At 43.5% G+C, this 115,343-nt stretch carries 121 protein-coding genes, 2 tRNA genes, 2 pseudogenes and 1 riboswitch (1 of these 126 only partly in view); of the genes and pseudogenes, 105 read left to right on the top strand and 20 right to left on the bottom strand.

Annotated features, from left to right (window positions below; all coding sequences use genetic code 11):
- Positions 1-189, top strand: the 3' portion of a protein-coding gene (aroD, locus tag DOZ58_RS08830) for a type I 3-dehydroquinate dehydratase (protein ID WP_204355498.1). Its footprint begins 438 nt before the window's first position; only the last 189 of its 627 coding nucleotides appear in the window; its start codon lies off the left edge, out of view; the stop codon is at positions 187-189.
- Positions 190-198: 9 nt separating this feature from the next.
- Here the strand turns inward: aroD and DOZ58_RS08825 are convergent, their stop codons facing one another.
- A complete protein-coding gene (locus DOZ58_RS08825) occupies positions 199-900 on the bottom strand; it encodes a uracil-DNA glycosylase (protein ID WP_111887967.1) in 702 nt (233 codons plus the stop codon).
- 154 nt (positions 901-1,054) lie between these two features.
- On the opposite strand from DOZ58_RS08825, the gene ispE reads away from it, so the two are divergent.
- The gene (gene ispE, locus DOZ58_RS08820; protein WP_111887966.1) at positions 1,055-1,933 is read left to right on the top strand and encodes a 4-(cytidine 5'-diphospho)-2-C-methyl-D-erythritol kinase; all 879 of its coding nucleotides are present in this window, start codon (positions 1,055-1,057) and stop codon (positions 1,931-1,933) included.
- Positions 1,923-2,606, top strand: coding sequence for a GntR family transcriptional regulator (locus tag DOZ58_RS08815; protein WP_111887965.1), 684 nt, complete (start codon positions 1,923-1,925; stop codon positions 2,604-2,606). The genes ispE and DOZ58_RS08815 overlap by 11 nt, the downstream gene beginning before the upstream one ends.
- An 86-nt stretch (positions 2,607-2,692) precedes the next feature.
- Here the strand turns inward: DOZ58_RS08815 and lspA are convergent, their stop codons facing one another.
- Entirely contained in the window at positions 2,693-3,172 is a 480-nt protein-coding gene (gene lspA, locus DOZ58_RS08810) for a signal peptidase II (RefSeq protein WP_111887964.1), read from the bottom strand.
- A 193-nt stretch (positions 3,173-3,365) separates the two neighbouring features.
- Between lspA and DOZ58_RS08805 the strand changes: the two genes are divergently transcribed.
- From DOZ58_RS08805 to DOZ58_RS08550, 53 genes and pseudogenes are all read left to right on the top strand, one after another.
- The gene (locus tag DOZ58_RS08805; protein WP_242988649.1) at positions 3,366-4,580 is read left to right on the top strand and encodes an AI-2E family transporter; all 1,215 of its coding nucleotides are present in this window, start codon (positions 3,366-3,368) and stop codon (positions 4,578-4,580) included.
- A 67-nt stretch (positions 4,581-4,647) separates the two neighbouring features.
- Positions 4,648-5,874: a tyrosine--tRNA ligase gene (gene tyrS / locus DOZ58_RS08800; protein WP_111887962.1), complete on the top strand. Its 1,227-nt coding sequence runs from the start codon at positions 4,648-4,650 to the stop codon at positions 5,872-5,874.
- An 11-nt stretch (positions 5,875-5,885) separates the two neighbouring features.
- Positions 5,886-7,121 carry a histidine--tRNA ligase gene (gene hisS / locus DOZ58_RS08795; RefSeq protein ID WP_111887961.1) on the top strand — a complete coding sequence of 412 codons (1,236 nt, stop codon included), beginning with the start codon at positions 5,886-5,888 and terminating at the stop codon, positions 7,119-7,121.
- Between the two features lie 170 nt (positions 7,122-7,291).
- Positions 7,292-8,482, top strand: a complete 1,191-nt coding sequence (locus DOZ58_RS08790) for a class I SAM-dependent RNA methyltransferase (RefSeq protein WP_111887960.1) — start codon at positions 7,292-7,294, stop codon at positions 8,480-8,482.
- Between the two features lie 69 nt (positions 8,483-8,551).
- Positions 8,552-9,538, top strand: a complete 987-nt coding sequence (gene rlmB / locus DOZ58_RS08785) for a 23S rRNA (guanosine(2251)-2'-O)-methyltransferase RlmB (RefSeq protein WP_111887959.1) — start codon at positions 8,552-8,554, stop codon at positions 9,536-9,538.
- Positions 9,535-10,047 (top strand): NYN domain-containing protein, encoded by a 513-nt coding sequence (locus DOZ58_RS08780; protein WP_242988648.1) that lies wholly within the window; start codon positions 9,535-9,537, stop codon positions 10,045-10,047. Before rlmB ends, DOZ58_RS08780 begins: the two co-directional genes overlap by 4 nt.
- Positions 10,048-10,059: 12 nt before the next feature.
- Entirely contained in the window at positions 10,060-10,668 is a 609-nt protein-coding gene (locus DOZ58_RS08775) for a sigma-70 family RNA polymerase sigma factor (RefSeq protein ID WP_111887958.1), read from the top strand.
- Positions 10,669-10,729: 61 nt separating this feature from the next.
- Positions 10,730-10,814 (top strand) — tRNA-Tyr (locus DOZ58_RS08770).
- A gap of 11 nt (positions 10,815-10,825) precedes the next feature.
- Positions 10,826-10,901 (top strand) — tRNA-Thr (locus DOZ58_RS08765).
- Positions 10,902-10,970: 69 nt separating this feature from the next.
- A pseudogene (tuf, locus tag DOZ58_RS08760) lies at positions 10,971-11,876 on the top strand (elongation factor Tu); the annotation flags it as partial.
- 115 nt (positions 11,877-11,991) lie between these two features.
- Positions 11,992-12,342: pseudogene (gene tuf, locus DOZ58_RS08755) on the top strand (elongation factor Tu); the annotation flags it as partial.
- Between the two features lie 165 nt (positions 12,343-12,507).
- A complete protein-coding gene (locus tag DOZ58_RS08750; RefSeq protein WP_111887957.1) occupies positions 12,508-13,374 on the top strand; it encodes a DegV family protein in 867 nt (288 codons plus the stop codon).
- Between the two features lie 301 nt (positions 13,375-13,675).
- Complete coding sequence (gene rpsJ, locus DOZ58_RS08745; RefSeq protein ID WP_014357213.1) at positions 13,676-13,984, top strand: 30S ribosomal protein S10; 309 nt, start codon at positions 13,676-13,678, stop codon at positions 13,982-13,984.
- A 53-nt stretch (positions 13,985-14,037) separates the two neighbouring features.
- Positions 14,038-14,667 (top strand): 50S ribosomal protein L3, encoded by a 630-nt coding sequence (rplC, locus tag DOZ58_RS08740; protein WP_111887956.1) that lies wholly within the window; start codon positions 14,038-14,040, stop codon positions 14,665-14,667.
- A gap of 29 nt (positions 14,668-14,696) precedes the next feature.
- Positions 14,697-15,317 (top strand): 50S ribosomal protein L4, encoded by a 621-nt coding sequence (gene rplD, locus DOZ58_RS08735; RefSeq protein WP_111887955.1) that lies wholly within the window; start codon positions 14,697-14,699, stop codon positions 15,315-15,317.
- A complete protein-coding gene (gene rplW, locus DOZ58_RS08730; protein WP_111887954.1) occupies positions 15,317-15,607 on the top strand; it encodes a 50S ribosomal protein L23 in 291 nt (96 codons plus the stop codon). The genes rplD and rplW overlap by 1 nt, the downstream gene beginning before the upstream one ends.
- Before the next feature lie 55 nt (positions 15,608-15,662).
- The gene (gene rplB / locus DOZ58_RS08725; RefSeq protein WP_111887953.1) at positions 15,663-16,496 is read left to right on the top strand and encodes a 50S ribosomal protein L2; all 834 of its coding nucleotides are present in this window, start codon (positions 15,663-15,665) and stop codon (positions 16,494-16,496) included.
- Between the two features lie 41 nt (positions 16,497-16,537).
- Positions 16,538-16,816, top strand: coding sequence for a 30S ribosomal protein S19 (rpsS, locus tag DOZ58_RS08720; protein WP_111887952.1), 279 nt, complete (start codon positions 16,538-16,540; stop codon positions 16,814-16,816).
- 18 nt (positions 16,817-16,834) lie between these two features.
- Positions 16,835-17,170, top strand: a complete 336-nt coding sequence (gene rplV / locus DOZ58_RS08715; protein ID WP_026393632.1) for a 50S ribosomal protein L22 — start codon at positions 16,835-16,837, stop codon at positions 17,168-17,170.
- A gap of 11 nt (positions 17,171-17,181) precedes the next feature.
- Positions 17,182-17,907, top strand: coding sequence for a 30S ribosomal protein S3 (gene rpsC, locus DOZ58_RS18680; protein WP_070369935.1), 726 nt, complete (start codon positions 17,182-17,184; stop codon positions 17,905-17,907).
- Between the two features lie 18 nt (positions 17,908-17,925).
- Positions 17,926-18,366, top strand: coding sequence for a 50S ribosomal protein L16 (gene rplP / locus DOZ58_RS18675; RefSeq protein WP_204355497.1), 441 nt, complete (start codon positions 17,926-17,928; stop codon positions 18,364-18,366).
- The gene (rpmC, locus tag DOZ58_RS08705) at positions 18,363-18,566 is read left to right on the top strand and encodes a 50S ribosomal protein L29 (protein WP_111887951.1); all 204 of its coding nucleotides are present in this window, start codon (positions 18,363-18,365) and stop codon (positions 18,564-18,566) included. The genes rplP and rpmC overlap by 4 nt, the downstream gene beginning before the upstream one ends.
- Before the next feature lie 28 nt (positions 18,567-18,594).
- On the top strand, positions 18,595-18,852 hold the full coding sequence (gene rpsQ / locus DOZ58_RS08700) for a 30S ribosomal protein S17 (RefSeq protein ID WP_111887950.1): 258 nt from the start codon (positions 18,595-18,597) through the stop codon (positions 18,850-18,852).
- A 27-nt stretch (positions 18,853-18,879) separates the two neighbouring features.
- Positions 18,880-19,248 (top strand): 50S ribosomal protein L14, encoded by a 369-nt coding sequence (gene rplN / locus DOZ58_RS08695; protein WP_026393627.1) that lies wholly within the window; start codon positions 18,880-18,882, stop codon positions 19,246-19,248.
- Positions 19,249-19,262: 14 nt separating this feature from the next.
- On the top strand, positions 19,263-19,577 hold the full coding sequence (gene rplX / locus DOZ58_RS08690; RefSeq protein ID WP_111887949.1) for a 50S ribosomal protein L24: 315 nt from the start codon (positions 19,263-19,265) through the stop codon (positions 19,575-19,577).
- A 20-nt stretch (positions 19,578-19,597) separates the two neighbouring features.
- Positions 19,598-20,140: a 50S ribosomal protein L5 gene (gene rplE / locus DOZ58_RS08685; RefSeq protein WP_026393625.1), complete on the top strand. Its 543-nt coding sequence runs from the start codon at positions 19,598-19,600 to the stop codon at positions 20,138-20,140.
- Between the two features lie 13 nt (positions 20,141-20,153).
- Entirely contained in the window at positions 20,154-20,339 is a 186-nt protein-coding gene (locus tag DOZ58_RS08680; protein WP_111887948.1) for a type Z 30S ribosomal protein S14, read from the top strand.
- 33 nt (positions 20,340-20,372) lie between these two features.
- Positions 20,373-20,771 carry a 30S ribosomal protein S8 gene (gene rpsH / locus DOZ58_RS08675; protein WP_111887947.1) on the top strand — a complete coding sequence of 133 codons (399 nt, stop codon included), beginning with the start codon at positions 20,373-20,375 and terminating at the stop codon, positions 20,769-20,771.
- Positions 20,772-20,795: 24 nt separating this feature from the next.
- The gene (gene rplF / locus DOZ58_RS08670; protein ID WP_111887946.1) at positions 20,796-21,332 is read left to right on the top strand and encodes a 50S ribosomal protein L6; all 537 of its coding nucleotides are present in this window, start codon (positions 20,796-20,798) and stop codon (positions 21,330-21,332) included.
- Positions 21,333-21,372: 40 nt separating this feature from the next.
- Positions 21,373-21,741 (top strand): 50S ribosomal protein L18, encoded by a 369-nt coding sequence (gene rplR, locus DOZ58_RS08665; RefSeq protein ID WP_111887945.1) that lies wholly within the window; start codon positions 21,373-21,375, stop codon positions 21,739-21,741.
- Between the two features lie 17 nt (positions 21,742-21,758).
- Positions 21,759-22,265, top strand: coding sequence for a 30S ribosomal protein S5 (gene rpsE, locus DOZ58_RS08660; protein WP_111887944.1), 507 nt, complete (start codon positions 21,759-21,761; stop codon positions 22,263-22,265).
- A gap of 11 nt (positions 22,266-22,276) precedes the next feature.
- Complete coding sequence (gene rpmD, locus DOZ58_RS08655; protein WP_111887943.1) at positions 22,277-22,459, top strand: 50S ribosomal protein L30; 183 nt, start codon at positions 22,277-22,279, stop codon at positions 22,457-22,459.
- 11 nt (positions 22,460-22,470) lie between these two features.
- A complete protein-coding gene (gene rplO, locus DOZ58_RS08650) occupies positions 22,471-22,914 on the top strand; it encodes a 50S ribosomal protein L15 (RefSeq protein WP_111887942.1) in 444 nt (147 codons plus the stop codon).
- Position 22,915: 1 nt separating this feature from the next.
- On the top strand, positions 22,916-24,175 hold the full coding sequence (secY, locus tag DOZ58_RS08645) for a preprotein translocase subunit SecY (RefSeq protein ID WP_111887941.1): 1,260 nt from the start codon (positions 22,916-22,918) through the stop codon (positions 24,173-24,175).
- A 23-nt stretch (positions 24,176-24,198) separates the two neighbouring features.
- Positions 24,199-24,864 carry an adenylate kinase gene (locus tag DOZ58_RS08640; RefSeq protein WP_111887940.1) on the top strand — a complete coding sequence of 222 codons (666 nt, stop codon included), beginning with the start codon at positions 24,199-24,201 and terminating at the stop codon, positions 24,862-24,864.
- Positions 24,861-25,610 carry a type I methionyl aminopeptidase gene (map, locus tag DOZ58_RS08635; RefSeq protein WP_111887939.1) on the top strand — a complete coding sequence of 250 codons (750 nt, stop codon included), beginning with the start codon at positions 24,861-24,863 and terminating at the stop codon, positions 25,608-25,610. Before DOZ58_RS08640 ends, map begins: the two co-directional genes overlap by 4 nt.
- Before the next feature lie 11 nt (positions 25,611-25,621).
- On the top strand, positions 25,622-25,924 hold the full coding sequence (locus DOZ58_RS08630) for a KOW domain-containing RNA-binding protein (protein WP_111887938.1): 303 nt from the start codon (positions 25,622-25,624) through the stop codon (positions 25,922-25,924).
- 3 nt (positions 25,925-25,927) lie between these two features.
- A complete protein-coding gene (gene infA / locus DOZ58_RS08625) occupies positions 25,928-26,155 on the top strand; it encodes a translation initiation factor IF-1 (RefSeq protein WP_070369950.1) in 228 nt (75 codons plus the stop codon).
- A gap of 13 nt (positions 26,156-26,168) precedes the next feature.
- Positions 26,169-26,282 carry a 50S ribosomal protein L36 gene (gene rpmJ, locus DOZ58_RS08620; protein WP_013382261.1) on the top strand — a complete coding sequence of 38 codons (114 nt, stop codon included), beginning with the start codon at positions 26,169-26,171 and terminating at the stop codon, positions 26,280-26,282.
- Between the two features lie 147 nt (positions 26,283-26,429).
- Positions 26,430-26,792: a 30S ribosomal protein S13 gene (gene rpsM / locus DOZ58_RS08615; RefSeq protein ID WP_111887937.1), complete on the top strand. Its 363-nt coding sequence runs from the start codon at positions 26,430-26,432 to the stop codon at positions 26,790-26,792.
- Between the two features lie 13 nt (positions 26,793-26,805).
- Entirely contained in the window at positions 26,806-27,198 is a 393-nt protein-coding gene (rpsK, locus tag DOZ58_RS08610; RefSeq protein WP_111887936.1) for a 30S ribosomal protein S11, read from the top strand.
- A gap of 16 nt (positions 27,199-27,214) precedes the next feature.
- On the top strand, positions 27,215-27,844 hold the full coding sequence (gene rpsD, locus DOZ58_RS08605; protein ID WP_111887935.1) for a 30S ribosomal protein S4: 630 nt from the start codon (positions 27,215-27,217) through the stop codon (positions 27,842-27,844).
- A gap of 71 nt (positions 27,845-27,915) precedes the next feature.
- Positions 27,916-28,875 (top strand): DNA-directed RNA polymerase subunit alpha, encoded by a 960-nt coding sequence (locus DOZ58_RS08600; protein ID WP_070369954.1) that lies wholly within the window; start codon positions 27,916-27,918, stop codon positions 28,873-28,875.
- 4 nt (positions 28,876-28,879) lie between these two features.
- Positions 28,880-29,221, top strand: a complete 342-nt coding sequence (rplQ, locus tag DOZ58_RS08595; protein WP_026393609.1) for a 50S ribosomal protein L17 — start codon at positions 28,880-28,882, stop codon at positions 29,219-29,221.
- Between the two features lie 102 nt (positions 29,222-29,323).
- A complete protein-coding gene (locus tag DOZ58_RS08590; protein WP_111887934.1) occupies positions 29,324-30,169 on the top strand; it encodes an energy-coupling factor transporter ATPase in 846 nt (281 codons plus the stop codon).
- A complete protein-coding gene (locus DOZ58_RS08585; protein ID WP_111887933.1) occupies positions 30,160-31,014 on the top strand; it encodes an energy-coupling factor transporter ATPase in 855 nt (284 codons plus the stop codon). Before DOZ58_RS08590 ends, DOZ58_RS08585 begins: the two co-directional genes overlap by 10 nt.
- A 4-nt stretch (positions 31,015-31,018) precedes the next feature.
- On the top strand, positions 31,019-31,840 hold the full coding sequence (locus DOZ58_RS08580; RefSeq protein WP_111887932.1) for an energy-coupling factor transporter transmembrane protein EcfT: 822 nt from the start codon (positions 31,019-31,021) through the stop codon (positions 31,838-31,840).
- Positions 31,841-31,854: 14 nt separating this feature from the next.
- Positions 31,855-32,589, top strand: a complete 735-nt coding sequence (truA, locus tag DOZ58_RS08575) for a tRNA pseudouridine(38-40) synthase TruA (protein WP_111887931.1) — start codon at positions 31,855-31,857, stop codon at positions 32,587-32,589.
- A gap of 193 nt (positions 32,590-32,782) precedes the next feature.
- Positions 32,783-33,220 (top strand): 50S ribosomal protein L13, encoded by a 438-nt coding sequence (gene rplM / locus DOZ58_RS08570; RefSeq protein WP_111887930.1) that lies wholly within the window; start codon positions 32,783-32,785, stop codon positions 33,218-33,220.
- A gap of 24 nt (positions 33,221-33,244) precedes the next feature.
- Positions 33,245-33,637, top strand: a complete 393-nt coding sequence (rpsI, locus tag DOZ58_RS08565; protein WP_111887929.1) for a 30S ribosomal protein S9 — start codon at positions 33,245-33,247, stop codon at positions 33,635-33,637.
- 87 nt (positions 33,638-33,724) lie between these two features.
- On the top strand, positions 33,725-35,539 hold the full coding sequence (gene typA, locus DOZ58_RS08560) for a translational GTPase TypA (RefSeq protein ID WP_111887928.1): 1,815 nt from the start codon (positions 33,725-33,727) through the stop codon (positions 35,537-35,539).
- 201 nt (positions 35,540-35,740) lie between these two features.
- Positions 35,741-36,082, top strand: coding sequence for a hypothetical protein (locus tag DOZ58_RS08555; RefSeq protein ID WP_111887927.1), 342 nt, complete (start codon positions 35,741-35,743; stop codon positions 36,080-36,082).
- Positions 36,083-36,219: 137 nt separating this feature from the next.
- Entirely contained in the window at positions 36,220-37,425 is a 1,206-nt protein-coding gene (locus tag DOZ58_RS08550) for an AI-2E family transporter (RefSeq protein WP_111887926.1), read from the top strand.
- A 75-nt stretch (positions 37,426-37,500) separates the two neighbouring features.
- Here the strand turns inward: DOZ58_RS08550 and DOZ58_RS08545 are convergent, their stop codons facing one another.
- Together DOZ58_RS08545 and DOZ58_RS08540 are read right to left on the bottom strand one after the other, a co-directional pair.
- Entirely contained in the window at positions 37,501-38,343 is an 843-nt protein-coding gene (locus DOZ58_RS08545; RefSeq protein ID WP_111887925.1) for an Mbeg1-like protein, read from the bottom strand.
- Between the two features lie 63 nt (positions 38,344-38,406).
- On the bottom strand, positions 38,407-39,246 hold the full coding sequence (locus DOZ58_RS08540) for a putative ABC transporter permease (RefSeq protein ID WP_111887924.1): 840 nt from the start codon (positions 39,244-39,246) through the stop codon (positions 38,407-38,409).
- A gap of 205 nt (positions 39,247-39,451) precedes the next feature.
- On the opposite strand from DOZ58_RS08540, the gene DOZ58_RS08535 reads away from it, so the two are divergent.
- Both DOZ58_RS08535 and DOZ58_RS08530 read left to right on the top strand, forming a co-directional pair.
- Complete coding sequence (locus tag DOZ58_RS08535; protein ID WP_111887923.1) at positions 39,452-40,045, top strand: secondary thiamine-phosphate synthase enzyme YjbQ; 594 nt, start codon at positions 39,452-39,454, stop codon at positions 40,043-40,045.
- 76 nt (positions 40,046-40,121) lie between these two features.
- Positions 40,122-42,512 (top strand): MrcB family domain-containing protein, encoded by a 2,391-nt coding sequence (locus tag DOZ58_RS08530; RefSeq protein ID WP_204355496.1) that lies wholly within the window; start codon positions 40,122-40,124, stop codon positions 42,510-42,512.
- A gap of 117 nt (positions 42,513-42,629) precedes the next feature.
- On the opposite strand, the gene DOZ58_RS08525 is transcribed toward DOZ58_RS08530, so the two are convergent.
- The gene (locus tag DOZ58_RS08525; RefSeq protein ID WP_111887921.1) at positions 42,630-43,061 is read right to left on the bottom strand and encodes a CBS domain-containing protein; all 432 of its coding nucleotides are present in this window, start codon (positions 43,059-43,061) and stop codon (positions 42,630-42,632) included.
- Between the two features lie 195 nt (positions 43,062-43,256).
- Between DOZ58_RS08525 and cdaA the strand changes: the two genes are divergently transcribed.
- The 8 genes from cdaA (at position 43,257) to hydG (ending at position 52,503) form a co-directional block, all read left to right on the top strand.
- Positions 43,257-44,105, top strand: coding sequence for a diadenylate cyclase CdaA (cdaA, locus tag DOZ58_RS08520; protein ID WP_242988647.1), 849 nt, complete (start codon positions 43,257-43,259; stop codon positions 44,103-44,105).
- On the top strand, positions 44,092-45,306 hold the full coding sequence (locus tag DOZ58_RS08515; protein WP_111887919.1) for a YbbR-like domain-containing protein: 1,215 nt from the start codon (positions 44,092-44,094) through the stop codon (positions 45,304-45,306). The genes cdaA and DOZ58_RS08515 overlap by 14 nt, the downstream gene beginning before the upstream one ends.
- Before the next feature lie 142 nt (positions 45,307-45,448).
- On the top strand, positions 45,449-46,537 hold the full coding sequence (gene serC, locus DOZ58_RS08510; RefSeq protein WP_111887918.1) for a 3-phosphoserine/phosphohydroxythreonine transaminase: 1,089 nt from the start codon (positions 45,449-45,451) through the stop codon (positions 46,535-46,537).
- A 28-nt stretch (positions 46,538-46,565) separates the two neighbouring features.
- Positions 46,566-47,735 (top strand): phosphoglycerate dehydrogenase, encoded by a 1,170-nt coding sequence (locus DOZ58_RS08505; protein WP_111887917.1) that lies wholly within the window; start codon positions 46,566-46,568, stop codon positions 47,733-47,735.
- Positions 47,736-47,797: 62 nt separating this feature from the next.
- Positions 47,798-49,039, top strand: coding sequence for a DUF1015 domain-containing protein (locus tag DOZ58_RS08500; RefSeq protein ID WP_111887916.1), 1,242 nt, complete (start codon positions 47,798-47,800; stop codon positions 49,037-49,039).
- A gap of 684 nt (positions 49,040-49,723) precedes the next feature.
- The gene (locus tag DOZ58_RS08495; protein ID WP_111887915.1) at positions 49,724-50,002 is read left to right on the top strand and encodes a TM1266 family iron-only hydrogenase system putative regulator; all 279 of its coding nucleotides are present in this window, start codon (positions 49,724-49,726) and stop codon (positions 50,000-50,002) included.
- Positions 49,995-51,035 carry a [FeFe] hydrogenase H-cluster radical SAM maturase HydE gene (hydE, locus tag DOZ58_RS08490; protein ID WP_111889718.1) on the top strand — a complete coding sequence of 347 codons (1,041 nt, stop codon included), beginning with the start codon at positions 49,995-49,997 and terminating at the stop codon, positions 51,033-51,035. Before DOZ58_RS08495 ends, hydE begins: the two co-directional genes overlap by 8 nt.
- 49 nt (positions 51,036-51,084) lie before the next feature.
- Positions 51,085-52,503: a [FeFe] hydrogenase H-cluster radical SAM maturase HydG gene (gene hydG, locus DOZ58_RS08485; RefSeq protein ID WP_111887914.1), complete on the top strand. Its 1,419-nt coding sequence runs from the start codon at positions 51,085-51,087 to the stop codon at positions 52,501-52,503.
- Positions 52,504-52,826: 323 nt separating this feature from the next.
- Here the strand turns inward: hydG and DOZ58_RS08480 are convergent, their stop codons facing one another.
- From DOZ58_RS08480 to cls, 4 genes are all read right to left on the bottom strand, one after another.
- Positions 52,827-53,783, bottom strand: a complete 957-nt coding sequence (locus DOZ58_RS08480; RefSeq protein WP_111887913.1) for a DUF4097 family beta strand repeat-containing protein — start codon at positions 53,781-53,783, stop codon at positions 52,827-52,829.
- Positions 53,784-54,374: a DUF1700 domain-containing protein gene (locus DOZ58_RS08475; RefSeq protein WP_111887912.1), complete on the bottom strand. Its 591-nt coding sequence runs from the start codon at positions 54,372-54,374 to the stop codon at positions 53,784-53,786. It lies immediately after the preceding gene.
- Positions 54,361-54,693 carry a PadR family transcriptional regulator gene (locus tag DOZ58_RS08470; protein WP_111887911.1) on the bottom strand — a complete coding sequence of 111 codons (333 nt, stop codon included), beginning with the start codon at positions 54,691-54,693 and terminating at the stop codon, positions 54,361-54,363. Before DOZ58_RS08470 ends, DOZ58_RS08475 begins: the two co-directional genes overlap by 14 nt.
- Before the next feature lie 127 nt (positions 54,694-54,820).
- On the bottom strand, positions 54,821-56,284 hold the full coding sequence (gene cls, locus DOZ58_RS08465; RefSeq protein WP_111887910.1) for a cardiolipin synthase: 1,464 nt from the start codon (positions 56,282-56,284) through the stop codon (positions 54,821-54,823).
- A 508-nt stretch (positions 56,285-56,792) separates the two neighbouring features.
- Here cls and hpf point away from each other — a divergent pair.
- The 9 genes from hpf to DOZ58_RS08420 all read left to right on the top strand — a co-directional run bounded on the left by hpf (position 56,793) and on the right by DOZ58_RS08420 (position 69,646).
- Positions 56,793-57,326: a ribosome hibernation-promoting factor, HPF/YfiA family gene (gene hpf, locus DOZ58_RS08460; protein WP_111887909.1), complete on the top strand. Its 534-nt coding sequence runs from the start codon at positions 56,793-56,795 to the stop codon at positions 57,324-57,326.
- 246 nt (positions 57,327-57,572) lie between these two features.
- Positions 57,573-59,270 (top strand): DUF5317 domain-containing protein, encoded by a 1,698-nt coding sequence (locus DOZ58_RS08455; protein ID WP_111887908.1) that lies wholly within the window; start codon positions 57,573-57,575, stop codon positions 59,268-59,270.
- Positions 59,271-59,412: 142 nt separating this feature from the next.
- Positions 59,413-61,923, top strand: a complete 2,511-nt coding sequence (gene secA, locus DOZ58_RS08450; protein ID WP_111887907.1) for a preprotein translocase subunit SecA — start codon at positions 59,413-59,415, stop codon at positions 61,921-61,923.
- 283 nt (positions 61,924-62,206) lie between these two features.
- Positions 62,207-63,299 (top strand): peptide chain release factor 2 gene (gene prfB, locus DOZ58_RS08445; RefSeq protein WP_242988646.1). Its coding sequence is split into 2 segments (ribosomal slippage): positions 62,207-62,281 and positions 62,283-63,299, totalling 1,092 coding nucleotides; the frame shifts between segments, so codons are not numbered across the junction.
- A gap of 29 nt (positions 63,300-63,328) precedes the next feature.
- Positions 63,329-64,495, top strand: a complete 1,167-nt coding sequence (locus DOZ58_RS08440) for a homocysteine biosynthesis protein (protein ID WP_111887905.1) — start codon at positions 63,329-63,331, stop codon at positions 64,493-64,495.
- On the top strand, positions 64,492-64,896 hold the full coding sequence (locus tag DOZ58_RS08435; protein ID WP_111887904.1) for an NIL domain-containing protein: 405 nt from the start codon (positions 64,492-64,494) through the stop codon (positions 64,894-64,896). Before DOZ58_RS08440 ends, DOZ58_RS08435 begins: the two co-directional genes overlap by 4 nt.
- A 2-nt stretch (positions 64,897-64,898) precedes the next feature.
- Positions 64,899-65,627 carry a UPF0280 family protein gene (locus DOZ58_RS08430; RefSeq protein ID WP_111887903.1) on the top strand — a complete coding sequence of 243 codons (729 nt, stop codon included), beginning with the start codon at positions 64,899-64,901 and terminating at the stop codon, positions 65,625-65,627.
- Positions 65,628-65,689: 62 nt separating this feature from the next.
- Positions 65,690-65,786, top strand: a riboswitch (SAM riboswitch).
- Positions 65,787-65,904: 118 nt separating this feature from the next.
- The gene (locus DOZ58_RS08425; protein WP_111887902.1) at positions 65,905-68,271 is read left to right on the top strand and encodes a homocysteine S-methyltransferase family protein; all 2,367 of its coding nucleotides are present in this window, start codon (positions 65,905-65,907) and stop codon (positions 68,269-68,271) included.
- Positions 68,272-68,419: 148 nt separating this feature from the next.
- Positions 68,420-69,646, top strand: coding sequence for an ATP-binding protein (locus DOZ58_RS08420; protein WP_242988645.1), 1,227 nt, complete (start codon positions 68,420-68,422; stop codon positions 69,644-69,646).
- Between the two features lie 67 nt (positions 69,647-69,713).
- Here DOZ58_RS08420 and ade read toward each other — a convergent pair whose 3' ends face one another.
- Entirely contained in the window at positions 69,714-71,429 is a 1,716-nt protein-coding gene (gene ade, locus DOZ58_RS08415; protein ID WP_111887901.1) for an adenine deaminase, read from the bottom strand.
- Between the two features lie 219 nt (positions 71,430-71,648).
- Here ade and DOZ58_RS08410 point away from each other — a divergent pair, with 219 nt between their 5' ends.
- On the top strand, positions 71,649-72,386 hold the full coding sequence (locus DOZ58_RS08410) for a flavin reductase (RefSeq protein WP_111887900.1): 738 nt from the start codon (positions 71,649-71,651) through the stop codon (positions 72,384-72,386).
- 37 nt (positions 72,387-72,423) lie between these two features.
- On the opposite strand, the gene DOZ58_RS08405 is transcribed toward DOZ58_RS08410, so the two are convergent.
- The 5 genes from DOZ58_RS08405 to DOZ58_RS08385 all read right to left on the bottom strand — a co-directional run bounded on the left by DOZ58_RS08405 (position 72,424) and on the right by DOZ58_RS08385 (position 78,743).
- Positions 72,424-75,081, bottom strand: a complete 2,658-nt coding sequence (locus DOZ58_RS08405; RefSeq protein ID WP_111887899.1) for an ABC transporter permease — start codon at positions 75,079-75,081, stop codon at positions 72,424-72,426.
- Positions 75,082-75,094: 13 nt separating this feature from the next.
- Positions 75,095-75,760, bottom strand: coding sequence for an ABC transporter ATP-binding protein (locus DOZ58_RS08400; protein ID WP_111887898.1), 666 nt, complete (start codon positions 75,758-75,760; stop codon positions 75,095-75,097).
- Positions 75,761-75,874: 114 nt separating this feature from the next.
- Positions 75,875-76,792, bottom strand: a complete 918-nt coding sequence (locus DOZ58_RS08395) for a sensor histidine kinase KdpD (protein WP_111887897.1) — start codon at positions 76,790-76,792, stop codon at positions 75,875-75,877.
- A complete protein-coding gene (locus DOZ58_RS08390) occupies positions 76,779-77,462 on the bottom strand; it encodes a response regulator transcription factor (RefSeq protein WP_111887896.1) in 684 nt (227 codons plus the stop codon). Before DOZ58_RS08390 ends, DOZ58_RS08395 begins: the two co-directional genes overlap by 14 nt.
- Before the next feature lie 204 nt (positions 77,463-77,666).
- Positions 77,667-78,743, bottom strand: coding sequence for a DUF1611 domain-containing protein (locus DOZ58_RS08385; RefSeq protein ID WP_111887895.1), 1,077 nt, complete (start codon positions 78,741-78,743; stop codon positions 77,667-77,669).
- A 303-nt stretch (positions 78,744-79,046) separates the two neighbouring features.
- Here DOZ58_RS08385 and DOZ58_RS08380 point away from each other — a divergent pair, with 303 nt between their 5' ends.
- From DOZ58_RS08380 to DOZ58_RS08370, 3 genes are read left to right on the top strand one after another with little or no spacing between them, the layout of a single operon-like run.
- The gene (locus tag DOZ58_RS08380) at positions 79,047-79,706 is read left to right on the top strand and encodes a TetR/AcrR family transcriptional regulator (protein WP_111887894.1); all 660 of its coding nucleotides are present in this window, start codon (positions 79,047-79,049) and stop codon (positions 79,704-79,706) included.
- Positions 79,675-79,944, top strand: a complete 270-nt coding sequence (locus DOZ58_RS08375) for a DUF2087 domain-containing protein (RefSeq protein WP_204355495.1) — start codon at positions 79,675-79,677, stop codon at positions 79,942-79,944. Before DOZ58_RS08380 ends, DOZ58_RS08375 begins: the two co-directional genes overlap by 32 nt.
- Before the next feature lie 6 nt (positions 79,945-79,950).
- Entirely contained in the window at positions 79,951-80,874 is a 924-nt protein-coding gene (locus tag DOZ58_RS08370) for an alpha/beta hydrolase (RefSeq protein ID WP_111887893.1), read from the top strand.
- 112 nt (positions 80,875-80,986) lie between these two features.
- Here the strand turns inward: DOZ58_RS08370 and DOZ58_RS08365 are convergent, their stop codons facing one another.
- The 4 genes from DOZ58_RS08365 to DOZ58_RS08350 form a co-directional block, all read right to left on the bottom strand.
- Positions 80,987-82,441: a sigma-54-dependent Fis family transcriptional regulator gene (locus DOZ58_RS08365; RefSeq protein ID WP_111887892.1), complete on the bottom strand. Its 1,455-nt coding sequence runs from the start codon at positions 82,439-82,441 to the stop codon at positions 80,987-80,989.
- Between the two features lie 129 nt (positions 82,442-82,570).
- Positions 82,571-83,986, bottom strand: a complete 1,416-nt coding sequence (locus DOZ58_RS08360; RefSeq protein WP_111887891.1) for a trimethylamine methyltransferase family protein — start codon at positions 83,984-83,986, stop codon at positions 82,571-82,573.
- A 42-nt stretch (positions 83,987-84,028) separates the two neighbouring features.
- Positions 84,029-85,459, bottom strand: coding sequence for a trimethylamine methyltransferase family protein (locus DOZ58_RS08355; protein ID WP_204355494.1), 1,431 nt, complete (start codon positions 85,457-85,459; stop codon positions 84,029-84,031).
- Positions 85,460-85,517: 58 nt separating this feature from the next.
- Complete coding sequence (locus DOZ58_RS08350; protein WP_111887890.1) at positions 85,518-86,297, bottom strand: aspartate/glutamate racemase family protein; 780 nt, start codon at positions 86,295-86,297, stop codon at positions 85,518-85,520.
- A 683-nt stretch (positions 86,298-86,980) separates the two neighbouring features.
- Here DOZ58_RS08350 and DOZ58_RS08345 point away from each other — a divergent pair.
- From DOZ58_RS08345 to dxs, 18 genes are all read left to right on the top strand, one after another.
- Positions 86,981-88,621 carry a BCCT family transporter gene (locus tag DOZ58_RS08345; RefSeq protein ID WP_111887889.1) on the top strand — a complete coding sequence of 547 codons (1,641 nt, stop codon included), beginning with the start codon at positions 86,981-86,983 and terminating at the stop codon, positions 88,619-88,621.
- An 82-nt stretch (positions 88,622-88,703) separates the two neighbouring features.
- Positions 88,704-89,921 carry an NAD/NADP octopine/nopaline dehydrogenase family protein gene (locus tag DOZ58_RS08340; protein WP_111887888.1) on the top strand — a complete coding sequence of 406 codons (1,218 nt, stop codon included), beginning with the start codon at positions 88,704-88,706 and terminating at the stop codon, positions 89,919-89,921.
- Between the two features lie 134 nt (positions 89,922-90,055).
- A complete protein-coding gene (gene panB, locus DOZ58_RS08335) occupies positions 90,056-90,910 on the top strand; it encodes a 3-methyl-2-oxobutanoate hydroxymethyltransferase (protein WP_204355510.1) in 855 nt (284 codons plus the stop codon).
- Between the two features lie 50 nt (positions 90,911-90,960).
- Positions 90,961-91,584 (top strand): B12-binding domain-containing protein, encoded by a 624-nt coding sequence (locus tag DOZ58_RS08330; protein WP_111887886.1) that lies wholly within the window; start codon positions 90,961-90,963, stop codon positions 91,582-91,584.
- Between the two features lie 12 nt (positions 91,585-91,596).
- Complete coding sequence (locus tag DOZ58_RS08325; RefSeq protein ID WP_111887885.1) at positions 91,597-92,394, top strand: dihydropteroate synthase; 798 nt, start codon at positions 91,597-91,599, stop codon at positions 92,392-92,394.
- Between the two features lie 139 nt (positions 92,395-92,533).
- Positions 92,534-93,340 (top strand): methyltetrahydrofolate cobalamin methyltransferase, encoded by an 807-nt coding sequence (locus tag DOZ58_RS08320; protein WP_111887884.1) that lies wholly within the window; start codon positions 92,534-92,536, stop codon positions 93,338-93,340.
- 120 nt (positions 93,341-93,460) lie between these two features.
- The gene (locus tag DOZ58_RS08315; RefSeq protein ID WP_111887883.1) at positions 93,461-93,988 is read left to right on the top strand and encodes a DUF5067 domain-containing protein; all 528 of its coding nucleotides are present in this window, start codon (positions 93,461-93,463) and stop codon (positions 93,986-93,988) included.
- 254 nt (positions 93,989-94,242) lie between these two features.
- Entirely contained in the window at positions 94,243-95,376 is a 1,134-nt protein-coding gene (locus DOZ58_RS08310) for a tyramine oxidase subunit B (protein WP_111887882.1), read from the top strand.
- Between the two features lie 27 nt (positions 95,377-95,403).
- Positions 95,404-95,712, top strand: a complete 309-nt coding sequence (locus DOZ58_RS08305) for a (2Fe-2S)-binding protein (protein WP_111887881.1) — start codon at positions 95,404-95,406, stop codon at positions 95,710-95,712.
- 42 nt (positions 95,713-95,754) lie between these two features.
- The gene (locus DOZ58_RS08300) at positions 95,755-97,341 is read left to right on the top strand and encodes an FAD-dependent oxidoreductase (RefSeq protein ID WP_111887880.1); all 1,587 of its coding nucleotides are present in this window, start codon (positions 95,755-95,757) and stop codon (positions 97,339-97,341) included.
- A gap of 3 nt (positions 97,342-97,344) precedes the next feature.
- On the top strand, positions 97,345-97,662 hold the full coding sequence (locus tag DOZ58_RS08295) for a (2Fe-2S)-binding protein (protein ID WP_111887879.1): 318 nt from the start codon (positions 97,345-97,347) through the stop codon (positions 97,660-97,662).
- A 26-nt stretch (positions 97,663-97,688) separates the two neighbouring features.
- Positions 97,689-98,816: an FAD-binding oxidoreductase gene (locus DOZ58_RS08290; protein ID WP_111887878.1), complete on the top strand. Its 1,128-nt coding sequence runs from the start codon at positions 97,689-97,691 to the stop codon at positions 98,814-98,816.
- Positions 98,817-98,826: 10 nt separating this feature from the next.
- Positions 98,827-99,237 carry a Rid family hydrolase gene (locus DOZ58_RS08285; RefSeq protein ID WP_111887877.1) on the top strand — a complete coding sequence of 137 codons (411 nt, stop codon included), beginning with the start codon at positions 98,827-98,829 and terminating at the stop codon, positions 99,235-99,237.
- A gap of 119 nt (positions 99,238-99,356) precedes the next feature.
- Positions 99,357-100,199, top strand: coding sequence for a helix-turn-helix domain-containing protein (locus DOZ58_RS08280; protein WP_111887876.1), 843 nt, complete (start codon positions 99,357-99,359; stop codon positions 100,197-100,199).
- Between the two features lie 245 nt (positions 100,200-100,444).
- Positions 100,445-101,869, top strand: coding sequence for an APC family permease (locus DOZ58_RS08275; RefSeq protein ID WP_111887875.1), 1,425 nt, complete (start codon positions 100,445-100,447; stop codon positions 101,867-101,869).
- Between the two features lie 218 nt (positions 101,870-102,087).
- Positions 102,088-103,629 (top strand): PAS domain S-box protein, encoded by a 1,542-nt coding sequence (locus tag DOZ58_RS08270; RefSeq protein WP_204355493.1) that lies wholly within the window; start codon positions 102,088-102,090, stop codon positions 103,627-103,629.
- Positions 103,515-104,786, top strand: a complete 1,272-nt coding sequence (locus DOZ58_RS08265; protein ID WP_371414207.1) for a putative bifunctional diguanylate cyclase/phosphodiesterase — start codon at positions 103,515-103,517, stop codon at positions 104,784-104,786. The genes DOZ58_RS08270 and DOZ58_RS08265 overlap by 115 nt, the downstream gene beginning before the upstream one ends.
- 140 nt (positions 104,787-104,926) lie before the next feature.
- Positions 104,927-106,864, top strand: coding sequence for a 1-deoxy-D-xylulose-5-phosphate synthase (gene dxs, locus DOZ58_RS08260; RefSeq protein ID WP_162624483.1), 1,938 nt, complete (start codon positions 104,927-104,929; stop codon positions 106,862-106,864).
- Positions 106,865-106,902: 38 nt separating this feature from the next.
- Here dxs and DOZ58_RS08255 read toward each other — a convergent pair whose 3' ends face one another.
- Positions 106,903-107,424 carry a helix-turn-helix domain-containing protein gene (locus DOZ58_RS08255; protein ID WP_111887871.1) on the bottom strand — a complete coding sequence of 174 codons (522 nt, stop codon included), beginning with the start codon at positions 107,422-107,424 and terminating at the stop codon, positions 106,903-106,905.
- Between the two features lie 211 nt (positions 107,425-107,635).
- Between DOZ58_RS08255 and modA the strand changes: the two genes are divergently transcribed.
- The 8 genes from modA to DOZ58_RS08215 all read left to right on the top strand — a co-directional run bounded on the left by modA (position 107,636) and on the right by DOZ58_RS08215 (position 115,206).
- Positions 107,636-108,430 (top strand): molybdate ABC transporter substrate-binding protein, encoded by a 795-nt coding sequence (gene modA / locus DOZ58_RS08250; protein WP_111887870.1) that lies wholly within the window; start codon positions 107,636-107,638, stop codon positions 108,428-108,430.
- Positions 108,431-108,546: 116 nt separating this feature from the next.
- Complete coding sequence (gene modB / locus DOZ58_RS08245) at positions 108,547-109,230, top strand: molybdate ABC transporter permease subunit (protein WP_111889714.1); 684 nt, start codon at positions 108,547-108,549, stop codon at positions 109,228-109,230.
- 4 nt (positions 109,231-109,234) lie between these two features.
- Positions 109,235-110,308: a sulfate/molybdate ABC transporter ATP-binding protein gene (locus tag DOZ58_RS08240; protein WP_111887869.1), complete on the top strand. Its 1,074-nt coding sequence runs from the start codon at positions 109,235-109,237 to the stop codon at positions 110,306-110,308.
- 162 nt (positions 110,309-110,470) lie between these two features.
- On the top strand, positions 110,471-111,430 hold the full coding sequence (locus DOZ58_RS08235; RefSeq protein ID WP_162624482.1) for a CHAD domain-containing protein: 960 nt from the start codon (positions 110,471-110,473) through the stop codon (positions 111,428-111,430).
- Between the two features lie 190 nt (positions 111,431-111,620).
- Positions 111,621-112,529, top strand: coding sequence for a quinolinate synthase NadA (gene nadA, locus DOZ58_RS08230; RefSeq protein ID WP_111887867.1), 909 nt, complete (start codon positions 111,621-111,623; stop codon positions 112,527-112,529).
- 13 nt (positions 112,530-112,542) lie between these two features.
- Positions 112,543-113,841, top strand: coding sequence for an L-aspartate oxidase (locus DOZ58_RS08225; protein ID WP_111887866.1), 1,299 nt, complete (start codon positions 112,543-112,545; stop codon positions 113,839-113,841).
- Entirely contained in the window at positions 113,819-114,667 is an 849-nt protein-coding gene (gene nadC / locus DOZ58_RS08220; protein ID WP_111887865.1) for a carboxylating nicotinate-nucleotide diphosphorylase, read from the top strand. The genes DOZ58_RS08225 and nadC overlap by 23 nt, the downstream gene beginning before the upstream one ends.
- A gap of 26 nt (positions 114,668-114,693) precedes the next feature.
- Positions 114,694-115,206 (top strand): transcription repressor NadR, encoded by a 513-nt coding sequence (locus tag DOZ58_RS08215; RefSeq protein ID WP_111887864.1) that lies wholly within the window; start codon positions 114,694-114,696, stop codon positions 115,204-115,206.
- Positions 115,207-115,343: the final 137 nt, after the last annotated feature.

The raw sequence follows: 115,343 nt of genomic DNA, 5'->3' as shown, positions 1-115,343 counted from the left end.
ACTTACAACGAAAAATCCCAGAAGCCGATGATTGCCATTGCGATGGGATCATTGGGGTCAATAACCCGAATAGCACCTGATTTGTGCGGCGGTTCCCTGACCTTTGCGGCGGGAGCCGGGAAAACAGCGCCTGGTCAGCTCAGTCTGGAAGAAATAATCGACTTACGAAAAAGAATGGCTCTGATATAAATATCAGAGCTATTTTTTTTCGATGATAGGGAAATCAAGATCCTTAATACCCCAGTCAATGGGCTCAATTCCCTGGGCCTTCAGCAGGTCGTTTGCTTTGGAAAAAGGTCGACTGCCGAAAAATCCCCGGTGGGCTGACAATGGACTAGGGTGGGGTGAGGTGATAATCGGATGTCGGGGGTTGGTAATCAGGGCTTTTTTGTTTTGAGCATCGCGACCCCAGAGAATAAAAATAACCGGTTCGGCCCGGGTGTTCAATCGTTCAATGATCCGGCTGGTGAAAATCTCCCAACCGGCATTGCGATGGGAACCGGCTTCACCGCCCCGGACGGTCAGAACGGCATTGAGCAGTAGTACCCCTTGCTCAGCCCAGGCAGTTAAACAGCCATGGCTGGGAATCGGGCAGCCCAAATCGGCTTCCAGTTCTTTGTAGATGTTAAGCAGTGAAGGGGGGATCGAAACCCCGGGTTTGACAGAAAAAGCCAGGCCATGAGCCTGGCCTGGTCCATGATAGGGGTCCTGGCCGATAATACAAACCTTGGTTTTTGATAATGGCGTTAAGTGAAAGGCATTAAAAATTTCATCCATCGGCGGATAGACCACCCGACTTCGATATTCTTTAATTAAAAAAAGTCGCAGGTTTTGATAATAGTCAGTTTTGATTTCCTGTTGAATGGGCTCTTCCCAATCGTTATTAAAATGAATTGGCATGGTTGCGTTCTCCTATGCATTGGTTTTATCGTGTATGATCTCTTGATTATACACTATAAAAGCAGGTTTTCAACCCGGATTTTTATTTCCATAAAAGAGGGATTATGTTATAATGGATAAAGTATACAATATTATGAGTGCATTGAGAGGGCGTATGAGTAAGATTATTTTAAAAGCTCGAGCAAAGGTCAATCTATCCTTGGATGTGACCGGGATCAGGGAAGATGGCTATCATGAAATGAGGATGATTAATCATTCCATCGAACTGGCTGATGTACTGACCTTTTACCCTCGGGAGCAAGGAATTGTGTTGACTTCCAATGAGCACACCATTCCCCTGGATGAGAGAAATCTGGTCATCAAAGTGGCCCTAAAACTTCAAAACCAATTCACGATTAAACGAGGCGCCAAGATTCATCTGGAAAAAAGAATTCCCGCTCAGGCAGGTCTGGCGGGTGGTAGCAGCGATGCTGCCGCAGCTTTAAAAGGGCTAAATACCTTATGGCAACTGGGACTCTCGCAGTCGGAACTTTTGAAAATTGCGGTTACCATTGGAGCAGATGTTCCCTATTGTTTGGTTGGTGGTACGGCTCTGGTGGAAGGAATCGGAGAAAAGATTACACCCATTGGCGATTTAAGAAAGATGACGATTCTGGTCGTGAAACCGGATATTGATATCGCTACCCCCTGGGCCTTTAAAAAACTGGATAATTCAATCATAAAAAAACACCCGGATATCTCGGCGCTTATGGCATTGCTAAAACAAGATGCTTATCATGAGCTTAACGAGGTCGTCGGAAACGTTTTTGAAGCCGTTGCCTTTGCAGATTATCCTGAAATAGCAGCGATCAAAAAAGAAATGCTGGCTACGGGAGCACTGGCGTCGATCATGACCGGTAGTGGTTCCACGGTTATTGGATATTACGCGGACCGGGAATTAGCAGTAAAAATGTGGCAGCAATTTAAAGAAATATACCCCCTGTGTTTTTTGAGTAAAACGGAGGAAAGTGGAGGAGAAAATTATGTGGAGTGAAAAAAAAGGCTTAAGCCTCGATATAAGTTCTTGCAAGCCGCTGCGAGAAATTGTTTTTGAAACCATTCGTTGCGCCATTATTACTGGTGAACTTCAGCCGGGACAACGCTTAATGGAGGTTCAACTGGCAGAGCAAATGGGTGTCAGCAGAACACCGGTGAGAGAATCAATCAGAAAACTTGAACTGGAAGGACTGGTAAAAATGGTGCCACGAAAGGGCGTTTATGTGACGCCAATGTCGGTTAATGACCTCAAAGAAATGATGGAAATCCGCCGGGCGCTGGAAGGTCTGGCGGCGGAGTTGGCGGCCATGAATGCTACAAAAGACGAAATTAGCCGGCTTTATGAAGCCAATGAGTTATTTGGGGAGTCCGCTTTGCATAATGACGAAGAGGGGATCATCAAACACGATATGCATATTCATGAGACCATTTATAGGGCATCGAAAAATGTAAAATTGCAAACGATGATTAACAGCCTGCGGGAACAGATGCAGCGGTTTCGGGCCGAGTATGTGCATCGGATTGAAGATAAAACGCCGCTGGTGAATCAGCATATGGAAATTATCCGGCAAATTGAAAAGGGTGCGTGTAAAAAAGCCAATCTTGCCGCCTGCGACCATATTTTCACCACCGGCGATAGCATGCTTGGATTGTTGAAAAAAACAGAGTAACGAAAGATAAAAAACGCTTCCCTGAAAAAATGATTTGTTATTTTTAGGGAAGCGTTTTGATTAAAGTGGATAGCGGGAAGCAAACTTTACTCTAGAGTGCCGAAATCATTGTTCTCTAAGAAATTTTTATTATTAAATAATGCCAGAACAAGAATGATGCTGCCGCATACCACAAAAACATCGGCGAAATTAAAAATGGCAAATTTAATCATTCGAAAATCAAGGAAATCTACCACAAAATCAAGGCGTAGCCGGTCCAGTAAATTACCAGCAGCACCACCAATGATAAAGGCAAGCGAGCCATTAATGACGCGATTTTCTTTGATGTTGGGTATTTTGATTAAGAAGTAAATGAGTACACCAAGAAAAACCAGGGTCATAATAATTAAAAATATCTGCATGTTAGTAAACAGACTAAATGCTGCACCGGTGTTTTCGATATAGGTTAAATGAAAAACATTTGGGATCAGCGGTAGAGTGTCAAGGGGTTTTATATGTGCAATGACCAGGTATTTTGTATACTGGTCCAGAAAAATAACAAAAAGGATAATAGCGATATAAATCATGGTTGCTCCTAAACAAATAATTAAGTATATGAAAATATTATGATAGTTTTCTCTAAAAGACAAGGAAAACTTTAATACACGGCGATTTTATTTTAGATTAATCATAATTTAAGAATCTGTTTGAAACTGCTTTAAATTATTCTGGTAAAATGTTAAGATATAGTTCGAGCTGATAACAGTACTGGAGGGGCATTTGAAATTTAAAATTGATCTCGAACTTGTAAAAAAATATAGCTACTTTTTGGTTGGTGTTCTGATTCTGGTTCTGATTTACAAACTATTGGATAATTTTGGCGTGGTGACGGCAACTGTTGGCGGATTTATTACCAGAACGCTGGAAGTATTGAGGCCTATTTTAGTGGGCGTAGTGCTGGCGTATTTTTTGTTTAAACCAATGCGGGGAATTGAAAAGTTTATTTTTAAGACCATTCCTAAAAGTCGGGACAAAGCCGGAGCGATTCGACTGATTTCGATCCTGATCGTCTATGCGATCACCATTGTACTGATTGTCTTGTTTTTTTATGCAACCATTCCATCAGTGGTAGAAAGTTTGACGGGGCTGATTTCCCAAACGCCGCAGTATTTAATAACCATTGATAATTATCTGGGTGAAAGCCTGGCCAACGGCGGTGCTGCCCAGGATATTTTAGCAGAGCTTAAGTTTGCTATTGACAGCCTTCAAAGTATGACGACCAGGGATATAATAAACCAGATTGCATCATATTTTGGAACAAATCCGGATTCCATAAAAAATATTGGGAATTTTGCCTTCGTCTTTTTAAAAGGAACCATCGGGTTTGTTATTTCTTTCTTTATTGTGTTTTTTGTGGGGTTATACCTGATGCTGGATAAAGAAAAAATTAGTGAACAGGTGGACCGTTTTGCCAAAGCGGTGATGAATAAAACCTTATACAACGGTTCCCACTGGGCGATCCTGACCATCGATGAAATTTTTTACAAATATTTTACCGGGAAAATACTTACTTCGATGTTAATTGGATTTCTTTTCTATTTGGGAATGTTGGTGATCGGTGTCGATTATGCCCCCTTATTCGGCGTTATTGTGGCGATTACCAATGTGATTCCTTATTTCGGTCCCATTATCGGAGCAGTTCCGGCCGTTATCATTACCTTAATTGATGAACCGGTTAAGGCGCTTTGGGTCGGGATCTGGATTTTGGTTGTACAACAGTTTGACGGGAATGTTTTAGCCCCCAATGTGCTGGGGAAAATTGTCGAACTCAATCCCTTTTGGGTGTTGTTCTCTGTCATCGTCGGAGGCAGTCTCTTCGGCATTCCGGGCATGTTTGTGGCGATCCCGATGTTTGCCGTAATTAAGGTCTTTTTTGAAGAAGGCTTAACACGCTGGGAACGAAAAAAAGAACTGCTCGAGAAACCGCTTGAATAATCAGCTAAATAAAAATGTGCATAATTGCTGGGGGAAACCCCATTGAAAAAGGAAAGGACACAGATTGATGGAAAGTGTATTTGACGTATTGCAGGAGCGGGGGTTTATCGAACAGTGTACCCACGAAGAGGAAATTAAAAAACTATTGGCGGAGGAATCCGTTTCATTTTATATTGGTTTTGATCCGACGGCGGACAGTCTTCACATCGGACATTTCATTCAGATTATGGTAATGGCCCACATGCAACGGCATGGACATCGTCCGATTGCCCTAATCGGGGGCGGAACCACCATGATTGGTGATCCTTCTGGCCGAACCGACATGCGTCAGGTGATGACAGCAGAACGGATTGTAGAAAATGGTGAAAAATTCAAGCGTGTGTTTGAAAAGTTTTTGACCTTTGAAGATGATAAGGCTGTGATGCTTAATAATGCCGAGTGGTTACTGCCTCTAAACTATATCGAATTTTTGCGGGAAATTGGGGCACATTTTTCAGTGAATCGGATGCTGACTGCCGATTGTTATAAATCGCGGCTGGAAAAAGGGCTGACCTTTTTAGAATTCAATTATATGTTGCTCCAGGCTTATGATTTTTACGTCTTACATCAAGAACAGGGCTGTAAGATGCAGTTCGGCGGAAATGATCAGTGGTCCAACATCATTGCCGGAGTTGAATTGGTCCGGCGCAAAGATGCTAAACAGGTTTTCGGAATGACCTTCTCCCTGTTAACGACCAGTGAAGGGATCAAAATGGGGAAAACCGCTAAAGGTGCCTTATGGTTGGATCCGGAAAAAACATCGCCCTATGAATTTTACCAATACTGGCGAAACATTGCCGATGCCGATGTCGAAAAATGTTTGGCCCTGCTGACCTTTATTCCGATGGACGAGGTGCGTCGGCTGGGAGCACTTAAAGACTCAGAAATCAACCAGGCTAAGGAAATTCTGGCTTACACAGTCACTGAAATTATTCACGGCTCGCAAGCCGCACAGGAGGCTCAAAATGCGGCCCGGAAGCTTTTTGGCGGTGACCAGGGCGATGCCGAGATACCAAGCGTAGAACTATCAAAGGCTGAACTGGGAGCAGGTATGGATATTCTTGCTTTGTTAGAAGTTGCCAAACTGATTCCCACCCGCAGTGAGGGACGGCGCTTAATTAAACAGGGCGGAGTTTTGCTAAATAGCGAAAAAGTAACAGACTTTAAGCTGTTGGTAACCCCGACAGCTTTTAAAGACGGAAGAATTGTCCTGAAAAAGGGCAAAAAAGCATTCAAGCAAATTAATCTTGTATAGAAGGTGACCAGATGATTAGTTCAAAACCAGTTAGAGGTACAAGGGATATTCTACCCGAGGAAGCAAAAATCCGGGATCGCCTGGAACAGCAGATATTGGCAGTCTATCGCGCGCATGGATTTAGTCGGATTGAAACCCCGGTAATGGAAAATCTGGAATTGCTTTTGGGCAGTGACGGGGGCGAAAACTTAAAAATGCTTTTTACCGTTTTAAAACGCGGTGAAAAGCTTAACTTAAATCCCGATGCCAGTGTCTTAGATCTTTGCGATATGGGACTGCGCTTTGATCTCACCCTGCCCCTGAGTCGTTTTTATTCAAATAATCAGGAAGTGTTAGAAACGCCGTTTAAGGCCATTCAGATCGGTAACGTCTTTCGGGCAGAACGGCCCCAGAAAGGACGATTCCGGGCATTTAAACAATGCGACATCGATATTATCGGCGATCCAACCGTTTCGGCCGAGATTGAGTTGATCGATACCACCGCAAAAGCACTGCTGGCGATCGGTTTTTCGGGGTTCACCATTAAAGTGAATCATCGCCAGCTACTTAGTGAGGTCATTATAAAGGCCGGATTTGCAGCGGATCAGGTTGGGTCGGTCTGTATTTCGCTGGATAAAATGGATAAGATCGGAGCCGCTGGGGTAACTGGTGAATTGTTGGAAAAGGGACACGAGCAGCAAAAAGTGAACCAGCTGATGGCCTGTGTTACCGGTATCAATCTCGATAATTTGGAAAAGTGGGTGGAAGATACTGCTTCAATTGGGGACCTGACCCAGGTGATAAGTACTGTCAAAACGCTGGCCAAAGAGCAATTTGATGTTGTTTTTGACTTTTCATTGATCCGGGGCATGGGCTATTATACCGGTCTGATCTTTGAAGTCAGTTACGGACCCTATGGGTATTCCATTGCCGGCGGCGGTCGTTATGATAACATGATTGGGAAGTACAACAAGGTTTCGGTGCCAGCAGTTGGCTTTTCGATTGGTTTCGAACGAATTATTTCAATTCTCATGGAAGAACAGCAAGATGCCCGACAAATCGACCCGGCTATTATTCTGTTCTACGACGCACAAATCAATAACATGGGAGCTGTCATCGGTGCAGCTGACTGTTGGCGGAACGAAGGTTATCGGGTGAATCTGGTAGCCATGAAGAAAAAATTTGGCAAGCAGATCGCAGCCTGGGATAACGGCCAGTATGAAGGCTTTCTGGTATTTGGCCGGGATGAAGAAATCAAGAAATTTTAAAGATTTAGTTTTTATTACCTAAAACACCGGTATGCCTCGGTCATGCCGGTGTTTTGTTGTCATTTTTTGATTGTAATGCGAAACTATTTAAGAATAAAGTGAAATCTTATGTTATAATGTAATATTGATAGTTAGAAGTAGGATCAAAAATAACGATAAAGGATAAATAAATGTCGAAAATAGTAAATTTAATTGCCACGGTTGCGTTTGGAATCGAAAGTGTGGTAAAGGACGAAATAAAAAAACTGGGCTATGAGGTAACGGAAGTTGAGAATGGAAAAATTCGTTACGCTGGCCCTTTAGACGCTATTCCCCGATCAAATCTGTGGCTGCGCTGTGCTGACCGGGTACTACTGGAGATTGGCCGATTTAAGGCCGAAACCTTTGATGAATTGTTTGAGAAAACAAAGGCCCTGCCCTGGGAAAACTGGATCCCTGTTGACGGAGAATTTCCGGCGGCTAAAATCACCAGCGTCAAATCGACCTTGTTTAGTAAGTCGGACGGGCAGCGGATTGTCAAAAAAGCGGTGGTGGAACGGTTAAAATCGAAGTATCATGTCGAATGGTTTGAAGAAAGTGGTGGCAAGTATCCCATTCATATTCAAATTCTAAAGGACGAGGTGACCCTGTCCATTGATACGAGTGGCTCCGGTCTTAACAAGCGCGGGTACCGTCAGTATGGAAATGAGGCGCCGCTTAAAGAAACCATTTCAGCAGCCCTGGTTTATCTATCAAGGTGGCGCCCGGAGCGTGTTTTTCTGGACCCCCTGTGCGGTTCCGGAACGATTGTTATTGAAGCGGCGTTAATTGGTAAAAACATAGCTCCGGGCCTGAAACGGGATTTTATTTCTGAAACCTGGGACGCCATTCCGGCGGAGCTGTGGGAACAGGCCAGACAGGAAGCTCGCGATGCCATTAACGACAAAGAATTTTTGTTACTGGGATCGGACTGTGATGCCGATGCCTTAAAACAGGCCCGAACCAATGCTGAGCTGGCCGGGGTCGCGGATCTGGTTGCTTTTCAGAAACTGCCGGTTCAATCCATTTCCACCAAGAAAAAATACGGGGTCATTATTACCAACCCGCCGTATGGGGAGCGAATTGGTGAAGAAAAAGAAATTCAGCGTTTGTATCGGGATATGGGTAAGGTTTTTCGAAGTCTGGAAGATTGGTCCTATTTTATTATTACCGGTTATGAAAAGTTTGAGAAATTCTTTGGTGAAGCATCAACCAAAAACAGAAAACTTTATAATGGTGACATTAAGACCCATTATTACCAATATTATGGCCCGTTGCCACCGCGGAAACGAAAACCAGAGGACGTAGCAGAGGTCTTAAACAATACAGAAATAACTGAATAATAGCGTAAATAATGCAGGAATCGATTTATCAAGAGATAAATCAAGAAAAAATAAAGAATAGGTGAAAAGATGAAACGAGTATCAAATAGTCGATCGAACAGCACTAAGACCAGTGATAAGCCCAGAGGCAGAAAAAGTGACAACGCGCCAAAAGATGATAAAAAACCCCGCAAGTTTGAAGAACGCGGTGCCAGGGATGATAAAAAGTCCCGCAAATTTGATGCGCGTGGTCCTAAAGAAGAACGGGGACCCCGTCGTTTTGACGAGCGTAAACCGCCCCGCAAACAGGAGCGATTTAATCGTGAAGATGATGGTGTAACCGAAGAAACATTTGTAATCGTGGGGAAAAACCCGGTGATGGAAGCACTGCGTTCTGGTCAGGAAATTGACAAGCTGCTGATCTTAAAAGACAATACCGACCATGTCCTTAAAAAAATTACTGATATGGCCAAAAAGCAAAACATTATTATCCATTCTGTTGAAAAAGCGAAACTGGAGTATCTGGCCGATGGTCAGGTTCATCAGGGGATTGTAGCACTGATGGCACCATTCCCCTACAGTGATCTTCAGGATATCCTAAGTCATGCCAAGGCCAAGGGGCGTGACCCCTTCATTGTCATTTTGGATCATCTCACTGATCCCCACAATCTGGGGGCGATTATCCGGAGTGCTAATGTTTGCGGTGCTGACGGGGTGATCATTCCCAACCGTCGATCGGCTTCTTTGACCGCCGTTTCGGTTAAGGCTTCCTCCGGGGCGGTATCTCACACCCCGATAGTTAAAGTGACCAATCTCAGCCAGACAATTGATGAGCTAAAGAAAAAAGGGTTTTGGATCATGTCTACCGATATGAAGGGAAATCCTTATTATAAAGCAGATTATAAGGGGTCTCTGGCCATTGTTATCGGTAACGAAGGCGTTGGAATCAGCGAAAAAGTAAAGAAACAATGCGATTTTTCGGTTTCTATTCCAATTCATGGCGAAATCGAATCCTTTAATGCTTCAGCAGCTGCAGCGATCATTTTTTCAGAGGCTGCCAAACAACGGTTTCAATGAAAACTATATTAATTGTGGATGGCTATAATGTCATCCACGGTTCAGAGGATTTAAAACGCCTTTCAGAAATAGAACTGGAAGAAGCACGCGTCAAGTTGATTAGTGATTTAAATGGCTACAGCGGATTCAAAGGATGGGAAACCATCCTTGTTTTTGATGCCTATTTGCAACAATCGCTGGAAAAACGGGAAGAGTTGGTGGGGCAAATTAAGGTGGTTTTTACCGAAAAGAATAAAACTGCCGATACGTACATTGAAAAACTGGTTTACAGCCTGCCGAAAGCCTACAGTGTCCGGGTGGTGACATCGGATTTTACCTTGCAGCAAATGGTGATGGCCAGCGGAGCCGAGCGGGTTCCAGTGCGGGAGCTGATCCAGGATATGGAAGCAGTTGTCAAAAAATTTCGTGATGATAAGAAGAAAAGTGTCCAAAAACAAGGGCTTAAGCTCAGTGACTTTATGGATGCGGAGACCCTGGATCAATTTAATAAAATGCGCGTTAAAGAATGATGCGAGGATAAGATGAGCGAGCCTGGAAATGAAAAACGATCAGAATTAGAAATAGTAAAGACAGCCCAACAAGGCGACAAGGCTGCCGAAGAATTTTTGCTGGAAAAATACCGCAAAAACGTACTGATCCGGGCCCGATCCTACTATCTGGTGGGGGGAGATAATGAAGATCTGATCCAGGAGGGGATGATGGGGTTACTCAAAGCCATCTGGAATTTTCGCCCCGACCGGGAAGTTCAATTCTCGACCTTTGCCAATCTCTGTATTGAACGTCAAATCCAAACCGCTATCAGTTCAGCCAATCGACAAAAGCATCTACCACTGAATAATTCGGTGTCCATCTATGCTGCAGTTTCAGAAGAGGAGCCGCAACATCGTATTCTTGACCGGTTGGCCGCCAAAAAAAGTGTTGAGCCTGGGGTAGAGTTAATCAAAGCAGAAGAGCTGGAGCAATTAATAATTGATGTTAAACGCGAATTGTCTGCTTTTGAAAAAAAAGTGCTTGCCTATTTCATTCAGGGAGCCTCCTATTATGAAATATCCAGGATGTTGGACTGCAGCAATAAGTCAGTTGACAATGCATTACAGCGAATCCGAAAAAAAATAGGCAAAAAAATATGAAAAACGGTTGACAAAAAAGCAAAAACAAACTATCATAGAGAAGCTGAATTAATAAGCACGTGGGAGAATGCCCGAGTGGCTAAAGGGGGCGGACTGTAAATCCGTTGACAACGTCTACGATGGTTCGAATCCATCTTCTCCCACCATTTTATTATAAGCCCTCATAGCTCAGTAGGTAGAGCACCACCATGGTAAGGTGGGGGTCTCCGGTTCAAATCCGGATGAGGGCTCCATTTTTATATCACAAATTAAATTTGACATAGTAGTAACACGATAATTTTTAGATTTGTAAGGAGAATACAATGGCAAAGTCAAAATTTGAAAGAAATAAGCCCCATGTAAATGTTGGAACAATTGGTCACGTCGATCATGGTAAAACGACATTAACAGCGGCAATCACATCGGTACTTAATAAGCGCTTTGGAACAGGGGAAGCCGTTGCATTTGAAAACATCGATAAAGCCCCAGAAGAAAGAGAACGTGGGATCACGATTTCAACCGCTCACGTCGAATATGAAACAGCAGTACGTCACTATGCTCACGTTGACTGCCCGGGCCATGCCGATTATGTTAAGAACATGATTACCGGTGCTGCTCAAATGGACGGCGCGATCCTGGTTGTTAGCGCTGCCGATGGTCCAATGCCACAGACCCGTGAACATATCCTGTTAAGCCGTCAGGTAGGCGTACCATACATCGTTGTTTTCTTAAACAAAGTCGATATGGTCGATGACGAAGAATTACTGGAATTAGTTGAAATGGAAGTGCGTGAACTTCTTGACGAATATGAATTCCCAGGCGACGATACACCAATCATTGCCGGATCTGCTTTAAAAGGTCTGGAAGATCCCGATGGCCCATGGGGAGACAAGATTGTTGAACTGATGACTGCTGTTGACGAATGGATTCCTGATCCTGTTCGTGATACTGAAAAACCATTCCTGATGCCAGTCGAAGATGTTTTCTCAATCACCGGCCGTGGTACCGTCGCAACTGGACGGATCGAACGTGGGATTGTTAAAGTCGGTGAAGAAGTTGAAATTGTCGGTATTCACGATGTTCGCAAAACAGTCGTAACCGGAATCGAAATGTTCCGTAAATTACTGGACGAAGGACGATCAGGGGATAACGTTGGGGCATTACTGCGTGGTGTTGACCGAACTCAAATCGAACGTGGACAGGTACTGGCTAAGCCCGGTTCCATCAAACCACATACCCACTATATGTCAGAAGTCGTGGTGTTGACCGAACTCAAATCGAACGTGGACAGGTACTGGCTAAGCCCGGTTCCATCAAACCACATACCCACTATATGTCAGAAGTCGTGGTGTTGACCGAACTCAAATCGAACGTGGACAGGTACTGGCTAAGCCCGGTTCCATCAAACCACATACCCACTATATGTCAGAAGTATATGTCTTAACCAAAGAAGAAGGCGGACGTCATACCCCATTCTTTGACGGCTATCGACCACAGTTCTACTTTAGAACAACGGATGTAACAGGTGTTATCAAATTACCAGAAGGTGTTGAAATGGTTATGCCAGGGGATAACGTGCAAATGGAAATCACCCTGATTACCCCAATCGCCATCGAAGAAGGTTTACGTTTCGCGATTCGTGAAGGCGGTCGTACCGTTGGTTCTGGTGTTGTAGCTAAAATGCTGGCGGACTGAAGCTGAGTCTGATTTTAAAAAGTCAAACCGTCCTTGCGAGGGCGGTTTTTTTACTTGCGTATTGTTAAAGTTTAAAGATAGTGGTAAAATAGTAACTTAGAGAAATTGCTGATTTTAGATCGATTAGTAAAAAATTGCTGGCTGCAATTTAGAAAGAAGTGAGAAATGATTAGACTCTTAGTTGATAGTATGTGCGATCTACCAAAAGACTTTGTGAATCATCCCAGTCTGGATATGGTTTCGCTGAATGTTATTATTGAAGGGGTGGTCTACCGGGATAAACGGGAAATTGATCTGGACGGCATGAACAAGTTTATGAAACAAGGAATTGTTCCGACCACGTCTCAGGTCAATCCGGGGGACTTCATGGAATACTTTGAAAACTGTGCCAAAAACAATATCGAGTGCCTCTATCTTGCGTTTACCTCAAAACTATCAGGGAGCTATGAAACGGCTGGTCTGATTTTAAAAGAGGTGAAGGAAAAATACCCCGATTTCAAGTGCCGAATCGTTGACAGTCTCCACAGCGGCGGCAGCATTGGTTTGATCGCAGTGGAACTGCTAAAACTGATTGACCAGGAAAAAGATCTGAATTATCTGGCTGATGCAGCAGTGAAGTTCATTCCTCATGCTCATTTTTATTTTAGTATTGAAGATCTCAACTGGCTGTACATGGGTGGTCGGGTATCCAAGGGTACAGCAGTCGTCGGTGGTTTCTTAAAAATTCATCCGATCGTATCGGTGGAAGATGGCGAACTAAAAATTATTGGTAAGTCTCGAGGAACAAAAAAAGCCCAAAAGACGATTATTGATAAGACGGCAGAAAATATTGTGGGATATCTGGATCAAAACGTTGGCATTGCCTATACCGGGTCGATGAAGCCGGTCGAAGATTATGAAGCGGCACTTCGCCTGATGGGTGTTAAGCATATCGAGCCTGTTCCGATTGGATGTGTTCTGGCAGCCCATCTGGGTCTTCAGGGAACAGGGATTTACTTTCTGGACACACCGCCGGACGAAATATTGAAGTAAGAAAAAAATAAAATCATTGTTAAATTAAAAAAAACGCTTGCCAAGGGCGTTTTTTTCTTGTATAATGTGAAAGGTTGACACTCTGCGATGAAGTGAGAGGTTGCTGTCGCCTTAGACAGGTTTTTCCCATGGAGTATGTCACGATCTTTGAATCGGACGACAACCACTCAAAATCAAGTATTTTCGGCAAAATGATCCGTCATTTTGCTAAAAAAATAATGATGAAACACCCGGATGGGTTGACGAGTGGTTGGAGTACCTAAATGACGAGTAAAAATTGATAAGGAGGTAAAATTTAGGTATGGCAAAACAAAAGATTAGAATCAGATTAAAAGCGTTTGATCACAAGTTACTCGATCAATCCGCTGAACGAATTGTTGAAACAGCAAAGAGAACAGGTGCGAGCGTATCTGGTCCAGTGCCACTGCCAACAGACAAAGAAATCATTACGATTCTTCGAGCAGTGCACAAGTATAAGGATTCCAGAGAGCAATTTGAAATGCGCACACACAAACGGTTAATTGACATTTTAAACCCAACACCAAAAACCGTAGACGCATTAATGCGATTGAACTTACCAGCAGGCGTTGATATAGAAATCAAACTATAGACCCCATTGGTATTATGATTGCACAGCAATCCAATGATATTTAGGAGGAAATAATGAAAAAAGCAATTATCGGACGAAAAATTGGGATGACCCAGATTTTCACAGACAACGGAACGGTTATTCCAGTTACCGTGGTAGAAGCAGGACCTTGCGTTGTGCTTCAAAAGAAAACCATCGAAACAGATGGGTATGAAGCACTCCAATTAGCATTTGGCGAAGTTAAAGAACGACGCATGACCAAACCGCTAAAAGGTCACTATGACAAAAATAGTGTCGAGTATAAAAAAGTAATCCGGGAATTCAAACTTGATGATTATGCAAGTTATGAAACTGGTCAATTAATTCAGGCTGAGCTGTTTGAAGCTGGTGATCGCGTTGACATTTCGGGAACATCAAAGGGTAAGGGGTTCCAGGGGGTTATTAAACGACATAACCAATCCCGAGGACCAATGGCTCATGGTTCCAAATATCACCGTCGACCAGGTTCCATGGGAGCATCTTCTTCGCCTTCAAGAGTATTCAAAGGCAAGAAACTTCCTGGCCAAATGGGAAACAAAAATGTAACTGCGGTTAATTTGGAAGTTGTTAAAGTCGATGCAGAAAACAATGTGCTCTTAATCAAGGGCGCGGTACCAGGCATTAGAGGAGCACTTGTTACAATTAAAAGCAGCGTTAAAGCATAAAAAAATCAAGCCTGAAAGGAGGAAATCAAATGCCTAAAATTGACGTTTTAGATGTAAAAGGAAATGTTGTTGGTGATGTCGAATTAAGCGAAGGAATCTTCGGAATCGAACCCAACGAACACGTAGTACATGAAGTAGTGGTTGCACTGCTTGCAAATAGACGACAGGGAACACGTTCCGCCTTGACTCGATCCGAAGTCCGTGGCGGTGGTCGTAAACCCTGGAGACAAAAAGGAACAGGCCGGGCTCGTGCCGGTACCATCCGATCTCCATTGTGGAAGGGCGGCGGTGTGATCTTTGCACCAAAATCAAGAGACTATAGCAAAAAGGTTAACAAAAAAGTTAAAGCTTTAGCGATGAAGTCGGTATTTTCAGCAAAGGCTCAGGAAAATGAACTGCGGGTCTTAAATCAATTGGTGATGGATGCTCCAAAAACCAAAGAAATGATTGCTGTGCTGAACAATATCAATGCTCAAAAAGCCTTGATTGTACTTCCGGAAAACAACGAAGCAATTATCCGTTCCGCAAACAATATTCCAAAGGTTGCAACAACGACGGTCAGTGAATTAAACGTATATGATATGTTGAAATATGACGTGTTGATCATGACTCAGGAAGCATTACAAAAAATTGAGGAGGTATACGCATAATGAAAAATCCTCGCGATATTATTATCAAGCCAGTTATTACCGAACGTAGTATGGCCGATGCCGAAGAAAAAAAATTCACCTTTAAAGTGGATAAAAGAGCGAATAAAATTGAAATTAAAAATGCCGTTGAAGTCATATTTGGTGTTGAAGTTGAAAAAGTGAGCACTATGAATATGAAAGGCAAACTCAAAAGAACCGGACGTTTCGTTGGTCGACGATCAGATTGGAAAAAAGCAATCGTGAAATTAACACCTGGAAGTAAGGGTATCCAATTCTTCGAAGGCGTATAAGCGAACAAACGAGACTACAACCCGAGAAGCATACAAAAAAAGGAGGTAGCGATTAATGGGTATTAGAAAGTATAAACCAACGTCCCCGGGACGTCGAAATATGAGCGTCAATACATTCGAGGAAATCACCAAGCATGAACCCGAAAAGGCTTTATTAAAGCCCCTTAAAAAACATGCCGGTCGTAACGCATATGGCCGTATTACCGTTAGACATCATGGTGGTGGAGCAAAAAGAAAATACAGAATTATTGACTTCAAAAGAAATAAAGATAACATTCCGGGAAAAATTGCCGGAATTGAATATGATCCAAACCGAAGTTCAAATATAGCACTGGTTCACTATGCAGATGGTGAAAAACGTTATATTATTGCACCACTTAAGTTAAAGGTCGGCGATGTTATTTTCTCTGGACCAGAATCAGATATTACCATTGGTAACTGTTTGCCACTTCAAAACATTCCTGTTGGTACAACGGTTCACTGTGTCGAACTAAAAAATGGTAAAGGTGCTCAAATGGTTCGTTCCGCCGGCGCCAGCGCTCAGCTGATGGCTAAAGAAGGAAATTACGCAACACTGCGATTGCCTTCCGGTGAAATGAGACTCGTGAGAATTGAATGTCGAGCAACCATTGGTCAGGTTGGAAATTTGGATCATCAGCATGTCCGTATTGGTAAAGCTGGTCGTAAACGTCATATGGGCATCCGCCCAACGGTTCGTGGTTCAGTAATGAATCCATGTGACCATCCACACGGTGGTGGTGAAGGACGTGCTCCAATTGGACGTTCTGGCCCAGTTACGCCTTGGGGTAAACCAACCCTTGGTTACAAGACACGTAAGAAAAACAAACCTTCCGATAAATATATCGTAAGATCACGAAATAAAAAATAAGCTAAAAACCATAAGATAACGAACCGAGAGGAGGTTGAATAATGGGTAGATCATTAAAAAAAGGACCTTTTTGTGACGAAAAGTTACTTAAACGCATTGAAGCAATGAATGATAAAGGTGAAAAGAATGTGCTAAAGACCTGGTCGAGAAGCTCGACACTTTTCCCACAAATGGTAGGACACACCATCGCCGTTCATGATGGCAGAAAACATGTTCCAGTTTATGTTACTGAAGATATGGTCGGACACAAACTTGGAGAGTTTGCGCCAACCAGAACCTTTAGAGGTCATGCTGGGGAAAAGAAATCTAAATTAAGATAGCCAGAAGGAGGTATACGAATGGAAGCAAGAGCGACAGCTAAATATGTACGTGTTTCATCCAGAAAGGCTAAATTAGTGGCTGATTTAATTCGAGGCAAAAGTCTTGGAGAAGCATTAAGTATTCTAGCATTAACACCAAATAAAGCAGCTAAAATAATTGACAAAGTTGTAAAATCTGCTTTAGCAAATGCTGAAAATAATTTCAACATGAACCCTGAGAACTTATATATCGATCAGATTTATGCCAATCAGGGTCCGACATTAAAACGATTCAGAGCGGGTGCACAGGGACGAGCAACAATTATCAGAAAACGATCGTCTCATATTACAGCCGTATTAAAAGAAAAAGAGTAAGGAGGGCATAGATGGGTCAAAAAGTCAATCCTCACGGATTAAGAGTTGGCGTTATTAAGGACTGGAATGCAAAATGGTTTGCTAACAACAAGGATTTTGCTGATTGTTTAATAGAAGATTACGATATTCGTAAATATATAAAAGTAAACCAATACCAGGCGGGCATTTCTAAAATTGTCATCGAACGTTTTGGTAACAAGGTAAAGATTCATATCTATACAGCAAAACCAGGGATGATTATTGGTCGTGGCGGTGCAGGTATCGATGCGTTACGTCTTGAACTTGAAAAAATGACCAAGAAAACCGTTTTTATCAACATTGTTGAAGTTAAGAACGTCGATATGGATGCTCAATTAGTGGCTGAAAACATTGCCGCTCAGCTGGAACGACGAATTTCCTTCCGACGAGCAATGAAACAAACCATGCAGCGAACCATGAGAGCAGGCGCCAAGGGAATTAAAACTGCTGTTGCAGGCCGTTTAAACGGAGCTGAAATGGCACGAAACGAACATTACGCCCAAGGTCAAGTTCCCCTTCAAACCCTCCGAGCTGATATTAGCTATGGCTTTGCCGAAGCGGATACCACCTATGGTAAACTCGGTGTCAAGGTTTGGGTTAATAAGGGCGAAATTTTAACTGGACGCGAAGATATTTTAGCGGTAACCGCTGAAGATGACGCTAAAGCGAAAAAAAGTGCACCGCGCCGAAAAGCTCCTACTAACAGGACAGAAAACTAAGAGAGGAGGCCAACGCATATGTTAATGCCTAAACGTGTAAAACGTAGAAAACAACATAGAGGTCGTATGAAAGGAAAAGCCCTTCGTGGTAATAAGATTACCTACGGAGATTTCGCTATTCAAGCATTGGAGCCAGCATGGATTACTGCTAATCAGATCGAAGCTGCCCGTGTTGCGATGACCAGATATATTAAAAGAGGTGGCCAGGTTTGGATTAAAATATTCCCTGATAAACCGGTCACGCAAAAACCAGCAGAAACTCGAATGGGTTCCGGTAAAGGGTCTCCAGAGTATTGGGTTGCAGTGGTAAAACCAGGCAGAGTCATGTTTGAGATCGCTGGAATTTCTGAGGAAGTAGCTCGGGAAGCCATGCGTCTTGCTCAACATAAATTGCCAATCAAAACGAAGTTTATCACTCGTAAAGATCAGGAAGCACAAGAAGTGGGTGATGAAGCATGAAACCAAGTGAATTAAGAGAATTAACAACGCTAGAGCTTGAAGCAAAATTGGGTGATCTGAAAGAAGAATTATTCAACCTTCGATTTCAACATGCGACAGGCCAGTTGGAAAACCCAATGCGGATCAAAGAAGTTAAGAAGACTTATGCACGGATTAAGACAATTATCCAGGAACGTGCCATGAAGTCGGATGAAGCATAATAAACCAATAGATAAGGAGGTTTAGCTTATGGAAGAAAGAGGTTACAGAAAAACTCGAATCGGTAAAGTAACCAGTGATAAAATGGATAAAACCGTTGTTGTTGCTGTGGAAAGTTTTGTAAAACATCCGCTTTACTCAAAACGAGTGAAACACACTGTAAAGTTCAAAGCCCATGACGAACAAAACGAATGTAATATCGGTGATACCGTTAAAATAATGGAAACAAGACCACTCAGCAAAGACAAACGCTGGAGATTAGTAGAAATCGTAGAAAAAGCACTATAAGTCAATGTGCGGAAGGAGGTATTTCGGATGATTCAACAAGAAACGAGACTGAAAGTAGCAGATAATACCGGTGCAAAGGAATTACTGTGCATCCGAGTTCTCGGGGGTTCCGGTCGACGATATGCAAATATCGGAGACATCATCGTGTGTGCTGTTAAAAGTGCTGCACCCGGTGGCGATGTTAAAAAGGGCGACGTTGTAAAAGCGGTTGTCGTTAGAACAAAAAGCGGAATTAGAAGAGATGATGGCAGTTACATCAAATTTGATCAGAATGCAGCGGTTCTTATAAAAGATGATAAAAACCCAAAAGGTACCCGTATTTTTGGACCTGTCGCAAGAGAGTTAAGGGACAAGAAATACATGAAAATCGTATCTTTGGCTCCTGAAGTACTTTAAGGAGGAAATGAAAGATGCATATTAAAAAAGATGATATCGTAATGGTAATTTCCGGTAAGGACAAAGGAAAAAAGGGAAAAGTGATTCAGTCTTATCCTAAAGATGGAAAAGTCCTTGTGGAAAATGTAAACATGGTAACGAAGCACCAGAAACCGACTCAACAAGTACAGCAAGGCGGAATAATCCGTCAAGAAGGTGCACTTGAGGCTTCTAATGTGTTACTTTATTGTGAAAAATGTGATAAAGGTGTCAGAACCGGACAAAAAGTTTTAAATGACGGAAAAAAAGTCAGATTTTGTAAAAAATGTAATGAAACATTTAGTAATTAATTTCGGGAAGGAGGACCAATATGCCCAGATTAAAAGATAAATATCTTACTGAAGTAATTCCAGCAATGATGGAAAAATTTCAATATAAAAACATCATGGAAGTTCCTAAACTAGAAAAAGTTGTACTCAACATGGGTTTAGGAGATTGCAAAGACAACTCTAAAGCTTTAGAAGCCGCAGTAATTGACCTTGGAATAATTGCCGGTCAACGACCAGTAATTACAAAGGCGAAAAAGTCAGTAGCCAACTTTAAAGTCCGAGAAGGCATGAACATTGGAGCGAAAGTAACTCTACGAAGTGATCGTATGTACGAATTTACTGACAAGTTATTCAACGTTGCCCTTCCTCGAGTACGTGACTTCAGAGGTTTGTCCAACAAATCATTTGACGGACGTGGTAATTATGCTTTTGGTATCAAAGAACAACTCATTTTCCCTGAAATTGATTATGACAAGGTTGAACAAGTTCGAGGCATGGATATCATGTTTGTCACAACGGCAAATACAGATGAAGAAGCTCACGAACTGTTGAGACTGCTTGGCATTCCATTCAGTAGAGCATAAGGAGGACAGTACAGTGGCAAAAAAAGCGATGAAAGAAAAACAACAACGCAAAGCAAAACATTCAACTCAGGCATATACACGTTGCCGAATTTGTGGACGACCACATTCTGTGTTACAGAAATTTGGTATTTGTCGTATATGTTTCAGAGAATTAGCATATAAAGGCGAAATCCCTGGCGTAAGAAAAGCAAGCTGGTAAAAACAAACTGGCAAAGAAAAGGAGGTACCGAGTATGGTTATGACTGATCCTATTGCGGATATGTTAACACGCATCAGAAATGCAAATGATGCAGGTCATAAAACAGTTGAGATGCCTGCTTCAAAAGAAAAGAAAGCAATTGCTCAAATTCTTTTAGAAGAAGGTTACATTAATAAAGTTGATTACATTGCCGATGAAAAGCAAGGTGTCATAAAAATTGCACTTAAATACGGAGAAAACAAAAGTCGTGTCGTTGCAGGCATTAAAAGAATCTCCAAACCAGGTTTACGAGTATATGCCGGTAAAGACGATGTGCCAAAGGTACTAAACGGCCTTGGCATTGCCATCGTTTCTACATCAAAAGGCGTAATGACAGATAAAAAAGCAAGAAAAGCCGGCGTTGGCGGCGAAGTGATATGTTACGTTTGGTAACAAATTAAGACAGGAGGTAAAAAGATGTCAAGAGTAGGAAAAGCACCCGTTGCAATCCTCCCAGGAGTCGACATAAAAAAAGACGGTCAGACGTTGACTGTCAAAGGTCCATTAGGACAACTCGTTAGAACTTTTCATCCTGATGTCATCATCGATGTTCAAGAGAGCGAAGTCGTTGTGACCCGACCATCTGAAAGTAAGCTGCATAAATCGCTTCATGGTTTAACCCGGGCTTTAATTCAAAACATGGTTACTGGTGTCAGCACTGGCTTTACAAGAACCCTGGAAATCAGTGGAGTAGGATATAGAGCAGAAAAAAAAGGAACCAAATTAGTCATGAATCTAGGGTATTCACATCCGGTTGAGATGGAAGATCCAAAAGGTGTTGAAGCGGTTCCAGAAACCAATACGAAAGTCGTCATTAAAGGCATTAGTAAAGAAGCAGTGGGTGCGCATGCAGCCAATATTCGAGCGAAACGCCCACCAGAGCCTTACAAAGGTCATGGCGTACGATATTCTGACGAAGTAATAAGACGTAAAGAAGGTAAAACAGGTAAATAACCTGCTAGCCCGTCAAAGATGATGAAGGGAGTAAAACTCGATGATTAAGAAACCCATTAAAAATAAAATTCGTATCGCACGTCACTATCGGGTCCGAAACAAAGTTTCCGGAACTGAAATGAGACCACGCTTAAACGTTTTTAGAAGTAATAAAAATATTTATGCTCAAATTATAGATGATACTAAAGGTATCACATTGGTTTCTGCTTCTTCCAATGACTCTGATCTTAAAGGTCAATTGTCAAAAGGTGGAGATAAAGCAGCAGCTAAAGCCGTAGGTCAGGCGATTGCTAAACGTGCTCTTGAAAAAGGCATCGAAGCAGTTGTATTTGATCGAGGTGGTTATGTATATCATGGTAGAGTAAAAGAATTGGCTGACGGCGCTCGTGAAGCCGGCCTGAAATTCTAAGTAAAGGAGGTCATTTGATGCAAAACAAAAAAATCGATCCAAGTACATTAGATTTGAAGGAAAAAGTCGTTGCCATCAACCGCGTAACTAAGGTTGTTAAAGGTGGTCGTAACTTCAGATTCAGCTGTCTTGTGATTGTTGGAGACGAAAACGGTCATGTTGGCGTCGGTAAAGGAAAAGCAATGGAAATTCCAGATGCGATTCGTAAGGGTATCGACTCGGCAAAAAAATCACTGATTAAAGTACCAATGGTTGGAACAACTATTCCTCATTTAGTCAATGGTGAAGCTGGTGCAGGCCATGTATTATTAAAACCTGCCGGAAAAGGTACTGGTGTTATTGCTGGCGGACCTGTCCGTGCGGTTTTGGAACTTGCTGGTATCAGAGATATTCGTACTAAATCTTTAGGATCAAACAATGCCCGTAACATGGTTAATGCTACAATGGCAGGCCTTGCAGAACTGACTACAGTTGAAGAAGTAGCAGCTAAACGTGGTAAAAAACCTGAAGAAATTTTAGATTAGGAGGAATCATTATGGCTAAGCAATTAGAAATTACACTAAAGAAAAGTTTGATTGGTCGTAACCCCAAACAACGGGCAACCATAGAAGCTTTAGGCCTAAAAAAAATTGGCCAGACCGTAAAGCATAATGATACCCCTCAGATTCGTGGCATGATTCATATAACAGACTTCATGCTCGAAGTAAAAGAAGTATAGGAGGTGTCAAGATGAAGTTACATACTTTAAGTCCAGCCCCAGGTTCAAAAAAGGCACCCAAGAGAAAAGGACGCGGTACTGGTTCTGGTCTTGGAAAAACTGCTGGTCGTGGACAGGATGGACAAAAATCACGTTCCGGTGGTGGTGTTCGACCAGGTTTTGAAGGTGGACAAATGCCATTGGCACGTCGTTTACCTAAACGTGGTTTCTCAAACGCTCGATTCAAAAAAACCTATGCAATTGTCAATGTGGGAGAGCTGAATGCATTTGATGCCAATACAGTGATTACCCCAGAACTATTGCTTGAATACGGATTCGTCCGAAAATTAAATGATGGGTTGAAAATCCTTGGAAACGGAGAAGTTGAGAAGGCATTCACCATTAAAGCGCACAAAATCAGCAAATCAGCTGAGGAGAAAATTCTCGCTGGAGGAGGAAAGGTAGAGGTGATCTAATATGGTCTCTACCTTGAAGGATGCTTGGAAAATTCCAGATCTACGACGAAAGATAATCATTACCTTATTACTGCTGTTTGTATATCGTTTGGGATCCTTCATACCGGTTCCATTCATTGATACCGCGCAGTTAAGTCAACTCGTCAATGATAGTGGGATTTTTGGTCTGTTTGATATTATATCCGGTGGTAACTTTGGTAATTTCACTATTTTTGCCATGAGTATCACCCCGTATATTAATGCATCAATTATCATGAACCTTTTGGCATTTGCAATTCCAGCTTTGGAAGCGCTACAAAAAGAAGGGGAAGAAGGACGCAAGAAGCTAGCTCAGTACACCCGTTACCTGACCATTGTGCTGGCACTGATCCAGGCTTTGGGCATGAGCTTATCCTTCGGCGATTTGTTAATTGATAGAACGCCATTTACCGTATTTACGGTTGTTTTATGTATTACTGCAGGGACAGCGTTTTTGATGTATCTGGGTGAACAAATTACTGAAAGTGGTATCGGTAACGGTATTTCTTTGATTATTTTCATCAGTATTGTTTCCCGAATCCCATCTGCGATTGGCCAAATGTATCAATATGTTACAATTGGCACGTTAAATCCGATCACTTTGATCGTGTTTCTTGTCTTTATTGTGGTGGTTGTCTTTGGTGTGGTGGCTGTTCAGGAAGGACAACGAAAAATCCCGGTTCAGTATGCAAAACGGGTTGTTGGCAGAAAAATGTATGGTGGACAAACTACTCACATTCCCATGCGCGTGAATATGGCAGGCGTTATTCCGGTCATCTTTGCCAGTTCGTTAACCTTATTTCCGGCAACAATTGCCAGCTTTTTCCCAACATCGGCCTTTGCAAATTTTATTTCAACTTATTTAGCTTGGGGATCCTGGCTTACTAATATTATTTATATCACATTAATTATTGCGTTTACCTATTTCTATACAGCTGTAACATTTAATCCGTTTGATATCGCAGAAAATATCAAAAAACAAGGCGGTTATATTCCCGGGATCAGACCGGGGAAACCAACTGTAGAGTACTTGTCGAGAATTATGAACCGATTAACATTATTTGGTGGCGTCTTTTTAGCGATCATTGCTGTTATTCCTATTTTTGTAGGTAATTTTATGGGTGTCAATCTTCAATTCGGCGGAACAAGTTTGCTGATTGTCGTTGGGGTAGCCCTTGAAACGGTTAAACAGATTGAAGCAGAAATGATGATGAGACACCATCAGGGATTTTTAAAATCTTAAAATGAACTGGAGTTAAGTGAAAAATGAGAATTGTATTATTAGGACCTCCGGGAGCCGGCAAAGGGACACAGGCGAAGCGGATTTGCGAAACCTATAAAATCCCACATATTTCAACAGGTGATCTCTTTCGAGAAAACATGAGTAAAGATACACCGCTTGGTCAAAAGGCAAAAGAGTATATGGCTCAAGGCCTATTGGTGCCCGATGATTTAGTCATTGATATGGTTGAAGACCGTTTGACCCATGATGATGTACTGGCTGCTGGTTATGGCTATTTACTGGACGGATTTCCCCGGACGGTTGATCAAGCTCAGGCTTTATGCCGAATCAATGCCAAGCGTGATTGTGAGTTGGATTTTGCTATCAATCTTGAGGTACCATTTGACATTTTGATTGAACGTGTTTCAGGGCGACGAATCTGTCCGACCTGTCATGCAACCTATCATATCAAGTACAGCAAGCCAAAGGTTGAGGGTGTCTGTGATTTAGATGGCACACCACTCTATCAGCGGGATGACGATAAAGTTGAGACCGTAAAAAAGCGAATTCAAGTTTATCAGGATCAGACCGAACCATTAATTGAATTCTATCAAGACAAACAAAAGATCATCAATATTAATGGATTGCAACATATGGACGATGTTTTTGAAAACATCGAAGAAATCCTAAGTGGAGTTAAGAAAAGATGATAACCATAAAATCCCGAAAGGAAATTGATCTGATGCGTCATGCCGGAAAGATTGTGGCAGGCGCCCATGCCTTAGTTGGAAGTATGATCAAACCTGGGGTAACAACACAAGAACTGGATCATGCAGTTGAACAGTACATTCGCGCTGCGGATGCAATTCCTACATTTAAAGGCTATGGCGGATTCCCAAACTCTATCTGTGCTTCAATTAATGAAGTGGTAGTGCATGGGATTCCTGAGAAGCGGCGATTGCAGGAAGGCGACATTATCAGTATTGATATTGGCGCGACATACAAGGGTTACGTTGGTGATGCTGCCGTTACTCACGGAGTTGGCAACATTTCCGATGAAGCAGCACGATTGATTGCAGTCACCCGGGAGTCATTCTATCGCGGCATTGCATATGCCAGGGATGGTTTCCGATTGTCAGACATCTCAAATGCCGTTCAGACTTACGTCGAAGACAATGGATTTTCTGTTGTCCGGGACTATGTCGGTCATGGTGTGGGAAAGCAAATGCATGAGGATCCACCGATTCCCAATTATGGCCCAAAAGGACACGGTCCCCGGCTGCGGCAAGGGATGACCCTGGCCATTGAACCAATGGTCAATGTCGGTACCTATGACGTTGTTACATTAAAAGACGGATGGACGGTGGTAACCACAGATGGTAAGCTCTCGTCACATTACGAGCACACCATTCTCATTACCGGAACCGGCGATCCAGAACTGCTGACAGTCATTTAGTTGGTGGCTGGATGAATGAATTTAAAGTTGGACAAGTGGTTCGTTCTATAGCTGGCCGTGATAAGGGTCAGTTTATGGTGGTTATTGAAGTGGTGAACGACCATTTCACCACTGTATCGAATGGAGCGCTTCGTAAAGTGAGTAATCCAAAGAAAAAAAAGGTCAAACACTTGGCGAAGACGAATCACATAGCCACAGATATTCGTGATAAAATATTAAATGGAAAAATGATAACTAACGCTGAGTTAAGAAAAATACTCGAGTCCTATCACATGCCTGATGGTATTGGGGATGAGAATCGTGAGGAGGTTTGATCAATGGCCAAAAAAGATGTTATCGAGGTAGAAGGCTCAGTTATTGAGTCATTACCAAACACTATTTTCTTAGTTGAATTGGAAAATGGACATCAGATAACTGCACATATTTCGGGAAAACTTCGCATGAATTACATAAGAATTTTACCGGGAGATAAGGTAGTTGTTGAATTATCCCCATATGATTTGACCCGCGGGCGTATCGTATGGCGTGGGAAAGGGAAATCATAAAGGAGGCATACAAATGAAAGTTAGACCATCAGTAAAACCGATTTGTGAAAAATGCAAAATTATTAAGAGAAATGGTCGTGTTATGGTTATTTGCGAGAATCCAAAACACAAGCAGAAACAAGGTTAAAACCGTCGAGTCCAGAAAAATAGAACATGACCGCGGCAATTTTAGTCATGTTCATGATATAAAAACACCCTGGGTTTTAATTTCGTTACGTCACTAACTTAATTGATTCACCAGCATTTAGAAAACAATTTAGGAGGTACACACCCTATGGCAAGAATTGCCGGAGTCGATTTGCCCCGAGATAAGCGGGTCGAAATTGGATTAACTTACATTTATGGTATTGGACATTCAACAGCCTTAGAGATCTTAAAAGCTTTAAATATCAATCCTGATACCAGAGTGAAAGATCTGACTGAAACAGAAGTGAATGATCTAAGAATTACAATTGATAAATACACTGTTGAAGGTGACCTTCGTCGAGAAGTCAACTTAAACATTAAACGACTAATAGAAATTGGATCTTATAGAGGACTACGTCATCGTCGCGGACTTCCTGTGCGCGGGCAAAAGACTAAAACGAATGCTAGAACTCGAAAAGGTCCTAAACGTCTCGTCAGTAAGAAGAAATAAGGAGGGCTAAAGAATGGCAGTTAAAAAAGCACGAAGAAAAGTAAGAAAAGTCAAAAAGAATATCGAACGTGGCCAGGCCCATATTCAATCTTCTTTCAATAATACCATTGTTACCATTACAGATATGTCAGGAAATGCCCTTTCATGGGCAAGTTCTGGTGGACTAGGCTTTAAAGGGTCACGAAAAAGCACCCCTTTTGCTTCTCAAATGGCAGCAGAAGAAGCGGCAAAAGCAGCCATGGAGCATGGACTTAAAAGCGTAGAAGTTTTAGTCAAAGGCCCTGGTTCCGGACGTGAGGCAGCAATTCGAGCCTTACAGGCGGCTGGATTGGAAATTACCCTGATCCGCGATGTTACGCCTATTCCACATAACGGTTGTCGACCACCTAAGCGACGACGAGTATAACAGGAGGGCGAAAATTATGTCAAGAAATATAGAAGCATCATGCCGACAATGTCGACGTGAAGGTGCAAAATTGTACTTAAAAGGTGAACGTTGTTATTCAACAAATAAATGTGCGTTCGAACGACGTCCAACACCACCAGGCCAACACGGAAAAAGACGAACAAAAGTATCGGAATACGGCCTGCAATTACGTGAAAAGCAAAAAGCAAAACGTATTTATGGTGTGCTTGAAAAACAATTCCGGGGATACTTCGAAATTGCTGAAAAGCAAAAAGGGATTACCGGTCATAACCTGCTGATTCATTTAGAATCACGTTTGGATAATGTTGTTTATCGATTGGGTCTGGCAACTTCCCGTAAAGAAGCCCGCCAACTGGTCGATCATGAACATTTCCTGATTAACGGCAAGAAACTAAACATTCCTTCTTATATCATGAAAGATGGCGATGTGATTGAAGTTCGGCCTAAAAGTAAGAAATCTCAGAAGTTTAAAGACATTTTAGAAGTGACAGAAAATAGAACTGTAGCAGCTTGGTTATCTAAAGATGTTGAAACACTATCAGGAAAAGTCATTGGCAGACCGGCAGTAGAAGACTTAGATGTCGAAATTGCTGAACATCTTATTGTTGAATTGTATTCTAAATAGGCTACATGTTCGGGAACCAATTAACCCTCATGTTAATGTATGGATTATAAATAAGTAGGAGGGTCTGATAAATGATCGAATTCGAGAAACCAGTCATCGAAATTGTTGATAAAAAAGACGACGATACCTACGGGCGGTTTGTCATTGAACCTTTAGAACGGGGATATGGAACCACCCTTGGTAACAGTCTGAGACGGATAATGCTGTCTTCTTTGCCGGGCGTGGCAGTCACATCGGTAAAAATTGAAGGCGTATTGCATGAATTCTCAACCATTCCCGGGGTAAAAGAAGATGTTATTGAAATTCTTCTAAACCTGAAAGGTCTGGCCGCAGAAATATATACCGATGAGCCAAAGGTTATTTACATTGAAGCTTCAGAGGAAGGTGAAATCACTGCTGGTGATATCATCGCCGACTCTGATGTCGACATCCTGAATCCGGAAATGCACATTGCGACCTTATCTAAGGGTTCAACCTTAAATATGGAAATGCGCATCGAAAAGGGTCGCGGTTATGTGGCGGCAGATAAAAATAAGTATCCGGGCATGCCGATTGGAACCATTCCAATGGATTCAATCTTTTCGCCAATTATTAAAGTAAATTTTCTAGTTGAAAATACCCGAGTCGGTCAAATTACCGATTTTGATAAATTAACGATTGATATTTGGACAGATGGAACGACAACCCCAGAAGAAGCACTCTCTTTGGCAGCTAAGGTTTTAAGTGAACATTTAAACTTGTTCATTAATTTAACTGAGCATGCGACTACTGTAGAAATTATGGTAGAAAAAGAGGAAAGTGAAAAAGAACGCATTCGCGAAATGTCGATTGAAGAACTGGAACTTTCAGTAAGATCCAGTAACTGCTTACGACGGGCGAACATCGATACAGTTGAAAAATTAACACAACGAAGCGAAGAGGACATGATTAAAGTTCGTAACCTCGGTCGCAAATCTCTTAATGAAATCAAGCACAAGCTGGCAGAGATTGGTTTGTCCTTGAGTCAAGAAGAAGAAAAGGCAAAGGAGTAACACTATGGCGGGATATCGAAAACTAGGCCGTCCCTCTGATCAAAGAAGAGCATTATTGCGGAATCTTACGACTGCCCTTTTAGAACACGGTAAAATTGAAACAACCGTAACCAGAGCGAAGGAAGTTAAAAGAATTGCAGATAAAATGGTCACTTTAGGTAAAAGAGGCGACTTACATGCCAGAAGACAGGCAATTTCTTATATCACTCAAGAAGCAGTGGTTAAACAATTGTTTGACGAAATTGCACCTAAATATACTGAACGTAACGGTGGCTACACACGAATTTATCGGGTGGGACCACGACGTGGCGACGGCGCAGAAATGGCTATAATTGAATTAGTATAATTTAAGATGCAAAAAGGGGATTAAGATGTTGTTTACGCTTAATCCCTTTCTTATATTGCAAATCTTATGATTTAACACCAAAGAAGGTAAAAATAAGTGACAATGCAAAGTAAAAATAAAATGATTGAAGTGCGTGATGTCCACTTCACATATCCTCATCACGATGAAAATGAGGCAGTCCTTGCTTTGAATGGTGTCAGTCTACACATTGAAAAAGGTGAATTTGTCGGAATTATTGGACACAATGGTTCGGGAAAATCTACTCTTTCCAAGCTGCTAAATGCGATCATTTTTCCTACCCAGGGGGATGTGATTGTCAGTGGTCTTAACACCAGGGATCAAACACATCTGTGGACAATTCGTCAAACCGCAGGCATGGTTTTCCAAAACCCGGATAATCAGTTAGTCGCCACCATCGTGGAAGAAGACGTGGCCTTCGGCCCTGAAAATCTCGGCGTTCCGCCCCAAGAAATCAGAGAGCGGGTCGATCGGGCCCTGGCGACGGTTGAAATGCAAGCTTATGCACATCAAAAACCCCATCAATTATCCGGGGGACAAAAACAGCGGATTGCCATTGCCGGGATTCTGGCAATGGAACCGGAGTGTATCATTTTCGATGAACCGACCGCGATGCTCGATCCATCGGGACGACGGGAAGTGATGGAAACCATCAAACGGCTTAACCGTGATAAAGACATGACCGTGATTCACATCACCCATTTTATGGAAGAAATCGTGGCTGCAGATCGCATTATCGTTCTGGATAAAGGTCAGGTTGTGATGGAAGGTGAACCCCGAACAATTTTCAGACAGGTCAAACGGCTCAAGGAGATTGGTCTGGATGTGCCTCAAATGACGGAGTTGGCTTATGAGCTGCGGCGTGAAGGACTAGAAATCACCGATGATGTGTTAAGTATTGAGGAAATGGTGAACGCCCTATGTCAGTAGAAATAAAAAATCTTTCGCATACCTATTCAGAAGGTTCGCCGTTTGAATTCAAAGCGCTCAAAGAGATAAATATCACCATTGAAGACGGTAGTTTTATTGGCATCATCGGCCATACCGGTTCGGGTAAATCAACCCTGATTCAGCATCTGAATGGATTATTAACCCCCACCTCCGGCACGGTTCTGGTCGATGGGAAAGATATCTTTGACACAAAAAAATCCGAATTGATCGAGCTTAGGCATCGTATTGGCCTAGTTTTTCAATACCCGGAACATCAGCTGTTTGAAGAAACCGTCCAAAAAGATGTGGCCTTTGGACCCAAAAATCAGGGACTCAGTCAGGAAGAAATAGATACGCGGGTCAGACAATCAATTAAAATGGTTGGTCTTGATTTTGAAACCATTAAGGATAAATCCCCCTTTGAATTGTCGGGCGGACAGATGCGGCGGGTGGCGATTGCCGGTGTTCTGGCGATGGAGCCGGCGGTGCTGATCCTCGATGAACCGACCGCGGGCCTTGATCCCCAGGGCCGCGAAGAAATACTGGCGCAGATCAAATTATTGCATACTCAGAAGCAAATAACAGTTATTCTGGTGTCCCACAGTATGGAAGATATCGGAAAAATGGTCGATAAGATTCTCGTCATCAATGAAGGTGAAGTGGTCTTTTTCGATACGCCGAGTCACGTGTTTACACAAATCTCAACCCTGGAAAGCATTGGATTGGCGGTACCGGAGGTAACCTATCTGATGCGGCGGCTGAAAGAAAAGTATCCGGAAATCAGAGAAGACATCTTTACGGTGGAAGCTGCCAAAAAAGAAATTCTCAAAGTCATAAGAGGATAATTAAATGTTAAAAGATGTTACGATTGGTCAGTATTATCCGACCGGGTCAGTAATACACAAACTGGACCCGCGAACGAAGATACTGTTTACCACAGCTTTTGTTGTGATGTTGTTTTTTTTGAATAATCTATGGGGTTATCTCGCCACATTTTTGATCCTGACAACCATTACCCTGCTTTCTAAAATCCCGGTGGGGTATATTATTCGAGGGATTAAGGGTTTAGTGCTGATTATTATGCTCACAGTGGTATTAAACCTCTTTATGACGCCTGGAACACCAGTGGTTACGCTGGGATCGCTGACGGTGACCCTGGAAGGTTTGAAAGTGGCAACCTATATGGCACTGCGGCTGATCTTTCTGGTGATCGGTACCAGTATTATGACCTTAACCACCTCGCCGATTGATTTAACTGATGGAATGGAGTGGTGCATGCGTTTCATTCCGTTTGTCAGGCGATATGCCCATGAACTGGCAATGATGATGTCGATTGCGCTGCGCTTTATTCCGACCTTGATGGAAGAAACCGAGCGAATCATGAAGGCTCAAAAAGCCCGGGGGGCAAATTTTGAAACCGGCAGCATTATTTCCCGGGCTAAAAATCTGATCCCGATTTTGATTCCACTGTTTATTTCCGCTTTTCGCAGGGCTGACGAATTGGCCACCGCCATGGAAGCCCGCTGCTACCGAGGCGGTGAGAACCGAACCCGGATGAAACAATTAGCCTTTGAATTCCGGGATAGCGTCAGTTTGGCACTGATGGTTACAATGATTGTGGGTCTTTACCTGACTACCTTGATTCAAATTCCTCTTGTGTTCCCGGTTTAAGGGGCAAGAAGATAATGAGAAATATTCAGATTATTATTAGTTATCGGGGCACCAGTTATTGTGGGTGGCAGGTTCAGCCCAATGGTGTTACCATTCAAGAAGTCATCATCAGAGCCATCAAAGAACTCACCGGCGAAACTGTCAATCTGACCGGATCTGGCCGGACTGATGCGGGAGTGCATGCCTTGGGCCAGAGTGCTAATTTTTTTACCGCTTCGACCATCCCGCCGGAGGTATGGTATCGGGCCCTGAACACCCGACTTCCAGTAGACATTCGGGTGATTCGTAGCCGGGAGTGCCCCCCGGACTTTCATAGCCGCTACAATACCATCGGTAAAAGTTATCTTTATAAAATTTTAGAAAGCCCGGTGGCCAGTCCTTTCTTGGCGGATTTGGCATTTCATATCACCCGAACGCTGGATTGGGGGGCCATAGAAGAAGCGGCCGCCGGTTTTTTAGGCGAGCATGACTTCAGTGCCTTTATGGCCAGTGGCAGCGCCATCAAAAGCACCGTTCGTACCATTACTGACATATCATTTATAAAGCGTGGCGAGTTATCGGAAATAACCTTTACTGGAAACGGATTTTTGTATAATATGGTAAGGATTATGATGGGCACCCTCTATGAAGTGGGTTATGGCCGCTTAAAACCACAGGATATTAAAGCGATCATCGCGGGTAAGGATCGCAATAAGGCTGGTGTGACAGCACCGGCTCATGGTCTTTACTTAAAGGAAGTTTATTATTAAATGATTATTAGGAATAAATACAAAACACATGCATAAATAACTTGACACACCCGGGAAGATGCTATAAAATTAACAATGGACGTTAATGTATCACTAGCCCCGATACGATAAAAAAACGATTTCTGATAACTCCCACTTATCAGAGAGCCAATAGATAAAAAAAAGAAATTATTAACTGAGGAGGACTTTTGAGATGAATGCGAATGCCACAAAAATGGCCAAATCTCATGAAATAGACCGTAAATGGTATGTGATTGATGCGGAAGGTAAGGTATTAGGACGACTGGCGACAGAAGTTGCAAATATTTTACGAGGAAAAAACAAACCTATCTTTTCACCCCATATGGATTGCGGAGATTTTGTTATTATCATTAATGCCGATAAGGTTGTGTTAACCGGAAACAAATTGGATCAGAAATTATACAAAACATATTCTGGATATTGCGGCGGGTTAAAAGAAATGACTTACCGAAAATTCTTAGCTGAAAAACCAGAACTTCTGGTTTTCAAAGCAGTAAAGGGTATGATCCCACATAACAAGTTAGGGGATAAAGTTGCGACTAAACTTAAAGTTTATGCTGGCACCGAACATCCACATGCTGCCCAACTGCCTGAAGTTTACGAATTTTAATGCTGAGAAGGAGGAAATAAGAGAATGGCTAAAGTACAATATTTAGGAACTGGAAGAAGAAAAACCTCGGTTGCCCGAGTTCGATTATTACCAGGGAGTGGAAAATTCACAATTAACGGACGTGATATTGATGAATTTTTCGGAATGGAAACCTTAAAGGTTATCGCAAGACAACCGTTAACATTAACGGACACGCTGGGCACCTTTGACGTGATTGTCAATGTCCATGGTGGTGGTTTCACCGGGCAAGCTGGAGCGATCCGACATGGGATTTCCCGTGCCCTGCTCGAGGCTGACATCAACTTAAGACCAGCACTCAAACGTGCCGGATACTTAACGCGAGATTCGCGAATGGTTGAAAGAAAAAAATACGGTCTCAAAAAAGCCCGTCGTGCACCGCAGTTTTCAAAACGTTAATATCAGACTTTTTACAAGGTCCTGCGACATTCAATGTTGCAGGACTTTTCAGTGTTACGCCATAATAGATTAAGAAAGCAGGAATTTATGAATAACAAACAACCCATTATTAACATTGCAGTCATCGCCCATGTCGATGCCGGAAAATCTACCCTGGTAGACGCCCTTTTAGGACAAAGCAATGTTTTTAGAGAGAATCAGGAGGTCGTGGACTGCGTAATGGACAGCAATGACCTTGAACGTGAACGCGGAATTACGATTTATTCAAAAAATTGTTCCATTATGTACAAGGACATTAAAATCAATATTGTCGATACCCCCGGCCATGCCGATTTTTCTTCAGAGGTTGAACGAATCTTAAGAACGGTTGACACGGTGGTGCTACTGGTTGACTCCAGTGAGGGACCGATGCCACAAACCCGTTTTGTCCTGAATAAGTCGCTTGAAAAAGGGCTAAACCCGATCCTTTTCATTAATAAAATTGATAAAAAAGATCAACGTGCTGAAGAAGTGGTTGATATGGTATTTGACTTATTTGTAGAACTCAAAGCCAATGACAAACAGTTGGATTTCCCGGTTCTTTACGGGATTGCCAAAGATGGCATTGCCATTCGTGATATGGATGATGAAGGGGTTAATCTGGCACCACTCTTTGAAACCATTGTCGAACATGTCGGTCTTCAGGATGATCTGAGCCTTGAACCATTGCAGATGCAGGTTTCCTCATTGGCTTATGACGATTACATTGGCCGTCTGGGGATTGGTAAGATCTATTCTGGAACCATTCACGCTGGCGAACAGATCGAAGTATGTAAAACCGACGGAAGCTTCAAAAAGGAAAAAATCAATCAGGTTTTTGTCTACCGTGGTTTAGCTCGAGTTGAAGTCAAAGAAGCCAAGGCCGGGGATATTGTTGTGATCTCAGGAATCCCGGAGATATCAATCGGGGAAACCATTGGTGAAATCAATCAGGTTCAACCAATGGAGCTGATTGAGATTGAACAGCCCACCTTGTCGATGAACTTTCTGGTTAACAAGTCTCCTTTTGCTGGAGACTCTGGAAAATTTGTGACCACCCGGCACATTCGGGCGCGGTTGGAAAAGGAACTGGAAGTTAATGTTGGGCTATTAGTGGAAGAACTCGAAGATACCACCGATGGCTTCAAGGTTTCCGGACGGGGTGAACTTCATTTATCAATTTTACTTGAAAACATGCGCCGGGAAGGTTATGAAGTGGCTGTTTCTAAGCCCGAAGTCATCATGCACCGGGACGAAAATGACAAACTAGTAGAGCCGGTGGAACTGGTAATCATATCGGTACCGGAAAAATACTCGGGTGCGGTAATTTCTAAGCTCAATATTCGAAAAGGTCGGATGGAAAGCATGTATAATGAAGAATCCTGGACGAGAATGGAATTCTTTGTGCCGACCCGTGGTTTGCTGGGATATCAGAGTGAGTTTATCAATGACACCCATGGTGAGGGCACCATGGTGCGTCGTTTTGCGCAGTTTGAAGCCCATAAAGGCGAAATTCCACAACGACAAAACGGCGTGCTTATTTCTCAGTTCAGCGGCGAAACCATGGCTTACTCGCTCTTTAACTTGAGTGACCGGGGTGAAATGTTAGTTGGTGCGGGAACCAAGGTTTACGAAGGGATGATCATCGGGATTAATAACCGTAGCGATGATATGACCGTCAATCCAACTAAAAATAAAAAAATGACTAATGTCCGGTCTTCGGGAACCGATGAGGCCCTGAAACTGGTTGAGCCAAGACTAATGACTTTGGAGCAAGCATTGGAATTTATCAATGATGATGAATTGGTGGAGCTGACGCCCACTGATATTCGGATTCGCAAGAAAGTACTGGGCGAACTGGAACGAAAACGCAGCGCCCGCTAAAAAATTCTGGAACGCTTTAATCGCGTTCCTTTTTTTGTTACACAAAAGAATGAGATAGAGGACTGGCGCTTAAAATAACAATTGACCGCTAAACTTTTAGTGTGATATCATGTAATCAGTACAAATATTAGTTAAACTGATGTCAACAGAGACAGCGGTTTTTCAAATATCGGTCTGATTTTAAAACGGAGGTTAAACGAAATGATTGATATTGACAAGCAGGAAGCCGAAGAAGGCAAAATCATGGCAGTCTTTGCTTATATTATTTTTCTGATTCCGTTATTGGCGGCAGGTGACAACCAATTTGCCCGATATCATACCAATCAGGGTCTGGTACTATTTCTGGCCTGGTTAATTTTGACTTTTGTTGGCGGTATTATTGGACTGGTACCGATTATCGGCTGGATTCTGTCCACCATTCTTTTTAGTGCGGCACCGTTGGCGTTTGTGGGTTTGGCTATTTACGGGATTCTCAATGTGGTGCAGCTTGAAGCCAAGCCGCTTCCGCTTATCGGTGGGATTACCCTGATTAAGTCCTATTAGGTCGTTCTTCATACATTATCATAGATAGATAAAAAGCATTGCTTAACCAGGCGATGCTTTTTACTTGGGAACATAAAAATTAAGCGGGCTAATGGTCCGGCATGTTATCATTATCAATAAAAAAAGGCGGTGAATCTATGGAAAACAATAATAATTGGAAAAGCAAGGAAATGAGCGACAAAACCTTCAGGAATTATTTTTTTCTGATTACCTTTGGAATCTGTTTACTGGTAGCCCTTCTGAATATAAAATACCTGCTGGGCTATTTTGGCCTGTTTGTGAATATTATTACCCCGGTGCTAATCGGTCTGGGCATTGCCTTTATCTTAAATATTCCAATGTCATTTATTGAGACACATCTTTTAGGCTTTATGAAGCAGACCCCCAAAAAAGAAAGACGGTTTAAACTTAAAAAAAACCGGGATCTAAATAAGGGCAAACGGGTGATTGCAATTACCCTGACATTCATTTTTGTGATTGGTATTCTGGCCGGACTGATTACCTTTGTAATTCCCCAGGTCAGCGAAAGTGTCGACACACTGATTGTTAAATTACCGGATTATATTACCTCTTTTAATGCTCTGATGGATGATATTCTGGCGTTCTTAAATTTGCCCGAAACATTATGGAACGACATTACGACTGAATGGGATGCGTTACTGGAACAGTTTGGCAGTCTTTTACTGAGTTCTGTTCCGGAAATATTTAATGCGACCAAAAGCATTACCGTGGGTTTCTTTAATGCCATTATGGGGGTTGTTATTTCTATTTATCTGTTGGCTGATAAAGAGAATTTACTGGCCCTTAAAGATAAGTTGATCTATGCTTATGTCAAAAAAGATCAGGCCGATTTTATTTCAGATGTCAGCACCACGGCCAATCAAGTCTTTCACGGCTTTATTGCCGGACAGATTACGGAAGCCTTTATTCTGGGGACCCTGTGTACCGTTGGTTTAGCAATACTGCAGATTCCCTATGCCTTACTGATTGGGGTTATGGTTGGCATGACTAGCGTAATTCCAGTCTTTGGGGCCTTTTTGGGGGCCGTACCCAGTGGCTTTATCTTATTGGTGGTGAACCCGATTTACTGCCTGATTTTTGTGGTTTATATTATTGTCCTGCAGCAGGTTGAAAGCAATGTCATTTATCCGCGTGTAGTCGGTGGGTCGATCGGTTTATCGGGGTTATGGGTGTTGGTCGGGATGCTGATTGGCGGTAGTCTGTTTGGTTTTCTGGGGATTATTTTGGGAATTCCATCCTTTGCCGTATTTTATGCGGTGTTTAGAAAAGTAACCAATGAACGGATTGATAAAATGAAAGCAAGGCAGGAAGAACCGGCCTGAACATCTATCGCGATCTAAAAAAGCGCCCTTTAGCGGATTGACCAATTGGTTTAATCGTTAAAGGGCGCTTTTAGTTTATTTGTGTTTGTTTTTTTTAAGCTGCTGTTTAGCTTTGGACGCCATTAGCGTTAAACTAACTGTAAAATTCTGAAAGCCGGAATAAAAGGGATGGCGCATATCCGGTTTTCGGATCTCGCCATTTTGGTTTAGTAAGCGGTTGGGCGGATGATTGTTGTGTGGCAGTTTGGATTCACCACCGACCACTATCCGTTTTCCGGCAATGCTGTTTAAAAGGATGTTAACCACGTCCCATGCCGATTCGTAGGCAATTATTTTTTTCTGATGGGTTGCGATTTCTTTGGCATATTTCCTGATAAATTCGGCCGAAAATCCCTGGCTGTTAAAGGTGACACAGTAACGAATTTTTACACCATCAACAATGGTAATGTACTGACTATTATTGCCGCCCTTGGAATGTCCGGTTAAGGTATAGTGCTTAAAACGAAGCGTTGCATCAACCGCATGAAAAAACGCCAGGGCTTTTAATTGCTGGGGTGTATCGGTTAAGAACCCCCCTTTGATATTATCGATCCAGCCGATGCCGGTGGTACCTCGAAAAGCGATAATTCCGGCGTCCGGGGTATGGTCGGAAAAACAATAGGCCACCAGGCCATTGTCAGGCTGGTTTGTGTAGGCCAGAATCTTTAGCGAGGTGAGGTTGTGATTAGCCAGGATCAGGCGCAGTGACTTGTCCCACTCTATCGCGGACATGGCACAATCGCCCTGAAGATCGTTGACATTTTTTAGCAAGTCCGTCACCATTTCACCTACGGTATACGCTGGTAGTAGCGATACAGAAACCGGAAGATCCAGGGCGGCAAGCTGACTGATGAGGTTAAGTTCACTGTGATACAACATGGTTCTTACCTCCTTGGTAAGAAATTCGGGTGATTCAAACGACACATAGGTTTTAAAGAAAAACTATTTTGAGTGTCGTTTCGCTTTATGCCGTTTGCTTTTTTCCAGATACGCTTTATAAAGCTCGAGTGAGTTCTGATGATAGGTGTGCGCCATTTTAGGAAAGGCATTCATAATGCGTTGATGTGAGTAGCGGTTGATAAACTTCGTTTCGTTAATCCGATTGGTTAGCGAAACAATCAGATGTTGAGCTGAATCCATGGCATCGGTAAGTTTATCATCCTTGAGCTCGCGGACCCTGGCAGTGACTTCGTGGGCAGTGGTAATGCCTTTTTCTTTTAAATTATCTTTAAGCTCGGTGGTTGCTTCATAAACACTGTTAAGTTTTTTGTTAAAGGAAACCGTTTCACGAGTGGATTCCACCAGATCACTAAGAAAGAAGATTGCCGCCACCGTTGCAATAATCTGGATCCAGAAAGTCGAAAAGCTGTTAACCAGATCTGAGGCGATGGGATGAACCACATACATCAGCATGACACATAAGAGACCAAAAAGAAATGAATTTAACAAACAGACCCGGCCGTTGATATTAAACTTATGGTCGGAGTAGTCCCACCATTTAGCATGAAAGAGTTTTTCCATCCCCCAACTGGTGATATACTCCAGTGAGCTGGTGAGTATAATGCCGATGAAAAACACTAAAATTGGATTACTGATATAGGGCATTAAGAACATAATAATGATGACTGCACCGACTCCATAAATGGGACAATAGGGGCCGTTTAAAAAGCCGCGGTTAATAAATTTTTTTGCCGGGATGGAGCAGTACACCACTTCGCACATCCAACCGATGATGGCATAAATAAAAAAATAAACAAAAAGTAAGCTTAAGTTATAATACATAAATGATTCCTTTCAAATTAACAACTTTGGATCATTTTAACATATCGGTTTACGGTCTCATAGATAAATCGCTAATAAAATGATTTATATTGCAAATTTTTATCCATCATCGATGGATATGTTTTTGTTTTTTCAAATCGGATGGTTTATAATGGAGACAGCCCAAATAACAACACTTTAATGAATACTAAAATAGGGAGCATAAATGAAAGCGAACAAGATTGAAATAACAAGCAGCGAGCAACTGATTGATATTACCGCAAGTGTGCGGGCGTATGTCAATGGGTCCCGTTTAAAAAATGGCTTTGTACACATTCAAATTCCTGAAAGAACCGCTTCGGTGATTATTTCAATCAACGATGACTGGCGGCTGCAGCGGGAGTTTTTTGATAAACTAAACCATCTGATGCCCAAGTATGACGGCATGAAGTTTACCGGTTGGACAACCGCCTGTGTTAAAGCGACGATTTTTGGGCCATCCCTCCAGGTGATGGTCCATGATGGAACCTTGATCTTGGATAAAAACCAGAGTATTTATTTTGTCGAATTTCAAGGTCCGGGCGAGCGCCAGTATTTTATCAGTAGTTCCGGGACAACGCTGGCTGAAAATGAGGAAGCAACGATGCCCGAAGAACTGGCATTGATTTTTGAAAAACGTAAAGCCCATGAAGCAGAACAGGAACAGATCAAGGAAGAAATGCGTAACGAATGGCGTCTACGGGAAGAAAATCGACTAAAGCTGGAAGCAGAAAACAACGAAAAAACAGCAGAAAACAATCATCTCAAGCAGGATGAATAGAAAAATAAAGGCATAAGAATGAGCGAAGAAGAGAAAGGCAGTAGCAATGAGCTGGGAATTATTAGGATCGGATCGAATGATCAAAACAACAGAATTATCGGACTTTGTTAATACCGAGATGACTATTCCAAAAGAACGGATCAGCTTTTTTGGGAATCCCGGAGAACGACTGGCAATTATTTATCAGAATCGCGAATATCCTTCTTATCTGGAAACCGAAGGCGATACCAAACTTAAATGGAGCAAGGTGCTGATACGCAAACTGGGTGAAGCCTTTCCTGATTTTGAATCGTGGTTTCAGGGTGATCCGGATGCGTCCAAAACGCCAAAGCTGGAAATAATAAAAGCCAACGAAGTTTTTCATCTGCGCTTAATAATGGCCGATGAAGAAAATAGTGATGAAAAAATAAGTGACATGCCGATAATCGCTACTCCGCCAACGGCCGGACTCCAGGAGCTGTTGTTAAAGTGGATTACCGGTTATCCCAACTATTATCCCAGAGACTTTCGTTTTTCTTTTAAAGAGACGATCACCGAAGAGATTCCCAAAGTGATTGAAAACTTAAAAACCATCCGATCCGGACACTATCAGGTACGGGGCTTTGCCGGAGACACCCAATGGGCCGAGATCCCCTGGGTTAAAGTACGCGATAAACAGGCTCTAGATGATAGCGACCTCTATCTGGCTTATCTTCTGGCCATGGACAGCCGTAAGCTTTATCTGGCCATCGTCTATGGTGAAGAAGGGATGGGGGTCCGCAGTCTGGCGGAAAAAGCCGCTGCGTACCGAAAAAACCTTGTGACAGAACACTATCGAACCAATCATAAAGATGTTTTGCTGGCGAATGCCAGCCTGGTGTCGGGGATCGTCTGCTATCGCGAATATACCGAAACAGAGATGCCAGAAGATGAGGTGCTGATCGCTGAATTTGAAGCGTTTAGAAAAATGTATAAGTTATGTTTGACGAAGGGTCAGACGGCTGATGAAACAGCAGTCAGTGATGAGCCAAGCGAAGAAATTATAAAAGGACAGGACGCCAAGGTCGAAAATGAAATGATAGCAGAAATAAAGCAAAAGCCCGAAGTTGTACTTGAGGAACAGACGCCGCCACCGCAAGGATCGCAACCGGTACCGGCAGAGACCGTTTTGTTTGAAAGCATCGGTGAAGAGCGTCCCGGTGTGGAAAACAAAAATCAGGCGGAAAGCGGCTCGGAAGCCCCGGCACAGCCGAAGCATGCAGCGATCAGTACTTTACGTGAGGTCGTGATGGCAGAATCTGAAACAAACCTGTCGTCTGCTGATGTGGATGACATTCAATTCAAAGCAGAAACGAAAGCGGCGGAGAGCAAATCATTTACCCGCTATCCGGCAAAGAACGACTACCTTCCCCCCTATCTTCAGTTGGTTCAGGTAAAAATGGGTGACAAAGGCTATTATTATCCGGCGGAATTAATTAAGACCTATTATCTGTCGATAAAATCAAAACCATTTGTGATCATAAAAGGCCAGGTAGGCAGCGGCAAAACCAGTTTTCCCCGGCTCTTTGCTGAGGCAATTGGTGCGAACCAGGAAAACGGTCGATTTAAACGGCTGCTGGTGGGAAAAAATTGGGAGGATCATACTCCACTACTGGGACATCTGGACAGTCGTGGGCACTTTATCCCCGGACCCATCATGCTGATCTTAAAAGCAGCCAAAGAATATCCGGATAAACCCCATTTCTTCATGCTCGATGAAATGGACCAGTCTCCGGCTGCCGATTATCTGCGACTTTTGTTAGAAGGAATTAATGGCAGCAAGGAGCCTTTTTTGAAACGCGAAGATTTTGGCGCAGATATTACAGCTTTTCGCGAATACGGTAACTTAAGCTTTCCGGATAACCTTTATATTGTTGCAACCATCAATGAGGGTCCCGACAGTTTTCCGGTCCATTCCCGAGTGATTGATAGCGGCAATGTGATTCGGATGCCGGTGGTTGAAATTGGCGTTTTTGCCGATTATGGCAGTCCTACCGGTGACAGTGACTGGGAGAACAGTGTCTTTAAAATCCATAGTCAGGCTAAGGGCTTGCCGGAAATTCTGGAGCGTCTCATGGTCTTGCTCAATGAGGTACAACAGCTACTCATAAAACATGAGTGCCCAATGGGGTATCGGGGGAAAAATGAAATCCTGGCTTTTGGCATCAACAGCGGAGTTGAAGGTTTGTATAGCGAATTAGAGGTCATCGATCTGGCTCTTTTGCAACGCATTATTCCTGCACTGGAGGCAGTTTCCGAAACAGATGTCGACGTCTATCTGAGTTTGGCTGGCTTTTTACTTGAGGACGGTTTGAAGCAAGCGTTTAGCAATTTGCCACCAGACCGGTTGATTGGTCGATATGAAGCGTTATTAAAAGCCGGGGCCATTCCCTGTCCCCGCAGTGGAGGGGTGATTTTAAAACGATTAAGACAACAACATAAACAGTGAAGACGACAAAAAGCCAATTGATACATCCGATTCTTTCATTGCAAAACAGAAAAAACAGTTCTGGCAATGGCAGCGTTGGACGAATCAATTGGCTTTAATCGTTGTCATTAGAGGAAATTAACCGACGTCTTGTTCAGCGACCTTATCAGATAAAAAATTGATCAGTTCTTTGATCAGTTCCTGGCGTCTAAGAATACCGATAAAAATTCCCTGATCATCAACGAGGGGAATAAAGTTCTGCTTCACAGCCAGTTCTACCAGATGTTCGTAACTTTCATTAACCCTGGCCACTTCCAGATTTATTTTGAAGTCAATGTCTTTGATTTCAAAAGCATCTAAATTGATTTCCGGGTGGGTCAGACTCAGGGATAAAACCCGTAGCAGGTCACCTTCACAGATGGTTCCCACGTATTGTCCTTTTTTGTTAATCACTGGCAGGGCCGTATAATTTGTAATCACAAACATATTGTAGGCCTGGTTGAATGAATCGGTATTGGTTAAAAAAACAGTTTCGCTTTTGGGGAGTAAATAAAACAGATGATTTTTCATGTAAAAGAGCTCCTTTTTCTTTATAAAAGATTGGGAAGAGTTTTAATTAAAGCCAATTTTAGCATGAATTTCACAAGTCTCCCTTAAAAAAATTCTTAATGGGGACTGTAAAAATATGAAAAATTTCAATTTCCGTTTCACGAAATGGCTTAGGTAGTGTATAATTAATAGTAACGAATGAATGAGGGAATTAAAATGGAAGAGTTTTTATTATATTTACAATCAAGAATAACGGGAGCCAGTATCATCGAGGTTGTCATTATTTCTTTTATTGTCTATAAGTTATTAATGTGGATACGGGGAACCCAGGCCGAACAGGTTTTTAAAGGCTTGATTGTGTTGCTTTTTTTGTCGCCTGTCAGTGAATGGCTGGGTTTCACCACCCTTAATTTAATTATTACCAGCGCCTTTACCTGGGCGTTTATTTTCATTGTGGTGGTATTTCAGCCGGAGTTTCGCTCAGCCTTGGAACAACTGGGAAATAATCGTATTTTTAAAGAGATGATGAAGAAACCATCGATGGACTTTCTCGAAGAAGACGTCGAAAAAATCATTAAAGCGGTGGACAAACTGGCGTGCGAGCAGACTGGTGCACTGATTGTTCTGGAAAAAGATACCGGGCTTAATAATATCGTTAAAACCGGAACCGAGCTGGATTCGGATATCAGCAGTGAACTACTGGAGAATATTTTTACGCCGAACCGTCCTCTTCATGACGGCGCAGTGATTATTAAACTATGGTCCCGGCAGATCCGGGCGGCAGGGTGTTTGCTGCCGCTTTCGGACAATCGCGATTTGGGCAGTGAATTTGGAACTCGGCACCGGGCTGGTTTGGGAATGACAGAAAAATCTGACGCGCTGGTCATTATTGTCTCCGAAGAAACGGGTCAAATTTCTTATGCATCAAAGGGCACCTTGTTTCAGGATGTGATCATCGAGGTGCTCAAGCAAATTATTCTGGAAAACTATATCATCAATGAGGACGGCAACACAGACAGCGGGTGGATTCATAAGCTCTGGGGGAGAATCGATGGCAGCAAATAAAAAGAAGATAGCCTTGCATGAACGATTATTTCGGCTGATTGCAGCAGTGGGCATTGCCATCACCCTTTGGTTTATGGTCAATGGTAATGCTGATATGCTGATCACCCAGGATTATAACAGTATCCCGATAACCTTAACCAATGTGGAATCCCTCGCAGAAAAAAATTTGGTGCTGGTCGATAATAAAAATTATTATCTCAATTTGCAGGTAAAGGGAACGGACCGGAATTTAAGAAATATTATTATGAAAGAAATTACCGCTGAAGTAGATCTCAGTGATATTGACGAAAAAGGGATCTATGATCTGGATGTTGAGGTGAAAGGCCTGGCCAATTCGGTGATTATCAGTAGCATGAACCCGACGACTCTTTCGATTGAAGTGGATAATATCATAAAGGAAGCCGTGGATGTGGGGATTGTGTTGGAAGGAATACCAGCCAATGATCTGTCGGTGATCTCGGCTAAATCACAGGAAAAAGTGGAAGTGGAAGGTCCGGAAGCGTCGATTACGCGAATTGATAAAATAACTGCAACCGCCAATGTTAACGGACTGGCAACCGATACGACAAGGTACCTGGATGTTACGGCTTATGATGTGGACGGGAGTCCGATTAATGATCTGGAAATATTGCCAAATGTTGTTCCAACTGAGATTTTTTTAGGAAAAACAAAGTCCGTAGGAATGACGCCTTCCACCGTCGGAGAACCGGCCAATGGGACCATTGTCACAGAGATTATGGTTGAACCTTCAAAGGTCATAATCGGAGCCAAAGAGGACCTGCTAAATACCATTGAGACGATTGCCATCGATCCCATTAACGTGTCGGGACAATCAAAAACATTTACCAAAGATATTAGTCTTACTGCCCCGACGGGATTCTATTTCCTCGATGATAGTGGAAAAGTTAAGGTGACCGTTGCCATTGAAAGCCCGGTGGAAAAGAGTTTTACCCTTGATAAGGTAAGTGCAAAAAATCTCGCCGCTGGTCAGGTGATGTCAAAAATTAAGGATTCCCGGGTTATCGTAAAATTAGAGGGTGCCAGTAGTGTCCTAAACAGTTTAAATACAGCGCAGATTGAAGCCTTTGTGGATTGTACGAATTTAGCCCCGGGAGAATATGAATTGCCAATTCAGACCAATTTATCGCAGGCTTTGGTCAAATCCATCACACCAGCAAGAACAACAGTAACAATTGAATAAAAATCTGAGTAAATAAGAAAATTAACATAAAAATTAATACAAAATCTTGCATTTGACAATAATTTAACATATAATAGCAAGAAGTAATTTTTTCAGAGAATTACAATTCACACCAAAACACTATTTAAGGAGGAAATTAAACGTGAAAAGAGTTTATAATTTTTCAGCTGGACCATCTTGTTTACCACTCGAAGTCCTGGAAAAAGCTGGGTCTGAAATGGTATCCTATGGAGATGCCGGTATGTCCGTGATGGAGATGAGTCATCGATCATCTTATTTTGATGATATTCTTCAAGCCGCAAAAAGTCTTTATCGAGAACTGATGAATGTACCTGACAATTATGAGATTCTGTTTTTACAAGGTGGCGCATCAACTCAGTTCGCCATGATCCCACTCAATCTGTTTTCAAAAACCAATAAAGCCGACTTTATGCTGACTGGCAGTTGGGCAAAAAAGGCTTGTCAAGAATCAGCCCGTTATGGAGAAGCAAAGGTTATTGCATCATCCCAGGATAAAACCTTTTCCTACATCCCTAAGGTGGATCCCAAGGATTTTACACCGGATGCTGATTTCTTCCATATTTGCGCGAATAACACCATTTACGGAACGCGATTTAAACCAGAAAATATTCCTGATACGGGAAATGTACCTTTAGTAGCAGATATGTCTTCAAATATCTTATCTGAAGTTTATGACGTTAAAAAATTTGGCTTAATTTATGCTGGTGCTCAGAAGAACATGGGACCGGCTGGTGTCACAGCGGTGATTATCCGCAATGACTTATTGGGTCATGCCAAAGATTTTACGCCCACAATGCTCGATTATAAGACCCATGTTGACAATGATTCTTGTTACAATACTCCACCATGCTACAGCATTTATATTTGCAAACTTGTTTATGAATGGGTAAAAGCAAACGGTGGTGTTGCTGGCATGGAAGCCGCGAATAAAGAAAAAGCTCAAAAGCTTTACGATTTTATTGATAACAGCAAGCTTTATAAAGGGACTGTTGTGGCTGAAGACCGTTCACTAATGAATGTGCCTTTTATTACCGGTTCTGACGAGTTAGATGCCCTGTTTGTTAAAGAAAGCAAGAAAGCCGGAATGGAAAACCTGAAGGGTCATCGTAGTGTTGGCGGGATGCGAGCAAGCATTTACAATGCCATGCCAATGGCGGGGATTGATACCCTGATAGATTTCATGCAGAAGTTTGAAAAAGAAAACGCCTAGGCGTTTTGCTAAGAAAGGAAATTTGATTGTGAATTATAAAGTACAGACACTGAATAATATTTCTAAAAAAGGGCTAAAATTATTAAGTGAGAATTATACAGTTTTAGATCAGCCGGAGAATCCGGATGCGGTTTTACTGCGAAGCTATAAAATGCATGACATGGATATCCCGGAGTCAGTAAAGTTTGTGGGCCGGGCTGGAGCCGGAGTTAATAACATTCCTCTCGATAAGTGTTCAGAACAGGGCATCGTGGTTTGTAACTCACCTGGTGCCAATGCCAATGCGGTAAAAGAATTGGTGATTGCCGGGATGCTGATCGCTTCACGTAAGGTCGTTGATGGGATAGCATGGTCAGGCACTTTGACGGATAAGGGCGAGGAAGTCCCCGCTCTGGTTGAAAAAGGCAAGGGTGCTTTTGGCGGTCCAGAACTATATGGCAAAAAAATGGGTGTGATCGGTTTAGGTGCCATTGGAGTGCTGGTTGCCAATATGGCGATTGATTTCGGGATGAAGGTTTACGGCTTTGACCCCTTTATTTCGATTGATAATGCCTGGGGATTAAGTCGAAAAGTCAGACGTGCTGTCAGCAAAGAAGAAATCTTTAAAAATTGTGATTACATTTCACTTCATATTCCTTTTATGGATGAAACAAAAGATTATGTTAATGCCGACTTGTTAAAAGAGACCAAAAAAGGACTGCGATTACTAAACTTTGCCCGGGGTGGACTGGTTAATTACGATGCTCTGGAAAATGCCATTGAAGATGGTACCATTGAAACCTATGTGACGGACTTCCCCAATGAACGCTTGTTGAAAATGAAAAATGTTATCAACATTCCGCACTTAGGTGCATCAACTCCGGAAAGTGAAGAAAACTGTGCGGAAATGGCAATTTATTCGTTAAAAGAGTATCTGGAAAACGGCAATATCATCAATTCTGTCAACTATCCGGATTGTAATATGGGTGTATGTGAAGCAGTAAATCGATTGACTGTGAACCATGCCAACGTAAAAAATATGTTGGGCCAGATTACCAAGGTGCTTGCGGATTATGACATTAATATTTCAGTTATGACCAACAAACACAGAGGTTCATGGGCATATACCATGATTGATGTTGACAGCAATGTTGGTGAGGACGTGAAGACCGCTTTAAAAGCGATTGAAGGCGTTACCCGAGTACGGATTCTAAAATAAAAAAAAAGAAGTGGTCTTCGTTTAGCAGAAGCCACTTCTTTATTTAAAAATAGGAGAAAAAAATGGCAACAATAAAACCCTTTAAAGCGGTTCGCCCCTTTCCTGAAAAAGCTCAGGATGTGGCTGCCCTGCCCTATGATGTCTATAACCGGGAAGAAGCGGCAATAGCTGCCCGGGGGAAACTGGATTCTTTTTTACGGGTTGACCGGCCGGAAACGACCTTAGACGAAAGAATTAAAATCAATGATCCTTTTGTTTATGAAACCGCCAGAAAAAATCTGGAAAAACTGTTTCATCGGAATGCCCTAACCCAGGATACCAAAGACTGCTTATATATTTACGAACTGATCATGGACGGGCGAAGCCAGGTCGGGTTGGTTGTTTGTACGGCGATTGATGAGTATCTTGATAACACGATTAAAAAACATGAGCTGACCCGGGCTGATAAAGAAGAAGATCGGATTAAGCATGTTGATGCCTGTAATGCCAATACCGGGCCAATTTTTCTGACCTACCGGGCCCAGGACGCCATCAATGAGATGGTAGACAGCTGGCGGAAAGCGAATGAACCGGTTTATGATTTTGTTGCAGAAGATGGGATTACCCATCGGGCCTGGATTGTTGACGACGAGGCCGTGATTAATGGTTTAATTGAAAAATTCGGTCATGTTGACAGTCTCTATATCGCTGATGGACACCACCGCTCGGCGTCGGCGGTTAAGGTTGGTCTGATGCGCCGGGAAGCAAATCCGGAGTATACCGGCGAAGAGGAGTTTAACTATTTCCTGTCGGTATTATTTCCCGATGAGCAGCTCTATATCATGGATTACAATCGCGTGGTTAAGGATCTCAACGGACTCAGCGTTGAGGAGTTTTTAAACGTACTGTCGGAAAAATTTGATGTAACGCCTAAGGATGCCGAACCGGTAACACCGCCTCAAAAAGGCAGCTTTGGTTTATTTGTGGATAAAAAATGGTATCTGCTAACCGTCAAAGAAGGGGTTTACGATCCCGCCGATCCGGTTAATTCACTGGATGTGGCGATTCTGCAAAACAATATCCTGATACCAATTTTGGGAATCGGGGATATTCGTACCGATAAACGAATCGACTTTGTCGGTGGCATCCGGGGTTTAAACGAACTGGAACGCCGTGTTAGTGAAGATATGGTACTCGCTTTTTCGATGTACCCGACCGCCATCGAAGAGCTGATGAACATTGCTGACGCAGATATGGTGATGCCGCCAAAATCTACCTGGTTTGAACCAAAATTAAGAAGCGGATTGTTCATTCATAATCTGTAATAATAAAAAGGATCATACCGATGTGATCTGGGTTTCGGAGATACACCGAAAACTCTGATCACATCGCGTGTGGTCCTTAATTTTTGGGTAAGACTGTATCGGAGCCGGAAAAAAGACAAGAATTTCCCTCTGATAATTATTGAAGCATGTTGAATTATATGATATCCTTTTCAACAACAGTGAGCTAAAAGATGACGAATCCTCAGATTCTGACAGCAAACTGGACAAGCATTGACAAGCATTAATAAAAACAAAGCTATCGTACTGATGCCATCCGGGTTCGTCCCTAATGGAAAGGCGAGAGAATCATGTGTCATTCATCCATATCATTTTTTCTAAATGGTTTGGTTATTTGCGTATTTTTCCCTGTGCCATCCCGGTACAGGGATTTTCGCGTTAAGGCAACGAGCCAATCGCAAGCTCGCTTGCAGTTGGCGACTGCCCGCGACCGAAATGAAGCAAAGCGGAATTGAGGTTTCGTTACCGAAATGAAGCAAAGCGGAATTGAGGTTTCGTTACCGAAATGAAGCAAAGCGGAATTGAGGTTTCGTTAAGGCAACGAGCCAATCGCAAGCTCGCTTGCAGTTGGCGACTGCCCGCGACCGAAGAGGGAGCGAAATTGAGGTGATTTTTTGGTAGTTTAAGGGTAGCTGGTTAAAAAGAAGGTGAGTGAAGGAGTTTAAGATGGAAAAAAGAATCGGACTGATTGCAATTGTAGTTGAAAAAAAAGAAGCAGTGGAAAAGCTCAATCAGGTGCTTCACGATTATCGTGAGCATATTGTCGGACGAATGGGAATTCCTTATCAACAGCGCGGCATTTCGGTGATCAGCGTGGTTGTTGATGCACCGACGAATATCATCAGTTCCCTGTCCGGGAAGCTGGGTATGATTGAGGGGGTGAGCATTAAAACCGTTTATTCAAAATTGCCAAAGGGTGAAAAAGCTAATGAAAATCATGAATAAATTACCGGCTAAACTGGAAAAAGAGCAGTTTTTAGAAAAAGATGAGTTTAAATGGCTGCTTGAAAATAACACCCCCGAGTTACGAGCGGATCTTTCAAACCGGGCCAAAAGAGTGGCCGGAGAAATCTTTGGCAATGGGGTCTATGTCCGGGGGCTGATTGAATTCAGTAATTATTGCAAAAATGATTGCTACTACTGCGGCATCCGTTGCGGTAACGAACAGGCTCATCGGTATCGGTTAAGCGAACAGGAAATTCTTGACTGCTGTGCAATCGGATATGACTTAGGCTTTCGTACCTTTGTACTACAGGGTGGGGAAGATCCGGATTTTTCCGATGAAATGATGATTAAACTGATTGGTAAAATCAGAAGTGACTACGACGATTGTGCCATTACCCTGTCACTCGGTGAGCGGCCGCGAGCTGTTTATGAAGCATTCTTTACCGCCGGAGCCAACCGTTATTTACTGCGGCACGAGACGGCTAGTGCGGAGCACTATAGAAAGCTTCATCCCCGGGAACTGCGGCTGGAAAACAGAAAAGAATGTCTTACCCATCTCAAAGAAATCGGCTTTCAGGTAGGCACGGGCTTTATGGTGGGATCGCCCCATCAGACGGTTGAAAATCTGGTTGCGGATCTACTTTTCACAAAAGAATTAAATCCCCAGATGATTGGGATCGGACCGTTTATTCCCCATCAGCACACCCCGTATAAGGACGCTAAAGCCGGTACGCTGGAAGAAACCTTATTGCTTATCTCAATCCTGCGGCTGATGCTGCCTAAAGCGCTGATTCCAGCCACGACCGCACTGGGAACGATTGATCCCAATGGTCGGGAAGCGGGCATTCTGGCTGGGGCCAATGTGGTCATGCCCAACCTGTCTCCCGTGTCAGTCCGAAAGGATTACAGCCTGTATGATAATAAAATCTGCACGGGGGATGAGGCCGCCGAATGCCGGGTCTGTTTAAGTAACCGGATGAAAGGAATTGGCTACGAAATTTTAACCCACCGGGGCGATTATCCAAAAGATTAAATGCAGTCGAATAAATGAATTAAAAAAATAAAACTTTAGGAGCGTAACAATGTATAATGTCATGTCGAAAAAAGCGGTTGAATTTATTGATGACCAGGAGATTTTAGAAACGCTGGCCTATGCAGAAGAAAACAAAACAAATGTCGCCCTGCTCAATGAAATCATTGAGCGTGCAGGGACTTATCAGGGACTCAACCATCGCGAGGCGGCAGTTTTACTGGCCTGCGAGCTAAAAGAACAAAATGATCGTTTGGTAAAATTGGCGATGGATATCAAAAAAAAGTTTTATGGTAATCGTATTGTTATGTTTGCCCCGCTTTACCTCTCGAACTATTGTGTCAATGGCTGTGTCTACTGTCCTTATCATTTTAAAAATAAAAACATCAGCCGCAAGAAATTGACCCAGGAAGAAATTGCCAAAGAGGTCATTGCTCTTCAGGATATGGGTCATAAACGGCTGGCACTGGAAGCTGGTGAAGATCCAAAGAATAATCCCCTGGAATACATTTTAGAAAGCATCAAGACGATTTACAGCATCAAACATAAAAATGGCGACATCCGCCGGGTTAATGTAAACATTGCGGCGACCACGGTGGAGGACTACCGCCAGTTGAAGGAAGCTGGAATCGGAACTTATATTTTGTTCCAGGAAACCTATCATAAGGAGAATTATGAAATGCTCCATCCCACCGGCCCCAAGAGTGATTACGCCTGGCACACAGAAGCGATGGATCGTGCCATGGAAGGCGGCATTGATGATGTCGGGATTGGGGTCCTTTTTGGTCTGAATAAATACCGCTATGATTTTGTCGGAATGCTTATGCATGCCGAGCATTTAGAAGCCGCGATGGGGGTTGGTCCCCACACCATCTCGGTCCCCCGGATCTGCCCGGCGGATGATATTGACACTGATGATTTTTCCAATGCGATTTCCGATGACATCTTTGAAAAAATTGTTACGGTGCTGCGCATTGCCGTCCCCTACACTGGTATGATCATTTCGACTAGGGAGTCCCAGGCTTCCCGGGAACGGGTGTTAAAGCTGGGGATTTCGCAGATCAGCGGTGGTTCCAGCACCAGTGTCGGCGGTTACGATACGCCGGAACCGGAAGATCAAAACTCAGCCCAATTTGAGCTTAATGATACCAGAAAACTCGATGATATTGTCAACTGGCTGTTAGAAATGGGACATATTCCCAGCTTCTGCACCGCCTGTTATCGGGAAGGCCGCACCGGCGACCGCTTTATGCAACTGGTTAAATCCGGTCAGATTGCCAATTGCTGTCAGCCTAACGCGATTATAACCCTCAAAGAATATTTAGAAGACTATGCCGCCCCGGCGACCAAATATAATGGTGAAAAAACCATTGCCCGGGAACTGGCTTCGATTCCCAGTGACAAGGTCCGTGGCATTGCAACGGATCATCTAACTGAGCTGAGCTCCGGCAAACGGGATTTCAGATTCTAGTATTGGCGGTGCCTGTGAAAGCTCCGAAAACTCTTTTTTCTTAAAGAGCTTAATAAACCGCGAGGTCGATATTTTGTGCCGGTCATTGACCCAAGAAGAAATCAGTCACATTGTCAAAAAAAGCGGTCACGATCAACTTGATGAATTCGACTTAAATGATTGAGCAGGATGGTTGAGAAACAGAGCATAAAGACGATTCGGGTTCTTCGGAACTCGGGTCGTCTTTTTTAGGGTGCACCCGGCAAAACGACAAAAAGGTAAAAAAGACCCGGGCAAAATAATTTCTTTGCCCGGGTCACTTGTGGTTGCGAAATGGAAATAGTTTAATTAACTGGCAGGAACTCAATATCTATATTGCCGCTGGCGGTTGAGACCTCCAGACTATTTTTCCCGTTTCCAAAGTTGGGGAGATTCTGCTTGCCGCTGAGGCTGTCGGCGGTGATGGTATAGGTGGCAGGATCGCCAAGAAGACTGCCGCGAATATTGCCGCTTAAGTTGGAGAAGTAAAAATCATGACCGGATAGCTTATTAAACTGGATATTGCCACTACTGTTTTCAATGGTGGTCGGTCCGGCAATGGTGGTTTCGTCAAATTTCATGGCACCACTTAGGGAGGAAGCAGACAGAGATCCGTCCGTTTTTCCCTGACTTACCTGGATCGTTCCGCTGGCGGTTCCCAGTTCCAGGTTGCCGCCGGCACTGACCTGACTGAGATCAAGATTACCACTGATGGTGGAAGCTGCAAGTTGTTGGGCGATACTAAGGTTTTTCAGATCGATCTGTCCGGCAGAAGTGCTGGTATTAACATCCTTTAAATGATCAAGGTCGGACACGATCAGATTGCCACTGACGGTGGAAACTTCAAGTTCACCGCTGAACTTTTTGGGAATGGCCACGGTCAGCTCTCTTTTTTTATTTTGCAGGTTGAAATTTAAAAAACCGATCTGTTCGTACCAATGTTTAAACAGGGAACGATCGATGCTCAGATTACCGTTTTCCAACAGCTTTATGGTATAGGAATCCTTTTCGTTCTCATAGCATTCAATTTTTATCTGATCGCCATCGATTCCCACAATCTTTACGTCAGTGTCCAATTCACTAAGACTTAGATTTGAAACACCGGCCAGATCATAGGTGTAGCTTTTTTTCTCGTCTGGAAGACTGGCGTTTAAGGTCCTCCAGTTAAATCCGCCCAGGGCAAAAGCGGCCATGGCAATAATAAATCCGAGGATAATTAAACCACCGGCAGTCAGCATGATTATTTTTTTGATTGGTTCCATTTACAGGACCTCCTTTTTAATAAATAATGATTTAACAAAGCGTAGAAATTTTCGGGTAAGCAAGATCAACCAGTGGGATAGTTTTGTGACACCGAAAAAGGATAGAACGCCGATGCCCAGGCAGGCAAGGGATAAACCAAGGACAAACAGTCCATAAACAAAAGACGGGGCAAAAAAGATGCTAAAAATCCCGGCCAGGCCACCGAGCACAAAGGCAGCAACTGTTGCATAAAGGGATATAATAACCGCCCAAACCGAGAGATAAACAGAAAGAATGACAACAAAGAAAGCAGCCAGCAAGGGAAACCAAACCGGGAAGCCCAGGACAATCAGGACAATTTCCCAAATCTTTAAGCTGGATTTTGGCTGGATCTTGGCCTTCATCAGAGCCGGTAAGGGTTGTTCCAGCAGAGTATCCTGGATAATGGTATCAATATCACCAATGGCGGCGACGGCCTCCGTTTCACTCATGCCATCTTCAATCCGGTCATCAATCATTTCGGCATAAAAACCCCGGGTTTTTTCGATCTCATGTTGGGGTAATGGGTCAAGCTTATCGGTCAAACTTAATAAAAATTCAGATTTGTTCATCGCTATGGTTCCTCATTTCTTCATTAATAAAATTATATACACTCATGACCTCTTTCCAGTTGTCAATAAATTCAATAATTCGATGACGACCGGTTGCGGTTATTTTGTAGTATTTTCGAAGTCGGCCATTATGTTCAACAGCGTGAACCAGCAGGCACTGGTTTGTTTCAAGTCGTTTCAGGATGGGATAAAGGGTGGATTCGGAGATTTCGATATAGGGATTCACATCTTTGATGATTTGATAGCCATAAGAATCGCCCCGATTGAGTACCGTCAGTACACAAATTTCCAGTAACCCCCGTTTTAATTGAATATCCAAGTAGATACCCCCTTTCACATAATACTATACAATGCATAGTATATTTTTGTCAATCGTTTTTGGCAAAAAAAACCAGCTGTTTTAAAAAACGGCTGGTGGGATGAAAAACGGAAAATAGTAGTTGACTCTACAGTAAAGGCGAAAACAGTCGCGAAATCGATTCTTTAACCTTGACTCGTCGGCTGCGGTTCCGGTAGAGTTCTTTGTTATAATAGGTGCATTTTTTAATATCTTCAACAAAGATATTTTTAAGTTTTATCGCAACCTTACGGTCATAAATAAAGGCGTTGGTTTCAAAATTAAGCCGAAAGCTGCGGATATCAAAGTTACAGGAGCCCACTGAACAGAGCGCATCATCGACCACAATGGTTTTGGCGTGAAGAAAGCCATTTTCATAAATAAAAATCTTGGCCCCATATTCAATCAGTTCGCCGACATAGGCCAGGGTGACCCAGTAAATAAAAATATGATCCGGCTTATTAGGTATCATAATCCGGACATCAATACCGGACAACAAGGCAATTTTTAAAGCCTCCAGAATACTTTCATCCGGTACAAAATAGGGCGATTGAATCAGAATATAATCCTCAGCGTTATTAATCATCCGTAGGAATCCCTGTTTGATTTGCTGGTTGAGGTTATCCGGACCACTCGAAACAATTTGGATGCCACCTCCGGATTTTTGGGGGATGGTGGGGAAATATTGGTTAAGTTTTTGATCATCAGCGAGGAACTCTTCACTGGAACTGGCGCGCCAATCGAGCAGAAAGCGATGCTGCAGCTCGTAGGCGGCTGAACCGACAAGCTTCAAATGAGTATCCCGCCAATAGCCCATTTTTTTCTCCAGGCCCAGATATTCGTTGCCGATGTTAAACCCACCGACAAAGCCGGTGACACCGTCGATGATCACAATTTTGCGGTGGTTGCGATAGTTAACCCGGAGATTTAGCATCTTAAAGCGGGATGGAAAAAAAATACCGATTTTCCCCCCGGCGGCCTCAAAGCCATCAAGCACCGTGCGGGGTAAATAACGACCGCCCATGGCATCAAAAAGCAGCCGGACTTCGACGCCTTCAAGCGCTTTTCTCGTCAGAATATCAAATAATTTAGCGCTCAGGGTATCGTTTTTAATAATATAATATTCCAGATGAATCGATGATTGTGCGGCTTCCATGGCATGAAAAAGAGCATCAAATTTCTGATTTCCATCGGTAAAAATTTCCACCGTGTTATTACTGGTGTAAATAGATTCACTGACATTTAAATGAAATTCAATGGAATGACGGTATTTTTCAATGGGACTATCGGGATCGATCGCAATAATCCGGGAAAGTGACCGTTGCTGCAGTCTTAACAAATGATGGTACTGAATATTCTCAGGGGTGTTATACTTAAAAATTTTACGTTTGGTTAAGTTCTGCGAGAAGAGAATATAAAATAAAAAGCCCCAAATGGGTACCATCCATAGAAATAATAACCAGGCATAAGTGCTTTGAGGGTTTTTTCGTTCCAAAAAAATAATAGTGAATGTCAGCGTTATATTGATGATAAAAATAATTGTTGCTAAGATTGCGGCAATACCCAAAAACATAAAAACCTCCGAAAGTTTATTTCATCTATTATAACATAAAAGGTAATGAATGGAATAGTCTTGCAGCAGAAGGTGACGAAATTCACTTGATATCGATGGTATCGAATTTCGCTTGACATTTTTGGGAACGCAATCTTATAATAGACGTTGTCTCAGGTTTGTGGTTGAAAGTCGATGCCAGATGCAGGCCAAGCGATCCACGTAAGATAACTCAATAGAGAGTTGTTGATCATAGTGCGTCTTAGAAGTAAGTCCAGCCGGGTAGACCGAGAGAAGGAGTTGTGATGCGAACACTGAGCTAAACTTCCAGCTGGCGAGTGTGGGGGGAAAAACCAGGTCAACTGAGACAGCCTTTTTACATTCTGTTTAGATGATATTTTGTGACAAGAAATTGACACAAATGATTTTGACTAAAGGGGATTCGATTGGGTATAATAGAAATATACTTAAAAACACTTTATATTAAGTGTAAACGAGTAAGGTTGACCTTTTGAAAGGAGTTGTCGTTATGAGATTCACAATTTACGGGAAAAATATGCATGTATCAGAAGGTTTAAAAGAAACATTAAAAAAGAAGCTGGGGAAATTTGATCGCTACTTTGGTCAGGAAACAGAAGTGTATGCTACATTCAGCAAAGAAAAGAACTACCAGATGCTGGAAGTAACCATTCCGGTGGGAAAAACAATTTTAAGAGCTGAAGAAAGATCTGAGGATATGGTGACATCCATTGAAGATGTTGTTAGTAAACTTGAGGGTCAACTCAGAAAACATAAAACAAAGTTGCAAAAACGGAACCAGGATGAAACCGCTAAATTTAATCTGGAAGGAATCGAGGACAATGATGACGAAGGTGTGTTTCAACCCAAAGTTGTCCGCACCAAAAAATTTGCTGTTAAACCGATGAATGTCGATGAAGCGACCTTGCAGATGGAGTTACTGGGACATGATTTCTTTGTATTCCTTAATGGCGATACCGATGATGTCAATGTTGTCTATATGAGAAAAGATGGGAATTATGGTTTGATCGAGCCAACTTTCTAAAAATTACTTAAGAAAAAGAGAAAATAGTGATAAGCACCCCTTGAAAAATTGTTTTAAGGGGTGTTTTTGATGATGTTATTTTATAAATTCAATTTATTTTCAAATTTATACATTATTTAGGCATAAAGTTTTGACAGAACTTTTCTTTTGTTTTAAAATAGATCTATATGCATTATTATCTAAGCATTTATATAGATAAGAATACCTAAGAAATGATTATAAATAAATAGTGGGGTTAAAACTAATATGTTAATACTAATTGCGATTATGTTAGGTTTTTTAATTGGAAAAATTCGACGGGGAAGCCTCCATGGTTTCAAAGTCAGAAAAATTTCCTTGTTGCCAGTTGGAATTTTAGGGTTGGTGTTGCAAATTGCCTTGCATCTTTACATCTACACCGGAGGTATCGCACTGGTTGAACCCTATCTTGAGATTGTCAATTTTGCCAGTTATATTCTAATCCTGGTTATGCTGGTATTTAATCTGGATGACTTCTGGGTAATTTTAATGGCAGTGGGGATTACCGCCAATTTTGTGGTGATTTTTATTAATGGCGGACACATGCCTGTTTCGCAAGGCGTTATTGATATTCTACCGGCTGCTTTTGGGGAACAGATCACCCAGGGACTGAGTCCCATATACTCATTGATTCAGCCCAATACCCTGTTATGGTTTTTGGGTATCAACCTGCCTTTTCCAATACCCTATGTGCCACTGGTGATGAGTCTTTATGGCTCAGTAGCCGGAATTACGGTTGGTACAATTGTAACGGTCATCGGATTAATTGGATTTATTCAGTATGTGATGAACAAAAAAGCCTCAATCATGCACGATGAACGAAATGATCATGGTGAAGATGAGGGCATTTTTGGCGATGACGAAGACAACGGAATCGATCGGGTATCCACTCAAGACCATTTTCAGGAAGGTTATGATGAACCGGAAGATGTGCAAGATGAGGACGATTATTACTACCGGGATATGGCCGCAACCGGCGGTATTCGTGGGGATCGGGATGAACATGCCACCACGGTTATACCAACAGAAGGTTTTAATTCCGGCCAAACGGCAGAAATAAACGGCGATGAGCAAACCAGACTGATTCCAGCCGATTTGGATGGGGTGGATTCAGGAATTGGAACCGAAACCGAAGAAATTGTTATCAGTAATAGTGATGTCCAGGAAACCCGGGTTATGGAACCGGTGGATGACGGCAGCACCAAGATTATCAGCAATATCCAGGAAGTTGGAACCTATGTCAAGGGTGATAAAGAACTTGAAGCCGCTGATATGGAAGAAATTCTTAATAGTGATGATGCGGGATTCTTCACAAAAAAATATTACGAAGAAAAACTGGCCGTTGAAAAAGAACGACTGATTCTGCAAATGCGCGAAATTGAGCTCAATAAGGTAGCAAAATCGCTGAGTGATCCCGATGGTGAACCGCATCCGGTACCGGAATCGGACTTGAGAATTGTTGAGAGTTTTAAACTGACCGATCTTGACCAACCCTTTGTTTTGCGCAGTGAAAACAGTACCTATGATAGTGGCGTAAGAGGAAAAGACGAGGAAGATCTGGAATTTTCTGAAGATGAAATGCTAAACGTCTGGCAGCGACTGAATCTGGAAGATGAAAAACGAAAAGTCGCACGACGCAAACAACTGATGAAAGAAACCAGCAAGGAAGCCGAAATATTGATCAACGGAACACCCAGAGATGAGGTCGGTATTCCCTTGAAGGAGATTGAAGAAGTTACCGAGCCGGTGGTCGGACGGGTCTATGAAAGCACCGATGAAGACAAGGAAAAAATGCTGGCCGACATGGATGATGATGAACGAAAAGATTTTCAGCAAACCGTCGATGAACGAAAACGAGCGGGCTATGAACTGGTTGAACTAAAGCTTGACGGCAAAGATGTGGCCTTCTGGCGAAAGAAAAAATAAGCGATGATCATAAATAAAACAAAAGGAACTGTATAAAAAATACAGTTCCTTTTAAATTATATAAAGTTTCATTAAAGAGAGTATGCTATAATAAAATTTAGTGTATAATTATAGTAAGTAAAGTGACAAAGGAGTGAATGGATTGGGAATTTTAGATCAAATATTTGATAGCAATAAAAAAGAACTAAAGCGCATGCAAAAAAAGGTGGATCAGATTCTGGAGCTGGACAGCCGTTTCGCGGCGATGAGTGACGAGCAGTTAAAAGGTCAAACATCAATACTTAAAGAACGACTGGCTCAGGGTGAGACGCTTGATGATTTATTGGTGGATGCTTTTGCCACCGTTCGTGAAACCGGTGCCCGAGTATTGGGTATGAAACATTTTCCAGTTCAACTGCTGGGGGGGATGGCCCTTCACGAAGGCAATATCGCTGAGATGAAAACTGGGGAAGGTAAAACCCTGGTGTCAACGCTGCCCGCTTACCTGAACGCTCTGGGTGGTCGAGGTGTTTATATTGTCACCGTCAACGATTATCTGGCTAAGCGTGACAGTGAGTGGATGGGTCAAATTCATGAGTTTCTAGGACTTGAAGTGGGTCTGGTTGTTCATGGCTTATCATTTGCGGAAAAGCAGCACGCCTACGCTTGTGATATAACCTATGGAACCAACAACGAATTTGGATTTGATTACTTAAGAGATAATATGGCCTCAGTCAAGGCTCAGCAGGTCCAACGGGAACTTAATTATGCGATTATCGATGAAGTGGATAGCGTGTTGGTGGATGAAGCCAGAACACCACTGATTATTTCTGGTAGTGGGGATAAAAGCACCAAGCTTTATGCGTTAGCTAATAGCTTTGCCAAAAACCTGAAGGCTGATGACTATATCAAGGATGAAAAAGCTAAATCAGTGATGCTCTCAGATGAAGGTGTCATCAAAGCAGAAAAATACTTTAACCTGACGAATCTGGCGGATATGGAAAATATGGAAATTTCCCACCATATCAACCAGGCTCTTCATGCCAATACCCTGATGTTTAAAGATCGGGATTATGTGGTGAAGGATGGCGAAATCATCATTGTCGATGAGTTCACCGGACGGTTAATGCCGGGACGCCGCTATTCGAATGGTTTGCACCAGGCGATTGAAGCCAAGGAAAATGTCAAGGTTAACCGGGAATCCAAAACCCTGGCAACCGTTACCTTTCAGAACTATTTTAGAATGTTTAATAAGCTTTCGGGGATGACCGGGACTGCCAAAACGGAAGAAGATGAGTTCCAGACTATCTACAATCTTAATGTTTTAACCATTCCGACCAATAAGCCGCTGATTCGAGAAGATCTTAATGACTTAATTTATAAAAGTGAGCAAGGGAAGTATCTGGCCGTGACCGAAGAGGTAAAACGCCGCCATGCCACTGGTCAGCCGATTCTGATCGGGACGATTTCGATTGAAAAGTCAGAGCTGCTCAGCACCTATCTCAAACGTTCCGGGGTTAAGCATAATGTCTTAAATGCCAAATTCTTAGAAAAAGAAGCTGAAATTGTCGCTAACGCCGGTCAAAAAGATGCGGTGACCATTTCCACCAACATGGCTGGTCGTGGGACTGATATTGTTCTGGGCGAAGGTGTCATCGAATTGGGTGGCCTTCATATTCTCGGGACCGAGCGTCATGAGAGTCGCCGGATCGATAATCAGCTCCGTGGTCGGGCAGGTCGTCAGGGCGATCCCGGTTCATCGCAATTTTTTGTCTCACTGGAAGATGATCTGATGCGGGTCTTTGGCTCGGAAAAAATCCAGGGCCTGGTTGAATCGATTGGTCTTGATGAAGAAACCCCGATTGAAAATAAAATGCTTACCAGAGGGATTGAAAACTCCCAGAAACGGGTGGAAGGTCGTAACTTTGATATTCGTAAGCACGTGCTTCAATATGATAATGTTATGAACCGCCAGCGTGAGCTGATTTATGAACAGCGACAACAGGTAATTGACGGAAAAGACATGGAAAATGAAATCTGGAGTATGACAGAAACGTTGATTAACGCTTATGTCGGCATGTATACTGGCGATGGCCAATATTATGATGAGTGGGATCTGGAAGGGCTTCATAAACATCTAGAAGCCAATGTATTGCCAAAAGAACTGGTCAATCTTCCGGAAAAACCCGACAGTCAGGAAGTTTTGGTGGAATCCATCCTGGCAAGTTGTCATCAGGTTTTATCTGATAAAAGAGAACAACTGGGCGAAGAACAGCTTCAGAACATTGAACGGATGATTCTGTTAAGAAGCGTCGATGGTGCCTGGATGGAACATATCGACAATATGGAACAGCTAAAACAGGGAATCGGACTGCGCGCCTATGGACAGAACGACCCCGTTAAGGAATACACCAAAGAGGGTTTTGACATGTTTGATGACATGATCATGCGAATTCAGGAAGATACGGTAAAATACCTGTTTAATCTAAATATCCAGGTAGCGACACCAGAGGAGTCCCCGACCAAAGCGGTGGATTTTAGTCAACTGAAAACCAATGAAAATGAAATCGAGGGAAAACCAACAGGACCGGCCAGTGCGGGAAATAAGGTTGGCCGAAATGATCCCTGTCCCTGTGGCAGTGGAAAAAAATACAAGAAATGCTGTGGCGCATAAAAATAATTGAGGTTGACGATAAACTACCGTACCGACCAATTGTTAATCTGTTGTTCGCCGCGGAATCGGACACTAATAAGAAATAATATTTCTTATTAGTCGCGGGCAGTCGCCAACTACAAGCAAGCTTGTACTTGGCTCGTTGCCTCCACGCAGGCTTTGCCGTGTCCGCTCCGATGCGTACAACATGATGTAACAATTGTCGGTACTGGGTTATCTTTTTTGACGATCTTAAATAATTTTCATAATAAGCTAACAATAAAAACGAAGGGGTGTGATCGTGATGATGGATTTGTATGAAGAAAAACAAATCATCAATGCAATGGCGATAAAACTTAAGGAAATGGGGAATTCACTTTGACTTGCCACGGCTTGTTAAAGAATTGGAAGCATTAGAGAAGAAAACTGAGAATCCCGAATTCTGGAATGATCAAAAAAGTGCGCAAATTGTTTTAAAAGAGCAGAAGCTGATTAAATTAAAGGTCGATCATTATAATGAGCTGGCTGAAACGCTGGATGATATTATGGTCATGCTGGAGCTGGCAGAAGATGGGGAGTTGCTGGAAGGGTTTAGTGCATCAATCCGGGAACTTGACGAGAATCTCGACAATTTTCGGACTGAGACCCTGCTTTCTGGTGAATTTGACAGTAACAATGCAATCATTTCGCTACATCCCGGGGCTGGTGGAACCGAGTCTCAAGATTGGGCCGAAATGCTCTTGCGAATGTATACAAGATGGGCAGAGAAGAAAAAATTCAAGGTTAAAACCCTGGATCTTCAACCTGGTGATGTCGCTGGGATTAAAAGCGTTACCCTACTGATTGAAGGAATTAACGCCTATGGCTATCTAAAAACCGAACGGGGCGTGCATCGACTGGTACGAATCTCACCCTTTGATTCATCCGGCCGCCGCCATACTTCCTTTGCATCGCTGGATGTGATGCCTGAGGTGGATGAATCGGTGGAAATTGAAATATTGCCGGAAGATATCCGGATTGACACCTTCCGCTCCAGTGGCGCCGGCGGGCAGCACGTTAACACCACGGATTCCGCCATTCGGATAACGCATTTGAAAACCGGAATTGTGGTTCAGTGTCAAAATGAACGGTCTCAGCATCAGAATAAAGAGGTCGCCATGAACATGCTAAAAGGTAAGCTGGTAGAAGTCATGGAACAGGAAAAGATGGATCACATCGATGACATCAAGGGTGACTACAGTCAGATTGCCTGGGGCAGTCAAATTCGTTCTTATGTGTTCCATCCTTACAATATGGTCAAAGATCATCGCACCAATGTCGAAGTAGGCAATGTCGGTAGCGTTATGGACGGCGATTTGGACGGCTTTATGAACGCTTATCTGAACACGATGATATAACAAGTTTAGAAGAATTGTTGGAGGGGAAAATGGCAAAGAGCTATCAGGAAATAAATAAAAAAATCGCCAGTGGCGAGGCTGTGGTTGTCACGGCAGAAGAAGTCATTGAAATTGTCAAAGAACGGGGCATCAAAGAAGCGGCCGATTATGTGGATGTGGTCACAACTGCCACCTTCGGTCCGATGTGCTCATCTGGGGCTTTTCTTAATTTTGGTCACTCGGATCCGCCTATTCGGATGGGTGAGATAGAAATTAATGGGGTTGAAGCATACGGCGGTTTGGCCGCAGTGGATACCTATCTGGGGGCAACCCAACCGTCCCGGGATAAAGGCATTGAATATGGTGGTGCTCATGTGATTCATGACCTAATCGCCGGAAAAGAAGTTCACCTGGTGGCAAAGTCTCAAGGAACAGATTGTTATCCCAGAAAAGAACTGGATACCTGGGTGAAACTGGAAGATTTGAATGAAGCCTATCTGTTTAATCCCAGAAATGTTTATCAGAATTATAATGCCGCGATTAATGGCTCCAGCCGGAGGATTTATACCTATATGGGTATTTTACAACCGAATATGGGAAACATCACCTATAGCACTGCGGGGGAATTAAGTCCCCTCCTCAATGATCCCCTGCTTAAGACCATCGGTATGGGAACCCGGATCTTTTTTGGCGGCGCTCAGGGCCATGTATCCTGGATGGGGACTCAATTTAACACTGCTTGTCCGCGAGACGAAAAGGGCTATCCCCAAACTCCCGGTGCGACCCTGGCCTTAATCGGCAACATGAAAGAAATGAATCCCAAATATATTCGGGGTGCGGTTTATGAAGGCTATGGCACCTCGATGTTTGTCGGCGTAGGCATCCCGATTCCGATTCTCAATGAGGAAATGATGTCCTATGTTGCGGTGGAAAATAAAGACCTTTATACCAATGTGATTGACTATAGTGTCCCCAAAAAAGCGAAACCGAATCTAAAAAAAGTAAGCTATGCTGAGCTGAGGAGCGGATCAGTGGATATTAATGGTAAGATCATCAAGACTTCACCGCTTTCCAGTCTGAAAATGGCCAGAGAAATCGCCGCAGAACTGGGCAACTGGATTAAAAAAGGTGAGTTTTTTCTTCAGGAACCGATTTTGAGCTTTCCCATGGAAAATACCATTAAGGGGCTTTTGATCAAGGAAGGAGAATCCCGATGATGACAAAAAAAATACTGTTGTCTTTCCCACAAAAGTCTGCCGGTCAGCCGATGGCGATGGAGCTGATTAAAACCTATAATCTCGATTTTAATATCCTGAAAGCCTTTATTGACGATAATATCAAAGGAACCTTGCTACTCGAAATAAAAGGCGAAGAGGCGGATATAGAAGCTGGGATTATCTATTTAAGAGAACACCAGATTGGTGTCAGAGACATCGAGTCAGTGGTCGAGGTTGATCCGGACAAATGTGTTGCCTGTGGCGCTTGCACCGCGGTCTGTGCGGTCGGAGCACTTGAAATGACCGAGGACTGGTCGCTAGTCCATCACGATGACAAGTGTCTGGAATGTCTGCTATGCGTAAAAGCCTGTCCAATGCGGGCCATACACGCCCTGATCTGAGGATGTTTGAACCGCGAACCTATCGAAATGTGATGAAAGCCGAGGATCTGGATTATTTCCAGGTCCTCGAATTTGAATCCGACCTTTTTATTGGGGTAGATCATGGCAGTGTGACCCCTCAACTAACCGCAGCCGTAAAAACTGAGCTTCACAGGCTGCGCCAAAACATTGCTAGCTACAATAATGACGAACCGGATTTTATACCGTCACTGACACCGCTGACATTAAATCCCTGTGCAAGCCCGATTGTTTCGGATATGTTAACAGCCGGGAAAAGAGCCGGAGTAGGACCGATGGCAGCCGTGGCCGGTGCTGTCTCAAAATATATCGGCAGGATGCTAAAATCCTATTCAGCCGAGATTGTGGTGGAGAACGGCGGAGATCTGTTTATTCAGACAAAAAAAGAACGGCGAATTGCTCTTCATACCGGAAATCTTCACTTTGCGGATTTGGGTATAAAAATAAAACCCCGCGAAAACCCGCTGGGGATTTGCACTTCATCCGGGATCATGGGTCATTCCTTGAGCTTTGGGAAGGCTGATGCGGTTACCGTCATCAGTTCCGACATTCCCCTGGCTGATGCTGTGGCGACGGCGCTGTGCAACCGCATTAAAAAACCAGCTGATGTTGCACATGGAATCGCCTGGGTCAAAGGTATTCCCGAAATTGCAGGCGTTCTTATTGTCATTGAAGATCAACTGGGTGCCTGGGGAGAGATTGAGTTGTGCTGAATTTAGTGCTTGACAAAGAAAAGAATTAAGGGTATTATTCTAAAAAAAGTAACTCAATAGTTTACCTATCCAGAGAGGTGGAGGGACAGGCCCTATGAAACCCGGCAACCAGCGAAAGCACGGTGCCAATACCGGCAGTTTATTTTGCCATGATGGGATTTTAATGCAGAACATTAACCTCGTCACCGACGAGGTTTTCTTTGTTTTAAAATCGAGAGGATATTGGGGTTTAATGGGTAAGTAAGTTAGTAAGATTCTTAAAAAGGAGGACAGATCGTTGAATATAAAAGAAATACTCAAAAAGAAACGGCTTTATCTCGATGGCGCCATGGGAAGTTTGCTTCAGAACCAGTTAGATGTAATCGGTCCGGTGCCGGAAGCCCTGAACCTGACCCATCCTGAACTAATTAAAGAAATTCACCAATTATACATTGATGCTGGTGCCAATATTATTCTTTCTAATACCTTTGGGGTTAACGGTTATAAACTTAAGGGGAGCGGCTACTCGGTGGAGCAACTGGTTACGGTTGGGGTAAAAAATGCCAAATCCCTGAATCCGGATTTTACCGCCCTGGATGTGGGTCCTCTGGGAACCCTGATCGGGGCTTTGGGTGAAATGTCTTTTGACCAGGCTGTAGACTATTTCAAAGAGGTGGTTGCGGCCGGTGATAAGGCCGGTGCGGACCTGATTGTTATTGAGACCATGACCGATATCTGCGAGGCCCGGGCGGCCCTGATAGCTGCTAAAGAAGTGTCGGATCTGCCGGTAATTGTATCGATGACCTATGAGGAAAATAGCCGAACCTTAACCGGTAGCGATGCCTTAACAGTAGTTGCCATCCTGGAAGGACTTGGCGCCGACGTCATCGGCATTAATTGTTCGACTGGACCAGATGCGATGCTGCCGATTATTAAAGATCTGGTTTATTATGCCTCGGTACCGATTATGGTGGAACCCAACGCCGGGTTGCCGCACATGAAAAACGGCAAAACCGTCTATGACATCACCATCGATCAGTTTACCGATTATATGACCCAAATTGCGGAGATGGGCGCCGTAATTCTGGGGGGCTGCTGTGGCACAACGCCAGACTATATCAAAAAAATGAAGCAGGCCACGAAAGATCTTCCCCTTTATGCGGTAACACAAAAAAGTTTTACCGCCGTATCCTCAAGCACGAAGACCATTATCTTAGGCGAGGATATCGATATTATTGGCGAATGCATTAATCCCACCACGAGCCCGGTGCTTAAGGCGTCCCTGCGTCAGGGTGAACTCGCAGTCGTAACCCAATTGGCCGTTGATCAAAAAAAAGACGGGGCGGGTATTTTGGATATTAATTTAGGTTTACCGGATATTGATGAGTTAACAATGATGCAGGAGGCAGTCGATACGATCAGCCGACTCGTGGATTGTCCGCTGCAGATTGATTCCTCCAATCCGGAAGTCATTGAAGCGGTACTGCGAAGCTATCCCGGCAAAGCGATTATTAATTCGGTGAATGGCAAAAAATCATCGATGGATAAGATTTTCCCAATTGCTAAGAAATATGGTGCCCTTGTTCTGGGACTGACCATGGATGAAACCGGTATTCCCAGTCTGGCAGCCGATCGTTTTGCCATTGCCAAGAAGATCATCAAAACGGCCGAATCTTACGGCATCAGTAAAAAAAATATTCTTATTGATGCCCTGGTGTTAACCGCTTCGGCGCAACAGAAGGAAGTCCGGGAAACCATCAAAACCTTGGAAAAACTGCGGGCTGAGCTGGGAGTGCCAACAGTGCTGGGGGTTTCTAATATTTCTTTCGGGCTGCCTAACCGCGAACTTTTAAATCGGACTTTTTTATCCATGGCGCTGGAAGCGGGACTGACCACCCCGATAATGAACCCCAGTAATAAAGAAATGATGGACACCATTAAAGCATTTCGGGCGCTCTGGGGGTTGGATGGTCAATGCATCGCTTATGCCAACGCCTATAAAGATAGCAGCTTTGGCGAAGCCAAATCTGAAACGGAGCGAGCCGCCCTGGGCTTAAAAGAGATCATTGAACAGGGACTTACCGATCAGGCGGCAGAAGCCACCGCCATTCTGCTAAAAACCCGAGAACCGCTGGATATTGTCAACAACGAAATCGTTCCCGCCCTTGATGCGGTGGGGGATGCTTTCGAAACCGGTGAATGCTTCCTGCCTCATCTGATTTTTGCGGCGGAGACGGCTCAAAAGGCCTTTGAAGTCATCAAAGAAACCATGGCCAGGGACGGTCAGGCTCAGGTGGTCAAAGGAAAGATTGTGTTAGCCACCGTTGAGGGGGATGTCCACGATATTGGGAAAAATATTCTCAAGGTTATCTTAGAGAACTACGGCTACGCGATTCTCGATATCGGCAAGGATGTCAAGGCCGAAACCATTATCCAGGCCATTCAAGCTGAAGACATTAAACTGGTGGGTCTTAGTGCCCTGATGACAACTACCGTTAAAAATATGGAAAAAATCATCAAAGAAATCAAGGCCAGCTGCCCGGCCACCACGATTATGGTGGGCGGGGCAGTTTTAAACCCCGAATATGCCAAGACCATCGGTGCCGATTATTATGGCAAAGATGCCCGGGAAGGCGCCAGCATTGCCAAAATAGTATTTGAATGAAATAAACGGCTGAACCATCATTTTGGTTCAGCCGTTTTTAAAGACCGTATCAATACATAATAAGAGTTTGCATGCATGCTTGATTATTGCCAGCGTTTCGGCTAAAATAGGAGTGTGATATATTTTAGCCGAAAGGAGTAATGTAGCAATGTATATTAAAAGAAATATGGAGCATGTGTTTCTCTCATTAAATCAGCAATATCCGGCCATTTTGATTACCGGTCCCCGTCAGGTTGGAAAAACAACCATGCTGCAAGAACTCATGAAGATTGAAGGTCGAAGCAGACATTATGTCTCATTGGATGATCTTAATGAAAGATCATTGGCCAAGTCAGATCCGGCGATGTTCTTTCAACTTCACAAACCGCCTGTTTTCATTGATGAGGTTCAGTATGCGCCAGAGCTTTTCACCTATATAAAAATGAGTATTGATCAAAATCATAAGGCCGGTGATTTTTGGATGACGGGCTCCCAGCTTTTTAAGCTGATGAGTGGGCTCCAAGAATCCTTGGCAGGGCGGGTGGCGCTGCTTCATCTTTCAACTCTTTCGCAACAGGAAATTTATCATCAGCCAGAAGGGGCGTTTACCCTGGATTTTGAGGTTTTGTATGAACGGCAGAAGCGTATCGGCTCAGTCAGTACGCCGCAAATTTTTAACCGGATATTTCGCGGCGGGATGCCGGCCCTGGTCAGTAAGCGATATGAGGATCGCAATATTTTTTATTCCAGCTACATCAATACCTATCTGGAAAGGGACGTAAGAGATTTATCAGGTTCCATCGATTCGCTTAAATTTCTGAGATTTATTACCGCAGTGGCAGCCCGCACCTCTCAAATGGTGAATTACAAGGGGATTTCTGATGATTGTGACATTGACCAGATAACGGCAAAAAACTGGCTACGGATCTTAGAAACCCTGGGGATTATTTTTTATCTGCACCCTTATTCAAATAATGTTTTAAAACGAACGGTTAAAACGCCAAAACTGTATTTTTATGATACCGGTTTAGTCTGTTATCTGACAAAATGGAGCAGTGCCGAAACGGCTATGAATGGTGCGAGTAATGGCGCTCTCCTGGAAAACTATGCCGTTAGCGAAATTCAGAAGAGTTTTCAAAATGAGGGGCGGGAATCATTTTTATATTATTATCGCGACAAAGATGCCAAAGAAATCGATCTGATTATGGAAGGTGATGGCAAACTCTATCCGATCGAAATTAAAAAAACTGCCACGCCATTAAAAAAACTGACACAGAATTTTTCGGTCATTAATAAGTCGCCCTTTCAGCGCGGAACTGGTGCGGTACTTTGCATGGCCGAAAAACTCGGTGCCTTTGACAGTGAGAATCTGATTATCCCGATTGGGCTGATCTAGGGTTGACGTAAATGAAGCTAAGATGTGGATTAGAAATGGTCGTGAATAGTTCAACTGAGAAACTAAATCACTCGAATATCAATTGATACGCATCGACATCAAAAAGCCCCAGATCGGTCAGGCGCAGGGCGGGGATCACCGGCAGGGCCATAAAGGAAAGGGTGATAAAGGGGTCAACCCCGGAGGGAACCCCTAATTTATGGGCGTGTGAAATCAGTGATGCCACCTTTTCCTGAACCACCTCGCCAGTTTCAAGACTGATCAGGCCAGCCAGAATCAGGGGGACTGCACCGATGATGCTGTGACCAGCTGCGACCACATAACCGCCACCAATTTCGGTGAGGTGATTGACTGCCAGCAGGATATCCTGATCATTATCGCCCACCACAATAATATTGTGGGAGTCATGGGCGACGGTGGTGGCAATGGCCCCGTTCTTTATCCCAAAGCCCTTGATGGGGGCGACGCCAACATTGCCGGTATGACCATGTCGTTCAATGACGCAAAGCTTATTATAGGTTGCGTTGGGGGTAAAAAAGCCGTCTTTCCCCGGCAGCGATTCAATCAGATGCCGGGTTTCAATCTGATCTTTGACAATTTCAATGACATGATCTTTTTCGCCAATGGGGAGCTGCAGTTTTTCCGGGGTGAGGGTCGGGATATGAACCGAATCAAGGAGCCGGGGATCAATCTCATACTGGGGTCTATGTTCCCAGAGGCAGTCATCCACCAGGCGGCCATTCCAATAGACCTGCTCCACATTCATGGTGCCCAGATCGGATAAGATGACCAGATCGGCCCGGTAACCGGGAGCAATAGCCCCCAGTTTTTTTAGCCCATAAGCCTGGGCGGTGTTAAAAGTGGCCATTTTGATCGCCTTGATCGGGCACAGCCCCAGATCAATGGCCCGTTTGATATTAAAACGGATATGTCCGTCCCGATGGATGTCTTCTAAATGTTTGTCATCGGTACAGAAGAGGAACCGATCGATCGGTAACTCCGTTTTTAATAAGCCGCTAATGATGGCATGCAGGTTTTTGGCTGCGGAACCTTCCCGGACCAGAATATAAAAACCGGCCCGCAGTTTTTCCAGGGCCTCGGCAAAGGTAGTGGATTCGTGTTCACTGTGGATGCCGGCGCAGGCGTAGGCCTGGAGCAGTTTTCCTGTAAGACCGGGGGCGTGGCCATCTGAAATTAAGTGTCGACACAGGGTCAGTTTATCAAGAATCTCAGAATTACCGGCCAGGACATCGGGGAAACACATCACTTCTCCCAGCCCCAGAATTTGGGGATGATCCAGGTAGGGTTGCATATCAGCAGCCCCAAAAGGTCCGGCACCGTTTGTTTCAAAGGGTGTGGCGGGCACCGAAGAGGGAAGCATTAAAAAAACGTTTAAGGGTATCGCTTTGGTGACGTCTAAAAGATAATCAAGACCAGTTTTACCGGCGACATTGACAAGCTCATGGGGGTCGGCAATAATCGTCGTGGTCCCGCTAGGAACTATCGCCCGGGCCAGCTCAAAGGGCGTGACCATGCTGGATTCAATGTGCATATGGGCATCAATGAATCCGGGGACAAGATATTTTCCGCCCAGATCCACTTCTTTTACGCCTTCATAAGAACCGATCCCCACAATGGTATCATGATTAATGGCCAGATCCTGCAAACAGATTTCCTCGGAAAATACGTTGAGAATTCGGGCATTTTTCAAAACCAGATCGGCTTTTTCAAAACCATTAGCCACGGCAATATTATTTTTAAGTTCTTCCTGATATTTTTTCATGTTCCATCCTATCTTTGCTTGGCGATAATAAATTGCGATGATAAATTATTATAACCTGATATGCGTCGTTTTTTCACAAAAATATGCGATTATTATATAAATCTCATCAAAAAAAGGTTATAATGAAAACCAGTACATCGATTATCCCGGTACGTCAATTTGCTTATAAATTATAATCATTGTAAAGCAGAAAGTAATTCTAAGAAAGTGGTGAACTAAATGAAAAAATGGCGATGCACAGTATGCAACTATGTACACGAAGGTGATACTCCACCGGATAAATGTCCGATTTGCGGAGTAGGACCGGATAAGTTTGTCTTAATCGAAGAGTCAGAAGCCGTTGAGTCTGCTAAAGAAAAAAAATGGCGCTGTACTGTTTGTAATTATATCCATGTGGGTGAAACCCCTCCCGATGTCTGCCCGGTTTGCGGCGTGGGCCCGGAAAAATTTGTGCTGGTAGAAGAAGTCGAGGATGGTTTAACCGACAAAAAAAGAGATGCCCTCCAAACCTTATTATTTAATGTCAGTTATGGTTTATATATTGTTTCTTCTGTTAAAGATGAGAAACTCAATGGCATGGTTTCCAATACCTTTATCCAGGTCACCAGCACTCCCTTAAAAGCCAGTGTGTGCTTGGGAAAAGGAACCTTGACGGCAGAATATGTCAAAGAATCGGGCGTATTTGGCGCTTCAATTTTGGGGAAAGACAATTTTGATCTGATTAAACACTTTGGTTACCAGAGTGGTCGAGACGTGGACAAGTTTAAGACGCTCAGCTATATTACCGGCAAAACCGGATGCCCCGGCTTACTAGAAACATTGTGCTTTATTGAATGTGAAGTAGAGCAGACCATCGATCTGGGAACCCATTACATGTTTATTGGCAAGATTGTTGATGGGGACGGATTCAGTAAAGAGGAACCGATGACCTACGCCTATTATCACGCTAACCGATAGAAATTAAAAAGCCCCTGCAAACAGCAGGGGCTTTTTGTTACTCCGTTTCTCTTAAACGCTCAACAATGGAGCGTCGGGAAACCACATGGTATACAATCAACGGTACGGCAATGCCGAGTACGGTAAAGATTGGGGCCACCAGGAGGATCGGTAAAACGGTAAAACGATAGGTAAAAAACCAGAATAGATTAGACAGCACATTAGCCAGCAAGGGGCCGGCAGCAATACTGAGTAACAGTGATACGACTACCGCACCTAAGGAATAAAACAAGCCCTCCCAAATTAACATCGCTTTAAGCTGATGACCCGTCATACCGATTGATTGGAGCATGGCCAGCTCATGACGGCGAGTCAGAATGCCAGTTAAAATGGCATTGAGAAAGTTGAGCACTCCGATTAATCCGATGATCAAGCTCAGCACGCCTCCCAAGATTAGAAACATTTTTTGGAGTGTGTTAAACTCTGCCGCGTAAGACGCTTTACTCTCATAGTCGAACTGGGTTAACTGTACATTGGTCAGATCACTCAGGTAAGCCTCCATCGCAGTAGTGTCCCCATCGCTAACATCACAAGCGTAGTACATGACCTTGTCGGTGCCACTGTCCGAAATAAAGGTCTGATCGTTTAGGATAAATTCATCAGCACTATAATAGCGATAATTGAGTGATTTTGGTAAAGTGATCAGTGCCGCCACCTCGTAGTCAATATCCTGATAGGTTTTCGCCCGATACCGATAAGGCTGATCATCGGGAGGCTGATCAGGGTCTAAAATGGCACCCGTGTTGGGGTTATAATATTCGTACGTCTCCACATAGCGTAGGGTAACCGTATCGCCAAGCTTGGCCCAATGGGAATCCATTTTGGTGTTGCCATAGTCGTCGGTGTTATAAACAGCGGCGAGATAACGTCCGCCTGGTTCGTGAAGTTTTGACAAATCGCCTTGCAGGAGGGTCAGTTTATCAAGTGCGTAAGGCTCCATGCCGTAAAGCTGAGCGCGGTCAGCCAGTAAGCCGGCCTCATTTTTTTCCATAAAGGTAACCATATGATCCAGTGTTTTGGCGTCATTCCATGGGCTGTTTTTGTCACGAATATGGTCTGCGGTAACAAATTCTTCCACCGCACTGGTTTTGCCATAAACCCGGCCCCCAGCTACTATGCCAGGCTGGTTCTCCAGACTAACAATAACATCTTCGGGTAGTGCATGATCGCCATCCCAGTAATTCCCAACCTGAAAGTAACCGGCATCAGCCACAATAAAATCAGAAACCATATTCACCAGGTACTTGTCCATATCAAATCCGTTAGTAAAGGTAACGGTCAGATTGAGCAGCAACACCGCGAGTGCAAGAGAAGTCATTGTGATAGCGGTCTTGCCGGGGCTGCGACCGAGGTTTGCCCATGCCATTTTGAGTAGCGATGGTCCGGACTGGCCCTTACGGATCGTTTTTTTAGTCGTTGTGCCTTCGGTATAGCGAACGGCCTCCACAGGGGACACACTGGCCGCCAACCGCCCCGGCCGATGACAGGAGATCACCACCGTGATGAAGGCAAAAAGTGCTGAGCCTAAAAAAATAAGGGGACTGGCTGATACCGAATCCTTGACGACCCCATTGAGTTGGGACAAGATCACCGGAGTCAGTTTGATCCCGATTCCATAGCCAACCAGTAAGCCCAGAGGAATGCCAATCACAGACAGTAGCAGGGCCTGTTGGCGGATGATCCGCCGGAGCTGTGGCCCGGTGGTACCGATGGTTTTAAGCAGGCCGTAAAAGCGAATATCGTTTGACACCGAGATCGAAAAGATATTATAAATAATCAGATAGCCGGTTAAAATAATAATGAGCAGCAGACCCACGATGGCAAGGACGGTGATGGGGTCCAGACTGTCGGCAAGTTGCGAACTGGTGTAACCCCAGTTCACACCGGTTGAAATAAAATTATCCCCCTGCGAGCGGTTTTCATTTTGATAACCGTTATTTTTTAGGATTTCGTTGAGATGCTGTTCAATATTTTGCGAACGGTCAAGCATGACATCCATATTCCATGAACCGGTGATGCCATCGGCCCCAATCCTATTGCCAAGCCCGACTTGATCGTAGATCGCCTGGGTCCGGCTGAGGGGAATGAGGACATGGTTGGCGGCGATGGCCTCATCATATTCCCACCAGCCACTCAGGGTAAAGGTCTCGGTTACCGCGATACCATCCACATCAAAGGTCAGGGTAAAGGAGTTTCCCAAAACCGGTTCGACGCCGAGAAGTTCTAACACCCGGGTGTCGGTGGCGGCTTCGTCTGTGCCCTCAAGTGGTAAATGGCCAGCGATTGGGTCACAATACATCCAGTGGGCCTGATTTGCATCACTGTAACCAACCTCCACATGGGATTTAAGAAAAGGTGCCGTTTCTGGTATTCCCACAAAGCGACGAAGCCCATAGTCTTTGATCAGGGGATCGGTTTTAATTTCATCAAACTGCGCTTGGGTCATGTATTTGAAGGTACCATGATTCCAGCCGCCGCCCTGACGGAAGTTTGCCTCCTGGACGGAATGGTTAATCGACAAGGATACGGTAAACAGCGAAGTAAACAGAATGGTGGTTAAAGCAATGGCCAGAATAGCGATGAGGTTTCTTATTCGCGCGGCTTTCATGCTTTTAATACTCAGTGTCCGAATGGTTTTTTTGTTGGCGATATTCATTAGTTACACCTTCTTAACGCGCGACGATCAAGCCGTCTTCGATGCGGACGATGCGATCAGCCATTTGGGCAATTTCCTCGTTGTGGGTAATCATGACAACGGTTTGGATAAATTTCTGATTGGTAATCTTTAGTAGCCCCAGAACGTCCAGACTGGTTTTGGAATCCAGATTGCCGGTGGGTTCGTCAGCCAAAATAATGGCTGGTTTTGCGGCGAGTGCCCGGGCAATGGCAACCCGCTGCTGCTGCCCGCCGGAGAGGTTATTGGGCAGGTTCTGGAGCTTGGATTTAAGGCCCAGGGTATCGATGATGCGCTCAACATAAGCCGCATCGGGTCGGTTACCGTCTAATTGAATTGGCAAGATGATGTTTTCATAGACGTTAAGCACCGGAACTAAGTTGTAATTCTGGAACACAAAGCCGATCTTGCGACGGCGAAAGATCGTCAGCGCTTCATCCTTTAATGAAAAGATAGCCTGCCCGTCGACTGTGACGCTGCCACTGGTAGGGCGGTCCAGTCCGCCGAGCATATGTAAAAGGGTGGATTTGCCGCTGCCGGAAGTTCCGACAATGGCGATAAATTCGCCTTTTTCAACGGCCAGATTGACGCCGGCCAGAGCGTTTACGGTACTTTCGCCAGCACCGTAAATTTTTTTTAAATCAGTTGTCTCTAAAATCATAAATACCTCCAAAAATAAAATAAAACATTGAATCCTTCAACGCATAAACTTTATCATGGGTTTCTTTCCAGAATCTTTCCCGCTTGGAAGTAATTCTAACAGTTTTGTAAGAATTTAAACCGTCCGGGGTAAAAAAACCGAGAAAACGGAGCCGTCCCCCAGTGATGAAGCGACTTTAATGTAACCGCCCTGGCGGATTAAAATCTGGCGGGTTAAATACAGACCAATTCCCAGACCATCCTGTTCGCTGAGTGCGGGGGAACGGTAAAAGCGCGTAAAAATTTTAGCCTGATCGGTTTCAGCGATACCCATGCCGGTATCACTGATATCAATGCGGCAAAACATCTCATACTCCGTGACCAAAATTTGGATCTTGCCACCTGGAGGGGTATACTTTATGGCATTATCGACGACATTGCAGAGGGCTTCAAGGGTCCATTTGTAGTCAAACACGGCATCGCCATCGGTAACAGTTACGGTCAATTCAATTTCTTTTTGGGCGGCTTTCGGAGCTGCTTGTTGAGTCACTTCCGAAAGCATTGGGGCGATCGCTGCACAAGTCGGAAAAACGGTAAAAACGCCGGTTTCCAGCCGCGATAATTTGATTAAAGCGGTAATCAAGAAGTTCAGCTTCTCGGTTTGGCCCTGCAATGGCGTTAAACAAGCTTTACTTTCTTCCGGCAGTTCCTGTTCTGCCAGTAGCTGTGAATAGAGCATAATATTGGCAATCGGGGTTTTGGTCTGATGCGAGATATCGGCCAACAATTGCTTGATTTTTTCTTTTTCAGCGGAGACATTGCGGGCCGATACCAAAGAAGCGGTTAAATACTGGTAAAGTCGGCTTTCAACCGAAGAGAGCAGGCTTTCATCGAAATGAGCTTCGGTAAAGCTGCCATCCAGGGCGCGATCCAGCATGTGGTTAAGGGTTTTCATGATTTTGCGGGTTTTATGGCGTTGCAGTCGTACAATCATCAGGCTCAATAACAGGGTTGCCATCGCAACGACCAGCAGGATTAGGCTAAACGGATTCATCCGGTTTCACCACCCATACATAACCTAAACCGTAAACGGTTTTAATAAACGCGGTCGCATCCAGCTTGTCCCGGAGACGTTTAACCGTGACAGAAAGTGCATTTTCATCGACAAAATCGCTGCCGTCCGCCCAAATACGATCCATCAAAACCGTCCGACTGAGGGTTTGCCCCCGGTTTTCGACCAGCAAACGAAGCAGCTTTTGTTCTGTCTTGCTTAACTCCACGGCAGTGGTTCCGTGATAAAAATCCATTTGCGCAAAATCAAATTGATAACGGTCAATTATAATCGGTTTTAGCTCACTGGTGACCAGACGTCGCAGTTGTGCTTTTACGCGAGCCCGGAGGATTGCCAGGCTAAAGGGTTTGGTGATGTAATCATCGGCACCATCCTCCAGCCCCATTACCACATCGGCTTCGGTGTCGTTGGCGGTTAAAAGAATCACCGGAACGGCTTTGCCCCCCGTTTTAATTTGCCGAAGCAAATCCAGTCCATTGCCATCAGGAAGATTGATATCGAGTAAAACCAAGTCGGTCATACCGCAGGCAAGTTGTTCCTGCGCTGATTTTAAATCAAAACATGTCACAATTTGAAGCTTAGGATCTTTCAAAGCCAGGCATAAGCCACGGCTGAGATGACGGTCATCTTCGATAATTAGTAGTTGCTTCATCTATTTTTATAACCTCCAATTACACCTCATTTAATAAGTGTGATAATGATAACACAAAGAATTGTTTGTATCAATTTCCAATGGGATGGCGCTCCCATTTTGAAAACAGCGTCAAAAAAAGACGAACAGTTAAAACTGTTCGTCGCCATTACAAGAAATTTATCGGGTTCGTTTTTCTGATGAGATCGCCCATCATCCCGTTTTTTAGTTGGTGGTTTTTTCTTTTAACTCCGGAAAGGCATCAAGAACGGCCTTAACCAGCTTGTTGCAGCCATGGATTAAGGTGTCAGTTGTGGGTAGCCGATAGTCCTGTTCATAAGCTTTAATAGTATCTGCTACTTCGTTCTCGTTCATATCATCGTGATTAATTGTGATGGCAATGACCTTAGACTGTGAGAAGCGTTCAATCAGTTCAATTTCACTGGCGAGGGTGGGCATTGTCAGATAATCAAAATCGACCCGGTTTATTCGCTTGGGTGGATGCTGAACAATGATGCCGTCTGGTTTTCCGCCGCGGATGATGGCACAGGAGCTGATAAAAGCGGGATGACTGAGGGCACCCTGACCTTCTAGAATAATGACGTCCGGTTTTTCATGGATATTGGCTTCGACAACCGCATTTTCCAGTTCACCGGTCATAAACTCAGAGGGAATGGCGTCCAGAGCAATGCCGTATTTTTCACCCTGAATCAAGGAGGTTTGACCAGTCCCGATAAAGCTGGCCCGAAGTCCCCGTTCTTTCAGGGCGGTAATGAGTTTCATGGCGGTGGTTCGTTTACCGACGGCGCAATCGGTGCCAAGAATAGCGATCTTCGGTGTTTTCACATTTAGAATATCGCCAGTAAAGAGGTGCAGGTAGCGATTGGCAAGGGGCTTTCGGATATCATAAAGTTTAACCCGATATTTTTTGGCCTGTTGCTTAAATTCGGCATCTTCAGAAATAAATTCATGGAGACCATTAACAATATCCATTCCCAAAGACATCGCGTTGAGAAAAATACGTCGTTCTTTGATCGATAAGATGGCGTCTTTGGGAGCGATGCCATAAATGAAATATTTAGGTACTTCGGTTAATTGATCCATGGCTTCGGTAAGATCCCGATAGATAGGGATACCATTGTCAAACCCCTCGAGTACTTTTCCGGCATCCATGCCTGTTTTGGTGCTGTCTATCACACATGTGATCTGATATTTTTGAGAACGACGGATTAAACCATTAGCGGTTTTTCCATCGGATTCACCAAATTGACCTTCACAATAGAGTATAGCTTTTTCTTTCATAGACGAGTAGTCCTTTCGCGTGATCACGAACAGGAGCTTTACAATGCAAACGATTGTATTAAAGAGGAACGATAAAGAATGTTTGATAATATAAAGGCAGTTCAATATTCACTGCTTTAATTATACCACAGAAACCCTTAATTAAACGATTCCTTAAGAAAAACCAGAAATTAGACACATTTTCTAAGTAAACTCCAGTAGGATCTGGAACGGACTTTGATCAAAAATCAGACTTGTGTATTGACAAAAATTGTCCCAGATGATATATTGAATGCGTATTCAATATATCATCTGGGAGGGAATATGGCACGATCAAAGGAACAAAACGAGAAAATGCGCGAAACGCGCAAAGAAAAGATTCGCAACGCGGCACTATTACAATTTGTTAAACAGGGGCTGTTTGCCACTCGGATCCAGGATATTGCTGCTTGCGCCGGAATCGCCCAGGGACTTTTATATCATTACTATTCATCAAAAGACGAAATTTTTGTGGATCTCATTAATGACGCTCTGGATAAGACCATTGAAGCGTCCTATATGGTACGAGATATGGATACCGAGCCAGGTGAAAAAATTCGGTTTGCACTGGAGCGACTTGTTGAGACCATTGAGCACAGTCAGGCTTTTCTAGACACCTGCCGGTTGATTACGCAGGCAACCAATTCGACTGCCATTCCCAAGCAGGCTCAGGATCTTATTCAGCAAAAAAGGAACATCCCCTATCAGGTCATCGAAACCATTATGGAAGCGGGACAAAAACAAGGAACCATCGTCGCGGGCGATCCTAAAATGTTGTCAATTTTTTTCTGGACCAGTATTAATGGCCTGGCTATATATTATTCCACCAATAATAATCGGGAGGTAAAACTGGATTATCGGGTGATTGCATCAATGTTTTTGGTTAAAAATCAAAGGGAAGTTGAGGAAGAAAATGATCCAAAAAATCAAACCGTTTTTAAATGAAGAAGGGAAAATTACACAGATTCCTGCGAAGCAATCAAAAAAATTGCTGGTATACGAATACCTCGCAAAAAAGTTTGATGACGATCAGGAATATTGTGAAAAGTCTGTCAACCAGTTAATTAATTCATGGCATACCTTTGGGGATTGTGTTTTTTTAAGACGCGGATTAGTGGAAACCGGATTTTTATGCCGCCTATCAGATGGCAGTAAGTATTGGAGAAATAAAGAAAAGGAATAAAGTTACATGAGTATAAAAGCAAAAATGATGTACATCACCATAAAATACCGGCATCTTTTTAAAGGGCAGTTGCTTCCGGAAGTGATTGATAAGAACACCTCAATTGAAAAGCAGCGACAAGACTGTGATGAAACGGCTGAACGTTTTTTTAAACCAATCAAGGGAATCAGCTTTAAAGCCAGTGACTATCGGGAATTTTATGCAGAATGGGTTGAAATAGAAAACGCCCCTGAAGAAAAGGCAGTCTTGTACTTTCATGGCGGTGGATTTGTGATGGGCAATGCCAGATCGCACAGAAATATTGTGGGGAATTTTGTAAAACATTTGGGCATCAAAGCCCTTGTTTTTGACTATCGGCTGGCTCCGGAACATCCGGCTCCAGCCGCAGTCAATGATTCAGCAGCTATTTACTGTTGGCTGCTTGAACGGGGATTTAAACCAGAAAATATTGCTTTTGCAGGTGATTCGGCTGGCGGCGGCATTGCGTTAGCCACCCTGCTAAAATGTAGGGATGATGGCATTCCCTTGCCGGGGGTCTGTGCGGTGTTTTCACCGTGTACCGATATGACGATTTCTGGAGAGTCTCATAAAACCCGGGAAAAATCAGATCCCTGTACTCCCAAAGGAGCAAATGAGACCTATACTGGCTATTATGTGGGTGATGGCAACCCCAGGCACCCTTATGCGTCCCCGCTGTTTGGAGACTTAACCGGTTTACCACCGATTATCATTCAAGTTGGAAATAATGAAACACTAAGAGACGATTCAACCTGTTATGCAAAAAAAGCCAAAGAATCAGGTGTTGACATTCAGTTTAAAATCTGGAAAGGAATGTTTCATTGCTTTCCGCTGCTGGCACCGATGTTTCCAGAAGCATCCGAAGCCCTTGAAGAGGTTTGTCAATTTATCAGAAAAAAGCTAGAGCGTTGAGTTAAGGTAATTAAGCGACGGAGATAACGTTCTCCGTACAGATTAAGTTAAAAAAAGGTTTCCGCCAACATCCCGGCGGAAACCTGAGCATATCTTTTGCAACCGATCTTTTTTAAAATACATCATCAGCGGATTCTTTAATACCATGCAAGCGGATCTTATACTGCAGATTTTGACGAGAAATGCCCAGTTCTTTGGCGCTTTTTGAAATGTTTCGATCATTTTCTTGTAACACCTCGATTATCATTTGTTTTTCAATTTTGTTGAGGGTGTTCTTGAGGTTTTTATCATTGCTACTGGCGGCCAGATACTTTTCATAGATCTTTTTATCAGTGATCTTCTTTCGTAAATAGGAAGGCAACAGATCCGGGGTCAGGATGGTATCCTGGTATTGGGATAAATAGATGGCATGAGTAATGGCGTGTTTTAATTCGCGGATATTTCCCGGCCAGTCATGGTAAAGAAGAATCTCCTGAGCGGATAACGAAATGGTGAAGAGCTGTTTTCCCATGGCAGCCGCTTCAGTGGTTAAAAAGGTCCGGGTAAGACTGATGATATCCTGTTTCCGATCTTTGAGGGCCGGTAAATGAATCGAAAAAACGGCCAGCCGATAAAACAAGTCAGCACGAAGTCGATTTTCTTCGATCGCTTTTAAGGGGTCCTGATTAAGGGCACTCAATAGCCGGATATTAGCGGTTATTTCTTTATGGCCCCCCACCTTTCGGTATTTTCCGGTTTCCAGAACCCGAAGCAGTTTTGATTGAAGTTCTAAATTCATGGAATTGATTTCGTCTAGAAAGATGGTGCCACCTTCAGCTGCTTCCAAAAGACCAATAGTATCAATGGCACCGGTGAAAGAGCCCTTAACCGTTCCAAAAAGTGAGCTTTCCAGTAAATGTTCGGGAATGGCACAACAATTGATCGCTACAAAAGGCTTGTTAACCTGAGCACTGGCGTTATGAATGCTTTGGGCAAAAACTTCCTTGCCAGTGCCAGTAGGTCCGGCAATCAGAATCGGCGCCGCATTCTGAGCTGCAATCTTGGCATGGTGAATGCATTCTAAAAGATTGGGACTTGTTCCGATGATGTCTTTGAAACTAAATTGGGTGCCATTGTTTTTAATTTGCTGGGTATTCAAATCATTTTGTAGCTTCTTAATCGTGCTCGACATATGGATGTAGGCCGAAATATCCCGATAAATACAAATCGCAGCAGAAACTTTTTTGGGGTCTTTTCTTGAAAAAATCGGATAAGTACTACTGATCACATCGGCAACTTTTCCCGATGGGGAGGTATATTTAACATGCACATCCTGGACTTTTTCCCCGGTTTTTAAGACCAGGGATTCCATCGATTCATTTTCAAGATAATCATAGATGTCAGACATATTTTTGCCGATGACATCTTCACGTTTCATATTTTCGATCAGTTCACAGCCTTTTGAATAGCAGACAATTTTTCCGTCACTGTCAACTACATGGATACAGACATCTTCAATCCGCTCGACATCCTGAATGGGGAAAAACGTTTGGCTTGTCGTCATAATCGCTTCTTTTTCTGAGTTCATTTCACGGCCCTCCATTTCGGGGTTTGCTGACTTTGACAGTATAATAACACGAATTCCAAAAAAATTATAGAGGCAACCTCTATCCCGAGGTTGCCTGTTTATTTATAAAAAAGACTAAAATGACTGAATTTATAAATATTTTTGTTCGATTTTTTCAATTTCAGCAAGAATGGTCGGATCTAAAGTGGGAACGACGTGGGACTTAAGAATTGCATCAATTTTGGCATTCACCATTTCCATCACATCGGACTGATCGGGATTGACCATGCGTCGGGAAAAGAATTCCGGATACCAGATACTTCTGAAATTTTTAAGGGTGTGTTTTTCGTTTAGATAATGGCCGCCCTGGCCGACCCCTTTAATAACATCCATGGCCAGGGTTTTTTCGGTGACCTCAACACCCCTGGAATAAGCCGACAGCTGATCAATCATTTCATTGGCTAATACTACCATTGCCGGAGCCACCGAGTTACAATGATCTAAGACGCCGACATCGTGAATCAGATTAGCCTTGCTTAAGATGGTCGAGAAGAGTTCCATTTGGACTTCAGCGACTGACTGGGGATCAATGGTTTTAGCATCACTGCATCCAGCGGTTCCATAAAATGGCAGGTTATAGTAGTTAGCCAGTTCAGAGGCTGCAGCGATCGATTTATGGAATTCAGGGGCACCATAGGAGCCAATCGTGGTCTGCATATCAAAAATTGTTGGCATCGAACCGTAGATCATTGGTGCGCCCTCATTGACAGCCTGAGTAATGACGACGCCAGCCAGGATTTCGGCATTGTTTTGAGTTAAAGCCGCGGCAATCGAAAGGGGAGCAGTTCCGCCCATCATCGAATAAGGCATATAAACAACGGGAATCTTATTGGTTGCACTGATAAATAATTTTTCGGTGCTTTCGACCGGATGGGTCAGCGGTGGAATCGGCTCACAGTAATTAAAGATAAAGGGTTTTTCAGCCAGCTCTTTGTGTCCGCCAGCGACAATTGCGGCAATATCAATGATCTCTTGTAGTGAACCAATATCATTGGTAGAAAAGTTAATCGTTTTATCAAAGTTTTTTAAGGTTTCGATGAAAGTTATCTGTGATTGAACCTTGGGATCGACATCGGCACACATGCCCACCGATAGGACGAAACTGATATTGGATAAGGCACTGGCAATTTTACACATGTCCTTAATATCTGATTTAACAAAGGGACGGGCGGTGTTTGTTTTATAATCCAGAATTTCTAATTGATCGGAGTGCGTTCCAAAATAGACGTTATTTTGGCTGTTGATGACCATGCTTTTTTGGCCATCGCGGTTGTAAAGGGTTATTTCTTTGGGAATGGTGGCAAGCGCTTTATCGATAACAGCTTTGGGGAATTTGACCAGATCACCGTCAACCGTACAGCCGTATTTTTTTAAACAGTCAATGGTTCGCTCACCAGTAACCTGCATGCCAAAATTTTCCAGCAGATCCATGCTCTTTTCGTGAATCATTTCAATTTTGGTCTGATTCAAAACATTAAATTCAATATTTCTTTGTGTTGTTTCCATTGTAATCTCCTAAAATTTTATTTTGTTTAGATCCGATTTTATTTAGATGCGCTCCCGGTAACAGGTGGGAATGTAGTCGTTTAAAAGATCAGCCTGTTCGCAGGTAATATCCGGTGGCGTATAGCTGGCCAAGCGCTCTTTAACTGCGGCCTGGACATCTCTGAGAACCGGTTTACTGCCATGTTCCTGCCATTGGTTGGGGTCTTCTTTGTTGAAGTATTTGGGAACAAAAAATTCCTCTTTAAACATTTTCGGGGTTCGACCCTGAAGGAAGTTACCGCGCGGGCCGATTTTGGTAATGAGATCATGACAGAGATAGCTTTCCTCAGTTTTGATTCCGCTCAGAAGCCGACGATTCATTCGGTAGGTGTCTTCATCAATTAGGAATTTTTCAAAGCTCAGGATATTAAAACTGCCCATGATTCCACACGAATGGAGCACCAGATCTGGAGCAGCTTCGAGGGTTGAGCGAATCATCATATCGGATTCAATCCCGGCCTGGATATCAAAATCCTTGGCATCACTTAAGCCGCCGCCGGTACGGCAGGGAAGCTTATAAAAATCGGCGAGCCCCCGGGTGGCATAAGCAATCAAGGCGGTTTCGGGGGCACCGATGCTGAGTTGAACCGTTCGCAGGTTGGTAGAGGCTGAGGTCTGTCCGTAAACCACCGGCAGCCCAGGTTTAACCAATTGGGACATGACCATACCGGCTAGAACTTCAGCATTTGTCATCGCAATTAGTCCGGCAACTGATGGCGGACCGGTCAGCACGGGCATTGCACAAGGGGAAAACCAGACCGGCTGATTCATTTCAGCAGCAACCAGGAACTTATCGAGCGGATCATGGTCAAAGCATAAGGGCGATAGCGAATTAATATGGATGATATTATTATAAACACCGCTGCGGCCTTCGAATTTTTCAATCAGTTCCAGACCCTGTTTAAACGACTCCCGGACCCCGGATTTTAACGGAAAGGTATTAGCCATTAAATGTAAGGCCGTTTTATTGGAATACTTTAAGATCATCGCGATCGGACTAAATACCCTTTCATCCTGGGTCAGGCTCTTGTCATCGAGAAAAATATTAAAATAGTTACAGTTAATGACATCACTGGTATCGGAGAGTTTGAACTGATCGACCGTATCATCATTGGTCATTTTATGTAAATGACCTTGCTCCAGACGGAAAATATTGCCGATGCCAGGCATCAGAATCAGGCTCCCGCCGCCAAGCGTATGATTTCCTTTGGAGTTTTCAATGGTAAAGGTTTCGGGAATGGTTGAAATCGCGGCCATGATCATTTTTTCATCAAGAAAGACGGTGTTCCCATCAATGCGGGCACCGTGAGATTTAAAAATATCCAGAATTTCCGGGTGTTCAAATTTTATCCCAACTTCGCTGAGGATCCGCAGTGATTCCTCGTGAATAACCTGCAGATCGGATTTTGACACATATTTTTCATAAGGTTTCATGATTTTACTTCCTTTTCTTAGTAGTGAGTACTGATCACTAAAGTCTATTATAAAAGATTTAGATATGACCGTAATAATCCCGGTGAGAAACGCAGGAATAAGCGTAATCAAGCAAGGTTCCCCAACTAAATACAGGCAAATCAACAGCGCGTTGAATCGCTCTGGCAAAGGGCTGCATGCCGGTACATTCTAACATGATTGCCTTAATATCCGGGTGTTTGGCAGTAAATTCTTTGGTGATCCGAATCATATCCTGTTCTGATTCGTCATAGTAACTTTCTGGTATTACAGGACGTTTTTCATGATCCCATAGCGTGTCAAACTGCGGACAACCATATTCATCCTGGGCGCCGGCAATGTAGAAGTTGCTATTGAGATCAATCCCGACTTTTTCCAGATGCGTATTGGTCAAAAAACGTTTTTGGGCACAGATGATCCCAACCGCGTTGGTGGGTCCAATCAATTGCTGAATAAAGGGGACTTGCAGCAAACTGGACATAAAAACAGGAATATCGACAGCCGCGGCCACATCTTGCTGGAAATAGGCAAAATAGCCGCATTCAGCGGCAATCGCACGACAGCCCATCTGCTCCAGGTTTTTTGCGGCCTGGATAATGGGTTCCCGGCAGGGGCTTTTATCCTGTTCCCAGACCAGGGTATAATTATCGACGCCCCTGGCGATTTCATATTGAATCGGAAAACCCCAGGCACTGGCATTGCGGACATCACCAGGAAAACCGGGATAGGCATCATCTAATACCATGATACCAATACCCATACCATAGCAGGTATGGTTTTTTCGGGTTGTCATGTAATTAATTTTTAAATCTCTTTGCATTTCTTCCTCCTAAAAATTTGGGATGTTTAAATTAGTGCGAGTTGCCATTTATACTAGCAAGGTTTATGCCAATTTATGCTCCCGTACAAAAAGATGGTTAAGTGCCCAAGAAACATCAATCGATGAAAATTTACGAAAAAACACTGATTGAGATGCCGCCGATGACCTCTAAAATAATCAAAAAAGTGCAGATCTGAAGGAGCTACGCTATAATAAGAAAAGGAATAAAATGGTGATGGAGGACTCAAAAAAGTCGGAATTGTAATTAAATTTCACGTAAATAGTTAAAATAGCCTTAGAAATAGCAAAAAACGCCTGCAAAAAATGATGACATGCAAAATAGCATTACAATATCAACCAGAAGAAGGCAAATAAAGGGTTTCGTGCAAAGGTTTACAAAGAAACGTTAGATTACCTGCATAATATTTTGCAGCCTATTCTTCCATCCCAAGAACATACATCCCCAATAGCCCTTAATTTCGCGTTATTTTCGAAATTTGATAATTTTACGAATTGGCATAAAGCTTGCTATAAATTATTGATATCGTAACGATGTGTGAAATTAAGCTGGGGAGGTGTTGATTATAGGGTTAAGGTAAGATGTGTGGGGTTAGTTTGATTGAATTCACGACAACCAGGTCAGAAAGATCAGAAAAAGTTTAAGAATCAGAAGGAGAGAGTTTATGTTAAAAAGAATACGTATTGTACCCGTTGCGATTCCAATTGTATTAATGGGAATAATCCTTATTATCGGCTTTGTTTCGCCGGATGAGTTTACAACCAGAATGACTGATTTCTTTATCGCGTTAATGGCAAATGCCGGGTGGATGGTTTCTCTGGGGGTATTGATTTTTGTTGGCTGTATGGTGTTATTATTTGTCCATCCCTTTGGCAGTATTAAATTTGGGGGCGCAAATGCAAAACCAAAATATCGAACCTGGATCTGGTGGGCGATTTCGCTTTGTGCGGGGATTGGAACCGGGATCGTTTTCTGGGGAGCCACCGAGCCGCTGATGCATACTTTCGCACCACCGCCATCGGTTGGCCTCGAAGCCGGAAGTCTGGACGCCGTTATCTGGGGGATGAGTAAATCCTTTTTGCACTGGTCGTTTTCACCTTACGCGATCTATGCGGTAGCGGGAATTGCCATTGGCTATGCTTACTATAATATGAACAAAAGCTACACCGCCAGTGCCGGTCTTGTTTATTTAAATGATGGTAAAGAACTCAATTCAAAAATCAATACAGTTATTGACGGTATTATCCTATTCGCCATTTGTGGCGGTGTGGCTGGATCGCTGGGATATGGGCTGCTGCAAATTGGCAGTGGACTCAATTTCGTGTTTGGGATCGAACCAGGTCCGGCGGTATGGGCCGTCATTGCCTGTGTCATTATTGCATCCTATACGATTTCAAGTGCAACTGGCTTAGACCGTGGAATTTCCTGGCTCAGTGATAAGAATGCCTGGATTTTTATTGCTTTGATGATCTTTGTTTTGATTACCGGACCAACGGCTTATATATTCAATCTGTTTACGCAGTCATTGGGATATTTTATTAATAACTTTGTTGATCTAAGCTTATTTACCCAACCAATAATTGACAGTGATTTATGGCCGCAATGGTGGGATATGTACTGGATGGTTGACTGGTTATCTTTTGGACCAATTGTTGGTTTGTTCCTGGTTAAATTATCCTATGGCCGAACCATCAGACAGTTTATTACGGTCAATGTTATTCTGCCGGCAATGTTCGGGATTCTCTGGTTTAGTGTATTTGGCGGATTGGCATTAGACCTGGAACTCCGAGGTATTGCTGATATGTCGGGATTCCTGGCCGACAATGGTGCCCAGGCGTTTATGATGTATATCTTTGAATTCTTGCCTTTTACTGAATTAATTCGCATTATCATGCTGGTCACTATCGGTTTATCATTTATTACCCTGGCGGATTCGATGACATCGACAATTTCGACCATGTCATTAAAACAATCCAAAGGTGTAAAAGAAGCGCCCCTGCCAATCAAAGTATTCTGGGGGATTTTCATCGGTTTGATTTCGCTGGTATTTGTAATCAGTGGCGGTATCGACGGGATCAAAATCGTTAAGACGATTGCCGGTTTCCCGATCCTCTTTATCGAATTGGCAATGATTCTGGGATTCCTCTACCATTTGTTCTCAGGTAAGCTCAAACGAGACGAAATAGAGTATGCTGATTTTATGGAACAGGAGGCAGCCGCCGCTGCTGATGAAGCCGCTGCGGAGCTGGCGGATCTGAAAATTCATAAAAAATGGTTCAATTTGGATAAACAAACGAAAAAGTAATCTTGGCACAAACCTTGCTTGTTCATTAGCGTTAAGAAAACGATTAAGCAATAAATAATAGAGATGATAAAAGGAGAAAAATATGGCAGACATGAGTTATTTAAGTGAAAAACCAATTGCAGTGTTAGGTGCCGGTGCAGTCGGAAAGGCAATTGCCGGAGACTGTGCCTTAGGGGGAGCCAAGGTAAGAATTTGCGATTTTGAGCCTTTTGCCGAAAAAACACTCAAGAATGTGGAAAAAGTTGGGATTAAATTCTTCGGCGAACAAGTCAATCTTTATGGTTTTGAGCGTGAAGGTTTTGCCAAAATGGACAAGGTCACCACCGATGTGGCAGAAGCAGTTAAGGGTGCTGGCATTATTGTGATCGCTACGCCAACCTTTGGACACAAACCTTTTTTTGAAAAACTGATTCCCTGTCTCGAAGATGGTCAGGTTATTCATATTTTTCCCGATAATTTTGGCAGTCTGATCCTCCGTAAAATGATGCGCGAAGCGGGCTGTACAAAAAATGTGATTGTCGGTGGATGGTCAAGTTCGACCTATGGTAGCCGGGTCGAAATGCCAGGAGGCGTCATTACCCATAAGATCCGGGTTTACTATCGGGCCATTACACTCCGGGGTGCAGCAATGCCCGCAACGGATACCAAAGCCTTTATCGAAAGCTCTAAATACCTGCCGTCAATGGATGCCGTGACAGAAGGTGACGGTGCCGTAGCTGGGGATACCGTTTTAGATACCGGGTTTTCCAATGTTAATCCGGTTCTTCATTGCCCGGGAGCGATTCTGGGGGTATCGACGATGGAAAACTTTGGAACGATTTTTGGTGAAGATAAATTCAAATTCTCAATTTATTCCCACGCGTATTGCCCTTCTATTTCCCAGGTTCAATATACCTTTTATCAGGAAGAATGTGCCCTGGCTGACACCATTGGGGTGGGGATTCAACCCTATGAAAAAGAACACTTCTTCTCCCGGGAGAATGTCCTGGGTCAGGAATATATGGGGTTTGACTATTTAATAACGTTTGATAAACAAGATCCAATCCAATACGGCACCGGACCATTTACGATGGAAAACCGCTATATCACTGAAGATATCCCGGTGGGATGCTTTGTCTATCAACAGTTGGGCGATACCTATGGCGTTAACACACCAGTAGTCGATTCAATGATCAGTCTGGCATCGGCAATTCTGGGCAGAGATTTAATCGCCAATGGCTATACCTTAGAATATATTGGCATTGACAAGATGACCAAGGAAGAGCTTAACGATTATTTAAGAACCGGAAAAACGAAATAAAAAGAGCATTTGTGCTGATCCGGAAACAAGCATAAAGAACCTCAAGCTGCCATCGGCTTTATCAGCAGATGGCAGGGCGGTTTGACAAATAGGGAAACTGACTTGAGGTTGATTAAAATAATAAGGAGCTTATGATGAAAAAAAGTATTATTAATTTTAGAGAAATGGCCGAAAGAAAAGAAAAGATAGTTTACATCACCGGGTATGATTATTTAACCGCAAAATATGAAGAACGGGCTGGCGTAGATATGATACTGGTGGGGGATTCGCTGGGAATGGTCACATTAGGTTATGAAACGACGTTTCCAGTGACCATGGATGACATGATTGCCCATTCATCGGCGGTCCGCCGGGGTGCCCCGAATACCTTTATTGTTGGCGATATGCCCTACATGTCCTATCAGATCTCCAACGAGGAAGCGGTTTTTAATGCCGGGCGATTCACGAAAGAATCGCTGGTGGATGCGATTAAACTGGAAGGCGGCACCGATTCGGTGTGCCAACGGATCAAAGCGATCTCCGATGTCGGTATTCTGGTAATGGGCCATATTGGTTTAACCCCCCAATTTGCGGCCCAAATGGGCGGTTACAAGGCCCAGGGAAAAAGTGCTGGCGCGGCGATGGAATTGTTGCGACAGGCACTGGCCATTGAAGCGGCAGGGGCTTCCTTTATTCTGGTTGAAGGGGTACCGGCAGTGGTTGGTAAGGCCATTACCGAGCGCCTGAGTATTCCGGTGCTGGGAATTGGTGCTGGTTCGCATACTGACGGTCAATTATTAATTTATGCTGATATGGTCGGCTACTACGATGATTTTACCCCTAAATTTGTGAAAAAATATGCCAATGTGGGTGCTGAGTTACTAAAGGGTTTTACCGCTTTTTGTGATGAAGTGCGCAATGGTGCCTTTCCTGATGATGCGGTACATACCTACGTCATTGCCGATGAAGAAGCCGCTGAACTGGAAAAGCAATTAGCTGAAGTTAAATAAAAACGGATTTAAGATCGATTTGAAATTAAACAAAGATTAAGGAGAAAAAAATGAGTGTACAAAAGATATATGATGCCATTTTAGAATTAGATGATGATGAAGTAGTGACAGCTGTGCAGGAAGCCATTGATGATGAGGTTGATACCAGTGTGATTTTAAATGAAGGGCTCATTGGTGCAATGGACGAGGTGGGGCGGTTGTTCTCGGCAGGAACTCTTTTTGTGCCGGAAATGCTGATGGCCGCCAACGTTATGAAAATCGGATTAGATATGATCAAGCCACTATTAAAAGGTGATAACAGCGGCAGAGGGATTGTGATTATTGGTACGGTTGCCGGAGATCGACACGATATCGGCAAAAACCTCGTCTCGATGATGATGGAAGGGGCTGGTTTTGAAGTGATCGATCTGGGTATTGATGTTCCAGCTGAAAAATTTATTGATGCCGCAAAAGAAAAAAGTGCCAATCTGATTTGTCTGTCGGCACTCTTAACAACCACCATGGCAGCCATGGGAGAAACCGTTTCCGCCATTAAAAGCTCTGGTTTACCGGTTAAAACAATGGTCGGCGGCGCTCCGGTAGGTCAGGATTTTGCCAACGATATTGGTGCCGATGGCTATGCCCCGGATGCCGGTGAAGCGGTAATGCTGGGCAGAAACCTGATGGCGTCATAAACGGAGCGCCCAATGATTATCGTCGGAGAACTAATTAATGCCAGCCGCCAGGCGGTTGGCGATGCCATTAAGCGTGAAGATCACGGCTTTATAAAGAAACTGGCGCTCGATCAAGCCGAAGCCGGAGCGACTTATATCGATGTGAATGCCGGTATATTTGTCGGCAAAGAAGGCCACTACATGGAGTGGCTGATCAACAATATAAAAGCCGTCACTACGCTTCCCTGCTCAGTCGACAGTCCCGATCCGAAAGTGATCGAACAGGGACTAAAACTCAGCGGAGATGATGTGATGATTAACTCCATTTCGCTTGAAAAAGATCGGCTCGATGCCATTTTACCGCTTGTTGCCGGAACCTCTTATAAAATTGTGGCGCTCTGTATGGATGACGAAAAAATGCCGGAAACCATGGAACAACGGCTAAAAATTGCAGATGTTCTGATTAATAAACTAGTTCAAAACAATGTTAAGCTGGAAAACATCTTTGTTGACCCCCTGGTACAGCCGATTTCTACCGATAAAACCTTTGGCATGGGTTTTATTGATTCAGTTTCCGAAGTTATGAAAAACTACGAAGGAATTCATACGATCTGTGGGTTATCAAACATTTCCTATGGGTTGCCGGAACGCAAATTCCTCAATCGAAATTTCGCGGTAATGGCGATCGCCAAAGGACTGGACGGACTCCTAATCGATCCCCTAGACAAAAAAATGATGTCGAGCATTTGCGCGGCCGAAACCCTGGTGGGACGAGATGACTTTAATGTAAAATACCTGAAGGCCTATCGGAAGAAAAAACTGGAAGTTTGATCTGACTTAACTTGATAACAAAGATCTCGCTATATTTGTAGTGATAGAGCGTTTGCGATAAAAATGCATGTTTGTTTCAGGCACTCCGTTTAAGAGTGCCTTTTAGAATTTGTGAATGACAAAAAAACAGGAGATAGAGATGATTATCATTGGAGAAAAGATTAATGGTACCATTCCCGCAGTGAAAGAAGCGATCGAAAAAAGAGATGCGGTTTTTATTGCCAATCGGGCAGTGAAACAGACTGAAGCCGGAGCCGATTTTATCGATGTATGTGCCAGCACCGCCCCGGAATACGAAATTGAAACCCTGAAATGGTTGATTGAAGTAGTTCAGGATGTTACCGATACACCCTTATGCATTGATAGCCCCAACCCCCGGGTGATTGAGGCCGTTTTAAAATATGCCAACAAACCGGGGATGCTCAATTCGATCTCGGAAGAAGGCGACAAGTGCGGGGTCTTGCTGCCCCTAATGGAAGGCAATAGCTGGGAGGTAGTCGGACTTACCTGCGATAACAACGGTATCCCCACTGATTTACAGACAAAGCTTGACATTACCACAACGATGGTGAAAAAGGCGGCCAAATATGGCATCGCTCCGGAACGTATGCATATTGATCCCTGTGTGATGGCATTGTCAACGGACAATCAGTCCTTGTTGAATTTTGTAAAAGAAATTAAAGCCATCAAAGCACTATATCCAACCATTCATGTAACCGGTGCGATCAGCAACATTTCTTTTGGCCTGCCGCTTCGGTCGTTGATTAATAAAAATGCTTTAGCCTATGCCATTCAGGCCGGGATGGACTCGGCAGTGATGGACCCGATGAACCGCGATATGATGGGGACAATTTTTGCCACCGAGGCCTTGTTGGGTCGGGATAAACATTGCCGCAAATACAGCAAAGCATACCGGGCCGGAAAAATTGGGCCGCTGACAAAGTAAAAATTATAAACGCAGTATTTAGTCAATCAGGAAAATTAACGATTGAGATCACAAGGATCAGCAATTCTCCTTGCCTTCCTCTTTCAGTGAGGCTATAATTTAAGCATACGGAGGTGGGTTATGAAAAATAAGAGTATCTTTCTGATGCTGGGGGTTTTAATTGTTTTTGGGCTTACCGGCTGTGGATTGGAAAATATTTTTAACCTTCAAACAGATTCAGCCAGTACCCAGGCCAAAAAACTACCGGAAATGGTGATAAATGAGCCCTTTTTAGTAACCACTGTCATTGGCGATTACAGTGTCGCAATTAACGGAGCTAGAAAAACTGCAAAAAGAAGTGCGGATACCGATGTCAATCCTAAACAGGTTATTTTTCTTGATTACACATACAACAATATCAGCTATCAGAAAAAATATGACATGGATTTTTTTCTGGCCCAGGGTGACTTTGTGGTGGTCGATGACAAAGGGAATAACCTTGAGGCCTATAATATTAAAGACCCCAACCGGATGATTCAGGAGACCCCGATTGGCGGAAGCTGTTCGGCAAGCATTGCCTATGCGCTGGAAACAGACAGTAAAACCCTCACCGTCACCTTTGTCAGAGGGAAAAACGAGATTACCGAGATCACCGTCCCCATCACATAAAAGTATGCGCGAGTAATAATTGTCAAAAATTTAAAAAAAGTTCCGATTTTTACAATAAGATCCATTAAAAATAGCGTAAAGTATAGACAGAAAGACAAAGCGGTCTGATTTCCCAAGGGAAGTAAGCGCATTGTCTTTTTTTATTTTTGAAGAAAATGATTTAGAAGAAAATGATCTGCTTGTGTAGGCGATGATTTTTTTAAAAATTATGAGAAACACTTAGTTGTATTTCAAATAAAAGATGAGGAGAAATAATGATGGAAACTAAAATTGATTTTTTATACTTAAATGAACCGGATATGATAAGAGCCGGGGTTTTGGATATGGCCGGCTGTGTGGACACGATGATTGAAATGTTTAAACTGATGAGCGATGGCGATTATATTATGGGCGGAGCAAACCGGAACTCCCACGGCATTATGCTGTCCTTTCCGGAAAGCTCACCCTTTCCCAATATGCCCCTTGATGGACCGGATCGACGCTATATGGCTATGCCAGCCTATTTAGGTGGTGAATTTGATATGGCCGGAATGAAGTGGTATGGGTCGAATACCAGTAATAAGGAAAAAGGTCTGCCGCGGTCGATTCTGACGGTGATGTTAAATGACAAAGAGACGGGGGCTCCGATGGCATTGATGTCGGCGAATATCTTAAGTGCCATTCGCACCGGCGCGATTCCCGGAGTCGGTGCCAAATATCTGGCCCGAAAAAATTCACGGGTGGTGGGGATCATTGGCCCTGGGGTCATGAATAAAACTGCTTTGGCGTCGTTTATGGTGACCTGTCCAACGATCGATACCATAAAAATAAATGGCCGCCGCAGGGCCACTGCCGAAGCCTATGCGGACTATGTTAAAAGAGAATTTCCGCAGATTAAAACCATTGAAATTGTGGATACCATGGAAGCAGCGGTCAGAGGATCTGATATTGTCAGTGTGGCAACATCGGGATCGGTGGGTTCTGAGTCCTATCCCTATATTAAAGAAGAATGGATTAAACCCGGCACCTTATTCTGTATGCCGGCAAATGTTCGGTTTGATGACGATTTTATCTTAAATCGGGCTAGAAATGTGGTTGATAATTTCAAACTCTACGAAGCCTGGAGTGAAGAATTACCCGCACCGCGCTATGAAATTGTCGGATTATTAGCTGTTCACTACATGGATCTGATTGAAAAAGGAATCATGAAACCCGAGGATGTCAGCGATCTGGGTAACATTATTGCCGGCAGAACACCGGCCCGGCAATCAGAGGATGAGATCATTCTTTACACCGTCGGCGGCATGCCGGTGGAAGACATTGCCTGGGGTACAAGACTTTATCGCAAGGCCCTTGAAAAAGGGATCGGAACCAAGCTGAACCTCTGGGACGAACCCTATCTGGCATAAATCGTTATCACTGAAAGGAGCATCAAAATGAGAATCACAGAACACCCGATTTTGGGTGAAAGCAATAAAGGCCGCTTGGTCACCTTTTACTTTGATGGAAAACCGATAGAAGGTTACGAAGCCGAACCCATTGCCATGGCGCTACGGGCGGCTGGGGTGATGGCTTTACGCCACACGCACAAAGAAAATACCCCAAGAGGCATCTTTTGTGCCATTGGACGCTGTACCGATTGTGTTATGGTTGTGGATGGCAAACCAAATGTACGAACCTGTGTCACCCCGCTGGTGGCAGGAATGACTGTTTTAACCCAATACGGGGTGGGTGCAAAAAAGTAAAAACAACCTGGGTTAAGGACAAGAAAAAGGAATAGGTGGGTTATGAAAAGATATGATGTAATAGTCGTCGGTGCCGGTCCGGCCGGGCTATCCGCCGCCATTGAGGCGGCCAAAAGAGGACTGCGGGTCATTGTTTTTGACGAAAATGCCAGACCCGGCGGACAATTATTTAAACAGATCCATAAGTTTTTTGGATCAAAAGAACATAAGGCTAAAATCCGTGGCTTTAAAATTGGCGAAGATTTATTAAAAGAAGCTCAAACTGCTGGGGTCGAGGTGGTCCTGAATGCTGTAGTGGCTGGGCTCTATCTGGATAAGGAAGTGCTGGTTTCCCAAGCTGATGAGGTGATCCATTACAAAGGGGATGCCATTATCGTAGCAACCGGTGCCTCCGAAAATATGATCACCTTTGATGGTTGGACCTTACCTGGCGTTATTGGTGCCGGAGCGGCTCAGACGATGATGAATCTCCACCGCATCCGACCGGGGAAAAAAGTGCTGATGCTGGGAACTGGTAACGTCGGGCTGGTGGTCAGCTATCAATTACTGCAGGCTGGCTGTGAGGTGGTGGCCTTGGTGGATGCCGCTCCCAGAATTGGCGGCTATGGAGTTCATGCTGCCAAGCTGGCCCGCTGCGGGGTGCCCTTTTATTTGTCCCACACCATTATCAAGGCCCATGGTAATGACTATGTTACCGGAGTGAGCATCGCTGAGGTGGATTCAAAATGGCAGGTGATCCCGGGATCACAAAAAGATTTTGAGGTCGATACTATCTGTCTGGCGGTCGGTTTATCGCCGATGTCCCAGTTACTTAAAATGGCTGGTTGTGCGATGGAAGAAAATCCCGCCAAGGGTGGTTATGTGCCAATGGGTAATTCTTATGGCGAAACTTCGATAGCGGGAATCTTTGTGGCGGGTGATGTTTCCGGAATTGAAGAGGCCAGCTCAGCCATGATTGAGGGCCGTATCGCCGGTGTGGCGGCGGCTGCCCGGTTAGGTTTTATTGACAGCGAAGAACTAACCGATAAGGTCCGGGAGTTGGAAGAGGCGTTGCTGGCTCTAAGAGCGGGGATGTTTAGCCCCGAAAACAAGGGCCGGGAAGTCAAACACACCGAGGAAGGCTATGAGGTTTCCCAGAGTTTGTTGACACGAGGCTATCTCACCAACGAAGAAGTTTTAAGCTATCCGGGCGTCACAAAAGCAAAAGGGATTCGTCCCGTTATCGAATGTTCCCAAAATATTCCCTGTAACCCCTGTCAGGATGCCTGTCCGAAAAAGTGTATCAGCATCGGTGAAAAAATCACCTCCCTGCCCGTAGTCAGGGCCGATGCTCAGTGTTCGGGTTGCGGCCTCTGCGTGGCGGCCTGTTCCGGACAGTCGATCTTCTTAGTCAAAGAGGACGAAGAAGCGGGCACAGCAATGGTGACCATCCCCTATGAGTTTTACCCGCTGCCGGAAAAAGGATGCCAGGGAATGGCCCTGGATCGTAGTGGCCAAGAAATCTGTGGGGCGGAAATTACGGAAGTCAAAAGTCTTCCGGCTTTTGACAAAACCAGTTTAGTAACCATGAAGGTGCCGCTTAGCATGGCCATGAAGGCCCGCTTTTTTAAAGCGGCACAGGAGGTGTAGACGATGCAAAATAACAAGGATCGATCACGAAATCTGGGCGACTATCTCCCCGCGGCAGATGACGCCATGATCATCTGCCGCTGTGAAGAAATCACCAAAGGCGAAATCAGAAAAGCGGTTCACGATGGGATGTTCACATTAACAGAAATCAGACGCTATTTAAGAACCGGTATGGGTCTCTGTCAGGGGCAAACCTGCGGCCGCTTGATCAAGGGGATTGTAGCCCGGGAACTTGGGGTATCCCCCCTGGATCTGGAACCGGCGGTTTCCCGGGCACCGATGCGGCCGCTTGAAATGAAGGTTTTAGGAAATGAAAAATAGAAGAGAAATTAGATGAGGGAAATAACATGAAAAACAATGCAGACATCATTATTATTGGCAGCGGCGTCATTGGCAATGCAGCCGCCTATTATCTGGCTAAAAAAGGCTGTTCTGTTATTGTCCTGGAAAAAAGCGAGAGCATCGGGAATGGCGGATCGTCCCGAAATGGCGGCGGTGTTCGCCAGTCCGGCCGGGACAAACGGGAATTGCCGCTGGCCATGTATGGTATTAAAAACATCTGGCCGACTCTGTCCGAGGAACTTGATATGGACGTGGAATATTATCAGCAAGGGAATTTGCGTTTGGGTAAAACTGAAGCGCACCTTGATATTTTGAGCGGATTGACCAAAGACGCTGCCGCTGGCGGCTTGGAGGTCCGGATGATTGGCGGTGAAGAAGCCCGAGCGATCTGTCCTTATCTTTCGCAAGAGGTTACCGGTGCCAGTTGGTGTCCCACTGATGGTCATGCCAACCCGATGCTGACAACCCTGGCTTATTATCGGAAAGCCCGACAGTTGGGGGTTCGCTTTATCACCGGCGAAGGAGTCCAGGAGATCCGTAAGATCCGGGGTAAGGCCAGGCAGGTGGTGACCCAAAACGCTGTTTATGAAGGGGCGACGATTATTCTGGCCGCCGGTTACGAAAGCCGGGAACTGGCCTCCCAATTAGGAATTGATATCCCCATGACTCAGGCTTTGCTGGAGGTATTGGTCACCGAAGCCCAGCCGCCGATGTTCTACCAGATGCTGGGAACTGCCGCTGCCGATTTTTACGGGCACCAGAGCACCCACGGTTCCTTTGTTTTTGGGGGATCATCGGGGTTTGAAGGGGTGAACCGGGACAATGGCACACCCACGACTGCCAGTATTACCGCTTCCTGTATTTGTCGGGGAATTATGAAGTACTTTCCGATGCTGGAGGATGTCAAGATTGTTAGAACCTGGGCGGGTTGGATGGATGTCTGTGCCGACATGGTACCGGTCATCAGCCCGGTGGAAGAGGTGCCGGGACTGATTATTGCCGCCGCCTTTTCCGGCCATGGCTTTGGCATCGCGCCCACGGTAGGGTTACTTTTATCCGAACTGGCAACAGCAGAAACAACAACCCTGGATCTGAGTGCGTTTCGATACGACCGCTTTAAAGCGAAAATTTAAGGAGCAACAAATGGAATTATTACGAACCAATTATTCGTCCGGCGCACCGCTGGAAGAAAAAGCTGGATACTCCCGGATGGTCAAGGTCAGTCCCTTTATCTATATTGGCGGTACCACCTCGGTTTTGCCGGATGGCTCGGTTTATGGGGAAGATGATCCCTATGCGCAAACGCGATATGTGCTGGAAAAGCATGTCGATTTATTGGTCAGAGCCGGAGCAAAAAAAGAAGATGTGATCCGGATAAAAGTCTATACCACCGATATGAAATATGCGCCGGAAATTGGCAAAGCTTATTCCGAAATTTTCAAACCGGTTAAACCACTATTTACCATCGTGGGTACGACCATGCTGAATCGTCCTACTCAATTGGTGGAAATTGAAACCGATGCAGTGATTGGTGCCACCTTAGTGGCTGAGTAATCATTTATTCAGCTTAAAAGCGGCGATAAATGCTCAAAGGATGGCTATAATAATAGAATATTCGTATGTTATAATGTATGTATGCCAAAGTGGTAAAAATAACAGGACGGAGGAGGCCAATGATTGGTGATCAGAATAAAATAATTGTCAGTCCCAAGCAGCCTTATTTTGTGATGGCAACCTCGCGTTATTACAAGGCGGTGGTGATGGATTATGGCATTTCTCATTTTTATAGTTTTAATAATGATGTCATCGGCAATGAAGTTATTGCCGTGCCCGACGGATGCATTGATATGCTCTTTTGCTGCGATGACAAACAGCCTTATGCCAATATTTGCGGAACGGTGTTACAGCCCCGGATCGTGAATAATAAACGCAGCTATTTTTTTGGCATTCGTTTTATGCCCGGTTTGTCCTTTAACTTTAATCATGTGGCGATGTCCGATTTTGTGGAAAATCAAATTCCCTTTCTGGAAGTGATTAAAAATAAGGAATTGTTTGATACGATCACCACCAGCCGAGATTTTAATAATCAGATCCAGGCGTTTTTAAAAATGTATATCCCCCTCTATCAGCAGTCTCAGGCAGAGGATAAAAACAGAAATTTAAAGCAGTTTCTGCTTAAAAAAATAAGCGCTACCGCTGGCCAGATCAAGGTCAGTGAATTGGCCGAAACCGCTGGTTATTCGGTGCGCACCATTAATAAGGTGTTTTCCCGGGAATTTGGCTTGCCGCCGAAGATCTTTTGTAAACTGATCCGGTTTCAACATTTGTTGAGCAATCTCAATAATTTTGATAAAAACATTTTTGATGCCAATCTGGCACAGCTTTCCATCGAGTTGGGGTACTATGACCAATCCCACATGATCCGGGATTTTTATGAACTCACCAATACGACACCGGGAAAGTATGTTCATTCTTTAAAGGAAATAGAATATAACAAGCGATTAATCGTGATTTAAAGATAAATTATGATTTAGAAATTATTGTTATTATAAGTCGAATTAACATAAGTGTAGGGGCGATTATTAATCGCCTGCACAATTACATGTATCAATCGGCAAAATCTTTAATCAAACGTATATAGAATAAAAAATAAACAAGAGCAAGGGTGCTCGGATATCTGTTAGCAGGTGTCCGGGCATCTTTTTTTATGGCTTCACAAGTAAAAATTTTATGATGAGAATTTAATTATAAGGAGACGATTATGGAAAAAAAGAAAAAACTGGGATTGGGAAGCGCCGTGTCGGTATGCGTGGGACTCATTGTGGCCACCAGCTGTCTGCTGACCCTGGGTCGTGGAATGGGCCTGGCCGGAACCGGATTTATTGTGTCGTTGTTTGTGGTGCTGATTTTAAATATCATGCTATCGATTACCTTTGGTGAGCTTTATGCAATTATGCCGAACGTGGAAGGTGGACTGGGACAATATACCCTGGCTGGTCTGGGGCCGGTGGCGTCGATTATCTCAAATCTGTCAGCCTATGTGATTACCAGCATTCTGGCCGCCTCGGTGGAGATGGCCATGTGTGGGATGGTCATTAATGCGTACTTTTTACCAATGATTCCCGCACCAGTTCTTAGTGTGGCCATCCTGTCCATCTTATTCTTTATTAATTACAAGGGCGTCAACCTTTTTGCCAGGGTTCAAAGCATCGTAGTTGTTTTGCTAATCGGATCGATGACCGTGATGGGCATTATTAGTTTCTTTAAGCTGGGGGTTGGACCGGTAATAACGGCAGCCCAACAGACCGCAGCTCCGGTCGTTGGGCTCAGTGGCTATGTCTCACTGGCAGCCGTGGCATTCTGGTTGTTTATTGGTATCGAATTTGTGATTCCCCTGGCTAAAGATTTAAAGAACCCCAAGCGCGATGTGCCCCTGTCCATGATTCTGGGGATTGTGATGCTATTTGTTGTCCAGGCCATGTTGGGTGTTGGGATGACCAATTATGTCACCCTGGCAGAATTGGGAAGCGAGGCATTGCCGCATATGATCTTTGCAGAGAATTTATTGGGACAATTTGGAGTCTACTGGATGGGGATTGTTACCCTTTTAGCAGGTGTCAGCACGGTTAATACCGTACTTGGCAGCGTCGGTAAAATTCTCTCCGGGATGGCTCAGGATGAGTGTATGCCCAAAATATTTGCCAAAAAGAACAAAAACAAGGTGCCGATTGGCGGTCTGATTCTCATTTTTGGCGGTAATTTTGTTTTGCTGGCAACAGGGTTTACCCAATCATCAGGTCTTTCCAATATCTTATTGGCGGCATCTTGTTTCTGGTTAACCTCTTATATTCTGGTGAATATTTCGGTGTTGGTCCTGCGAAAAAAATATCCGGATATGCCGGGTCGAAATAAGAAGTTGACCTTATTTGGAATTCCACAATTTTTATGTATCGCCGGTAATCTTTTTATGATCTGGAACATTGCTGAGGGGGAAGCCCGAACGCTGATCTATAAGATCTTCTTTATCTTACTGGCGCTGCTTGTCACCTATTCGGTGGTGTGGGTAAAGATCATCAAAAAAATGCCTCTGTTTCACACCCCGGATGTGCATGCACTTAATCTAAAAAGTGAGGCACCAGTAGTAGTCATCGAACCGAAAGCGGTTATTGAACCAAGTATCGGCTAATGCTCTCAACAAAAATGCCAAGTATCGGTCAAATAAGGATTTAAAACCCAAGTAAAAAGCACAAAAAAAGCTATGCATCTAAGATGTGTGGCTTTTTGTTGATTTTTACTCGGGCATGGATTTAATTGCATCACTGTGGTCAGTCGAGTATAATGGTCATAAGAAATTTGATCGAAAGGACAATGATGATGGAGACTAAAAATACGCGCATAAAACAGATGCTAAAGAATTTTTTAATGATCTTTGTAGCAGGATTGCTGATTGTGGTGGCTTTGGCAGGTCTTTTTATTAATATCAATATTGAAAATGAAAAGAACATCATAAAAATCAGACAACAAAATAGCGGTGAGATTGTCAGCGTCAACGTCAATTTGATTTTTGAAGATATCAATTCAGATGGTAACATTATTCTGCACTCGGGCGAAATGAAGGACTATATTAATAACACGGCGGATGTTAATAATCAAGGTGAGTTAAAACGAATGCTTTCCAATATGATGACAAATAAAAAAATCTATGATTCAATCCGGTTTGTCGGCATTGATGGGGCTGAAAAGGTGCGCGTGAATGATACTGAAAATGGCCCCACAGCGGTTGCGGACAGCGCCTTGGAAAATAAGGATGATCAGACCTATTTTTTGGAGGCAATGAAGCTGAATTCCGGTGAAATTTATATTTCACCGATGGATTTGAGTAAAGAGGGGGGAGAAGTCGAAATGCCGGTGAAACCGGTAATGCGACTGACGATACCGGTTTTTAATGATGAAGGTGAACGACAGGGAATCCTGGTTTTAGACTATCTGGCTAAAAATATGTTGGATCAAATCGAAAATGATTCACAAAGCAATATGGATATGAAGGTTTTGCTATTAAATGATGAAGGTTATTATCTGTTAAGTGAGAACAGCGACAAAGACTTTTCGTTTATGTACAGCAATCACGAGGAAGGCACATTCAGCGAGGAAAATCCGGAAATTTGGCAGGCCATTTTGAACAACGGCAATGGCTATTTCGATGATGGCAAGGATCTCTATTTTTATACGCCCATTTATCCATTAGAAGGCTATCAAAATCTGCGGTGGATCTTAGTTGGTGCGGCTCCTCTAGACACCTTAGGCGTTTTTATAAATGAAAATAACCGGAACATGATGCTTATCGCCGCTTTGCTGATTCTTGTTTTAGGCATTGTCAGCCTGATTGTTGCCCGGTTGCTGATACAGAAAAAGGAAGCCAGCTCCCGGGAGAAAATCACCGACAGTATTTTTAAAAATTCCAAAGAAGGGATTATCATTATGGATGCCGAGATGCGGGTTGTCTATATTAACAAGGCGTTTTCAGCCATTACTGGCTATTCGGAAGACGAGATCATGGGCAGAAAACCGATCGATTTCAAAGCAGAGGAGAATTTACATGCGGTTTACCGCGAGATCTGGAAAACGGTCAAGGAGGAAGGCAACTGGCAGGGAGAAATTGTCGATGAAAAAAAAGATGGCACCAGATATTCCAAATATATGACCATCTCGAGAATGTTGGACAGCAAAAGTGAGACCTTAAGTAATTATCTGGAGGTCATTGAAGATTTAACCGAAATAAAGATTACTCAAGAGGCCATCAATAAATTAAACATTATGATGAAAATACCGGACTGCCAACTCAGGCGCTTTTTGAGATTAAAACCCGGGAATTTATTAAGCAGGTTGATCATCTGGCGATCATTGTTATCCAGATTACAAATTTTAATCGGCTGCGTGATAATTTAGGAAAAGAAGTCAGGAACATTTTCATGAGAGAGGCATCCCGGCGGATTCAGACATTCTTAAACAGTGGGGATCTCCTGGGACTTCTCCGTAAAGACGAGTTCGTCATTTCTCGGGTTAATTGTGTTGATAGATTGGCAATGGATCATCTGATGAATAAGATGATGATCTATTTAAAAGAACCTATCGACATTGGTGACGAGAAGGTTTACCTAAACGTGTCGATTGGCATCGCTGTTTTTCAGGAGGATAGTGCTGATCTGGAAAAGCTCATTGAATATGGAAACATCGCTAAAAACTACGCCCTTCAAACGGGTGATAACACCTATGTTTTTTATGAAAAAGAGATTAAAGAAAATTATTTTAACAATTTAAAGTTAGAAACCGAGCTGCGGTGTGCGCTTGAAAAGAACGAACTCAGTTTAGTCTATCAGCCCCAGGTGCAAGTCGGAACCAGGGCAATCTTTGCCAGCGAGGCCCTGTTGCGATGGCATAACGGGAATCTCGGGCAAATCAGTCCAGATCAGTTTATTCCGGTGGCAGAAAGCACCGAATTAATTATTCCTATCGGCAATTGGGTTTTGGAAGAAGCGATTAAACAAAACAAAAAGTGGCTGGATCGAACAAACAAAAAAAATGTGGTGGCGGTGAACTTATCGCCGATTCAATTTAAAAAATCAGATCTTCCGCAAATTATTGAGACGCTTCTAAAAAAATATGAAATGCCGGCAGAATTGCTGGAAGTTGAAATTACCGAAGGGATTCTAGTTGAAAATATGGAAGGGGCCAGAAGTCAACTGGAGAAAATCAAAGCCCTGGGTGTTAAAGTGGCCATTGATGATTTCGGGACCGGTTATTCATCTTTAAAATACCTGCGAAATTTCAATTTTGACCGTCTGAAAATTGATCGGGAATTTATTAAGGATTACCCGGCAAATGATAATGGAAAGATTGCCAAAGCCATCTTGAACCTGGCAAAACAAATGGATTTGAAGGTCATTGCTGAAGGGGTTGAGACGATTGAACAATTTGAGTTTATGAAAGAAAATGGTTGTGATGAAGTTCAAGGCTATTATTTTCATAAACCCCTATCAGTCGATGACTTTGAAAAGCTGATAACAGAGAAGGTTTCAGAAAAAATTTCAGGTAAAGAGGATTAAAGAAAAATTATTTTTCCTGTGATATGATTGCGGCTTCAGTCGGATTCAAATAAGAATCTGTCAAAACAAAAAACGATCAAAATAATGCTGCGATTGATGGCAATTGTTTCGATGATCCCTGGCGGTGTGGGGAAGAAACAGTGAAAGGATTCAAATTGACGATATTAAATGATATTTTATCCCCCCAGGATTTAAAGAATCTGTCCCGTACAGACCTTGATAATCTGGCCGGAGAACTACGGAGTAGAATTTTAGAAACGGTATCAAAAAATGGTGGACATCTGGCTTCCAATCTGGGTATTGTTGAAACCACCCTGGCTATCCACCTTGTTTTTGACGACCCCGATGATCAAATTGTTTTTGATGTAGGTCACCAATGCTACGCTCATAAATTGTTAACCGGACGGCAGCAGCAGTTTAATACCCTGCGTCAGTGGCAGGGTATCTCTGGTTTTACCAATCGGAACGAGTGTGATGCTTTTGGGGCCGGGCATAGTGGTACTTCCGTATCGGCGGCCCTGGGTCTGGCCATGGCCAATCAGTTAGATGGCAAGCAGCATTATGTTGTTGCTGTAGTGGGGGATGGATCATTCACAAACGGGATGATTTATGAAGCCCTAAATAATTGCAATAAAAAAAATCTGAGATTAATCATTATCCTCAATGACAATGAAATGTCCATCTCGGAAAATGTCGGTGGCCTATCTAATTATTTATCAAAAATCAGAAACAGTCAGAATTATTTTAATTTAAAACATCATACCCAGTCTGTTTTGCATAGGATTCCCTTAGTCGGGGAGGGCCTGATTAAAGGCACCCGAAAATTTAAAAAGCAGATAAAAAAACGGGTGGTAGCCGAGAACTTTTTTGAACATTTGGGTCTGGATTACCTGGGACCGGTTGATGGTGGTGATCTGAAAAAGTTGGAATCGGTGCTTAGTGAAGCAAAAAGCAAACAAAATTGCTGCCTGGTTCATGTCCACACGGTAAAAGGGAAGGGTTATCAGCATGCCGAGGATCATCCGGAAAGGTATCATTCTTCAGGCCCCTTTGATCTGTCCAAAGGAATTGAAGCGAAACCCTCGGGAGATACTTTTTCGGCCGTTTTCGGAAAGATCATGGTAGCTGCAGCGAACACCAACGCTTCCATCTGTGCGATTACCGCCGCGATGACCGGCGGCACCGGCCTGGATAAATTTTCTCAGGCTCATCCCCAGCGCTTTTATGATGTGGGGATTGCCGAAGAACATGCCGTCACCTTTGCAGCCGGTCTTTCGGCCAACGGAAAAACCCCGGTTTGTGCCATTTATTCAACCTTCGTCCAACGGGTTTATGATCAACTGATTCATGATGCGGCCATTCAAAAACTGCCCTTGATTATGGCTCTGGATCGGTGTGGACTGGTGCCCGGAGACGGGATTACCCATCAGGGCATCTACGACTGTTCCTACCTCTGCTCCATCCCGGGAATAAAGATTTATAGCCCGGAAACCTATGATGAAATGAAAATGAGCTTTGCAACCTGTTTTGAAAATAAAAGCCTGGCAGTGATTCGTTATCCCAAAGGTGCCGAGAAAAAATATGACCGCAGTGGGTTTATAAAGCTTAAGGGTTTGAGTTATCAGGATTTTTTCAATCAGGATGTCAATAGAGCTGGCCATCAAACCGTTAAACCAGAAATTGTGATGGTAACCTATGGCAGGATAACAGAAAATGCCTATGATGCCATTGCCCTGTTAAGGGCAACGTATTCCATCCGTCTGATCAAGCTGGTCAAGGTTTACCCCCTGGATTTAAGCGAATTGCTGCCACTGCTACAACAGCCAGAGCTTGTCTATATTCTGGAAGAAGGCGTCAAAAGTGGTGGCATCGGAGAAAAGCTGGCCGCTGCGATTGCCCAGGATGAGCAAATAAATCCTGGCAAATTGCGGATTCGTGCGATTGAAAACCCTTTAATGGAACAGGGCGATCTGACTTCGTTGTATGACTGTTGCGGGTTTTTACCTGGGCAGATTGCAACTGAGATCGCTAAAATAGTAGAAAAAAAAAACGGCGTAAGCCGCTTTAGGTTTAGATGATTTGTTAACTAAAAAAATGCATATAACGACCTAAACCGTTATTTATAGACACTAATGGACATGGTTTTAAAAATCGCATATAGGTCACAGCCTTTGGTAATATGCATATTATTCATGGATTTTCTGGTGATAAGTGACATCAAAGGAATGCCAATGTCCAGAACAACCTTAACGCCATCATTGTTTTCGATTAAATCAACAACAACCCCTTTAAAAATATTTCGGGCACTGCTGGTAAATGGTTCCAGACTGAGAATGATATCCTCCGGTCGGATAGAAAGTTTCACCTCTCCAGTTAATTCGGTATGAACATGGATCGTGATATCATCAACTTTGACAAATTGTTCATCCGCTTCCATAAACACCGTTCCCTGATACTGATTGGATGAACCCTTCGATTTTAATAAATAATTTTCGAACTGGGACTGGGAAATGCGCAGATGCTTACCTAAACGATGGGCATCAAGATCGCCCCGTTTGATCATTTCGTAAACCGTGTTTTTAGTTATTTTAAGTTTTTTGCTGATTTCTTCTGGGGTGTATAAAAGTTCATCATTCACTATGATCGCCTCCTCTTTGATTATCTTTCTATTATATACAAGAATCGATGAATATAAAAGAAATAAAACAAGGTTCTTGATATCGGATAGTGTTGATAACGTGTTTTAAATAAAAACATGGAATGAATTGACTTTGAACCTGGTGTTTTGTATAATAAAAAGAATCGAAACATAACAAAACATAATAAAAACACGAAAAAGGAGAAGAGAGATGAAAGCGTTGAAAAGAGGAATTGTACTGATCGCATTGGTATCAATGGTTTTTGCACTGGCAGGTTGTCAGTCAGCAGCCAAGGAGGAAGGTAATTCGGAACCGGTATCAATGACTATCTCAGCCGCTGCCAGTTTAAAAGATGCCATGACAGAAATTCAGGATTTATATGCCAAGGAGGAACCCGATGTAACGCTGGCAATTACGTTTGGAAGTTCTGGTTCACTTGCCGAACAAATTCAACAAGGCGCTGATGTCGATGTCTTCTTGTCTGCATCCACGAAGTATATGAACAATTTAAAAGATGCTGAATTGTTAAGTAATGATACCATCAAAGAGCTGCTTGGCAATGATGTTGTTTTGATCGTACCTAAAGATTCTACCGCCACCATTACGGATTTTGCGCAAGTAGTTGATCCTTCGATTAAAAAAGTCGCTATTGGAGAACCTTCAACTGTGCCAGCTGGTCAATATGCAGTTGATGTTTTTAATCACTATAATGTAATGGATCAAATAACCGATAAATTAGTATATGGTAAAGATGTTAAAGAAGTATTAACCTGGGTTGAAACGGGAAATGTTGATGCCGGCGTTGTTTATTCAACCGATGCAAAGGTGTCTGATTCAGTTAAGACAATTGCGGTCGCTTCGGATGAATCACATAAAGCAATTATTTACCCAACAGCGGTGATTAAAACCAGTAAAAATTCAGAACCAGCACAAGCATTCATCGATTTTTTAAGTACGGACGCAGCTAAAGATGTTTTTGTTAAATATGGATTTAAAACACTCTAAATTTCAGCGTTAAAACAGAGGATTTAAGCCAGATTGCTTTTATAAACTGCAGCTAAAAGTAATGACATCGGTATAAAATTCAGGTTAATTAAGAAGTGTAGAAGGGAGTGAGGTGTATCAATTTCGATTTTTCACCAGCTTGGATTTCAATCAAAGTTACGCTAACAGCGACAACCATTAATTTTTTTCTGGGGATTAGTGTTGCATGGCTGATGACCAATTATAAAGGAAAATGGAGAGGTTTGATTGATGGTATTTTAACGCTTCCACTGGTCTTACCGCCAACAGTTGCAGGATTTGCCATCCTTCTTTTGATCGGGAAAAACGGTCCAATTGGTAATTTCTTATCAATATTTGGGGTAAATATTATCTTTTCCTGGTATGCGGCTGTGATAGCTGCCATTGTTGTGGCTTTTCCACTGATGTATAAAACGACGATGGGTGCATTTGAACAAATCGATCCCAATATCCTTAGTGCCGCCAGAACCCTTGGGGCATCGGAAAGAAAGGTCTTTTGGCGGGTAGCCGTTCCGGTTGCCAGGCCCGGGATTGCAGCCGCTACGGCATTGACATTTGCGCGATGTCTCGGCGAATTTGGGGCAACCCTGATGGTGGCCGGCAGTATTCCAGGAAAAACAGAAACCATTCCGGTCGCTATTTATTTTGCCACTCAGAGTGGCGAAATGAAGATTGCTCTGATCTGGGTGATGATTATCTTCGCCATTTCACTGACCGTTCTCGTGATTAATAATTACTGGGAAAGCTACAAAAAGAATCAGCAGCGGGGCTTGGGAGGGTGATTTAATGGAATTTTTAGTTGATATAAAAAAGAAACTCTACGGCTTCCAGCTTGATGTTAAACTACAGTCAAAAGAAGAGGTTATTGGTATTTTAGGGGCTTCCGGTTCGGGAAAAAGTATGCTGTTGCGCTGCATTGCCGGATTGGTTAAACCAGATCAGGGACAGATTATTATCAATGGCAAAACTTTCTTTGATTCAGAAAAAAGAATCAATCTTTCCATGGGAGAAAGAAAGGTAGGCTTCCTGTTTCAGAACTACGCGCTTTTTCCTAATATGACCATTGAGGAAAATATTGCCTTCGGTCTTGATAAGCTGTCTAAGATCGAAATAAAGAATCGGGTCAGTGCTTTAATGGAAAAATATCATTTAGGTGATATTGGAAAACGTTACCCTTCCCAAATATCCGGGGGACAGCAACAACGGGTAGCCCTGGCCAGGGCGGTGGCGGTTGAACCGGATATTCTGTTATTAGATGAGCCATTTTCGGCATTGGATGTGCATCTCAGAAATCATATGATGCGTGAAATGGCGGAGTTGTTAAAAGATTTTCAGGGAATGACTCTCTTTGTCACCCATAATCGCGAGGAGGCTTACCGCCTGTCTGACTATATCGCAGTTTTTAACACCGGAAAGGTCGAAATCTATGGACAAAAAGATGATATCTTTAAATGGCCAGCATCGTTGGAGACGGCAAAAATCACCGGTTGTAAAAACATCGTGGCCGCAACCCGGCTTTCCGAAAATCGGCTATATGTACCGCAGTGGGATATTTCACTTGCTACGGAAAAAAAAATAACAGCGGCGTCCGGTTATTTAGGAATCCGGGCTAATCAGGTTAAACTGGTGGACAAGCAGGAGGGCCAGCAGCAAAACAGTTTTCTGGTTTGGATTGCCGATGAAAGTGATGGGCCCTTTCGGACATCACTTTATTTAAAAATAGGTTGCTGCCCCAATAGTCGGGATGATTTTCATATTCAGTGTGAAATCAGCCGGGAAGAACGCAATCGCTTAGATAATCTTTGCGAACCCTTTGTCATTTATATCAACCCGGAATATGTGTTCTTTGTGGTTCACTGAATTTAACGGCCCGCTCATAATTTAAAACAGGAAGTCAGCCTTTGTTGATTTCCTGTTTTTATTTTCGATAAAAACAATCAATTAGATTATGGGTTTTAGGCACCAATGGGTATATAAATAAAAGCGCTAAAAATAATTAATATGAAAGGAAGGAAAATAGCGATGATGATGGAAAAGATGTCAGCCCTATTATTAGAAAACCAGGGACGATATGAAAAGGGGTTGTTACTTCCCCAGATACCGCCAATAAAATCAGTAAAAATTGTTAATCAATCAAGCTTGAATATAAAAGCAAAAAAAAAGGTGGGCGCATCGGTGGAGATTATCATGAAGAATGGCTTTAATGAAATCATAAATGCCTATGATGGTTTTTTTGCAGATTATAGTGATCCGGAAGGGGTTCATCAGGTTCGGGTTAGAATTAGGAAGTTCAGGGCGATGCTGGCTTTTTTTAAGCCATTATTCAAAGGTGAAAGTTATCAGCGACAACAGGATACCTTGAGGAAAATGGGGCAGCAGTTTGGCGAAGTACGACAACTGGATGTTTTGCTGGAAGATCTTTTAAAAGTAAGAAAAAACACTAACCAGGAAATTAGCGACTTCGGAAAGCTGGAAGCCCATCTTCTGAATAAGCGGGCCATCGCCTTTGAACACTTATTAGCCGATCTAAAAACCGATGCCTTTGCCCTTGATCTACTAGACCTTTGGGTATGGGAGCTCAATGATCCCTGGGATGAAGACACGCCACTGCTTTTAGTGTCACTTAAAGATTATACAAAAAAACAAATTGGCAATTGGCGCAAAAAAATCAAAAAAAGCATGAAAAGTCTCGATGTAAAAAATCAGCAAGCCGTTCACCGGGTTCGCATTAAAAGTAAAAAACTCCGCTATGCCATCGAAGCACTGTCTTCCATTCTTGATCGGAAAACCCGCAAATCAATGGACGCGTTTGAAAAAATTCAGGACGATCTGGGCTATTTCCACGACGTTTTCGCCAACCAGCACTTACTCGAACAGCTCACTTCAGAAAGCAACGACGTTACGCTCCACTATCAGGCTGGCATCATCATCGGCGGGCAAATGATGGAAGGGAACCGAAAGATTAAAAAATTGATAAATTAAGTAAAACGTTAGACAAAAAGAGAAAGCAGTACCGACAATTGTCGCAACAGATTAACGATCAGTCGGTACAGTATTTCAACGATAACCATTAAATATCTGAAATAAACTTTACAGTCAGCTTGTCAGGTGTAAAGATAAGTGCTATACTTTTAATCATAAAAAACCGATTAAAAGGTGGAGGCATAAAAAATTGAAAGAGATCTTGTTAAAAATAGAAAAATTAAAAAAAGAAAAAGATGCGGTTATTTTAGCCCATTACTATGTCAGTGATGAAATTCAGGAAATTGCTGACTATGTCGGTGATTCCTATTATCTCAGCAAAATTGCTGTCGAGCTGCCTCAAAAAGTGATTGTCTTTTGCGGGGTTACCTTTATGGGCGAAAGCGCTAAAATTCTCAGTCCTCAAAAAACGGTGATCATGCCGGAAGCCCGTGCTGACTGTCCGATGGCCCATATGGCTGCAATTGAGAAAATTAAGGAAGTTCGGGAATACTATGAGGATCTGGCAGTGGTTTGCTATATCAATTCAACCGCCGAAATAAAAAAATTCGTGGATGTCTGTGTGACCTCATCTAATGCGCTAAAAATAGTCAGGGCATTACCCCAGCAAAACATCTATTTTGTGCCGGATGAAAACCTCGGCCGATACATTGCCAGCCAGCTTCCGGATAAGAATTTTATCTTCAATGATGGCTATTGCCACGTCCATGATGAAATCATGATCGATGAGCTAGAAGAAGCCAAAGCTGCTCATCCCAACGCAGAGGTGCTCGTCCATCCCGAATGTACGCTGACAGTGATTGGTGCCGCCGATTATGTCGGAAGTACCTCAGGGATCATTGATTACGCCACTGCCAGTGACGCCGATGAATTTATCATCGGGACAGAAATTGGTATTTTTTATCAACTGGAGAAAAATAATCCCGATAAAAAGTTCTATCCGATCAATCAGAATCAGATCTGCCCCAACATGAAAAAAATCAGCTTGCATAAGGTAGCTCATGCCCTGGAAAACGGCATCAACCAGATAAACGTTGATGAACAAACCCGAACAAAGGCAGTTATGGCCCTGGAAAAAATGCTGGAACTGGCCCAATGAGCGAGCATATGCTATGAACGGGAAAACTGATATCATTGTCGTTGGAACCGGTGCCTCAGGTTTATTTTATGCCCTGAATACTCCGCCAAACAAACAGGTCCTGATGATCACTAAAAGGGCGGTGGATGAAAGTGATTCTTATCTGGCCCAAGGTGGGATCTGTGTCTTAAGGGATGCGGATGACTACGACAGTTTTTTCGAGGACACGCTAAAAGCCGGACACTATGAAAATGATCGCGCTTCGGTGGCTGTGATGATTCGCAGCTCCCCGGAAATCATTAAAGATCTGATCGATCTGGGTGTGACATTTGAAAAGGAAAACGGGGAACTGCTCTATACCAGAGAAGGGGCCCATTCCCGAGCCCGGATTCTCTACCATGAAGACCTCACCGGAAGAGAAATCACCAGCAAGTTATTGGCCCAGGTCAAAAAACGACCCAATATTACCATCATTGAAAACATGGCGATGGTGGATCTGATGTGTCAGGACAACTGCTGTAACGGGGTTGTGGCCAGTGATGGGACGGGTGCAATTCACATGTACCAATCCGACTATGTGGTTTTAGCCACCGGGGGACTGGGTGGCCTGTTTGATCGTTCCACCAATTTAGCACACCTTACCGGAGATGCCATTGCCATTGCCTTAAAACACCAGATTGAAGTGGAAAATATCAGCTATATTCAAATCCATCCCACCACCTTGTATACCCGGAAGCCGGGGCGACGTTTTTTGATTTCTGAATCGGTCCGGGGCGAAGGAGCGGTACTCTATAACCGAAAAATGCAGCGTTTTGTCGATGAGCTCCTACCCCGAGACCTGCTGACCAAAGCCATTCATGAGCAAATGGAACAGGACGAAAGTGATTTTGTCTGGTTGTCAATGCAGGATATGGGCCCGGAAGTGATTAAAAATCGCTTTCCCAATATCTTTAAACATTGTTTGGACGAAGGTTACGATATTACCAGAGAGTGTATCCCGGTGACCCCGGCGCAGCATTATTTTATGGGTGGCATAAAAGTGGATCTGGAGAGCAGAACATCAATGGCTCATCTTTATGCCATCGGTGAAGTCAGTTGCAATCGCGTTCACGGTGCCAATCGGCTGGCCAGCAATTCGCTTCTGGAGAGCCTGGTCTTTGCCAAAAGAGCGGCTATTGACACCCATAATCATTACAACACCAGTGCGGTGCTAAAAAAAGCGCTACAGTTGGATGACTACAAAGATCTGGAACAGTTAAAAAGCGACTATAAAAAAATCATCCTGGACGAAATCGAAAGGAGTAAGGTCATTGAACGAATTGATAAAGCTTAACATTGATCCGCTTATTTTAGCGGCACTTAAGGAGGATATTACCAGTGAGGACATCACCACCAACGCCGTTATTAAAGCGGGGGTCAGAGCTCAAGTGGAGTTAATTGCCAAAGAAACCGGTATCATCGCCGGTTTGGCTGTTTATCAGCGGGTATTTGAGCTTCTGGATGGAAGCGCAACAATAGAAACTTTTTTTAGTGACGGCGATACCGTTAGACCCGGGGATCTTGTGGGGGTGGTGAAAGCTGATGCCCGAACCTTGCTCTCCGGTGAGCGCACCGCCCTTAATTATCTGCAACGGATGAGCGGCATCGCCACCCATACCCGGAAGCTGGCAGACTATTTAAGTGGGTCCAAAACCCGATTGCTGGACACCAGGAAAACCACGCCGAATATGCGGATTTTTGAAAAATATGCTGTCACGGTTGGGGGCGGGTATAACCACCGCTATAACCTGTCTGATGGCATTCTCATTAAAGATAATCATATCAATGCCGCTGGTGGTGTAAAAGAAGCCATTGCCGCCACTAAAAAACAGGCCCCCTTTGTCCGCAAGATTGAGGTGGAAGTGGAAAATTTAACGATGTTGGAGGAAGCCCTGGAAGCAGGAGCCGACATCATCATGCTGGACAACATGGCGATCGATACCATGAAAGCAGCCATTAAAATCATGGCTGGTAGAGCACTAAGTGAATGTTCCGGGAATGTCACCGAAACGCGGTTAAAGGAGCTTAGCGATATTGAGGTAGACTTTATTTCCTGCGGTGCCCTGACCCATTCCTCACCGATTCTTGATTTATCGATGAAAAATTTGCAGCTTTTATAAGCCTTAAAAAAAGAGGAGTGTCAGCCATGAAAAAAAAACAAAGACAGAACGATATCATCAAAACACTCCGCTCGTCCCGGGAACCCGTTTCAGGAACCGCCTTGTCCGAAATTTTCAAGGTTAGTCGACAAAGCATAGTTTCGGATATTGCGCTCCTGAAAGCGGCTCACTATAATATTATTTCCACGAATAAAGGTTACGTCATTGTCGATCCACCGCCAAAAGAAAAAGTGTTTAAAGTGTATCACAGCCACGAAGAAATTGGTGATGAGCTTTACACAATAATTGATGCCGGTGGTTTTGTGAAGGATGTTTTTATTATTCATGATCTCTATGGAAAAATTCAGGTTAATTTACTGCTGGCCACCCGGGCGGATGTGGACAAATTTGTAACCGGTCTCGAAGAAAAAAAGACCAGCCCGCTGATGAAGCTCACTGGTAAGGTTCACTTTCATACCGTGGAAGCAGCCTCAGAGGGGATTCTCTTAGCAGTTGAGAAAAGTTTGCAGGAAAAAGGATATTTAATCGCCGGACAGTGATTCTTAAAGCCGGGATTTGGGTATGAAACAAATAGCGTGAAAAAGAAGGAAGACATCAGGCGTTTTCCTTTTTTATTGGGTTAGAAACAATTATTTAAGGCGAGGATTAGTATCGTGCAATTAAACGAAGGGTGGAA

The sequence above is a fragment of the Acetobacterium sp. KB-1 genome (assembly GCF_003260995.1).
GTDB lineage: Bacteria > Bacillota > Clostridia > Eubacteriales > Eubacteriaceae > Acetobacterium > Acetobacterium carbinolicum.
This window is presented reverse-complemented; position numbering and strand designations above follow the sequence as displayed.

What these genes read in the sequence shown, in the direction of transcription:
- rplO (WP_111887942.1), top strand. Translation starts at nt 22,471, where the DNA reads ATGAAGTTACATACTTTAAGTCCAGCCCCAGGTTCAAAAAAGGCACCC.
- DOZ58_RS08270 (WP_204355493.1), top strand. Translation starts at nt 102,088, where the DNA reads ATGCTAAAGAATTTTTTAATGATCTTTGTAGCAGGATTGCTGATTGTG.
- DOZ58_RS08345 (WP_111887889.1), top strand. Translation starts at nt 86,981, where the DNA reads ATGTTAAAAAGAATACGTATTGTACCCGTTGCGATTCCAATTGTATTA.
- DOZ58_RS08545 (WP_111887925.1), bottom strand. Translation starts at nt 38,343, where the DNA reads ATGTTGTATCACAGTGAACTTAACCTCATCAGTCAGCTTGCCGCCCTG.
- rpsH (WP_111887947.1), top strand. Translation starts at nt 20,373, where the DNA reads ATGGTTATGACTGATCCTATTGCGGATATGTTAACACGCATCAGAAAT.
- panB (WP_204355510.1), top strand. Translation starts at nt 90,056, where the DNA reads ATGAAAAAAAGTATTATTAATTTTAGAGAAATGGCCGAAAGAAAAGAA.
- DOZ58_RS08225 (WP_111887866.1), top strand. Translation starts at nt 112,543, where the DNA reads ATGAACGGGAAAACTGATATCATTGTCGTTGGAACCGGTGCCTCAGGT.
- DOZ58_RS08455 (WP_111887908.1), top strand. Translation starts at nt 57,573, where the DNA reads ATGTTAATACTAATTGCGATTATGTTAGGTTTTTTAATTGGAAAAATT.
- infA (WP_070369950.1), top strand. Translation starts at nt 25,928, where the DNA reads ATGGCCAAAAAAGATGTTATCGAGGTAGAAGGCTCAGTTATTGAGTCA.
- DOZ58_RS08525 (WP_111887921.1), bottom strand. Translation starts at nt 43,061, where the DNA reads ATGAAAAATCATCTGTTTTATTTACTCCCCAAAAGCGAAACTGTTTTT.
- DOZ58_RS08580 (WP_111887932.1), top strand. Translation starts at nt 31,019, where the DNA reads ATGTTAAAAGATGTTACGATTGGTCAGTATTATCCGACCGGGTCAGTA.
- DOZ58_RS08480 (WP_111887913.1), bottom strand. Translation starts at nt 53,783, where the DNA reads ATGGAACCAATCAAAAAAATAATCATGCTGACTGCCGGTGGTTTAATT.
- ade (WP_111887901.1), bottom strand. Translation starts at nt 71,429, where the DNA reads ATGAAAAAATATCAGGAAGAACTTAAAAATAATATTGCCGTGGCTAAT.
- DOZ58_RS08290 (WP_111887878.1), top strand. Translation starts at nt 97,689, where the DNA reads ATGAAAAACAATGCAGACATCATTATTATTGGCAGCGGCGTCATTGGC.
- DOZ58_RS08495 (WP_111887915.1), top strand. Translation starts at nt 49,724, where the DNA reads ATGGAAAAAAGAATCGGACTGATTGCAATTGTAGTTGAAAAAAAAGAA.
- DOZ58_RS08780 (WP_242988648.1), top strand. Translation starts at nt 9,535, where the DNA reads ATGAAAACTATATTAATTGTGGATGGCTATAATGTCATCCACGGTTCA.
- DOZ58_RS08555 (WP_111887927.1), top strand. Translation starts at nt 35,741, where the DNA reads ATGATTGATATTGACAAGCAGGAAGCCGAAGAAGGCAAAATCATGGCA.
- DOZ58_RS08280 (WP_111887876.1), top strand. Translation starts at nt 99,357, where the DNA reads ATGATTGGTGATCAGAATAAAATAATTGTCAGTCCCAAGCAGCCTTAT.
- rplR (WP_111887945.1), top strand. Translation starts at nt 21,373, where the DNA reads ATGATTAAGAAACCCATTAAAAATAAAATTCGTATCGCACGTCACTAT.
- DOZ58_RS08300 (WP_111887880.1), top strand. Translation starts at nt 95,755, where the DNA reads ATGAAAAGATATGATGTAATAGTCGTCGGTGCCGGTCCGGCCGGGCTA.
- DOZ58_RS08825 (WP_111887967.1), bottom strand. Translation starts at nt 900, where the DNA reads ATGCCAATTCATTTTAATAACGATTGGGAAGAGCCCATTCAACAGGAA.
- rpsM (WP_111887937.1), top strand. Translation starts at nt 26,430, where the DNA reads ATGGCAAGAATTGCCGGAGTCGATTTGCCCCGAGATAAGCGGGTCGAA.
- DOZ58_RS08355 (WP_204355494.1), bottom strand. Translation starts at nt 85,459, where the DNA reads ATGAAACCTTATGAAAAATATGTGTCAAAATCCGATCTGCAGGTTATT.
- cls (WP_111887910.1), bottom strand. Translation starts at nt 56,284, where the DNA reads ATGTTTTTGGGTATTGCCGCAATCTTAGCAACAATTATTTTTATCATC.
- rplP (WP_204355497.1), top strand. Translation starts at nt 17,926, where the DNA reads ATGTTAATGCCTAAACGTGTAAAACGTAGAAAACAACATAGAGGTCGT.
- DOZ58_RS08350 (WP_111887890.1), bottom strand. Translation starts at nt 86,297, where the DNA reads ATGCAAAGAGATTTAAAAATTAATTACATGACAACCCGAAAAAACCAT.
- hpf (WP_111887909.1), top strand. Translation starts at nt 56,793, where the DNA reads ATGAGATTCACAATTTACGGGAAAAATATGCATGTATCAGAAGGTTTA.
- rplN (WP_026393627.1), top strand. Translation starts at nt 18,880, where the DNA reads ATGATTCAACAAGAAACGAGACTGAAAGTAGCAGATAATACCGGTGCA.
- rpmC (WP_111887951.1), top strand. Translation starts at nt 18,363, where the DNA reads ATGAAACCAAGTGAATTAAGAGAATTAACAACGCTAGAGCTTGAAGCA.
- DOZ58_RS08410 (WP_111887900.1), top strand. Translation starts at nt 71,649, where the DNA reads ATGAAAAAATGGCGATGCACAGTATGCAACTATGTACACGAAGGTGAT.
- DOZ58_RS08750 (WP_111887957.1), top strand. Translation starts at nt 12,508, where the DNA reads ATGATTAGACTCTTAGTTGATAGTATGTGCGATCTACCAAAAGACTTT.
- DOZ58_RS08380 (WP_111887894.1), top strand. Translation starts at nt 79,047, where the DNA reads ATGGCACGATCAAAGGAACAAAACGAGAAAATGCGCGAAACGCGCAAA.
- DOZ58_RS08365 (WP_111887892.1), bottom strand. Translation starts at nt 82,441, where the DNA reads ATGAACTCAGAAAAAGAAGCGATTATGACGACAAGCCAAACGTTTTTC.
- DOZ58_RS08530 (WP_204355496.1), top strand. Translation starts at nt 40,122, where the DNA reads ATGATCAAAACAACAGAATTATCGGACTTTGTTAATACCGAGATGACT.
- DOZ58_RS08340 (WP_111887888.1), top strand. Translation starts at nt 88,704, where the DNA reads ATGGCAGACATGAGTTATTTAAGTGAAAAACCAATTGCAGTGTTAGGT.
- DOZ58_RS08315 (WP_111887883.1), top strand. Translation starts at nt 93,461, where the DNA reads ATGAAAAATAAGAGTATCTTTCTGATGCTGGGGGTTTTAATTGTTTTT.
- rpsI (WP_111887929.1), top strand. Translation starts at nt 33,245, where the DNA reads ATGGCTAAAGTACAATATTTAGGAACTGGAAGAAGAAAAACCTCGGTT.
- DOZ58_RS08790 (WP_111887960.1), top strand. Translation starts at nt 7,292, where the DNA reads ATGTCGAAAATAGTAAATTTAATTGCCACGGTTGCGTTTGGAATCGAA.
- modA (WP_111887870.1), top strand. Translation starts at nt 107,636, where the DNA reads ATGAAAGCGTTGAAAAGAGGAATTGTACTGATCGCATTGGTATCAATG.
- ispE (WP_111887966.1), top strand. Translation starts at nt 1,055, where the DNA reads ATGAGTAAGATTATTTTAAAAGCTCGAGCAAAGGTCAATCTATCCTTG.
- DOZ58_RS08640 (WP_111887940.1), top strand. Translation starts at nt 24,199, where the DNA reads ATGAGAATTGTATTATTAGGACCTCCGGGAGCCGGCAAAGGGACACAG.
- DOZ58_RS08540 (WP_111887924.1), bottom strand. Translation starts at nt 39,246, where the DNA reads ATGTATTATAACTTAAGCTTACTTTTTGTTTATTTTTTTATTTATGCC.
- DOZ58_RS08430 (WP_111887903.1), top strand. Translation starts at nt 64,899, where the DNA reads ATGTTTGAACCGCGAACCTATCGAAATGTGATGAAAGCCGAGGATCTG.
- DOZ58_RS08370 (WP_111887893.1), top strand. Translation starts at nt 79,951, where the DNA reads ATGAGTATAAAAGCAAAAATGATGTACATCACCATAAAATACCGGCAT.
- DOZ58_RS08275 (WP_111887875.1), top strand. Translation starts at nt 100,445, where the DNA reads ATGGAAAAAAAGAAAAAACTGGGATTGGGAAGCGCCGTGTCGGTATGC.
- DOZ58_RS08600 (WP_070369954.1), top strand. Translation starts at nt 27,916, where the DNA reads ATGATCGAATTCGAGAAACCAGTCATCGAAATTGTTGATAAAAAAGAC.
- DOZ58_RS08515 (WP_111887919.1), top strand. Translation starts at nt 44,092, where the DNA reads ATGGCAGCAAATAAAAAGAAGATAGCCTTGCATGAACGATTATTTCGG.
- DOZ58_RS08305 (WP_111887881.1), top strand. Translation starts at nt 95,404, where the DNA reads ATGAGAATCACAGAACACCCGATTTTGGGTGAAAGCAATAAAGGCCGC.
- DOZ58_RS08360 (WP_111887891.1), bottom strand. Translation starts at nt 83,986, where the DNA reads ATGGAAACAACACAAAGAAATATTGAATTTAATGTTTTGAATCAGACC.
- DOZ58_RS08375 (WP_204355495.1), top strand. Translation starts at nt 79,675, where the DNA reads ATGATCCAAAAAATCAAACCGTTTTTAAATGAAGAAGGGAAAATTACA.
- hydG (WP_111887914.1), top strand. Translation starts at nt 51,085, where the DNA reads ATGTATAATGTCATGTCGAAAAAAGCGGTTGAATTTATTGATGACCAG.
- DOZ58_RS08435 (WP_111887904.1), top strand. Translation starts at nt 64,492, where the DNA reads ATGATGACAAAAAAAATACTGTTGTCTTTCCCACAAAAGTCTGCCGGT.
- DOZ58_RS08630 (WP_111887938.1), top strand. Translation starts at nt 25,622, where the DNA reads ATGAATGAATTTAAAGTTGGACAAGTGGTTCGTTCTATAGCTGGCCGT.
- rpsQ (WP_111887950.1), top strand. Translation starts at nt 18,595, where the DNA reads ATGGAAGAAAGAGGTTACAGAAAAACTCGAATCGGTAAAGTAACCAGT.
- truA (WP_111887931.1), top strand. Translation starts at nt 31,855, where the DNA reads ATGAGAAATATTCAGATTATTATTAGTTATCGGGGCACCAGTTATTGT.
- DOZ58_RS08395 (WP_111887897.1), bottom strand. Translation starts at nt 76,792, where the DNA reads ATGAATCCGTTTAGCCTAATCCTGCTGGTCGTTGCGATGGCAACCCTG.
- rpmJ (WP_013382261.1), top strand. Translation starts at nt 26,169, where the DNA reads ATGAAAGTTAGACCATCAGTAAAACCGATTTGTGAAAAATGCAAAATT.
- rplM (WP_111887930.1), top strand. Translation starts at nt 32,783, where the DNA reads ATGAATGCGAATGCCACAAAAATGGCCAAATCTCATGAAATAGACCGT.
- map (WP_111887939.1), top strand. Translation starts at nt 24,861, where the DNA reads ATGATAACCATAAAATCCCGAAAGGAAATTGATCTGATGCGTCATGCC.
- rpsD (WP_111887935.1), top strand. Translation starts at nt 27,215, where the DNA reads ATGTCAAGAAATATAGAAGCATCATGCCGACAATGTCGACGTGAAGGT.
- lspA (WP_111887964.1), bottom strand. Translation starts at nt 3,172, where the DNA reads ATGATTTATATCGCTATTATCCTTTTTGTTATTTTTCTGGACCAGTAT.
- rpsC (WP_070369935.1), top strand. Translation starts at nt 17,182, where the DNA reads ATGGGTCAAAAAGTCAATCCTCACGGATTAAGAGTTGGCGTTATTAAG.
- DOZ58_RS08590 (WP_111887934.1), top strand. Translation starts at nt 29,324, where the DNA reads ATGCAAAGTAAAAATAAAATGATTGAAGTGCGTGATGTCCACTTCACA.
- DOZ58_RS08285 (WP_111887877.1), top strand. Translation starts at nt 98,827, where the DNA reads ATGGAATTATTACGAACCAATTATTCGTCCGGCGCACCGCTGGAAGAA.
- rplE (WP_026393625.1), top strand. Translation starts at nt 19,598, where the DNA reads ATGCCCAGATTAAAAGATAAATATCTTACTGAAGTAATTCCAGCAATG.
- rpsS (WP_111887952.1), top strand. Translation starts at nt 16,538, where the DNA reads ATGGGTAGATCATTAAAAAAAGGACCTTTTTGTGACGAAAAGTTACTT.
- DOZ58_RS08500 (WP_111887916.1), top strand. Translation starts at nt 47,798, where the DNA reads ATGGCAACAATAAAACCCTTTAAAGCGGTTCGCCCCTTTCCTGAAAAA.
- rpmD (WP_111887943.1), top strand. Translation starts at nt 22,277, where the DNA reads ATGGCTAAGCAATTAGAAATTACACTAAAGAAAAGTTTGATTGGTCGT.
- DOZ58_RS08390 (WP_111887896.1), bottom strand. Translation starts at nt 77,462, where the DNA reads ATGAAGCAACTACTAATTATCGAAGATGACCGTCATCTCAGCCGTGGC.
- rplB (WP_111887953.1), top strand. Translation starts at nt 15,663, where the DNA reads ATGGGTATTAGAAAGTATAAACCAACGTCCCCGGGACGTCGAAATATG.
- hisS (WP_111887961.1), top strand. Translation starts at nt 5,886, where the DNA reads ATGATTAGTTCAAAACCAGTTAGAGGTACAAGGGATATTCTACCCGAG.
- DOZ58_RS08325 (WP_111887885.1), top strand. Translation starts at nt 91,597, where the DNA reads ATGATTATCGTCGGAGAACTAATTAATGCCAGCCGCCAGGCGGTTGGC.
- rplC (WP_111887956.1), top strand. Translation starts at nt 14,038, where the DNA reads ATGAAAAAAGCAATTATCGGACGAAAAATTGGGATGACCCAGATTTTC.
- DOZ58_RS08405 (WP_111887899.1), bottom strand. Translation starts at nt 75,081, where the DNA reads ATGAATATCGCCAACAAAAAAACCATTCGGACACTGAGTATTAAAAGC.
- DOZ58_RS08385 (WP_111887895.1), bottom strand. Translation starts at nt 78,743, where the DNA reads ATGAAAGAAAAAGCTATACTCTATTGTGAAGGTCAATTTGGTGAATCC.
- rplQ (WP_026393609.1), top strand. Translation starts at nt 28,880, where the DNA reads ATGGCGGGATATCGAAAACTAGGCCGTCCCTCTGATCAAAGAAGAGCA.
- rplF (WP_111887946.1), top strand. Translation starts at nt 20,796, where the DNA reads ATGTCAAGAGTAGGAAAAGCACCCGTTGCAATCCTCCCAGGAGTCGAC.
- rpsK (WP_111887936.1), top strand. Translation starts at nt 26,806, where the DNA reads ATGGCAGTTAAAAAAGCACGAAGAAAAGTAAGAAAAGTCAAAAAGAAT.
- DOZ58_RS08550 (WP_111887926.1), top strand. Translation starts at nt 36,220, where the DNA reads ATGGAAAACAATAATAATTGGAAAAGCAAGGAAATGAGCGACAAAACC.
- rplX (WP_111887949.1), top strand. Translation starts at nt 19,263, where the DNA reads ATGCATATTAAAAAAGATGATATCGTAATGGTAATTTCCGGTAAGGAC.
- rlmB (WP_111887959.1), top strand. Translation starts at nt 8,552, where the DNA reads ATGAAACGAGTATCAAATAGTCGATCGAACAGCACTAAGACCAGTGAT.
- secY (WP_111887941.1), top strand. Translation starts at nt 22,916, where the DNA reads ATGGTCTCTACCTTGAAGGATGCTTGGAAAATTCCAGATCTACGACGA.
- rplV (WP_026393632.1), top strand. Translation starts at nt 16,835, where the DNA reads ATGGAAGCAAGAGCGACAGCTAAATATGTACGTGTTTCATCCAGAAAG.
- DOZ58_RS08215 (WP_111887864.1), top strand. Translation starts at nt 114,694, where the DNA reads ATGAAAAAAAAACAAAGACAGAACGATATCATCAAAACACTCCGCTCG.
- hydE (WP_111889718.1), top strand. Translation starts at nt 49,995, where the DNA reads ATGAATAAATTACCGGCTAAACTGGAAAAAGAGCAGTTTTTAGAAAAA.
- DOZ58_RS08235 (WP_162624482.1), top strand. Translation starts at nt 110,471, where the DNA reads ATGATGATGGAAAAGATGTCAGCCCTATTATTAGAAAACCAGGGACGA.
- DOZ58_RS08440 (WP_111887905.1), top strand. Translation starts at nt 63,329, where the DNA reads ATGGCAAAGAGCTATCAGGAAATAAATAAAAAAATCGCCAGTGGCGAG.
- DOZ58_RS08475 (WP_111887912.1), bottom strand. Translation starts at nt 54,374, where the DNA reads ATGAACAAATCTGAATTTTTATTAAGTTTGACCGATAAGCTTGACCCA.
- rpsE (WP_111887944.1), top strand. Translation starts at nt 21,759, where the DNA reads ATGCAAAACAAAAAAATCGATCCAAGTACATTAGATTTGAAGGAAAAA.
- DOZ58_RS08585 (WP_111887933.1), top strand. Translation starts at nt 30,160, where the DNA reads ATGTCAGTAGAAATAAAAAATCTTTCGCATACCTATTCAGAAGGTTCG.
- tyrS (WP_111887962.1), top strand. Translation starts at nt 4,648, where the DNA reads ATGGAAAGTGTATTTGACGTATTGCAGGAGCGGGGGTTTATCGAACAG.
- DOZ58_RS08240 (WP_111887869.1), top strand. Translation starts at nt 109,235, where the DNA reads ATGGAATTTTTAGTTGATATAAAAAAGAAACTCTACGGCTTCCAGCTT.
- DOZ58_RS08420 (WP_242988645.1), top strand. Translation starts at nt 68,420, where the DNA reads ATGTATATTAAAAGAAATATGGAGCATGTGTTTCTCTCATTAAATCAG.
- DOZ58_RS08775 (WP_111887958.1), top strand. Translation starts at nt 10,060, where the DNA reads ATGAGCGAGCCTGGAAATGAAAAACGATCAGAATTAGAAATAGTAAAG.
- typA (WP_111887928.1), top strand. Translation starts at nt 33,725, where the DNA reads ATGAATAACAAACAACCCATTATTAACATTGCAGTCATCGCCCATGTC.
- DOZ58_RS08320 (WP_111887884.1), top strand. Translation starts at nt 92,534, where the DNA reads ATGATTATCATTGGAGAAAAGATTAATGGTACCATTCCCGCAGTGAAA.
- rpsJ (WP_014357213.1), top strand. Translation starts at nt 13,676, where the DNA reads ATGGCAAAACAAAAGATTAGAATCAGATTAAAAGCGTTTGATCACAAG.
- cdaA (WP_242988647.1), top strand. Translation starts at nt 43,257, where the DNA reads ATGGAAGAGTTTTTATTATATTTACAATCAAGAATAACGGGAGCCAGT.
- DOZ58_RS08535 (WP_111887923.1), top strand. Translation starts at nt 39,452, where the DNA reads ATGAAAGCGAACAAGATTGAAATAACAAGCAGCGAGCAACTGATTGAT.
- DOZ58_RS08310 (WP_111887882.1), top strand. Translation starts at nt 94,243, where the DNA reads ATGATGGAAACTAAAATTGATTTTTTATACTTAAATGAACCGGATATG.
- DOZ58_RS08815 (WP_111887965.1), top strand. Translation starts at nt 1,923, where the DNA reads ATGTGGAGTGAAAAAAAAGGCTTAAGCCTCGATATAAGTTCTTGCAAG.
- rplD (WP_111887955.1), top strand. Translation starts at nt 14,697, where the DNA reads ATGCCTAAAATTGACGTTTTAGATGTAAAAGGAAATGTTGTTGGTGAT.
- rplW (WP_111887954.1), top strand. Translation starts at nt 15,317, where the DNA reads ATGAAAAATCCTCGCGATATTATTATCAAGCCAGTTATTACCGAACGT.
- DOZ58_RS08330 (WP_111887886.1), top strand. Translation starts at nt 90,961, where the DNA reads ATGAGTGTACAAAAGATATATGATGCCATTTTAGAATTAGATGATGAT.
- DOZ58_RS08295 (WP_111887879.1), top strand. Translation starts at nt 97,345, where the DNA reads ATGCAAAATAACAAGGATCGATCACGAAATCTGGGCGACTATCTCCCC.
- DOZ58_RS08400 (WP_111887898.1), bottom strand. Translation starts at nt 75,760, where the DNA reads ATGATTTTAGAGACAACTGATTTAAAAAAAATTTACGGTGCTGGCGAA.